Source organism: Saccharothrix sp. DSM 118769 (assembly GCF_052936295.1).
Map to the genome: position 1 here is coordinate 4,161,413 of NZ_CP193627.1, position 115,343 is coordinate 4,276,755.

91 protein-coding genes, 7 pseudogenes and 1 CRISPR repeat array (2 of these 99 running past the window's edge) are annotated in these 115,343 nt (G+C 71.9%); of the genes and pseudogenes, 50 read left to right on the forward strand and 48 right to left on the reverse strand.

Annotated features, from left to right (window positions below; translation table 11 throughout):
• From ACRAKJ_RS18165 to ACRAKJ_RS18180, 4 genes are all read left to right on the forward strand, one after another.
• Positions 1–51 carry the 3' end of a hypothetical protein gene (locus tag ACRAKJ_RS18165; protein ID WP_438926719.1) on the forward strand. The gene continues 378 nt to the left of window position 1, outside the view, so 51 of the gene's 429 nt are visible here — the last part of the coding sequence; its start codon lies off the left edge, out of view; it ends in the stop codon at positions 49–51.
• 44 nt (positions 52–95) lie between these two features.
• Positions 96–824, forward strand: a complete 729-nt coding sequence (locus tag ACRAKJ_RS18170) for an FCD domain-containing protein (RefSeq protein ID WP_438926720.1) — start codon at positions 96–98, stop codon at positions 822–824.
• Positions 825–897: 73 nt separating this feature from the next.
• Positions 898–2,382, forward strand: a complete 1,485-nt coding sequence (locus ACRAKJ_RS18175; RefSeq protein WP_438926721.1) for an NCS1 family nucleobase:cation symporter-1 — start codon at positions 898–900, stop codon at positions 2,380–2,382.
• Entirely contained in the window at positions 2,379–3,098 is a 720-nt protein-coding gene (locus tag ACRAKJ_RS18180; RefSeq protein ID WP_438926722.1) for an aspartate/glutamate racemase family protein, read from the forward strand. Before ACRAKJ_RS18175 ends, ACRAKJ_RS18180 begins: the two co-directional genes overlap by 4 nt.
• Here ACRAKJ_RS18180 and ACRAKJ_RS18185 read toward each other — a convergent pair.
• Entirely contained in the window at positions 3,067–4,611 is a 1,545-nt protein-coding gene (locus ACRAKJ_RS18185) for a bifunctional 3-(3-hydroxy-phenyl)propionate/3-hydroxycinnamic acid hydroxylase (protein ID WP_438926723.1), read from the reverse strand. The two genes, ACRAKJ_RS18180 and ACRAKJ_RS18185, sit on opposite strands and share 32 nt — an antisense overlap.
• A gap of 189 nt (positions 4,612–4,800) precedes the next feature.
• On the opposite strand from ACRAKJ_RS18185, the gene ACRAKJ_RS18190 reads away from it, so the two are divergent.
• A complete protein-coding gene (locus ACRAKJ_RS18190) occupies positions 4,801–5,829 on the forward strand; it encodes an IS630 family transposase (RefSeq protein ID WP_438927072.1) in 1,029 nt (342 codons plus the stop codon).
• An 8-nt stretch (positions 5,830–5,837) separates the two neighbouring features.
• On the opposite strand, the gene ACRAKJ_RS18195 is transcribed toward ACRAKJ_RS18190, so the two are convergent.
• From ACRAKJ_RS18195 to ACRAKJ_RS18220, 6 genes are all read right to left on the reverse strand, one after another.
• A complete protein-coding gene (locus ACRAKJ_RS18195) occupies positions 5,838–8,873 on the reverse strand; it encodes a BTAD domain-containing putative transcriptional regulator (RefSeq protein ID WP_447009048.1) in 3,036 nt (1,011 codons plus the stop codon).
• A gap of 66 nt (positions 8,874–8,939) precedes the next feature.
• Complete coding sequence (locus ACRAKJ_RS18200) at positions 8,940–10,169, reverse strand: DUF6596 domain-containing protein (protein WP_438920132.1); 1,230 nt, start codon at positions 10,167–10,169, stop codon at positions 8,940–8,942.
• The gene (locus ACRAKJ_RS18205; RefSeq protein WP_438920131.1) at positions 10,166–10,519 is read right to left on the reverse strand and encodes a YciI family protein; all 354 of its coding nucleotides are present in this window, start codon (positions 10,517–10,519) and stop codon (positions 10,166–10,168) included. Before ACRAKJ_RS18205 ends, ACRAKJ_RS18200 begins: the two co-directional genes overlap by 4 nt.
• 254 nt (positions 10,520–10,773) lie before the next feature.
• Positions 10,774–11,496, reverse strand: coding sequence for an SDR family oxidoreductase (locus tag ACRAKJ_RS18210; RefSeq protein ID WP_438920130.1), 723 nt, complete (start codon positions 11,494–11,496; stop codon positions 10,774–10,776).
• 90 nt (positions 11,497–11,586) lie between these two features.
• Positions 11,587–12,348: a DeoR family transcriptional regulator gene (locus tag ACRAKJ_RS18215; RefSeq protein WP_438920129.1), complete on the reverse strand. Its 762-nt coding sequence runs from the start codon at positions 12,346–12,348 to the stop codon at positions 11,587–11,589.
• 112 nt (positions 12,349–12,460) lie between these two features.
• Entirely contained in the window at positions 12,461–13,075 is a 615-nt protein-coding gene (locus ACRAKJ_RS18220; protein ID WP_438920128.1) for a DUF742 domain-containing protein, read from the reverse strand.
• 329 nt (positions 13,076–13,404) lie between these two features.
• Between ACRAKJ_RS18220 and ACRAKJ_RS18225 the strand changes: the two genes are divergently transcribed.
• From ACRAKJ_RS18225 to ACRAKJ_RS18260, 8 genes are all read left to right on the forward strand, one after another.
• Positions 13,405–14,133, forward strand: a complete 729-nt coding sequence (locus tag ACRAKJ_RS18225; protein WP_438920127.1) for a PAS domain-containing protein — start codon at positions 13,405–13,407, stop codon at positions 14,131–14,133.
• Positions 14,134–14,305: 172 nt separating this feature from the next.
• Positions 14,306–15,241 carry a 1-phosphofructokinase gene (gene pfkB / locus ACRAKJ_RS18230; protein WP_438920126.1) on the forward strand — a complete coding sequence of 312 codons (936 nt, stop codon included), beginning with the start codon at positions 14,306–14,308 and terminating at the stop codon, positions 15,239–15,241.
• A gap of 123 nt (positions 15,242–15,364) precedes the next feature.
• Positions 15,365–16,477 (forward strand): mannitol-specific PTS transporter subunit IIC, encoded by a 1,113-nt coding sequence (mtlA, locus tag ACRAKJ_RS18235; RefSeq protein ID WP_438920125.1) that lies wholly within the window; start codon positions 15,365–15,367, stop codon positions 16,475–16,477.
• Between the two features lie 40 nt (positions 16,478–16,517).
• Positions 16,518–16,820: a PTS lactose transporter subunit IIB gene (locus ACRAKJ_RS18240; RefSeq protein ID WP_438920124.1), complete on the forward strand. Its 303-nt coding sequence runs from the start codon at positions 16,518–16,520 to the stop codon at positions 16,818–16,820.
• On the forward strand, positions 16,813–17,271 hold the full coding sequence (locus ACRAKJ_RS18245; protein ID WP_438920123.1) for a PTS sugar transporter subunit IIA: 459 nt from the start codon (positions 16,813–16,815) through the stop codon (positions 17,269–17,271). Before ACRAKJ_RS18240 ends, ACRAKJ_RS18245 begins: the two co-directional genes overlap by 8 nt.
• Positions 17,268–18,317 (forward strand): zinc-dependent dehydrogenase, encoded by a 1,050-nt coding sequence (locus tag ACRAKJ_RS18250; RefSeq protein WP_438920122.1) that lies wholly within the window; start codon positions 17,268–17,270, stop codon positions 18,315–18,317. Before ACRAKJ_RS18245 ends, ACRAKJ_RS18250 begins: the two co-directional genes overlap by 4 nt.
• A gap of 68 nt (positions 18,318–18,385) precedes the next feature.
• Positions 18,386–20,119, forward strand: coding sequence for a phosphoenolpyruvate--protein phosphotransferase (gene ptsP / locus ACRAKJ_RS18255; RefSeq protein WP_438920137.1), 1,734 nt, complete (start codon positions 18,386–18,388; stop codon positions 20,117–20,119).
• A gap of 45 nt (positions 20,120–20,164) precedes the next feature.
• Complete coding sequence (locus tag ACRAKJ_RS18260; RefSeq protein WP_438920121.1) at positions 20,165–20,440, forward strand: HPr family phosphocarrier protein; 276 nt, start codon at positions 20,165–20,167, stop codon at positions 20,438–20,440.
• Between the two features lie 10 nt (positions 20,441–20,450).
• On the opposite strand, the gene ACRAKJ_RS18265 is transcribed toward ACRAKJ_RS18260, so the two are convergent.
• Positions 20,451–21,419 (reverse strand): CorA family divalent cation transporter, encoded by a 969-nt coding sequence (locus tag ACRAKJ_RS18265; protein WP_438920120.1) that lies wholly within the window; start codon positions 21,417–21,419, stop codon positions 20,451–20,453.
• 154 nt (positions 21,420–21,573) lie between these two features.
• Here ACRAKJ_RS18265 and ACRAKJ_RS18270 point away from each other — a divergent pair, with 154 nt between their 5' ends.
• Genes ACRAKJ_RS18270 through ACRAKJ_RS18280 form a run of 3 tightly spaced genes read left to right on the forward strand, consistent with a single transcriptional unit; the run spans position 21,574 to position 24,976 of the window.
• A complete protein-coding gene (locus tag ACRAKJ_RS18270) occupies positions 21,574–21,795 on the forward strand; it encodes a hypothetical protein (protein ID WP_438920119.1) in 222 nt (73 codons plus the stop codon).
• Positions 21,796–21,839: 44 nt separating this feature from the next.
• Complete coding sequence (locus tag ACRAKJ_RS18275; protein WP_438920118.1) at positions 21,840–23,519, forward strand: FAD-dependent oxidoreductase; 1,680 nt, start codon at positions 21,840–21,842, stop codon at positions 23,517–23,519.
• Positions 23,519–24,976: an ATP-binding protein gene (locus ACRAKJ_RS18280; RefSeq protein WP_438920117.1), complete on the forward strand. Its 1,458-nt coding sequence runs from the start codon at positions 23,519–23,521 to the stop codon at positions 24,974–24,976. Before ACRAKJ_RS18275 ends, ACRAKJ_RS18280 begins: the two co-directional genes overlap by 1 nt.
• On the opposite strand, the gene ACRAKJ_RS18285 is transcribed toward ACRAKJ_RS18280, so the two are convergent.
• Together ACRAKJ_RS18285 and ACRAKJ_RS18290 are read right to left on the reverse strand one after the other, a co-directional pair.
• A complete protein-coding gene (locus ACRAKJ_RS18285; RefSeq protein WP_438920116.1) occupies positions 24,964–25,194 on the reverse strand; it encodes a hypothetical protein in 231 nt (76 codons plus the stop codon). The genes ACRAKJ_RS18280 and ACRAKJ_RS18285 overlap by 13 nt on opposite strands.
• Before the next feature lie 9 nt (positions 25,195–25,203).
• Positions 25,204–25,395, reverse strand: a pseudogene (locus tag ACRAKJ_RS18290) (putative glycoside hydrolase); the annotation flags it as partial.
• 784 nt (positions 25,396–26,179) lie between these two features.
• Between ACRAKJ_RS18290 and ACRAKJ_RS18295 the strand changes: the two are divergent.
• Together ACRAKJ_RS18295 and ACRAKJ_RS18300 are read left to right on the forward strand one after the other, a co-directional pair.
• Positions 26,180–26,509 (forward strand): hypothetical protein, encoded by a 330-nt coding sequence (locus ACRAKJ_RS18295; protein ID WP_438920115.1) that lies wholly within the window; start codon positions 26,180–26,182, stop codon positions 26,507–26,509.
• Positions 26,510–26,827: 318 nt separating this feature from the next.
• Positions 26,828–27,925, forward strand: coding sequence for a ThiF family adenylyltransferase (locus ACRAKJ_RS18300; protein WP_438920114.1), 1,098 nt, complete (start codon positions 26,828–26,830; stop codon positions 27,923–27,925).
• A gap of 27 nt (positions 27,926–27,952) precedes the next feature.
• Here the strand turns inward: ACRAKJ_RS18300 and ACRAKJ_RS18305 are convergent, their stop codons facing one another.
• The 7 genes from ACRAKJ_RS18305 to ACRAKJ_RS18335 form a co-directional block, all read right to left on the reverse strand.
• Positions 27,953–30,082 (reverse strand): tetratricopeptide repeat protein, encoded by a 2,130-nt coding sequence (locus tag ACRAKJ_RS18305; protein WP_438920113.1) that lies wholly within the window; start codon positions 30,080–30,082, stop codon positions 27,953–27,955.
• A gap of 308 nt (positions 30,083–30,390) precedes the next feature.
• Complete coding sequence (locus ACRAKJ_RS18310) at positions 30,391–31,881, reverse strand: TRAFAC clade GTPase domain-containing protein (RefSeq protein ID WP_438920112.1); 1,491 nt, start codon at positions 31,879–31,881, stop codon at positions 30,391–30,393.
• The gene (locus tag ACRAKJ_RS18315; RefSeq protein WP_438920111.1) at positions 31,878–32,888 is read right to left on the reverse strand and encodes a hypothetical protein; all 1,011 of its coding nucleotides are present in this window, start codon (positions 32,886–32,888) and stop codon (positions 31,878–31,880) included. The genes ACRAKJ_RS18310 and ACRAKJ_RS18315 overlap by 4 nt, the downstream gene beginning before the upstream one ends.
• Before the next feature lie 17 nt (positions 32,889–32,905).
• Positions 32,906–35,455: a hypothetical protein gene (locus tag ACRAKJ_RS18320; RefSeq protein WP_438920110.1), complete on the reverse strand. Its 2,550-nt coding sequence runs from the start codon at positions 35,453–35,455 to the stop codon at positions 32,906–32,908.
• A gap of 1 nt (position 35,456) precedes the next feature.
• A complete protein-coding gene (locus ACRAKJ_RS18325) occupies positions 35,457–36,986 on the reverse strand; it encodes an Hsp70 family protein (RefSeq protein WP_438920109.1) in 1,530 nt (509 codons plus the stop codon).
• Positions 36,970–38,787, reverse strand: coding sequence for an SPFH domain-containing protein (locus tag ACRAKJ_RS18330; RefSeq protein WP_438920108.1), 1,818 nt, complete (start codon positions 38,785–38,787; stop codon positions 36,970–36,972). The genes ACRAKJ_RS18325 and ACRAKJ_RS18330 overlap by 17 nt, the downstream gene beginning before the upstream one ends.
• Positions 38,780–40,414 (reverse strand): protein kinase domain-containing protein, encoded by a 1,635-nt coding sequence (locus ACRAKJ_RS18335; protein ID WP_438920107.1) that lies wholly within the window; start codon positions 40,412–40,414, stop codon positions 38,780–38,782. The genes ACRAKJ_RS18330 and ACRAKJ_RS18335 overlap by 8 nt, the downstream gene beginning before the upstream one ends.
• 197 nt (positions 40,415–40,611) lie before the next feature.
• Here ACRAKJ_RS18335 and ACRAKJ_RS18340 point away from each other — a divergent pair, with 197 nt between their 5' ends.
• Positions 40,612–41,022, forward strand: coding sequence for a transposase (locus ACRAKJ_RS18340; protein ID WP_447009049.1), 411 nt, complete (start codon positions 40,612–40,614; stop codon positions 41,020–41,022).
• Positions 41,023–41,505: 483 nt separating this feature from the next.
• On the opposite strand, the gene ACRAKJ_RS18345 is transcribed toward ACRAKJ_RS18340, so the two are convergent.
• A complete protein-coding gene (locus ACRAKJ_RS18345) occupies positions 41,506–45,186 on the reverse strand; it encodes a BTAD domain-containing putative transcriptional regulator (RefSeq protein WP_438920105.1) in 3,681 nt (1,226 codons plus the stop codon).
• Positions 45,187–45,395: 209 nt separating this feature from the next.
• Here ACRAKJ_RS18345 and ACRAKJ_RS18350 point away from each other — a divergent pair, with 209 nt between their 5' ends.
• On the forward strand, positions 45,396–45,842 hold the full coding sequence (locus tag ACRAKJ_RS18350) for a transposase family protein (protein ID WP_438920136.1): 447 nt from the start codon (positions 45,396–45,398) through the stop codon (positions 45,840–45,842).
• Between the two features lie 33 nt (positions 45,843–45,875).
• Positions 45,876–46,682: pseudogene (locus ACRAKJ_RS18355) on the forward strand (ISAs1 family transposase); the annotation flags it as partial.
• A gap of 108 nt (positions 46,683–46,790) precedes the next feature.
• A CRISPR array of direct repeats spans positions 46,791–47,856; the repeat unit is 28 nt; unit sequence GGACCACCCCCGCTCGCGCGGGGAAGAC.
• Between the two features lie 324 nt (positions 47,857–48,180).
• On the opposite strand, the gene ACRAKJ_RS18360 reads toward ACRAKJ_RS18355, so the two are convergent.
• Positions 48,181–48,807 (reverse strand): GDSL-type esterase/lipase family protein, encoded by a 627-nt coding sequence (locus ACRAKJ_RS18360; protein WP_438920104.1) that lies wholly within the window; start codon positions 48,805–48,807, stop codon positions 48,181–48,183.
• A gap of 734 nt (positions 48,808–49,541) precedes the next feature.
• On the opposite strand from ACRAKJ_RS18360, the pseudogene ACRAKJ_RS18365 reads away from it, so the two are divergent.
• Positions 49,542–49,790: pseudogene (locus ACRAKJ_RS18365) on the forward strand (ATP-binding protein); the annotation flags it as partial.
• On the opposite strand, the gene ACRAKJ_RS18370 reads toward ACRAKJ_RS18365, so the two are convergent.
• Positions 49,740–50,939: a putative glycoside hydrolase gene (locus tag ACRAKJ_RS18370; RefSeq protein ID WP_438920103.1), complete on the reverse strand. Its 1,200-nt coding sequence runs from the start codon at positions 50,937–50,939 to the stop codon at positions 49,740–49,742. The pseudogene ACRAKJ_RS18365 and the gene ACRAKJ_RS18370 sit on opposite strands and share 51 nt — an antisense overlap.
• 222 nt (positions 50,940–51,161) lie before the next feature.
• Positions 51,162–51,308, reverse strand: coding sequence for a hypothetical protein (locus tag ACRAKJ_RS18375; RefSeq protein ID WP_438920102.1), 147 nt, complete (start codon positions 51,306–51,308; stop codon positions 51,162–51,164).
• 218 nt (positions 51,309–51,526) lie between these two features.
• Between ACRAKJ_RS18375 and ACRAKJ_RS18380 the strand changes: the two genes are divergently transcribed.
• Genes ACRAKJ_RS18380 through ACRAKJ_RS18400 form a run of 5 tightly spaced genes read left to right on the forward strand, consistent with a single transcriptional unit; the run spans position 51,527 to position 63,710 of the window.
• Complete coding sequence (locus ACRAKJ_RS18380; RefSeq protein WP_438920101.1) at positions 51,527–52,381, forward strand: DUF4132 domain-containing protein; 855 nt, start codon at positions 51,527–51,529, stop codon at positions 52,379–52,381.
• Positions 52,378–57,177: a hypothetical protein gene (locus ACRAKJ_RS18385; RefSeq protein WP_438920100.1), complete on the forward strand. Its 4,800-nt coding sequence runs from the start codon at positions 52,378–52,380 to the stop codon at positions 57,175–57,177. Before ACRAKJ_RS18380 ends, ACRAKJ_RS18385 begins: the two co-directional genes overlap by 4 nt.
• Positions 57,174–58,343, forward strand: coding sequence for an AAA family ATPase (locus tag ACRAKJ_RS18390; RefSeq protein ID WP_438920099.1), 1,170 nt, complete (start codon positions 57,174–57,176; stop codon positions 58,341–58,343). The genes ACRAKJ_RS18385 and ACRAKJ_RS18390 overlap by 4 nt, the downstream gene beginning before the upstream one ends.
• On the forward strand, positions 58,327–61,782 hold the full coding sequence (locus ACRAKJ_RS18395) for a DUF5682 family protein (protein WP_438920098.1): 3,456 nt from the start codon (positions 58,327–58,329) through the stop codon (positions 61,780–61,782). Before ACRAKJ_RS18390 ends, ACRAKJ_RS18395 begins: the two co-directional genes overlap by 17 nt.
• Positions 61,779–63,710 (forward strand): hypothetical protein, encoded by a 1,932-nt coding sequence (locus ACRAKJ_RS18400; RefSeq protein ID WP_438920097.1) that lies wholly within the window; start codon positions 61,779–61,781, stop codon positions 63,708–63,710. Before ACRAKJ_RS18395 ends, ACRAKJ_RS18400 begins: the two co-directional genes overlap by 4 nt.
• A 3-nt stretch (positions 63,711–63,713) precedes the next feature.
• Here the strand turns inward: ACRAKJ_RS18400 and ACRAKJ_RS18405 are convergent, their stop codons facing one another.
• The 5 genes from ACRAKJ_RS18405 to ACRAKJ_RS18425 all read right to left on the reverse strand — a co-directional run bounded on the left by ACRAKJ_RS18405 (position 63,714) and on the right by ACRAKJ_RS18425 (position 67,896).
• Positions 63,714–64,544, reverse strand: a complete 831-nt coding sequence (locus ACRAKJ_RS18405) for a type II toxin-antitoxin system PemK/MazF family toxin (RefSeq protein WP_438920096.1) — start codon at positions 64,542–64,544, stop codon at positions 63,714–63,716.
• 73 nt (positions 64,545–64,617) lie between these two features.
• Complete coding sequence (locus tag ACRAKJ_RS18410) at positions 64,618–65,439, reverse strand: UTRA domain-containing protein (protein WP_438920095.1); 822 nt, start codon at positions 65,437–65,439, stop codon at positions 64,618–64,620.
• Between the two features lie 16 nt (positions 65,440–65,455).
• Positions 65,456–66,271: a tryptophan synthase subunit alpha gene (gene trpA, locus ACRAKJ_RS18415; protein ID WP_438920094.1), complete on the reverse strand. Its 816-nt coding sequence runs from the start codon at positions 66,269–66,271 to the stop codon at positions 65,456–65,458.
• Complete coding sequence (trpB, locus tag ACRAKJ_RS18420; RefSeq protein ID WP_438920135.1) at positions 66,268–67,434, reverse strand: tryptophan synthase subunit beta; 1,167 nt, start codon at positions 67,432–67,434, stop codon at positions 66,268–66,270. Before trpB ends, trpA begins: the two co-directional genes overlap by 4 nt.
• Before the next feature lie 69 nt (positions 67,435–67,503).
• Positions 67,504–67,896 carry an MmcQ/YjbR family DNA-binding protein gene (locus ACRAKJ_RS18425; protein ID WP_438920093.1) on the reverse strand — a complete coding sequence of 131 codons (393 nt, stop codon included), beginning with the start codon at positions 67,894–67,896 and terminating at the stop codon, positions 67,504–67,506.
• Between the two features lie 119 nt (positions 67,897–68,015).
• On the opposite strand from ACRAKJ_RS18425, the gene ACRAKJ_RS18430 reads away from it, so the two are divergent.
• The 3 genes from ACRAKJ_RS18430 (at position 68,016) to ACRAKJ_RS18440 (ending at position 72,264) form a co-directional block, all read left to right on the forward strand.
• A complete protein-coding gene (locus ACRAKJ_RS18430) occupies positions 68,016–68,945 on the forward strand; it encodes a hypothetical protein (protein ID WP_438920092.1) in 930 nt (309 codons plus the stop codon).
• 223 nt (positions 68,946–69,168) lie between these two features.
• On the forward strand, positions 69,169–70,611 hold the full coding sequence (locus ACRAKJ_RS18435; protein ID WP_438920091.1) for an FAD-dependent oxidoreductase: 1,443 nt from the start codon (positions 69,169–69,171) through the stop codon (positions 70,609–70,611).
• A gap of 225 nt (positions 70,612–70,836) precedes the next feature.
• Positions 70,837–72,264: a TIR domain-containing protein gene (locus tag ACRAKJ_RS18440; protein ID WP_438920090.1), complete on the forward strand. Its 1,428-nt coding sequence runs from the start codon at positions 70,837–70,839 to the stop codon at positions 72,262–72,264.
• Here ACRAKJ_RS18440 and ACRAKJ_RS18445 read toward each other — a convergent pair.
• The 7 genes from ACRAKJ_RS18445 to ACRAKJ_RS18475 form a co-directional block, all read right to left on the reverse strand.
• Positions 72,261–73,622, reverse strand: a complete 1,362-nt coding sequence (locus tag ACRAKJ_RS18445) for a hypothetical protein (RefSeq protein WP_438920089.1) — start codon at positions 73,620–73,622, stop codon at positions 72,261–72,263. The genes ACRAKJ_RS18440 and ACRAKJ_RS18445 overlap by 4 nt on opposite strands.
• Positions 73,619–74,401 carry a hypothetical protein gene (locus tag ACRAKJ_RS18450; RefSeq protein WP_438920088.1) on the reverse strand — a complete coding sequence of 261 codons (783 nt, stop codon included), beginning with the start codon at positions 74,399–74,401 and terminating at the stop codon, positions 73,619–73,621. The genes ACRAKJ_RS18445 and ACRAKJ_RS18450 overlap by 4 nt, the downstream gene beginning before the upstream one ends.
• Before the next feature lie 2 nt (positions 74,402–74,403).
• Complete coding sequence (locus tag ACRAKJ_RS18455; RefSeq protein ID WP_438920087.1) at positions 74,404–75,243, reverse strand: hypothetical protein; 840 nt, start codon at positions 75,241–75,243, stop codon at positions 74,404–74,406.
• Between the two features lie 52 nt (positions 75,244–75,295).
• The gene (locus ACRAKJ_RS18460) at positions 75,296–75,937 is read right to left on the reverse strand and encodes a hypothetical protein (protein ID WP_438920086.1); all 642 of its coding nucleotides are present in this window, start codon (positions 75,935–75,937) and stop codon (positions 75,296–75,298) included.
• Positions 75,938–75,939: 2 nt separating this feature from the next.
• Positions 75,940–76,410 carry a hypothetical protein gene (locus ACRAKJ_RS18465; RefSeq protein WP_438920085.1) on the reverse strand — a complete coding sequence of 157 codons (471 nt, stop codon included), beginning with the start codon at positions 76,408–76,410 and terminating at the stop codon, positions 75,940–75,942.
• A gap of 97 nt (positions 76,411–76,507) precedes the next feature.
• Entirely contained in the window at positions 76,508–77,215 is a 708-nt protein-coding gene (locus tag ACRAKJ_RS18470; protein WP_438920084.1) for a CPBP family glutamic-type intramembrane protease, read from the reverse strand.
• Positions 77,216–77,284: 69 nt separating this feature from the next.
• On the reverse strand, positions 77,285–78,451 hold the full coding sequence (locus ACRAKJ_RS18475) for an MFS transporter (protein ID WP_438920083.1): 1,167 nt from the start codon (positions 78,449–78,451) through the stop codon (positions 77,285–77,287).
• A 109-nt stretch (positions 78,452–78,560) separates the two neighbouring features.
• Here ACRAKJ_RS18475 and ACRAKJ_RS18480 point away from each other — a divergent pair.
• A pseudogene (locus tag ACRAKJ_RS18480) lies at positions 78,561–78,659 on the forward strand (helix-turn-helix domain-containing protein); the annotation flags it as partial.
• 481 nt (positions 78,660–79,140) lie between these two features.
• Here the strand turns inward: ACRAKJ_RS18480 and ACRAKJ_RS18485 are convergent.
• Positions 79,141–80,406, reverse strand: a complete 1,266-nt coding sequence (locus tag ACRAKJ_RS18485; RefSeq protein ID WP_438920082.1) for an amino acid kinase family protein — start codon at positions 80,404–80,406, stop codon at positions 79,141–79,143.
• Positions 80,394–80,852: an Asd/ArgC dimerization domain-containing protein gene (locus ACRAKJ_RS18490; RefSeq protein WP_447009100.1), complete on the reverse strand. Its 459-nt coding sequence runs from the start codon at positions 80,850–80,852 to the stop codon at positions 80,394–80,396. The genes ACRAKJ_RS18485 and ACRAKJ_RS18490 overlap by 13 nt, the downstream gene beginning before the upstream one ends.
• Here ACRAKJ_RS18490 and ACRAKJ_RS18495 point away from each other — a divergent pair.
• From ACRAKJ_RS18495 to ACRAKJ_RS18505, 3 genes and pseudogenes are all read left to right on the forward strand, one after another.
• On the forward strand, positions 80,836–80,958 hold the full coding sequence (locus ACRAKJ_RS18495; RefSeq protein ID WP_438920081.1) for a hypothetical protein: 123 nt from the start codon (positions 80,836–80,838) through the stop codon (positions 80,956–80,958). The genes ACRAKJ_RS18490 and ACRAKJ_RS18495 overlap by 17 nt on opposite strands.
• 210 nt (positions 80,959–81,168) lie before the next feature.
• The gene (locus ACRAKJ_RS18500) at positions 81,169–82,113 is read left to right on the forward strand and encodes a serine hydrolase (protein ID WP_438920080.1); all 945 of its coding nucleotides are present in this window, start codon (positions 81,169–81,171) and stop codon (positions 82,111–82,113) included.
• A gap of 33 nt (positions 82,114–82,146) precedes the next feature.
• Positions 82,147–83,087: pseudogene (locus ACRAKJ_RS18505) on the forward strand (amidase family protein); the annotation flags it as partial.
• 5 nt (positions 83,088–83,092) lie between these two features.
• On the opposite strand, the gene ACRAKJ_RS18510 reads toward ACRAKJ_RS18505, so the two are convergent.
• Positions 83,093–84,037: a helix-turn-helix domain-containing protein gene (locus ACRAKJ_RS18510; protein WP_438920079.1), complete on the reverse strand. Its 945-nt coding sequence runs from the start codon at positions 84,035–84,037 to the stop codon at positions 83,093–83,095.
• Between the two features lie 71 nt (positions 84,038–84,108).
• Between ACRAKJ_RS18510 and ACRAKJ_RS18515 the strand changes: the two genes are divergently transcribed.
• Positions 84,109–85,155, forward strand: coding sequence for a saccharopine dehydrogenase NADP-binding domain-containing protein (locus tag ACRAKJ_RS18515; RefSeq protein ID WP_438920078.1), 1,047 nt, complete (start codon positions 84,109–84,111; stop codon positions 85,153–85,155).
• A gap of 68 nt (positions 85,156–85,223) precedes the next feature.
• Here the strand turns inward: ACRAKJ_RS18515 and ACRAKJ_RS18520 are convergent, their stop codons facing one another.
• On the reverse strand, positions 85,224–85,703 hold the full coding sequence (locus tag ACRAKJ_RS18520) for a DinB family protein (RefSeq protein ID WP_447009050.1): 480 nt from the start codon (positions 85,701–85,703) through the stop codon (positions 85,224–85,226).
• Positions 85,704–86,147: 444 nt separating this feature from the next.
• Here ACRAKJ_RS18520 and ACRAKJ_RS18525 point away from each other — a divergent pair, with 444 nt between their 5' ends.
• Together ACRAKJ_RS18525 and ACRAKJ_RS18530 are read left to right on the forward strand one after the other, a co-directional pair.
• Positions 86,148–86,909, forward strand: coding sequence for a transposase (locus ACRAKJ_RS18525; protein ID WP_447009051.1), 762 nt, complete (start codon positions 86,148–86,150; stop codon positions 86,907–86,909).
• Positions 86,857–87,822, forward strand: a complete 966-nt coding sequence (locus tag ACRAKJ_RS18530; RefSeq protein WP_438920075.1) for a transposase — start codon at positions 86,857–86,859, stop codon at positions 87,820–87,822. The genes ACRAKJ_RS18525 and ACRAKJ_RS18530 overlap by 53 nt, the downstream gene beginning before the upstream one ends.
• 84 nt (positions 87,823–87,906) lie before the next feature.
• Here ACRAKJ_RS18530 and ACRAKJ_RS18535 read toward each other — a convergent pair whose 3' ends face one another.
• Positions 87,907–92,487, reverse strand: coding sequence for a pentapeptide repeat-containing protein (locus tag ACRAKJ_RS18535; protein WP_447009052.1), 4,581 nt, complete (start codon positions 92,485–92,487; stop codon positions 87,907–87,909).
• Positions 92,484–92,975 carry a TIR domain-containing protein gene (locus tag ACRAKJ_RS18540; RefSeq protein ID WP_438920073.1) on the reverse strand — a complete coding sequence of 164 codons (492 nt, stop codon included), beginning with the start codon at positions 92,973–92,975 and terminating at the stop codon, positions 92,484–92,486. The genes ACRAKJ_RS18535 and ACRAKJ_RS18540 overlap by 4 nt, the downstream gene beginning before the upstream one ends.
• 576 nt (positions 92,976–93,551) lie before the next feature.
• Here ACRAKJ_RS18540 and ACRAKJ_RS18545 point away from each other — a divergent pair.
• From ACRAKJ_RS18545 to ACRAKJ_RS18555, 3 genes and pseudogenes are all read left to right on the forward strand, one after another.
• A complete protein-coding gene (locus ACRAKJ_RS18545) occupies positions 93,552–93,674 on the forward strand; it encodes a hypothetical protein (protein WP_438920072.1) in 123 nt (40 codons plus the stop codon).
• A 192-nt stretch (positions 93,675–93,866) separates the two neighbouring features.
• Positions 93,867–94,178 (forward strand): annotated as a pseudogene (locus ACRAKJ_RS18550) (transposase); the annotation flags it as partial.
• Positions 94,099–95,022, forward strand: coding sequence for an ISAs1 family transposase (locus tag ACRAKJ_RS18555; protein WP_438920071.1), 924 nt, complete (start codon positions 94,099–94,101; stop codon positions 95,020–95,022). The pseudogene ACRAKJ_RS18550 and the gene ACRAKJ_RS18555, both read left to right, overlap by 80 nt.
• Here the strand turns inward: ACRAKJ_RS18555 and ACRAKJ_RS18560 are convergent.
• Together ACRAKJ_RS18560 and ACRAKJ_RS18565 are read right to left on the reverse strand one after the other, a co-directional pair.
• Positions 94,988–95,134, reverse strand: coding sequence for a hypothetical protein (locus ACRAKJ_RS18560; RefSeq protein WP_438920070.1), 147 nt, complete (start codon positions 95,132–95,134; stop codon positions 94,988–94,990). The two genes, ACRAKJ_RS18555 and ACRAKJ_RS18560, sit on opposite strands and share 35 nt — an antisense overlap.
• Positions 95,135–95,311: 177 nt before the next feature.
• Positions 95,312–96,502 (reverse strand): helix-turn-helix domain-containing protein, encoded by a 1,191-nt coding sequence (locus ACRAKJ_RS18565; protein WP_438920069.1) that lies wholly within the window; start codon positions 96,500–96,502, stop codon positions 95,312–95,314.
• A gap of 310 nt (positions 96,503–96,812) precedes the next feature.
• Between ACRAKJ_RS18565 and ACRAKJ_RS18570 the strand changes: the two genes are divergently transcribed.
• The 3 genes from ACRAKJ_RS18570 (at position 96,813) to ACRAKJ_RS18580 (ending at position 101,668) form a co-directional block, all read left to right on the forward strand.
• The gene (locus ACRAKJ_RS18570; protein ID WP_438920068.1) at positions 96,813–97,676 is read left to right on the forward strand and encodes a helix-turn-helix domain-containing protein; all 864 of its coding nucleotides are present in this window, start codon (positions 96,813–96,815) and stop codon (positions 97,674–97,676) included.
• A gap of 148 nt (positions 97,677–97,824) precedes the next feature.
• Entirely contained in the window at positions 97,825–98,292 is a 468-nt protein-coding gene (locus ACRAKJ_RS18575) for a helix-turn-helix domain-containing protein (RefSeq protein ID WP_438920067.1), read from the forward strand.
• Positions 98,293–99,223: 931 nt separating this feature from the next.
• A complete protein-coding gene (locus tag ACRAKJ_RS18580) occupies positions 99,224–101,668 on the forward strand; it encodes an ATP-binding protein (RefSeq protein WP_447009053.1) in 2,445 nt (814 codons plus the stop codon).
• A 48-nt stretch (positions 101,669–101,716) separates the two neighbouring features.
• Here ACRAKJ_RS18580 and ACRAKJ_RS18585 read toward each other — a convergent pair whose 3' ends face one another.
• The gene (locus ACRAKJ_RS18585; RefSeq protein ID WP_447009054.1) at positions 101,717–102,928 is read right to left on the reverse strand and encodes a cytochrome P450 family protein; all 1,212 of its coding nucleotides are present in this window, start codon (positions 102,926–102,928) and stop codon (positions 101,717–101,719) included.
• Between the two features lie 956 nt (positions 102,929–103,884).
• Here ACRAKJ_RS18585 and ACRAKJ_RS18590 point away from each other — a divergent pair.
• Complete coding sequence (locus tag ACRAKJ_RS18590; protein WP_438925493.1) at positions 103,885–104,253, forward strand: helix-turn-helix domain-containing protein; 369 nt, start codon at positions 103,885–103,887, stop codon at positions 104,251–104,253.
• 794 nt (positions 104,254–105,047) lie between these two features.
• On the opposite strand, the gene ACRAKJ_RS18595 is transcribed toward ACRAKJ_RS18590, so the two are convergent.
• Positions 105,048–105,692, reverse strand: coding sequence for a hypothetical protein (locus ACRAKJ_RS18595; protein ID WP_438925492.1), 645 nt, complete (start codon positions 105,690–105,692; stop codon positions 105,048–105,050).
• Positions 105,693–105,996: 304 nt separating this feature from the next.
• On the opposite strand from ACRAKJ_RS18595, the gene ACRAKJ_RS18600 reads away from it, so the two are divergent.
• Positions 105,997–106,407 (forward strand): NUDIX domain-containing protein, encoded by a 411-nt coding sequence (locus ACRAKJ_RS18600; RefSeq protein WP_438925491.1) that lies wholly within the window; start codon positions 105,997–105,999, stop codon positions 106,405–106,407.
• Positions 106,408–106,423: 16 nt separating this feature from the next.
• Positions 106,424–106,795 (forward strand): annotated as a pseudogene (locus tag ACRAKJ_RS18605) (coproporphyrinogen-III oxidase family protein); the annotation flags it as partial.
• A 256-nt stretch (positions 106,796–107,051) separates the two neighbouring features.
• Here the strand turns inward: ACRAKJ_RS18605 and ACRAKJ_RS18610 are convergent.
• The 5 genes from ACRAKJ_RS18610 to ACRAKJ_RS18630 all read right to left on the reverse strand — a co-directional run bounded on the left by ACRAKJ_RS18610 (position 107,052) and on the right by ACRAKJ_RS18630 (position 111,138).
• Positions 107,052–107,180 (reverse strand): hypothetical protein, encoded by a 129-nt coding sequence (locus ACRAKJ_RS18610; RefSeq protein ID WP_438925495.1) that lies wholly within the window; start codon positions 107,178–107,180, stop codon positions 107,052–107,054.
• Positions 107,171–107,536, reverse strand: coding sequence for a hypothetical protein (locus tag ACRAKJ_RS18615; RefSeq protein WP_438925490.1), 366 nt, complete (start codon positions 107,534–107,536; stop codon positions 107,171–107,173). Before ACRAKJ_RS18615 ends, ACRAKJ_RS18610 begins: the two co-directional genes overlap by 10 nt.
• A gap of 228 nt (positions 107,537–107,764) precedes the next feature.
• Positions 107,765–108,289 (reverse strand): hypothetical protein, encoded by a 525-nt coding sequence (locus ACRAKJ_RS18620; RefSeq protein WP_438925489.1) that lies wholly within the window; start codon positions 108,287–108,289, stop codon positions 107,765–107,767.
• Between the two features lie 218 nt (positions 108,290–108,507).
• Positions 108,508–108,654 carry a hypothetical protein gene (locus tag ACRAKJ_RS18625; RefSeq protein ID WP_438925488.1) on the reverse strand — a complete coding sequence of 49 codons (147 nt, stop codon included), beginning with the start codon at positions 108,652–108,654 and terminating at the stop codon, positions 108,508–108,510.
• 213 nt (positions 108,655–108,867) lie between these two features.
• Positions 108,868–111,138 carry a rhamnogalacturonan lyase family protein gene (locus ACRAKJ_RS18630; protein WP_438925487.1) on the reverse strand — a complete coding sequence of 757 codons (2,271 nt, stop codon included), beginning with the start codon at positions 111,136–111,138 and terminating at the stop codon, positions 108,868–108,870.
• Between the two features lie 454 nt (positions 111,139–111,592).
• Between ACRAKJ_RS18630 and ACRAKJ_RS18635 the strand changes: the two genes are divergently transcribed.
• The 4 genes in view from ACRAKJ_RS18635 to ACRAKJ_RS18650 are tightly spaced (at most 6 nt apart) and all read left to right on the forward strand, a layout consistent with a single transcriptional unit that may run on beyond the window.
• Positions 111,593–112,819 (forward strand): amino acid ABC transporter substrate-binding protein, encoded by a 1,227-nt coding sequence (locus ACRAKJ_RS18635; protein WP_438925486.1) that lies wholly within the window; start codon positions 111,593–111,595, stop codon positions 112,817–112,819.
• A gap of 6 nt (positions 112,820–112,825) precedes the next feature.
• Complete coding sequence (locus tag ACRAKJ_RS18640) at positions 112,826–113,704, forward strand: ABC transporter permease subunit (protein ID WP_438925485.1); 879 nt, start codon at positions 112,826–112,828, stop codon at positions 113,702–113,704.
• The gene (locus ACRAKJ_RS18645; protein ID WP_438925484.1) at positions 113,688–114,710 is read left to right on the forward strand and encodes an ABC transporter permease subunit; all 1,023 of its coding nucleotides are present in this window, start codon (positions 113,688–113,690) and stop codon (positions 114,708–114,710) included. Before ACRAKJ_RS18640 ends, ACRAKJ_RS18645 begins: the two co-directional genes overlap by 17 nt.
• Positions 114,707–115,343, forward strand: the 5' portion of a protein-coding gene (locus ACRAKJ_RS18650) for an ATP-binding cassette domain-containing protein (protein ID WP_438925483.1). 104 nt of this gene lie beyond the right edge of the window; 637 of the gene's 741 nt are visible here — the first part of the coding sequence; the start codon lies at positions 114,707–114,709; its stop codon lies off the right edge, out of view. The genes ACRAKJ_RS18645 and ACRAKJ_RS18650 overlap by 4 nt, the downstream gene beginning before the upstream one ends.

The following is a 115,343-nucleotide window of genomic DNA, read 5'->3' on the forward strand; positions in this document are numbered from 1 at the left end:
GTGGACGACCTCGCCGACGCCGACGACGTCGGCGACCCCGAGGACGGGTGACGGCGACGCGCCCGCGCGGTCCCCGGGGGCCGTAGCCTCTGGGCATGCCGGGACCGAGGAGCCGATCCGCGCTGATCGCGCGTCTGGTCAGCGAGCACCCCGGCAGCTCGCAGGGCGCGATCCTGGCCGAGCTGCGGCGCTGCCTGCTGGACGGCGTCGTGCCGCCGGGGACGGCGATCCCGCCCGCCGAGGTCGCCGCCGCGTTCGGGGTGAGCGCCATCCCGGTGCGCGAGGCGCTCAAGACGCTCATCGGCGAAGGGCTGGTCGAACACCGCCCCCACGCCGGGTACCGGGTCGCGATGCTCACCGCGCGCGAGCTGCACGAGGTCTACCTGGTGCGCGGCGTGCTGGAGACGGCGGCGCTGACCGCGGCGGTCGGGGAGGCCACCGAGGCCGACGACGAGGACGCGCGGACCGCCCACCGCGCGCTGGAGGACGCCGTGGCCTCCGGCGACGCCCGCGGGTACCACCGGGAGAGCAGGCGGTTCCACCTGGCGCTGGTGCGGCCGTGCGGGATGCGCCGGCTGCTCGGCATGTTCGAGTCGGCGTGGAACACGACCGAACCGCTGCAACCCATGGCGCACGTGCCCGCCGCCGACCGGGCCCGACTGCACCTCGACCACGGGGCGATGCTCACCGCGTTCCTCGCCCGCGACGCCGAGGCGCTCGTCGCCGCCGCGCGGGGCCACCACGAGCTGCTCCAGTCCTCGCTGGAGGCGCTGCCGCTGGACACCGGGCTGTTCGCGACCGGCGGCCGGGCCGGAAATATATGATTCGCGTGATGGCCGCGTAACAGCCCGCTCCTACTTTTGCCTCACCCCTCCCACGGTCCGAGGCAGGAGCGCCATGACGGAAGTGCTGCCCGTCGCGACGACGACGAAACCCGACTACGACCCGCGCCTCACCAACGACGACCTGGCCCCGCTCACCGAGCAGAAGTGGGGCACCTACAACATCTTCGCGTTCTGGATGTCCGATGTGCACAGCGTCGGCGGGTACGTGACGGCGGGCAGCCTGTTCCTGCTGGGCCTGAGCAGCTGGCAGGTGCTGGTGGCGCTGCTGGTGGGCATCGGGATCGTGCAGCTGTTCTGCAACCTGGTCGCCAAGCCCAGCCAGCAGACCGGCGTGCCGTACCCGGTGATCTGCCGCAGCGTGTTCGGCGTGAAGGGCGCGAACGTCCCGGCGATCATCCGCGGCCTGATCGCCGTCGCCTGGTACGGCATCCAGACCTACCTGGCGTCGGCGGCGCTGAACGTGGTGCTGCTCAAGCTGTTCCCCGGCCTCGTCCCGTACGCGGAGGTCGGTCAGCACGGGTTCCTCGGCCTGTCGGCGCTGGGCTGGTTCTCGTTCGCGGTGCTGTGGGTGGTGCAGGCGGCGGTGTTCTGGACCGGCATGGAGACCATCCGCCGGTTCATCGACTTCTGCGGACCGGCCGTGTACGTGGTGATGTTCGTGCTGGCCGGGTACCTGATCACCGAGGCGGGCTGGGGCGCGGTCGACCTGTCGCTCGGCGACGTGCGCCACTCCGGCCTCGACTCCGTGCCGGTGATGCTCGGCGCGGTCGCCCTGGTCGTGTCGTACTTCTCCGGGCCGATGCTGAACTTCGGCGACTTCTCCCGCTACGGCAGGTCGTTCGCGGCGGTCAAGCGCGGCAACCTGCTCGGCCTGCCGGTCAACTTCCTGGTGTTCTCGCTGCTGGTGGTGGTGACCGCGTCGTTGACCGTGCCGGTGTACGGCGAGCTGATCACCGACCCGGTGGCCACGGTCGCGCGGGTGGGCACGACGTTCGCGATCGTGCTGGGCGCGCTGACCTTCACCGTCGCCACCATCGGCATCAACATCGTCGCGAACTTCATCTCGCCCGCGTTCGACTTCTCCAACGTCAGCCCGCAGCGCGTCAGCTGGCGGGCGGGCGGCATGATCGCCGCCGTCGGCTCGGTGCTCATCACGCCGTGGAACCTCTACAACAACCCCGAGGTCATCCACTACACGCTGGAGGTGCTGGGCGCGTTCATCGGGCCGCTGTTCGGCGTGCTCATCGCGGGCCACTACCTCGTCTCCAAGCAGCGGGTGGACGTGGACGACCTGTTCACCATGTCCCCCACCGGCCGCTACTGGTTCCGCGGCGGCTACAACCCGTCCGCGATCACCGCCACCGCCGCCGGCGCGGTCGTCGCCGTGGTCCCCGTGCTGTGGACCGACGGGCCCGGGATGAGGACCACCGCCCAGTACAGCTGGTTCATCGGCATGGCGGTCGGGTTCGCGGTGCACGCGCTGCTGACCCGCCGGGCGCTCGCCGCGTCCGCCCGGAAGACGACGCGCGTGCCGTGAGGATCACGGTCGTCAACCCCAACACCAGCGCGGCGATGACCGAGGAGGTCGGGCGGGCGGCCCGCGCGGTCGCCGCGCCCACCACCACCGTGCGGGCCGTGTCGCCCGCGATGGGGCCCGCGTCGGTGGAGAGCCACTACGACGAGGCGCTCAGCGTGCCCGGCCTGCTCGCCGAGATCGCCTCGGCGGAGCGGGACGGGTGCGACGGGTACGTCATCGCGTGCTTCGGCGACCCCGGCCTGGACGCCGCCCGCGAGGTCGCCCGCGGCCCGGTGGTCGGCATCGCCGAGGCCGCGCTGCGCACCGCCACGCACCTCGGCCGGGGGTTCGCCGTCGTCACCACGCTCGCCCGGACCCGCGGGCGGGCGTGGGACCTCGTCGAGCGCTACGGCGTGACCCGGTTCTGCCGGGCCGTGCACGCCTGCGACGTGCCCGTCCTCGACCTGCACGCCGCGGCCGGGGTGGTGCTGGACGCGTGCCGGGCGGCGGTCGCCGACGACGGGGTGGACGCCGTCGTGCTCGGGTGCGCCGGGATGACGTCGCTGTGCGCGTCGATCTCGGCCGACATCGGGGTGCCCGTGGTGGACGGGGTGCAGGCGGCGACGCTGCTCGTGCAGTCCCTGGTGACCATGGGCCTGCGCACGGGCGACCGGTCCGAGTTCGCGCCGCCCGTGCCCAAGCCGTTCAGCGGCGTGCTGCGGCCGTTCGGGACGTGACGGTCGTGCCGGTCGTGCCGGTCGCGGTGGCCGTACCGGACGCGGTGGTCGCGTGCACGAACCGGTCCGGGCGCAGCACCACGACGTCCGTGCCGTGCTCGGCGAACCACGCGGCGAGCACGCCGTCCACGTCCTCCACGGTCGTGATGTCCCCGCCGTCGGGCGCGCCGGGCGGCACCACGCGCACGAACCGCGCCGCCGGGCCGCGCCAGCCGACCGCGGTGGCCACGTCCACCCCCGGCCCGACCACCGCGAACTCCGCGCCCAGCACGTCGTCCAGGGGCACGCGCGTGCCGCCGACCGCCACGTCGGGCTGCGGGAACATCGTGCCGACGGGGGCCCGGTGGCCGGGCAGCACGGGCCGCGGCTTGAACTCGAAGTGGCGGACCGCCCGCCGCACCCGGGGCACCACCTGGACCGCGAGCAGCACCGCGTCCCGGACCGCGGCGGCGAACCGGCTGCGCACCAGGAACACCCGACCCAGCCGCACGCTGGTGCGCGCCATCGCCTCGGTGTGCGGGCGGCGTTCGGCCTCGTAGCCGTCCAGCAGCGCGTCGTCGGCCTCGCCGCGCAGCACCTGCGCGACCCGCCAGGTCAGGTTCGCCGCGTCCCGCAGCCCGCTGCACAGGCCCTGCCCCAGGAACGGCGGCATCTGGTGCGCGGCGTCGCCCAGCAGGAACACCCGGCCGTCCCGCCAGCGCTCCGCCACCAGGTCGTGGAACGCGTAGACGACGGCACGGGTCACCGCGAACCGGTCCGGGTCCACGTACGGGGCGACCAGTTCCCGGATCGTCGCCGGGTCGGTCATCGCCCCCAGGTCCTCGCCGTCGCGGAGCATGAACTCCAACCGGTACGTGCCGCCCGCGCCCGGCGACACGAACGCGGGACGCCGCCAGTCGCACGCGAACCGGGTCGTGCCCACCCTGGTCGCGCCCGGCTCGACGTCGCCCGACACCGCCAGCCACGGTTCGGCGGACGACGAGCCGGTGAGCGCGATGCCCGCCGCCGCGCGGGTCGTGCTGCGGGCGCCGTCCGCGCCCAGCACGTACCGCGCCTCCACCTCGGAGTCCCGGCCGTCGTGGCGCAGGGTGAGGGTGACGCGGTCCTCGTGCTGCCGCAGGGCCACCAGCTCGGTGCCGGTGCGCAGCGCGACGTGCGGGAACCGGTCCAGGCCGCGCCTGAGCACCGCTTCGAGCGTCGGCTGGTCGAAGAAGTGCAGCGGTGCGGCGCCCAGGCCGAAGTCGACCTCGTCCAGCGCGATCTCGGCGAACGCGCGGCCCCGGGCGTTGACGTACTCGGCCCGGCGCGGCCGGTGCATGTGCTCCGCGACCTCGTCGCGCAGCCCCGCCTGCTGGTAGACGCGCAACGCCTCGTCGTCGCAGGAGAACGCGCGCGGTTGGCCGTGCGGCTCGGTGCCGCGCTCCACGACCAGTGTGCGCACGCCCCGCGCGCCCAGCAGGTTGGCGGTGAGCGCGCCGACCGGTCCGCAACCGACAACGACGACGTCGTACATGGTTTTCCCTCCGTGGGTGACTGCCTGCGGTCCATCGCAGCGGAGGGCTGTGGAGGTCGTGTGGAGGTGCTAAGCAGGTCGACGGAGGTTGTGTCTGTAACCCGTGCAGATCCCCTGCGAACGTAGGAAACCTCGTCGGGTTGGATCCGGTTACCACACCTGGAACAACCCGACGAGGCCACGACAAGTATGCGCCCGGCGCACATCTACGCCACCCTGACCCCCGCACAGCACCGCGACCTGGTCACAGCCCTGCACGGATCCCGGCGCGTCGCCGCCCGCATCGTCATGGTCCTGCTGTCCGCGTCCGGAATGACCGCGTCCGAGATCGCCCGGCTGCTGCACTACGACCCGGCCACGGTGCGCCGGTGGATCGCCCGCCACGCCCGCCACGGCCTGGCCGGACTGCCCGACCGGCCCCGCAGCGGACGCCCCCGCCTGGGCAGCCCCCGCCTCGGACAACGCATCCGCACCCTGCTGACCACCCCGAAGGCCTGGACCACCGCCCGCCTCTGGCGAGCCGCCGGACGACCCGCGATGAGCCTGGCCACCTTCCGCCGCCGCATCCGGGAACAGGCCCGCTGGTGCCGTCCCCGCCTGATCGCCAAAGGCGACCCCGACCACGACCCGATCTGCGCCGACATCCGCGACCGCATCACCGCACTCCCGCCCGGGTCGGTGGTCCTGGCCGAGGACGAGACCCACATCGACCTGCTGCCCAGGGTCCGCGCCACCTGGATGCCCACCGGCCTGCGACACCGCATCCCCACCCCCGGCACCAACCGCCGTCGCACCGTGCACGGCGCGATCGACCTCGCCACCGGCGCCTTCCACCACCACGTCTCGGTCAAGAACGTCTCCGTGGTGTTCTGCTACTTCCTCGACCTGCTGCTCACCGCCCACCCCGACGCCCCGGTCGTGGCCGTCGTCTGCGACAACGGCTCCACCCACCACAGCGGCATCACCCGACGATGGCTCGCGGAACACCCCCGACTGATGTTGATCGAGGGCGCGAAGTACAGCCCGCAGGACAACCCCGTCGAACGCGTGTGGGCCGGCCTCAAACACCGGATCGCCAACACCGCACCCGCCACCATGGCCGACCGCGTCCGACAAACCCACGCCTACTTCCGCAACCGCACCGACGACCAGACGCTCGCCACCGCTGCACCCTGGACCTCACCCTGGCTACCCGAGGGTTACGGACAACACTTCTGATCAGGTGCTTAGTGGAAGCGGGCCAGCAGCAGGGCCGCCCCCTGGCGCTCGGCGATCCGGCGGCCCTCGTCGAGGTCGTGGCGGTCGCCGCGGGCCAGGCCGCGCACGCGGTGCAGCTCGGCGGTCAGCACCTGCTCGCCGAACGCGCGTGCGGCGGCCAGGCCCTCGTCGGCGAGTTCGGCGGCCTCGCGCGGGCGACCGGCGCGCAGGTGGGCGTCGGCCAGGGCGGCGGTGGTGATCGTGCGGGTCGAGCGCAGGCCCAGCCGGTAGATCCCGTCGGCGGCGGTGCGCGCGGCCACCAGCCGCGACGCGTCCCCGGCGCGCACGGCGGCCCACTCGGCGTAGAAGTCGCCGACCGCGGTGAAGTGCGCCATGTGCCCCTCGGCCCCGGTGCGGCGGCACGCGCGGCCCGCCCGCCCGGCCGCGGCGGCGTCGTGCTCCTGGAGGGCCGTCCACCCGGTGAACAGGTCGGCGTTGGCCAGGCCGTACGGGTCGTCGGTGCGCTCGGCCAACGCGCGTGCGGCGACGAGGTCGGGCCGGGGGTCACCGCCGCGCAGCGACCGGACCAGCGCGCGGAACTCGTGGACGGACAGCGTCGGCGTGCGGCCCGTCCGGCCGTGCAGGTGGCGCTCGTCGAGGTGGTCGAGGGCGGCGGTGAGGTGGTCGTCGGCCTCGACCAGGCGGCCGGTGAAGTAGGCGACGACGCCGAGGAGGTAGTGCGCGGCGGTGGTGGTGAGGTCCCCGCCCCGGGTGGCGAGCAGGCGGGTGGCGAGGTCGGTGGCGAGCGGGAAGTCGGCGCGGTTGCAGGCGAGTTCGCCGAGCGTCCACAGGGCGGTGGCCAGGTCGGCGTCGCGCCGGTCGCCGGGCGCGTCGAGGCCGGGGAGCAGCCGGTGGGCGCGGACGGCGGCGGCGGCCACCGCGTCGCTGCCCACGCCGACGGTGATCTGGAGCAGCGACGCGCGGCGCAGGTGCACGGCCAGCGCGGCCGGCTCGTCGGCCGGACCGGTGAGCAGGCCCGCCGCCCGGTCCAGGTGGCCCAGGGCGTCCTCGAAGGCGAGGCGGCGGGTGGCGTCCTCGGCGGCCTCCAGCGTCCAGTGCAGGTGGTCGGCCCGGCGGTCCTTCGCGCGGCCGTAGTGGTGGGCCAGCTCGGCGGGCGCGAGCAGGTCGCGGGCCGCGTCGGCGAGGTGCTCGTGCAGGGCGGCGCGGCGGGTCGGGGAGAGGTCGGCGTAGACCGCCTCGGCGAACAGCGGGTGCCGGAAGCCGACGACACCGGGCGCGGTCTCGACGACCAGGTGGTCGGCGGCGGGGGAGGGGGTGCCGACGACCGAGACGTCCAGGTCCCGGCCCGCGACGCCGAGCAGGTCGAGGCACGCGCGGGTGTCGGCGTCCAGGGTGTGCAGGCGGCGGCGCAGGGTGTCGCGGACGCCCGCCGGCGGGTCGTCCGGCGAGGTGAGCAGCTCGGTGAGGAAGAACGGGTTGCCGCCCGTGCGGGTGACGAGCCGCCGCACGTCGTCGGCGGTCGGGGTCACGCCGGTGTGCTCGCGCACCAGGTCGGTCACCGCGTCCGCGTCCAGCCCGGCGGGGCTCACCCGGCGGTGACCGGGGGAGCGGGCCACGTCGGCGAGCGCGGCCACCAGGTCCGGGTCGTGCTCGTAGGGCCGCAGCGTGATCACCACCAGCGCCCGCGAGGTGTGCAGGGTGGGCGCGAGGTAGCGCAGGAGCAGCAGCGAGTCGGGGTCCGCGGCGTGCAGGTCGTCGAGGACCAGCACGAGCCCGGCGCGTTCGGCGGCGGTGTGGACGAGCGCGGCGACGGCGTCGTAGGCGCGGAAGCGGGCGACCGGGTCGACGCGGTCCACGAGCGGCCCGGTGAACCCGGCCAGCGCGGGCTCCACCGCGCCGGGCGACAGCGCGCGGACCACCTGCGTCCACAGCCAGAACGGCGGCGCCTGCCCGACGTCGGGGCACCGGCCCCACACGACGGGGGTCCCGGCCGCCGACGCCCGTGCCGCGACGACCCGGGCCAGGCTCGTCTTCCCGATGCCGGCCTCGCCGACCACGACGGCGAACCGGCCGCCCGAGTGCCGTGCCGCGACCAGCGCCCCGTCGAGCAGCGCGATCTCCCGTTCCCGCCCGACGACCCGCACACCGCCGCCGACCGGGCCGGCGGGCACCGAACCGACGGGTAACGGGCCCGCGGTCACCGGGCCGGCCGTCACCGGGCCAGCGGTTGTCGGGCTGAGGGTCATCGGGCCGACGGTCACCGGGCCGGCGGTGGACGTTCCGTCGCGGTCCAGGGTGCGGTCCTGCGCCAGGACGCGCCGGTGCAGGTCGCGCAGCCGCTCGGTGGGCTGGACGCCGTGCTCCTCGGCGAGCACCCGCCTGCCCTCGTCGTAGACGCCCAGCGCCTCGGCCTGCCGCCCCGCCCGGTAGAGGGCGAGCATGAGCTGGGCCCTGGCGCGCTCGCGCTCCGGGTGCTCGGTGACGAAGCGCCGCAGGTCGGGGATCACCTCGTCGTGCCTGCCGACCGCCACGGACGCGGTGAAGAGGCCCTCCGCGGCATCCAGGCGCGCGGCGAGCAGGCGGGTCACGTCGGGGCGCACGGCGGCGAGGTCCGCGACGGCCACGTCACCCCGCCAGAGGTCCAGCGCCTCGCGGTAGCGGTGCTCGGCCAGCGCGCCGTCACCCGCGGCCAGGGCCGAGGCGGCGTCGTCCACCAGGGCGGTGAAGCGCACCGCGTCCACCGAGGCCGGCGGCACGGTCAGCTCGTAGCCGCCGCCGTGCCCGCGCAGCAGCTCGGCGGGCGCGCGGTGACCCCGACCGGGCTCCAGGGCCCGCCGCAACCCGGCGACGTGGCTCCGCAGCGTCACGGCGGCGCTCGCGGGCGGGCGTCCGTCCCACAGGGCGTCGGCCAACCAGTCGACGGTGAGGAAACTGTTGGGGCGCAGGAGGAACAGCGCCAGCAGGTCGCGCTGCCGCCGGCCGCCGACCGGCACCGGCGAGCCGTCGCGCTCGACGCGCAACGGCCCCAGAATCGCGAACCGCACGACGTGACCCCCTGCCAGCACCGCGCGGGAGCCTACCGGGCAACCGGATCACCGGGCCGCGGGCGGTCACCCCCTCGCGTCGAGGCGCTGGGCGCGGGTCGTCAGGTGGCGGCGCTCGGGCAGGCTCGGGGCGCGGCGGGCGGCTTCGCGGTAGGCGTCGCGGGCTGGTCCGGGGTGGCCGGCCAGTTCCAGCAGGTGCGCCTTCACGGCGTGCAGGCGGTGGCCCCGGGCGAGGTGCTTGTCCCCGGACAGGCCGGCGACCAGGGCCAGGCCCGCCTCCGGGCCGTGCACCATGCCGACCGCCACGGCGCGGTTCAGCGCGGTCACCGGGCTCGGGTCCACGTGCTCCAGCAGGTCGTACAGCGCCAGCACCTGCGGCCAGTCCGTCGCCTCGGCGGTGGGCGCCTCGGTGTGCACGGCGGCGATGGCGGCCTGGAGCTGGTAAGGGCCCACCGGGCCGCGGGGCAGCGTGCGGGTGATCAGCTCGGTGCCCTCCTCGACGCGGGCGCGGTCCCAGCGGGTGCGGTCCTGCTCGGGCAGCGGGACCGGCGTGCCGTCCGGGGCGGTGCGGGCCGGGCGGTGGGCGTCGGCGAGGAGCATGAGGGCGAGCAGGCCCGCCACCTCGCCGTCGTCGGGCAGCAGCGCGACCAGCGCGCGGGTCAGGCGGATGGCCTCGTCGGACAGGTCCGGCGCGGTCAGGTCGTCGCGGTCGGTCGTGGTGTGGCCCTCGGTGAACACCAGGTAGAGCACGTGCAGGACGGCGTGCAGCCGCCGGGCGTGGTCCTCGCCCCGCAGGGTGCCGAACCCGGCGTCCCGCACGGTCTGCTTGGCGCGGCTGATGCGCTGCGCCATCGTCGCCTCCGGCACCAGGAACGCGGCGGCGACCTGCGCCGTGGTCAGGCCGCCCACCGCGCGCAGCGTCAACGCGATCCGGCTCGGCTCGGACAGCGCCGGGTGGCAGCACAGGAACAGCAGCTCCAGCGAGTCGTCCCAGTCGGGCTCGGCGTCGGCGGGCGCGGCCAGCACCTCGGCCTGCGGCGTGGCGACCAGCTCGCGGCGGCGGCGCGCGCTGTCGGCGCGCACGTGGTCCACCAGGCGGCGCGAGGCCACGGTGAGCAGCCAGCCGCGCGGGTTGTCGGGCAGGCCGTCCGCCGCCCACCGCACCGCCGCGTCGAGCAGCGCCTCCTGCACGGCGTCCTCGCACGCGTCGAACTGGCCGTGCCGGCGCACCAGCACGCCGAGGACCTGCGGCGCCAGTTCGCGCAGCAGGTCCTCGACACGTCGGTCCGAGGTCACTTCGCCTCGTGCGGGACCGGCCACACCTCGACCGGCTCCCGGTCGGCCCACGGCATGTCGGCCGCGATCTCGTGCGCCCGCTCCTCGCTCTCCACGTCGAGCAGGTAGAAGCTGGCGATGTACTCCTTGGTCTCCAGGTACGGCCCGTCGGTGACGGCGGGCGCGCCGTCGACCCGCTTGACGAGCCGCGCCAGCACCGCGTCCGCGAGGCCGTAGGCGCCGATCAGCTCGCCGGTCGCCTTGTAGCGCTCGTTGAACGCGTCCTGCTCGGCGACCACGTCGGGCCACTGGTCCGCCGGGATGGAGTCCCACTTCTCCTGGTTGCCGTAGACCAGCATCAAGTACTTCACGTCGGGTGCCCCGTCCGTCGGTCCGCGTGCCCGGGTGGCTCGCGGTCACCCCCTGGTCGGAGCGGCCACGCCGTCCTCGACACCGGAGTCGGGAAAATCTTCCCCGATTCGCCGGAGCGCCCCGAACGCGGAACCCAGGGGGTCCCGAGCGCAGGACCCAGGGGGTCCCGAATGTGGAACTCAGGGGTCCTGGGCGTTGGACTCTCGGGTCTTGAGCGTTGGACTCTCGGGGCCTGGGCGTTGGACTCTCGGGGTCAGCGGCCCAGGTTGGAGCCGCCGTTCACGCCGATCACCTGACCCGTGACGTGGCCCGCGCCGGGGGAGGCGAGGAACGCGACGGTCGCGGCCACGTCGTCGGGCTTGCCGGCGCGGCCGTTGGCCGGGTTGCCGACGAGCTTCGCCCGCCGCTCCCCGGTGAGCGGCGCCCCGCCGAAGAAGTCGGTGTCCTCGACCACGCCGGGCGCGACGACGTTGACCGTGATGCCGCGCTTGCCGAGGCGGAAGGCCAGGTCGGCGGTCCACGCCTCGACCGCCGCCTTCGCCGCGCCGTAGCTGCCGGACCCGCGCCGCGCCGCGATGGAGCCGATGGTGATCACCCGGCCGTCGTCGGTCAACCTCGGCTCCAGGGCGGTCGTCACCAGCACGGCGGTGAGCACGTTCGACGCGTAGTTGGCCGTCCACAGGTCCCGGACCTGCGCCAGGTCCTCCGGTTCGGGCCGGCGGCGCGTCTCGTTGCCGCCCGCGTTGTTCACCAGGACGTCGACGCGCTCCGGGAGCCGGGCCAGCGCGGCCTCGACCTGCGCGGGGTCGGCGGCGTCGAACGCCACGGCCCGCGCGCCGACCTCCCGCGCGGTCTCGGCTAGCAGTTCGGCCCGCCGTCCGGTGACCACCACCTCGAACCCCTGCTTCACCAGGGCCTCGGCGATCGCCCTGCCGATGCCCGTGCCGCCACCGGTCACCACTGCCGTCCTCGTCATGGCGACGTTGTACCAGCGGGCCGGGTCCGGGGTCGAGATCCGTTCACATGTGTGGTCAGACCTCAGGCCGCGAGCCCCGCGCGGCGGGCCTCAGACGACGACCACGCGCGGCCCGGCGGCCTCCAGCTCCTCGGCGACCGCGGAGTCGATGCCCGAGTCGGTGATGAGCGTCTCGATGTCGCCCAGGTCGGCGAACCGGGCGAAGTGGTCGTTGCCGATCTTCGTGTGGTCGGCCAGCAGCACGCACCGCCGCGCCGCCGCGATCGCGGCGCGCTTGACCATCGCCTCGGCGTGGTCCGGTGTGGTCAGGCCGCGCTCGGACGACACGCCGTTGGTGGCGATGAACGCGACCTCCACGAAGCTGTCCTTCAACGCCTGCAACGCCCACGCGTCCACCGACGCCAGGGTGCGGCTGCGCAGCCGCCCGCCGACCAGCATCACGGTCAGGTTGGGGCGCGCGGCCAGCAGCAGCGCGATGTTCACCGAGTGCGTGACCACGGTCAGCTCGCGGTCCAGGGGCAGCAGGTCGGCCAGCTTCGCCGTGGTGGTGCCCGCGTCGAGCAGGATCGTGCCCTCCTCGGGCAGCAGCGCCAGCGCGGCCTTGGCGATCCGCTCCTTCTCGGCCGTCATCACGCCTTCGCGCGCGGCCACCGCGGGCTCGAACCCCAGCCGCTCCACCGGGATCGCGCCGCCGTGCACCCGGCGCAGCACGCCGTGCCGCTCCAGGGCGGTCAGGTCGCGGCGGATCGTCTCGGTGGTGACGGCGAACTCCTCGGCCAACGCGGCGACGTCGACCCGGCCCTTCGCGCGGGCCCGGTCGAGGATGACCTGTTGACGCTCCTCCGCGTACATGCCCTACCCCACCTCGCAACGCGCGGACCCCCGCACGAGTCTAGTTGCGGTTCTCCGGCGGTCGCAACGCGGTCGTCACCCGGCCGACACCCGTCCGGGCCGGGGACCGGCCTCACTGCAGCCGCAGCAGTCCCGCGTGGACACGGTTGAGCAGCTCCAGCGACGGGCCGCCGGCCGCGGGGGTGCGGTCCTCGTGCGCGACGACGAGGCCGTCGGTGATGGCGTCGCTGATCAACACCCGGGCGACGCCGAGCGGGACGCCGAGGTGCACGGCGACCTCGGCGACCGACAGCGGCGCGCGGCACATCCGGTGCAGGCGGTGGGCGGTCGCGTCGGCGGGCGGGGGAGTGCCGGGCAGGGCCGACACGATCGTCTCCAGGCGCAGGTCGTGCGCCGCGCGCGTGCGGCCCCTGGTCCGCACGTACGGGCGCGCCGCGGGCGCCCGGACCTCGGCGGGCTCCCCGGGGGCGAGGTGCCCGGGGGCGAGGTACTCGGTCGGCCCCTCGACGACCGCGGGCAGCGACGGGACCGTCACGACGGCCGGCGGGGGAGCGGGCGGTTCACGGACCTCGGAGACCGGGGCGGGGGGTTCCTCGACCACCGGCGGCCGGTCCGCGGGCTTCGGGCGGAAGTCGTTGGCGGCCCACGTCTCGTAGTCCTGCCAGCCGCCGAAGGCGAGCGGGTGGAACGACGCCGCGGCCGGTCTGCTCTTGTGGCGCTTGTTCATGGCACTCGATCTGTCGGCGGCCGGTCGATGGTGCCACACCGCGACTCGGGGTTCTCCCGGTCCCGGTATGCGGTACGCAGCATCGCACCACGGCACTCCGCAGGGAAAAGAAGAGCAACGAACCCAAAACCAACCCAAGACCTTGGTGTAACCACATCTGCCGGCTATGCTGCGAGGTGTGGCGGCGGTCACCCCCTGATCGAAGGCGAACTCCCCGGTCCGTCCCGCCGACCGCGACCGCAAGTGCGCACCGCTGCGCTCGGCGCCGCCCGGCGCCGTCGGCGTCCGCCGCCGATCCTCGTCTCGACGCGTGGGAGGACTGTTCTCCGATGAGCACGGATGCGGCCGACGTGGCGGTCCACGGCGGGTGCGAGACCCTCCCGACATGGCCCTCGGGGGGCGGTCGTGACGCCTACCGCTCGTTCTTCGAGAGGTCCGGCATGTGCGTGGCCCGCCTGGACCGTTCGCTGCGCATCCTCGACACCTCCCCCGACTTCCACCGCAGACTCGGGCGCGGGCCGTCCGAGCTGTCCGGGCGGGAGTTCTGCGACCTGCTCGAACCGGACGTCCGCGACCGGTTGACGAGGCAGTTGACCAGGCTCGCGGACGGGCGGCACCCGTGCTTCGTGGACGGCGGCGTGGCCCTGCGCTCCGGCGCGGGCGCCCTGTCCGGCGAGGTGACCGGGTTCGTCGTGCACGACGGCGTCGGCCGGGTGGACGGCGTGGTGGTGCTCGTGCGACCGGAGGACGCCGGTGGGGCCGCCGGGAAACCGGGTGCCGAGGACGGGTCGGGCGCCGGTCGCCCGGCGCCGAGGCGGGGCGTGCAGCTGACCGAGATGGACGCCCGCATCCTGGAGGGCGTCGCGGCGGGCACCTCGACCGTGCAGCTCGCGGCGGCCCTCTACCTCAGCCGGGGCGGGGTCGAGTACCACGTGTCGGCGCTGCTGCGGAAGCTCAAGGCCAAGAACCGCCCCGCCCTCGTGTCCAAGGCGTACTCCATGGGCATCCTCGACGTCGCGTCGTGGCCGCCGCGGGTGTTCCCCGAGTACGTGAAGTGAGCGACCAACGCCCGGCCGTGTTGGTTCGTGTGGGTTCCACCTGGGGTGACCAAGAAGTTACCTGGGTTTCCGGCGAGTGACCCTTGTGTAAGCAACACAAACGGATCTAATGTCACTCAAATCAAACCGCCGGACCGGTGGCGGTGCCGGAGAGGCTTCGAGGTGGTGTGAAGTGTTCTTGACCGTGACGGCCAACCCGAGCGTGGACCGCACAGTCGAGGTCGACCGGCTGACCAGGGGCGAGCTGCACCGGGCCTCGGCGGTGCACGTGCAGCCCGGCGGCAAGGGGATCAACGTCGCCCGCGCGCTGGTGCGCAACGGCTGCAAGGCCCGCGCCGTCGTGCCGGCCGGCGGCGCGGAGGGCGACCAGCTCATCCGCCTGCTCACCGAGTACAGCATCGAGGTCGTGCGGGTCGGCGCGCTCGGCCCGGTGCGCAGCAACATCACCGTCGTCGAACCGGACGCCACGGTGACCAAGTTGAACGAGGCCGGCGCCCGCCTGAGCGGACCCGAGCTGGAGGCGTTCAGCGACGCGGTGCTCAACCACATGTCCGGGGTGGACTGGGTGGTCGCCGCCGGGAGCCTCCCGCCGGGCGTGCCGGCCGAGTTCTACGCGGACCTGATCAACCGCCTCGCCCCCACGGGGGCGAAGGTGGCCGTAGACACCAGCGGCTCCGCGCTGCTGGCCGCGGTGGACGCGGGACCCGCCCTGGTCAAGCCCAACCTGGAGGAGCTGGCCGAGGCGGTGGACCGTCCACTGCGGACGTTGCGGGAGGTCGTCGACGCGGCCGGGGAACTGCGTTCCCGGGGCGCGCGGGCGGTGCTGGCCAGTCTCGGCGGGCAGGGCGCCGTGCTGGTCGACGGCGAGGCGTGCTGGCACGCCGAGGCGCGGGCCGAACCCCGCAGCTCGGTCGGTGCCGGGGACGCGCTGCTCGCCGGGTTCCTCTCCGCAGGGGGACATGGCCCCTCCGCACTGGCCACGGGCGTCGCTTGGGGAGCGGCGGCCGTTTCGCTGCCCGGCAGCACCATGCCGGGCCCCGAAGACGTGCGCGCACACCGGGTGGTGGTGCACCCGGACATCGAGTGGGAACGCCGGATCGACGTCTGAGACGTCCGCTCCGGCGGCACCCGCCGGTCGTCGACACCGGGCACTGCCGCCCGGTCCCGCCGCAGCACCAGCGACGGCGCCTACCCAGTCAGAGTCCCTAATCGCGTAGTGGAAGTGTCAACGATGACGAGCAACGACACCCAGGCCCCTGACACGCAATCCCGCGGCCAGCGCGCGCGGGTCGGCATCCAGCGATTCGGCGGGCACCTCGCCGCCATGGTCATGCCCAACATCGGCGCGTTCATCGCGTGGGGCCTGATCACCGCGATGTTCATCCCCAGCGGGTGGGTGCCCAACGCGACGATCGGCGAACTCGTCGATCCGATGATCAAGTTCCTGCTGCCGACCCTCATCGGCTACACCGGCGGCCGGCTGGTCCACGGCCAGCGCGGCGCGGTGGTCGGCGCGATCGCCACGTTCGGCGTGATCATCGGCGCGGAGATCCCGATGTTCCTCGGCGCCATGATCGTGGGCCCGCTCGGCGGCCTCCTGATCAAGCTGTGGGACGAGAAGGTCGGCGTGAAGGTCGCGCCCGGCTTCAAGATGCTCGTCGACAACTTCAGCGCCGGCATCATCGGCGGCGCCCTCGCCGTGGGCAGCCTGTTCTCCATCGGCCCGGTCGTCGAGGGCATCACCAAGGCGCTCGGCAACGGCGTGCAGTGGCTGCTCGACGTCGGCGTGCTGCCCCTCGTGTCGGTCATCGTCGAACCCGCCAAGATCCTGTTCCTCAACAACGCCATCAACCACGGCGTGCTGAGCCCCCTGGGCGTGGCCGAGGCGCTGGAGAACGGCAAGGCGATCCACTTCCTCATCGAGTCCAACCCCGGCCCCGGCCTGGGCGTGCTCGCCGCGCTGAGCGTCTTCGGCCCCCGCGCGGCCCGCGCCACCGCCCCCGGCGCCATCGTCATCCAGTTCCTCGGCGGCATCCACGAGATCTACTTCCCGTACATCCTCGCGACCCCGAAGCTGCTCCTCTCGGTGATCGCGGGCGGCGCGGCCGGCGTGCTCACGTTCAGCGTCTTCGACGCGGGCCTGGTCGCGACGCCGTCGCCGGGCAGCATCATCGCCCTGATGGCCGTCACGCCCAAGGGCGGGCACTTCGGCGTCATCGCCGGCGTGCTGGCCGCCGCGGTGGTGGCGTTCGTGGTCGCCGCGGCCCTGCTGAAGTTCGGTCGGGACGCCCGCCGCGAGGAGCGCGAGCAGCAGGTCACCAGCGGTGGCGCGGTCTCGGCCTGACCTGCACCATCCCGGGGACACCGCACGAGAGGAGATCGACATGAGCATCCAGGGCAAGGACATCACCAAGGTGGTCATCGCCTGCGACGCGGGCATGGGCAGCAGCGTGATGGTGGCGTCGCAGCTCGCCAAGCGCCTCAAGCCGTACAAGGTGACCGTGCAGCACAGCCCGGTCAACGAGATCCCGGCCGACGCGCAGGTCGTGCTGTGCCAGCAGGGCCTGCTGGCCCGGGCGCAGAAGAACACGTCGGGCGCGGTCGTCATCGGGTTCCAGAACTTCCTGGGCGACCCGGCGTTCGACCGCGTGGAAGCCGCCATCCGGGACGGTGGGGAGCTTGGCTGAGCTGCTGACCGCCGAGGCGGTCCGGCTGGGCCGGTCCGCCGCGGACCGGGACTCGGCCATCGACCAGGTCGGCGCCGCGCTGCTGGAGATCGGCGCGGTCGACCCGGAGTACCTGACCGCGATGCACGAGCGCGAAGCCTCCGTGTCGACCTACATCGGCGAGGGCGTGGCCATCCCGCACGGCACGGACGCGTCGCGGGCCCACGTCCGCCGCTCCTCGCTGGTGGTGCTCCAGTTCCCCGACGGGGTCGACTGGGGCGGCGAGGACGTGCGCATGTGCGTCGGCATCGCCGCCAAGGGCACCGAGCAGGTCGGCATCCTGTCCGCCCTGGCCCACGTGCTGATGGACCCGGAGCGCGCGGCCGAGCTGCGCGGGGCACCGGACGCCGACACCGTCCTGCGCATCCTGCGGACGGTGGACATCGAGAACGACGAGGAGAACACGCAGTGAAGGTGGCCCGGTTCTACGCGCCCGGCGACATCCGCATCGAGGACATGCCCGAGCCCACCGCGGGCCCGGGTGAGCTGAAGCTGCGGGTGCGCAACACCTCGACGTGCGGGACGGACCTGAAGATCTTCCGGCACGGCCACCACCACATCGACCCGCCGCGGGTGATCGGTCACGAGATCGCCGGCGAGGTCGTGGAGGTGGGCTCGGAGGTGTCCGGCTGGGCCGCGGGGGACCGGGTCCAGGTCATCGCCGCCATCCCCTGCGGCGAGTGCCCCGACTGCCTGCGCGGGTGGATGACCATCTGCCCCAACCAGCTGTCGATGGGCTACCACTTCGAGGGTGGCTTCGCCGAGTACATGATCGTGCCGGCGAACGTGCTCAAGGTGGACGGCGTCAACCGCATCCCGGACGGCGTGAGCTTCGCCGAGGCGTCGGTGGCCGAGCCGCTGGCGTGCGTGCTCAACGGCCAGGAACTGGCCCGCATCGGTGACGGCGACACGGTCGTGGTCGTCGGCGCCGGCCCGATCGGCTGCCTGCACGTGCGGCTCGCCCGCGCCCGCGGCGCGGAGAACGTGTACCTGGTGGAGCTCAACCGCGGCCGGCTCGACATGGCCGCCGAGCTGGTCAAGCCGGACGCGGCGATCTGCGCGGCCGAGGTCGACCCGATCCAGGCGGTGCTGGACCTGACCGGCGGGCGCGGCGCGGACGTGGTGATCACCGCGTCGGCGGCGGGCAAGACGCAGGAGGACGCCCTCAAGATGGTCGCCCGCCGCGGCCGGATCAGCTTCTTCGGCGGCCTGCCGAAGGACAACCCGATCATCGCGTGCGACTCGAACCTCGTGCACTACCGCGAGCTGACGATCGTCGGCGCGAACGGGTCGAGCCCCGACCACAACAAGAAGGCGCTGGAGCTGATCGCGACGGGCGCCGTGCCGGTGGCCGACCTGATCACCCACCACCTGCCGCTGGAGAAGGTGCTGGAGGCCATCGACGTCGTGGCGAGCGGCACCGCCATCAAGGTGACGATCGAGCCCGCAGCGGACTGATCGGGCACCGCCCCGCACGAACGGTCGACGAGGACGAGGGAGGCGCGGAGTTGTCGCAGGTGGCTGAGGTGCAGGCGGCCGGGGACCAGGCCGCCGGGAAGCCGGTGGAGCCGGTCGCGTCGCGGGAGCTGGTCGGCAACCCGGCGAGCCCCGGGCAGGCGGTGGGCGTGGTGGCCAGGCCCGCCGCCGCACCGCGACTGCCCGCCGAGGTGCCCGCGCCGGGCCCGGCGCGGGACGAGGTCGACGCGGCCGTGGCCGCGCTCGGCGCGGTGGTCGCGGACCTGGGCGAACGGGCCGCCGGCCTGACCGGCGAGGCCCGCGACATCCTCGACACCCAGATCGCCATGGCGGACGACCCCGCCCTCGTCGACGGCATCCGCGCCGCCGTCGAGCAGGGGCGTCCGGCGGCCTGGGCCGTGCACGACGCGTTCGGCGTCCACCTGGACGCGCTGGCCGCGCTCGGCGGGTACCTCGCCGAGCGCACCGGCGACCTCGCCGACCTGCGCGACCGGGCCATCGCCGTGCTGCTGGGCGTGCCGACACCCGGCATCCCGGTGCGCGACGAGCCGTTCGTGCTGGTCGGCGTGGACCTCGCGCCCGCCGACACGGTCACCCTCGACCCGACCAAGGTGCTGGCGATCGTCACCTCCAAGGGCGGGCCGACCAGCCACACCGCCATCCTCGCCCGCGCCCTGGGCATCCCCGCCGTGGTGGGCTGCGCGGACGCCGACTCGCTCGTCGACGGCGACCGCGTGGTCGTGGACGGCACCCGCGGCGTCGTCGTCACGTCCCCCGACGACGACGCCGCGGCCCGGGTGGCACAGGACGCCGCCGAGCGGCAGGCCGCGCTGGCCCGGTACCGCGGCCCCGGCGCCACGGCCGACGGCCACCCGGTGAAGCTGCTGCTCAACGTCGGCGGCGCGACCGACGGCGACGCGGACGCCGAGGGCGTCGGCCTGTTCCGCACCGAGTTCCTCTTCCTCGACCGCGCCGACGCGCCGTCCCGCGAGGAGCAGCGCCGCGCCTACGGCGAGGTGTTCAAGACCTTCGGCACGCGGCCGGTGGTCGTGCGCACGCTCGACGCGGGCGCCGACAAGCCGCTGCCGTTCGCCAACGCCGAGGACGAGCCCAACCCGGCCCTGGGCGTGCGCGGCTACCGCGTGTCGTGGCGCAAGCCCGAGCTGCTGGCCGACCAGCTCGGCGCCATCGCCGACGCCGCCGCCGACCACGGGACCGACGTCCGCGTGATGGCGCCCATGATCGCGACCGCCGCCGAGGCCCGCGCGTTCGCGGAACTCGCCCGCGCGGCCGGGCTGCCGAACGTCGGCGTGATGATCGAGATCCCGGCCGCCGCGCTGCGCGCCGCCGACGTCCTCGCCGAGGTGGACTTCGTCAGCCTCGGCACCAACGACCTGTCCCAGTACGCGTTCGGCGCGGACCGGGTGCTCGGCGAGCTGGGCGCCCTGCTCGACCCGTGGCAGCCCGCCCTGCTCGACCTGGTGGCGCTCGTCGCCGACGCCGGGCGCGCGGCGGGCAAACCGGTGGGCGTGTGCGGCGAGGCGGCGGGCGACCCCGGCCTCGCGCCGGTCCTGGTCGGCCTCGGCGTGACCAGCCTGTCCATGTCCGCGCCCGCCGTGCCCGCCGTCCGGGCGGCGCTGCGCGAACGCACCCTCGCCGAGTGCGCCGACCTGGCCGACCGCGTCCGCCGCGCGCCCGACCCGACCACCGCGCGCGCCCTCGCCCTCGACCCGGGCGGGGCGACCGCCGTGACCCGCCCCGAGAACCCGACGCCCCTCGGCTGAGGGCGTCGAGGACCCCCGGCCCACCACCGCGACCAGGAGGCAGAGTTGCCCAGCACGCGAGTCACCATCGGTTCCCCCGTCGGCCTGCACGCCCGCCCCGCGAAGCTCCTCGTCGAGGCGGCGCGCAAGCAGGGCGCCAAGGTCCGCATCGGGCGCAGCGAGGACGCCCTGGTCGACGCGGCCAGCATCCTCGCCGTCATGTCGCTGGGCGTGAAGGGCGGCGAGGAGGTCGTGCTGACCGCCGAGGGCGACGGCGCGGACGCCGCGCTGGCCGAGGTCGCCGACCTGCTGGCGACCGACCTCGACGCCGCCGGCGTCTGACGGCCGGGGTTCAGAGCCAGTCGCGGCGCTTGAACGAGACGTAGAGGCCGACCGACAGCACGACCACCACCGCCGTGGACACCCAGAAGCCCCACGGCTGGTCGTAGCCCGGGTACGGGACGTTCTGGCCGTAGAAGCCGGTGACGGCGGTGGGGACGGCGAGGATCGCCGCCCACCCCGTCACCTTCTTCATGACCAGGTTCAGCCGGTTGCCCTGGATGTTGAGCTGGGTGTCGCGGATCGTCGCCACCAGGTCGCGCAGCGACTCGGTCCACTCCGAGGCGCGCAGCACGTGGTCGTACACGTCCTGGAAGTACGGGGCCATGGTGGCGTCCACGACGTCCTGGTCGCGCCGCACGAGGGTGTTGACCACCTCGCGCATGGGCAGCACGACGCGGCGCAGCGTCACCAGGGAGCGGCGCATCGCCAACGACCGCTTCTGCACGTCGTGGTTGCTCGGCCGCTCGGAGAACACCAGGTCCTCCAGGTGCTCGATGTGGTCGTCCAGCGCCTGCACGGCGTCGAAGTGGCCGTCCACGACGACGTCCAGCAGGCCGTGCACGAGGAACCCGACGCCACTGGTCGCCAGGTGCGCCGAACCGTCCCAGCGGTCGGTGACGGCGGCGATGTCGAACCGGTCGTCGGCGCGGACGGTGACCAGCGCCTTGGCCGTGACGAACGCGTCGACCTCGGAGGTCGCGAGGCGGCCGGTGGCGCGGTCCAGCCGCACCGCGTAAGCGGTGAGGAAGGCGTGCGTGTCGTAGATGTGGCACTTGGGCCGCTCGTGCTCCTGAAGGGCGTCCTCGACGGCCAGCTCGTGCAGCCCCAGGGCGCGGGCCAGGCCCGCCAGCTCCGCGCGCGACGGGCCGCACAGGTCCACCCACACCACCACGTCGTCGGCGAGGCAGTCGGGCACCTCCTCGACGGGGAACCCCTCGGCCTCCAGGACACCGTTGCGGTACAGGCGGGTGTTCGGCACGCCCCCGAGCCTAGGCGGCACCCGCCCGGTCAGCCGATCAGGCCGGCGCGGGCGGGGGCCGCCACCCGGTCCGCTGTTGTCCGCGCGCCCCGGGATGTGCTGGAATCAGGCCACCGCCGCGTGGAAAGCGTTTTCCGACCGAGGGAGCCGAATCGTGCGAGCACTCGTCCTCGCGGCCGTCGCCGCTGTCGCCGCGCTGGTGCCGGCCGGTCCGGCGCGGGCCGCGGACATGGACTACTGGCAGTACGTCACCACCTTCACCACGGAGGAGGCGTGCCACGACTACGTCGAGGAGAACCGCCCCTGGGACGTGGACGAGTACGCGTGCGACCCGAAGAACTCCCGGTGGGACCTCTACTGGATCTTCCCGACCTGACCCCCGGTCCGGCCCCGCCGCGTGTGGGAGCATTCACCGTGGACATGACGACACCTCAGGTCTCGAAGCCCTCGATCCTGACCGTGGACGACGACCCCGGCGTGTCCCGGTCGGTCGCACGTGACCTGCGCCGCAAGTACGGGGAGCACTACCGGGTCGTGCGGGCGGAGTCCGGGGCGCGGGCGCTGGAGGCGCTGGCCGAGATCAAGCTGCGCGGCGAGGAGGTCGCCGTCCTGCTCGCCGACTACCGGATGCCCGGCATGAGCGGCCTGGAGTTCCTGGAGGAGGCGATGGACCTCTTCCCCGCCGCGCGGCGGGTGCTGCTCACCGCCTACGCCGACACCGACGCGGCGATCCGCGCCATCAACGTCGTGGACCTCGACCACTACCTGCTCAAGCCGTGGAACCCGCCGGAGGAGAAGCTGTACCCGGTGCTGGACGAGCTGCTGTCGGCCTGGGGGGCCACCGACCGGCGCCCGGCGCGGCAGGTGCGGGTGCTGGGGCACCGCTGGTCCGCCCGCTCCTACGAGGTGCGCGACTTCCTGGCCCGCAACTCGGTGCCGTTCCGCTGGCACGCCGTGGACGACGCCGACCCGGAGTCGGGCAGGCTGCTCGCCGCGGCCGGGCAGGACGGCTCCCGGCTGCCCGTGGTCATCACACCCGCGGGTGAACCGATGGTGGAGCCGTCGGACGCCGAGCTGGCCGACCGCGTCGGCCTCACCACCCGGCCGTCCACCGACTTCTACGACCTGATCGTGGTCGGCGGCGGCCCGGCCGGCCTCGGCGCGGCGGTGTACGGCGGGTCCGAGGGCCTGCGCACGGTCCTCGTCGAGCGCCGCGCGACCGGCGGCCAGGCGGGCACCAGCAGCCGCATCGAGAACTACCTGGGCTTCCCCGACGGCGTGTCCGGCGAGCAGCTCACCGAACGCGCGCGGCGGCAGGCGCTGAAGTTCGAGGTGGAGGTGCTGACCGCGTGCGACGTGGTCGCGCTCGACCGGCGCGGCTCGGCCCGCGTGGTGCGGCTGGGCGACGGCACCGAGCTGGCCGCGCACACCGTCGTGCTCGCCACCGGCGTGTCCTACCGGGTGCTCGACGCGCCGGGCCTGGGCCCGCTGACCGGTCGCGGCGTGTTCTACGGCGCGGCCACCACGGAGGGCCCGTCGTGCGCGGGGCAGGACGTGTACCTCGTCGGCGGCGCGAACTCGGCGGGCCAGGCGGCGCTGTACTTCGCCCGGCACGCGCGCCGCGTCGTGCTGCTGGTGCGCGGCGACTCGCTCGCCCGGTCCATGTCGCACTACCTGGTCGAGCAGCTGGCCCGGGTGGACAACATCGAGGTGCGCACCTGCACCGAGGTCGTCGGCGGCACGGGGGAGCGGCACCTGGAGAGCATCACGCTGCTGCACAACAAGACCGGCGAGACGACGACCGTGCCCGCGTCGTGGTTGTTCGCGTTCATCGGTGCCGCGCCGCACACCGACTGGCTCGCCGGCACGCTGGAGCGCGACGAGCGCGGGTTCGTGCTCGCCGGGCCCGACCTGGTGGCGGACGGCCGGCCGCCTGCGGGCTGGGAGCTCGACCGGCCGCCGTACCACCTGGAGACCAGCCTGCCGGGCGTGTTCGTGGCGGGCGACGTGCGCGCGGACTCGGTCAAGCGGGTCGCGTCCGCCGTGGGCGACGGGGCGATGGCCGTGTCGCTGGTCCACCGCTACCTGGAGAGGTCCTGATGGAGAACCTGGCGGTCGGGGACCTGCGCGGGCTGTTCCTGTTCGAGCACCTGTCGGAGGGGCAGCTGGCCTGGCTGGTGGCCCACGGGCAGGTCGAGACGCACGCGGCCGGTGAGCGGGTGATCCGCGAGGGCGAGCCCGCGACGTGCTTCTTCGTGCTGCTGGACGGCACGGTCGCGCTCAGCCGGGTGATCGGCGGGCAGCGCGTGGAGACCAACCGCACCGACCACCGCGGGTCGTACTTCGGCGCGACCCAGGCGTACGTGGGCGCGGAGGCGCCGCTGCCCGGGACCTACCAGATGACCGCGGACGCGATCACCGACGTGCGGGTGTACCAGCTGCCCGCCGACGAGTTCGGCGCGATCTTCCGCGAGTGGTTCCCGATGGCCGTGCACCTGCTGGAGGGCCTGTTCTTCGGCATCCAGAACACCCAGCGCATCGTGAGCCAACGCGAACGGCTGCTCGCGCTGGGCGCGCTGTCGGCGGGCCTGACGCACGAGCTGAACAACCCGGCGGCGGCGGCCGTGCGGGCCACGTCGGCGCTGCGCGGGCGGGTCGCCGGAATGCGGCACAAGCTGGCGCTGCTGTCGGCGGGCAAGCTCGACCCGCAGGCGCTGCCGGTGCTGGTCAAGCTCCAGGAGAGCGCCGTGGAGCGGGTGGCGAAGGCGGTCGAGCTGGGGCCGATGGAGGCCGCCGACCTGGAGGACGAGGTCGCCGACTGGCTCGCCGACCGCGGCATCGCCGGCGGCTGGGACCTGGCGCCCGTGCTCGTCGCGGGCGGCCTGGACGTCGAGTGGCTGGACCGGGCCGCCGCCGAGTGCCCGACCACGGCGACCGAGGCGGCCGTGCGGTGGCTCGCCTACACCGTCGAGACCGAGACCCTGATGAACGAGATCGAGGAGGCCACCACCAGGGTGTCCACCCTGGTCGGCGCGGCGCGCGACTACTCGCAGGTCGACCGGGCCCCGTTCCGGGTGGTCGACGTGCACGAGCTGCTCGACTCGACGCTCGTCATGCTCGGCGCGAAGCTGCGCGACGGCGTCGAGGTGGTGAAGGACTACGACCGGTCGCTGCCGCCGCTGACCGCCTACGCGGGCGAGCTGAACCAGGTGTGGACCAACCTGGTGGACAACGCGGTCGCCGCGATGGGCGGGCGGGGCACGCTCACCGTGCGCACCTACCGCGACGCCGACCACCTCGTGGTGGAGATCGGCGACACCGGCACCGGCATCGCGCCCGAGGTGGTGGGGCGCATCTTCGAGCCGTTCTTCACCACCAAGGAGGTCGGCGAGGGCACCGGGCTCGGCCTGGACATCTCGTGGCGCATCGTGGTGGACCACCACCGCGGCGACATCGACGTCCGGTCCGAGCCCGGTGACACCCGCTTCACCGTCCGGTTGCCGCTGTCAGCACGCCTTGCGCAGGACGCTGCCGGAGGTGCCGTTCAGCGCCACTGACGTGACGGCCGTGCCGCCCTGGGTCCGGTAGATGCCCGGTACGCGCCGGTGGGCGCGCCCAAGTCCCAGTCGTACTCGGCGTGCCACGGCAAGGCGTCGCCGTAGCCGCCGGTCGGGTACTCCGCCGGGCACCGGCCCTCGTGGTAGGCGTCGCAGGGGAACAGCGCGTTGTCCATGAAGACGCCGTCGAACCCGGCCGCCCTGCTCGCCGCGTCCACGGCGTCGGCTCACGCGCGCTGGTTCCGGGGGTCGCCCACATCCATCTGCCAGTGGCCCGGGTACCCGCTGTACTCGAACCACTTCCCGGAGGCGTCGGTGAGAAACCACCCGGGGTGGTTCCGGTTCGCGTCGTAATATCCCACGCCGGCCGGAAATTGCCGGTCGTCGATACCGTCGCGGCACGCGTAGGAACAGGTCGAGGAAAGGTCTTTCTACACGAAGGTGGAAATCGCCGGGTTCACCGCCTTGAACTTCGCGTCGAGATCCCCCTCCCGCGCGTTGAACACCACGTAGCTGCGCCGCTTCGCCTCCTTGACCAGCACGTCATCGCTTATGGGAGTGACGTTCACGCCCTGCCGAGCGTCCAGACGTGGGACCCGTCCCACCCTTCGCGGCGAAGGTAGAGGATTACGACGGCAATTGAGCGGCGACGACGCCGGCCTGACCAAAAGGGCACATCCCCGTAGCGCGTCTCCCAAGGGCGTTCCGCGTACATCCTGACCGGACAAGGGAGCGAATTCCGGCATCCGCTCCGAGGGGCACGAATGAACTGCCGAGGGCCGGACTTGGTAGCGGCTTACCTGTGGCCATGGGTACTCGACCGAGGCGCGCGCCGGACCATCCCCGCTCGCGCGGGGAAGACTTGCTGTGGACGTCCGCCGACTGGGGCGGCACCGGACCACCCCCGCTTGCGCGGGGAAGACATTTTGTGACCAGTGAGTTTATAGGAAGTGGTATGCGTTTTTATTCGATTCGTTCGGGTCTCGTATGTGGCCGCATGCGGCCCGAAGGGGAGTCCTGTGCAAATCCGTATCGCTGCTGCGGGCAGGTGGCTATCGGCGCCGATGGCCACCTGGTGACCGCCATCGGCGAGCCGCAACCGAGCAGCCGCAACTACCGCACGGTCTACCGCGACTCGGCATCGCCGACGTGCTCTAGGAGCGACCCGTCACGGCCGACGGCGACTACCAGGGCACCCCAGAGGTGATCACGCCCTACTGCAAATCCCACGACAACAGTGAACTCGTCGACTGGCAGGAAGACCTCAAGACCGTCCACCGCAGCGCCCGCGCCGAACATGCCCTGACCCGCATGAAAAACTGGACCATCCTGCGTGGCTGCCGCCGCGCCGCCCACACCCTGCGCGACACCGCCCCCGGATCGCACGACTCCACAACCTCACTGCCTGACCGGCGACATCTCGAACCACTCACTGCAAAGGTCGGTTACGTGACGCCCGTCTTGGCCGGGAAGGAACCGGTGTTGCCGGACAGGTCCACGGCACGGCGGATACAAGACCACCCGTTCGGGTGAGTCGTTGTCCCGGTCTTGTCCCCCTGGCTGTCTCCGGTTCTGTCCCGGGGTGCGCCGCATCCTCTTCTCGGCCGACGATCCGCCGGCCGCTACAGGAGAGGAGGACCAGGGTGAACCCGCTCCGGTTCCACATCCCGCCGCCGGACGAGGCGCAGCCGCCGCGTCCGTGTCTGCCCCTTCCCGCCCTGTTCCGCCTCGATCGGCAGGGACGGAGGTGAGGGCATGATCATCATTTTGATTCCGGTGACGCGGGAGTTCGGCGGCACCGATCCCGACAGCAACATCAACGGCTGACACGTGTGGAGAGGATGAGGTGCGATGTCGCGTCCGCGTATCAAGTACGAGCACCGGCCGGTCCGTCTCGATGAGGGTCTGGTGCGGATCGGTGGTCCTCTGCCGGGGGTCGCCGCGACGATCCCGGACCCGGACGGCACGGTGTGGGCGCTCCTCACCCTCCTCGACGGGTCCCGCACGGTGGACCAGGCGGTCGCCGACCTGGTCCACCACCACCCCCACGAGCCGTCCGACACGGTCCGCGCGGCCATCGACACGCTGGTCGCCGCCGGCTACCTGGAGGACGCCGACGAGCCGGCCCCCGAGGGCCTGACCGACGCCGATCTCGAACGGTACGGTCGGGGCCGGGCATTATGGCGGTCGATGGACACGACCCCCCGTGCCACGAGCTGGCACGCACAGCTGGCGCTGCGGCAGGCGCGGGTCACGATCGTCGGTGTCGGAGGGGTCGGCAGCACCGCTGCCCTCGCCTTAACCCAGTCCGGAATCGGCGCGCTGCACCTGGTCGAACCGGACGTGGTGGAGCTGTCCAACCTCAACCGGCAGGTCCTCTACACCGAACACGACCTGGGCCGCCCCAAGATCGACGCCGCCATCGAGGCGTTGCGGCGGCACAACGGTGAAGTCGAAGTCACCGGTGAACGGACCACCATGGGTGGTGTCGAGGTGCTGCGGCAGTTGGCGACCGGGTGCGACGTGCTGCTGATGGGCGCCGATACCCCGCGCACGATCCGGTCGTGGACCAACCGGGCGTGCCTGGACACCGGCACCGCCTGGGTCGACGGCGGCTACCGCGGAGCCCGTGTGAGCGTCGGCGTGTTCGTGCCCGGCCAGGGCCGGTGCCGGGAGTGCGGGCGCTCCGCTGCGCGGGCGCGTACTACCGCTCCGGTCGCGTTCCGGACCGGTGACACCCGGGAGGACGAGGTGCACGCGGTGAACGCGGTGTCGGCCGGGATCGCCGGGCTGTTGTCCGCGCACGCCGTGATGAGCCTGATCACCGGCGTCCCCCGGCTGCGGGCCGGCCGGTGGCTCACCTACAACCTGGTCACCCTGCGGCACGCCGAGGACGACCACGAGGACCCGGACCCGGATTGCCCCGCCTGCGGCTCCACCACGGCGTGAACCACCGCTCCACCCGGCCCCGGTGGGTCAGCGGGAGAGGTCGTCGGCCCGGTGCAGGAGATGACCGGCGCGCGGGTCGCCGAGATCCGACAGGATCCCGGCGGCCCGCCGCAACCGGTCCGCGGCGACGACCGGCCGGCCGGTGGCGGCCAGCGACCCGGCCATCGCCTCCAGCACCGCGGCCAGCTGCGGTTTCCTGTCCTCGTGCGTGGCGTAGACGTCCACGACCTGCTCCCACAGCCCGATCGCCATGTCGTGCCCGCCCAGTCCCTGCCACGCCGTCGCCGACTGGTGCCGGCCGTAGGCGATCGTCAACACGTCGCCGTTGCGGCTGCGCCATTCCCAGGCCCGCTGCGCGTAGTCCAATGCCTCGTCGAACCTGCCGCGCGCCGCGGCGACCCCGGACAGGTTGCCCAGCACCATCGCCTCGGCCACCTCGTCGCCCACCCGCACGGCGATCTCCCACGAGGCCCGGTAGAACCCGTCGGCCTCCTCTAGGCGCCCCTGCGTCCGCCGCAGGCTTGCGAGCCCGGACAACGCCCACTGATGCCAGTCGGGGTTCCCCGTGCGCTCCGCGACTCCCTGCACGGTCCGGTACTCCGCCTCGGCCGCCTCGAACTCCCCCGTACCCCGGTGGCTGTGCCCCTTCAGATCCCGCAACAGCACCTCGGCCGGGACGTTCCCCGACGCCATCGCGGCGTCCACGCCCCGCGACACCGCCTCCGCACCCTCGGACCACCACGCCTGCGGGCCCGACCACAGATGACGCGACGCCACACCCAACGCCACCACCACCGGATGCAGGTTCCGCTCCACGGCCATCCGCTGCACCGCCGACAACACCGTCCGTTCCCGACGCAACCACCCCACCGCCTGCTCCCGATCCGCCACGAGGGCCGAGACGTCCCGCGCCTCCACCGGCATCGGCACCGATGTCGCCCGCGGGAACAGCCACCGGTCCGCCGCCACCGCGACACCGGCGTACCAACCCGCCAGGCGCGTCACCGCCTCCTCCCGCCCCGCCGGGACCTCGTCCAGCTCGGCGCGCAGCGCGGCGTAGTCGTGCAACAGGTCGTGCATCCGATACCGCCGGCGGTCCACCGGCTCGATCAGGTGCTGCTCCGCCAACTCCTCCAGCGCACGCATCGCGGAACGGAGGTCCAGCGCGGCCAGGGCGGCGACGGCGTGCGCCCCGAACTCCGGCACCGGGTGCAACCCCACCAATCTGAACACCCGCGTGTGCACCGGGTCGAGCCGGGCGTAGGACCAGTCGAACACCGATCGCACCCCACCCGACCCCCGCCACGACCCGTCCAGCCCGATGATGCCCCGCTGCTCCTCCCGGATCTCCTCCACCACGTCGGCCACCGACAGGAACGGACGCGACGCCACCCGCGTCGCCGCCACCCGCACCGCCAACGGCAACCGCGCGCACACCCCCACCAGTTCCGCGACCGCGTCGGGTTCCGCGCCGGTCCGGGCCGCACCCACGACCCCCTCCACCAAGCGCACGGCGTCCACGGCGTCCAACACGTCCACCGCGATCCGCCGGACCGCCTCCAGCACCACCAACTCCGACAGCGCGCCGCGACTGGTCACCAACGCCAGCGACCCCGCCGCGCCGGGCAACAACGGACGTACCTGTTCGGCGGATCCGGCGTTGTCCAACACGACCAATACCCGCCGGGCCGCCGCCAACGACCGGAACAACGCGCCCTGCGCCTCCACGCCCTCGGGAATCCGCCGCTCCGCGACACCGAGCGCGGTCAGGAAGTCCGTCAGTACCACGTGCGGGGACAGCGGTGCGCTCGGGCCGTAGCCGCGCAGGTTCACGAACAACGTGCCACCGGGGAAACGGTCCTGGACGCGGTGCGCCCACCACACCGCCAACGTCGACTTCCCCACCCCGGCCGAACCGTCCAACGCCACGACCACCGCCCCGCCGCCGGCATTCGGCTCCGATCCCGCGAGCAGGGCGTCGAGAGCGGCGACCTGGGCGTCACGTCCGCAGAAATCGGGAACCGCGGCCGGCAGTTGTTGCGGCGCCACCACGGCTTCCGTAGAGGGCGGCAGCACCACCTGATCGATCCGGCCCGCCTGCACCGACACCCCGTGGATCGTGCCGCCCATGTCGTTGCTGACACCACCATCGACCATGAGTTCCAAGTCTGGCCGCAACACCGCCAGGAAAGTGCCCTCTGACCGATACATCACTCCGTCGGCTGAGTCACGCCCCAGCGGGGGCGGGCTTGTCGACGAGTGGCTCTGTCGCTGATTGTGCGAAGAGCACAGCAGGGTGATCTCAGGCGACACCCGGCGTCGAGGCCTCTAGGCGTACCCACGCCCGGGCGGTGTTCGTCGTCAGAAGAAGGCCGTGCAGACGAGGGTCAGCAAGCCGATCGAAGCGAGGGCGGACAAGAGCAGGAGGACGCGGGCCACGGCGCGGCCGCGGTCGGTCGACGAGGTCATGGGGTGCTTCCCGTCAACAGCCAGTGGATGGGGGCGGCCGGGTCGTCGTGGGGATCGGTGGAGGTAATGAGGTAGGTGACCACGAAGTAGCGGACGTGGGGGAAGTGGTGTTCCGCGGAGTGGACGAGGTCGGCGTGGCCGTGGGCGATGAGCCACGCGCGGACTGCGGCGGGGCGGTCCGGTGGGCGAGTGGCGTAGGGATGGGTGGAGCAGGGGAGGGTGTCGCCCTTGGTGACGACGACTGCGATGCGGCGCGGTGTGGCGGTGTCGTACTCGGTGAGGGTTTCGGTGAGCAGGTCGAGGACGGTCTTGGGGTCGGTGCCGGACGTGCGGGAGGCGGCGAGGACATCGGGGTCGGCGCGGGCGCGAACGGCGGGAAGTGCGAGCGGGTCGACGACGAGGACCACGCCGTCGCTGAGGGCGAGGAAGGCGGAGTCGGCGATGCGGTCGGCGTCCTGCACGATCTCCCCTGCCGCGTCGTAGAGGTGCAGGAGCCGGTTGCGCACCCGCAGGGTGTGCGAGACAGGTTGGCTCACCGGCGTGCGCGGCGGGAAGAGCCCGTTGGCGAGGAGGGCGCCGGTTTCGGCCAGTCTGCTGTCGGTGAAGGGGTCCGCGGGGACGGCGTCGTGACCGGACCTCATGCAGGCGACCGCGCTGTGCAGGAACACCGACTTCCCGGCGCCGGTACCGCCGACCACCGGGACGTGACGCGTGGGCATCGTCTGGGTCGGGGAGGGAAGGGAGGCGCCGCAGCCGCCACACCGCGGGGAGAGACCGCGTTTGCCGGTGAGCAGCAGTGTGGGCAGGTCCTGGCCGCACCGGCAGGTGCGGAGGAACACGCCCTGCGCGCCCGGGACGAGCGCGTGGTGCTCGCGACCGCAGGGGCAGACGAACATCGGGCGGGCGAGTCGGGTGTGGCAGCGGGGGCACTCCGTCGTGATTCCCCTCAGCACCAGGGAAACCGCCTCGAACAGCCACAACGTGCCGGCGAGGAGGCGGAAACCCGTTACCGCGGCGGTGAGGAACACCAGCTGCACCAACCAGGTGGTGGCCAGCAGGACGAGCGCGATGGTGTAGCCGATGGCGATCCCGATGCGCCCTACGAACGCGAAGAACGGCACCATGGGCGAGCCTGTGGTGACCTGGGACTCCTGGACCGGGCGCACCCGCCGAAGCCCGTTGCCCGCGAAGCCCTCGTCTAACTGGGCCAACACGCGCTGGTGCAGCGCTGCGAAGCAGGCGACGCCGAGGCGCCGGTGGTCGCGCAGAGCCGGGCCGGACAGGTACCGCCGGTCGGCTGGATCGGGCAGCGTGTCCAGCGCCAGGTGCTCGGTGTTCGCCCGGACGCCGAGGCAGTCGAGTGCTTCCCGGATGACGGCGACCAGCGCCAACGTGAGGCTGAACGCGACCGCGGCGGCGAGGACCGGCCCGGTGATCACGAGCATGAACACGGCCAGCAGCAGGTAGAGGAGGAGTCGGGCGATCACGAGGTCGTCCTCTCCTCACCCCGGAAGGTCGGTATCGCGCCGAACTCGGCGAGCAGCCACAGCAGCGGGTCCTCCACCCGGTAGGGCACCGGTTCCCGACTGCCGTCCGCTCGGTCGCCGAGCGCTGTCGCAGCGAAGTATCGGTGGCGGCGGAAGGCGGTGTGGGCACCTCGGATGAGGTCCGTCCTGTTCCAGCGGTAGAGCCAGGCAGTGGTTTCGTGGTGGACGTCCACCCCGTCGGACACCGCGTAGCCGCCTGTCCGGGGCACGGGTCGCAACAGCGGCGACCCGGGGTCGACCATGTCCCACACGGTGTCCAGTTTGGTCAGCACAACGGCCAGGGGCAGGCTGATCCGGGTGCGGGGGCGCAGGCCGCGCGCTGAGCGCATGGACTCGGCCAGCCCGGCGATCCCCGCGTCGCCGGGCACGGCCCCGGGCTCGACGGCCAGGACGAGGCCGTCGGCGTGCGCCAGGTTCCCCGCGGTCCCGTCGGCGCTGTCGTAGAACGCGATCACCACGGCCCGCCCCCGAGGTCGGACGCGCAGGCTGACCAGCAGCGGCTCGGGGCCGGTGGTGCGGTGCAGGACGGTTTCGGCGACCAGCACGCGATCTCGCTCGTGCCGCAGCCTGCTCTTCTCACCGAGCACGTCGAGGGACATCCCGGGGAAGCGGTCGTCCAGGTGCCCTTTCGCGACCCGCCGGATGACCGACGCCAACCAGGTGCTCTTACCGGCTCCCGTCGTCCCGAGCACGGCGACCACCTTCGGGCGGCCCTCGACGTACTCGCGCGGCACGGCCTGCCCACAGGCCGGGCACACCCGGCGGGCCTTCGGAGCACGTCCGTGCGGGCACTTGCCCTTGCGCGCGACGGACACCGGGAATTCGATCGCGGTCTCGCCGCAGCGCGAGGCGCACTGCCTCAGGTACGCCATCCCTGGCGTCCGGGTGTGGCAGTAGGGGCAGGCCGGGACGCGCCGGGCCGGGACGTTCCAGGTCGGAGCACGCACAGCGGTCTCCTCTCGGGTCAGGGCACGACCAGGAAGTGCGGGGCGGGGTGGGCGAGCTCGACCGTCTCGTCCAGGGAGAACGCGCGCAGGAACACCGGCCGCCGCAGGTGGCGCGGCACCCGGAACCGGACGGGCTCGGGCGGGCCGGGGGCAGGCAGCCGCAGGACCTCGACACCGTCCTCGGGTGCCAGCGGACGCGACCCGGACTTGGCGACGACCGCGATGTCGGGGGTGAATCCCGGATCGTGCACGGTGACCAGCAGTTCGCCCCGTCGCCACCAGGCCGCGCGCCGGACGCTGTAGTGCACCTCGCGCAGCCGCGTCGAGCACACCGTGACCATCGGCCCGAATCGGCCGGAGTCCACGACCGACACCCCGAACCAGTGCTCGCCGGGCAGGGTCGCGGTGATCCGCGCGCCGCGGCCCGCGTACGCGGACCTGCTGATCTCGACCGCGGTGGCCTGCGGGTCCAGCGGCCCGGTGGGCGGCCCGTCCACCCGCCAGACCACCCGCACATCGGTGGCCCACATCGGCCACTGCCACGTCAGCACCACCTGTGGGCCGAATCGCCTGGCGTGCAGGCCGGTGACCGGTTCCAGTGTCGCAGTCACCCGCGTCGCCGGGCCGATGGCGGCGAGCGGGCCGGACACCGTGACCGGCACGAGCACCCGCTGCCCTGCCAGGTCCGCCAGCGGGACCGACGCCCGGCCCGTGTCGCTGACCGCGACCACCCGGCCCGCGACCACCGCGTCGGCGGCGGCGAGGACCTGTGGCGCGGGCGCGACCCCGTCGTGCGGGACGCGGACCACCAGCGGAGTACCGCTGTGCCTGGTCCAGGTCAACTCCACAGTGTCGCCTGAAAGGCTGGCCTGCAGGTCGTCGACCTGGCGCGGGTTCCCCGGACACTCGCCGTGGACCGTCAAGCCCGCGCTGTCCTCGGGCTTGCCGGCCCGGCCGGGATAGCGGGCGCGCACGAGGTAGCGGTACTGCACACCGGGCACCACGGCGGTGTCGTCGAACCCGGTCCCGTCGCGCGTGGCGATCTCCGCGGTGTCGCCCGACGGCGCGATCCTGCTCACCGATGCCCCGACAGCTCCGGGAGGCAACCGCCAGCGGCCGTGCACCGACAGCATCGTCGACTCGACCGCCAGGTCCAGCACCTCCGGCGTCAGCACGACCTCCCTGCTGTGCGCCATCCCGCCAGGGACACCGTTCCTCAAAGTCTGCACCGTGTAGGACGTCCGCACCCCGAAGGGCGGCACGTCGGACAGCACCAAGGCGTCGGTGTCGTGGGCGATCACCGTCCCGCCCCGGCTGACCCGGTAGGTCAGCTGACCCGCAGTGGATGTCGACTTCCGCCACGTGATGACGACGGCGTCGTGATGTGCGCGCGCGGACACCTCGGCGGGTGCGGTGGCCGGACAGCGGCGCAGGCCCGACTTGATCGCGGGGTCGGTCAGCTCCCGACCAACTGCCAGGTAGCGGGCCGCCGCGTCCTCCGGCGCGGTGTCCTCCAGTTCACGGGCAGCCGCGAGATCGGCGGTCAACCGGTCCACGGTCGCGGCCAGCGCGTCTCGGACCCGCTCCCAGTCCCCGGTCAGCCGCCTGCTCGACAGCACCACGAGCGCGGCGTGCAGCCTGCCGTCGGCGACGGCTTGCCGGTAATCGGACTCCCAGTCGGATCGGTGCGTGCGTCGGCACCAGACGGCGTAGGCGAGCGTGTCGGGGTCGCGGGGGAGACCGCTCGCGACGCTCCGCTGCGGGTCGGCTGCGGCGAGGAAGCTGACCTCCTGATAGCCCAGCAGCACGGCCACCGACAGTTCGGTGAGGAACTCGTGGCGCAGCAGCGGGCTCAGCCCGTCGGGCTCGACCAGCGCTTGTTCGACGATCTTGAGCACGGTCAGCTCAGCCTCGACACCCGCTCCTCGTCGGGTCCGCAGATGTGCGCGTCTGCGCCGGAGTGCGTCGGCGTGGACGTCCGGGCCGCCGGACGACAGGTTCCTGGTCAGGTACTCCCACAGGTTGGGGGTCCCGAGGTCGTCCAGCGCGGCGGTGATCCGGCGCGACCGGGGCGTGTCCGGCGGGATGTCGAGGCTCGCGGGCTCGCGCTCGACCGCCCGGTGCTGTTCGAGCGCGGCCAGGACGTCCGGGCGGCTCCAACGGCCCGCGGACTGCCGGACGAGGGCCGCAACGGCGGCGCCGGGCATGCCCGGCGCGGACCGCAGGAACTGGTCGACCACCTTGGCGAGGGCGGAGCGCTCCGCCGCTACGGCGGTCCGGTGCACCGAACGCTCGCGCGGATCTCCCAACATCCGCGCGGCGATCGGATGCCCGCGCCGCAGCCGTTCCACGGCCCGGGTGCGCTCACGCAGTTCGGGCATGCCCCACAGCTCCGGAATGGAGGTCAGCGCCGAGTCGACCTCGTCGGCGGTGCAGTCGGCGGGCAGCCGGTACACCCGGAACAGGTTCCGGTGGGGCGACCACCCCGTCTCGACCGGCGTGATGACGTCGTCGAGGTAGGCGCGGACATCGGCCTCACGGAGTCCGGGAAGGTCCGTCTCTGCCATGTCACCGCCGCAGGCCGGGCAGTGGCGCGACGGTGTCGGTGTCGCGGCCGCGGACCTGGGTTTCGATCCTCAGCCGCGCGCCGTTGGCCGCGTGGGCGTCGATCCGCAGCACTCCGTCGACGCCCAGGGAGAAGTCGAGCTCGACCGGGTCACCACGTCTGCCGTCCCGCGGCAGCCCTTCCAGGGTGCGCTCGTCGAGCCGGAGGTGGTCGGCCTCCTCGTCGGACAGCACATCCGTCATGGACTCGTACACGGCGACCCGCATCGCGGTCTGCCCGTCGCGCACTGTGCACAAGGTGTGCCGTCCGCTGGTGGGCAGCGGGGTGTTCGGGACGATGATCCAGTGCATCGTGCTGCTGCTGAGCGAGGGGCGACCGGCATCGCGCATGATCAGCACGCCGTAGCCCTTGGACGTCACGTCCACGACCTTCCGGGACTCGCCTGCGGCGACCTGGGCGGCGCCCTTGGCGACCACCAGTTCCGCATCGGCCGCGAGCCGGGGCGTGGGCAGGTGCGGGAACGCTTCGTCGAGCCTCCTCGCCACGGCGGGCGTGCGTGACATCCCGCCGACCAGGAGGACGTCGTCGATCGTCGACACCCCGGCGGCGCGGGCCTGCTCGATGAGGTCGGCGGTGAAGTCGAGGGTCCGGTCGAGCAGGTCGGAGGTGGCCGTCTCGTAGTCGTTGCGGGAGATCACCATGCGGTGCACACGGCCCTGCGCGGTCCGCAGGGTCAGCAGCTGCTCGGTGGAGGTCGACAGCGCGACCTTCACCGCCTGCGCCCGTCCGAGCAGACCTGCCATCAGTCGCGGCGACGTCCGAGGATCCTCCTCGTCGGAGAGGTCGCCCAACTGGTCGAGGACGAGGTCGACGAGCACCCGGTCCCAGTCGGCGCCGCCGAGACGGGCGTCCCCGCCGGTCGCCACGACACGGACCTCGTCGGGGAACATGAGCACGACGGTGACGTCGAAGGTGCCGCCGCCGAGGTCGTAGACGAGGACCGCCCGCCCGGCCGGGGTACCGCGCAGGCCGCTGGCCAGCGCCGCCGCGGTCGGTTCGTTGACCAGGTCGAGCACGTCCAGCCCCGCGATGTGGCCTGCCTCACGGGTGCGCGTCCGCTCCGCCGTCCCGAAGTAGGCGGGGACCGTGACCACGGCACTGGCGAGCGGACCATCGGCGGGCACCGCGGTGCCGAGCGCCTCGAGCGCGTCCTCGACGGCCTGCCGCAGGATGAGGGCTGAGATCTGCTCGGGCCGCAGGTGCCCGCCGGGGACCGCGACGGTGTAGTCGCCGCCGATCTCGCGCTTGATCTCGGTGATCACCCGCCCCGGCTCGTGCGCGCGCTGGTCGAGCGCGAGGTCACCCACCACAGCGGTGCCGTCCGCATCGAGGTACACAGCCGACGGGGTGGTCGCGCCGCCCTCCCGGTTGCTCAGCACCCTGACCTTCCCGCTGCCGTCCACCACGCAGACGCACGTGGCGGTCGTGCCCAGGTCGATTCCCAGGCGAGGACGATCAGCGCCGGTCGTCATGCTCGTCCTCTTTCCGTTCGTAGGCCTCGGTGATCTGCGCCGGCCGCGGCTGCACGTCCGCGGTGTCCAGCACCCACACGGGAAGCTGTCCGTCGCGCTGCGAGACGCCACGGACCCGCCTGGGGAGGTCGAGGATTCCGGGGTCGTTCGACGCGACGAGGACCTGGGGGACCTGGCGGCTCGCATCGATCCTGGCCATCCGCTCCGCCGCGACCTGGTCACGACCCAGGATGCGGACGTCCTCCTCGAGCTCCGCCGACCGCTTCAGCTTCTCCTGCTTGATGCTCTCCCTCTTCAGGTCCGTCTCCACCGCCGCGTTGATCAGTTGCTGGCCGAGTTGCCTGCTCTGCTGCCGCAGCTTCGCGATGTGCCGGAACTCCTCGTTCATCTCGTCGGACCGGAACTTGATCGCCCCGATGGTCGTCAGCCTGGGGGAGACGTTCTGCTCCCGAAGCGCCTGTTCGACCAGGGTTTTCAGCTCGGCGCGGACCTGGTTCTGATCGCTGATGAACTCCTCGATGAGGTGGCTGTTGGACACCTCGTTGAAGTAGCCCTTGACCACCACACCGAGCAGGCGGGTGACCAGCCGCTGCACCGCGGCCGACTTGCGCACGCCTGCGGTGCCGTGCTCCTCGTCGTCCTCGCCGAACCGCTTGACCAGGTGCGGCGCGGTCTCCGGCGGGATGGCGAAGGTCTGGGTGAGTTCGACCGAGACGTGGAACCCGTCCAGGGTCACCTCGATCAGGTCCAGTTCGGAGTCGTAGCGGTCGGCGCTGACGTCCTTGCGCCCCCAGGAGAGGATCAGTTCCCGTGAGGGGATGCGCACCACGCGGGCGAAGAACGGGTTGATCGCGTAGGTGGAGCCGCCCGGGAGCACCTCCGACTGCGGACCGAACTGCCCGCCGTTGGCCAGGAAGATCCAGGGGAACTGGAAGCTCTCGTGGCCCTCGATCTTCGGCGCGGGTTCGGCGGCGTTGACCGGGTGCAGGCCTTCGGTGACGATGACGACACCGGTCTCCTCGCTCTCCACCGACACCAGTCGCAGGTCCTCCGGCTCCAGGTAGTGGTGCGACAGCGGGACCGTCTCGAGGTCCAGGTGGTTCTCGGTGAGGACGTTGAACATGTCGGTGTTGATGGCGTAGTTGCCGCCACCGGGGAGCAGCGCCTGCTGCGGTCCCTGCTGCCCACCGTCGTCGAGGAACTTCACCCCCTCCTGGAAGTAGTTGCACTCGACGTGCCGGGCGAGGGTGTGGCCGTACGGCATGATCTCGCCCACCTTGGCCACCACGACGCCGATGGTCCTCAGCGGGACGTAGGTGCGTTTGACGATCTTCACGTCGAAGACGGTCGGGTGGATGGCGTACTGGCCGCCGCTGTTCAGGATCTCGATCTGCGGTCCTTGCTGCCCGCCTCCGTCGAGGAACGTCTCGAAGTCCTGGAAGTGGTCGCACGGGACGTGCCGGGCGATGGGTTGCCCGTGCTCCAGCGAGCCGCCCATCTTGGCGTGCACGATCCCGATCGAGTCCATCGGAATGCTGATCATGTCCTGGAAGTGCACCAGGTAGAGCCGACGTGGACGGAAGTAGATGCGACCGCCGATCAGCAGCCTGCTCTGCCGGTTCACCGCCTTGGCGAGCGAACCGGCGCGCCGGAACGAGCTGTACTTGCGGGTCACGACGACGAACTGGCCCAGCGGAACGTCCAGGATCGACCGCTTGACCTGCTGCACGACCAGCACGAGGAAGCCCAGCCCGGCCAGGATGGCGAGCCCCGGCACCACGAACCCGATGACGTCACCCACTGCGCCGCTCCTCACTGATCCGGTCGTGCACCGCGGTGACCGTCATGCTCCAGTTGTCGTACCAGCCGTAGGAGCGCTTGGGTGGGCGCAGTGTCGGGAAGAACCCGGGGACGTCCGCACGGTCGGCGACCCACGTCTCGTAGTCGTCGGAGACGATGCCCTCACGGCTCCACCCGAAGGCGCGGGCCAGGGTGAACATCCTGTTCCGCGAGTTCTCCGGCAGCAGCGCCCGCTGGGCGCGGAAACCGTGCCTGCCGCCGGTCTCCTCCTGCCACACCTCGGCGAACTCGCGCAGGAACGCGGTACCGAGGTGACTGACGTGGGACCGGGTCATCCAGCCCTCGTCCGTCCGCCCGGCTGCCGCGAGCAGCATGTCGGTGGTCAGCCTGTCGGCCGTGACGAGATCACCCGCTCGCAGCGCGGTGCGCACCGCCGCGATGAGCGCCGCCGTGCGGTCCACCGGGCTGGTGGCGTCGTGCGTTCGCGGCTCTGTGCGCACCAGGGCACGCAGCTGCGTGAGATGAGCTGGACCGGGCAGTGCGCTGGCACGCGCGTCGAGGAAAGCGTCCGGCTGCCGCGGACCGGCCAGGACGATCCGCCGGACGGGAATGTTGAGCCGTTCCGCGGCGAGTCGCATGTCGACGGTTTCCGGGGTGGGTCGGTCGGTGTCCAGGACCAGCAGCACGCCGGCACCGTTGAGGGTGTCCGGAATGGTGGAGGTCCGTACGGTGAAACCGTTCTCCGCCAGGAGTTTCCGCAGCCGGATCGCGTATCCATCCTGGGGTGGACTGCAGACCACCACGGACGCGGCCACCGATTCCAGTTCGGCGGCCACCTCGTCGGCGTCCGGCCGGTCCCGTTCCCGTTTCGACAGTGCCAGGCCCACCATCTCGCGCACCTCGCCCGGCACCGCGCGCAGGTCCGGGTCCGCGCCGAGGATGGCCGGGATGACCTCGCCCGCCGCGCCGTCGCCGAACGGCCCTCGCCCGGTCGCGGCGTAGAAGACTACGCACCCCCACGCGAAGACGTCGGACTTCACCGACGCGGTGCCGCCTCCTTTGACCAGTTCCGGGGCTTGGTAAGGCAGGGTTCCCATCACCTTCCCGGTGCTCGTCAGGCGACCGATGTCGGCGACGGTGGTCGCGATGCCGAAATCGATCAGCACGGCGCGCACCGCGCCGACCATCACGTTGGAGGGCTTGAGATCGCGGTGGATCAGCCCTTCCCGGTGGATGTCGCGCAGCGCCCGTGCGGTGTCGCGGGCGAGCGAGACGACGCGTTCGGCGGGGAGACCCCTTCCGGGTACCGCCAACCGGTCGAGCGCCTGTCCCCGGACCACCTCCGTGGCCACGTAGAGCGGGTCGCCCACCACTTGCGAGTCGACCACCGTGGCGGTGTACTCCGAGCGCACCGCCCGTGCTGCCTCGATCTCCTGGGTGAACCGCTTGCGGTACACGGGATCGGCCGCGTGCGACGAGTGGATGACCTTCACGGCCACCTTTTCTCCGGACGACTCCGCCAGGTACACCGTCCCCATCCCGCCTGATCCCAGTCTGCCCCGAACCCAGTAGGGTCCCAGGCGTCGCGGATCGCCTGGCCTCAGCCCCTCGAACTCCCCAATGACCATTCGTCACCTTTCCGGCACACGAACGTCCCCCGACGCCTGCCACGCGCGAGCCCCACTTGCCCGCCGTGCGTCGCAAATACGATGCTAGCCCGGTTCGCGACAAAACTGTCTGGTTATCACGCTTTTGTCCTACGGGAGTCGGCTCTGCGTGTTCTCCTGGTGGTGAAATCTCAAGATCGATTGTTCTGTATTGGTCCGTGACCTGGAATGAGTCGTCTTGCCGTAAATCTGCGGATTTAAGGCCATGTCAAAATGATCTTGGAATACGGTCGATCGCCCGGGTTCGACCGTTGTGTGAGGAAAGGTCGACTTCCCCGGATCGTCGCCGACGAGTCGTAGCGAGAATCGAACCGCTGCTCCCGGTGATACAACGCCGCAGCGACCACCCCAGTCGCAGGCGGCTGGATGACCGCGAGGTGCTCTCGGTCGTCCTGTTCGTGCTTTACGCCGACATCCCGTGGGAGTCCTTGCCGTCAGAATGGGTTCCGCTCAGGCATGAGCGCATGGCGGCTACAGGGCCGGCACCAGTCGGAGGTGGCGACGGCTGCACGAGGACCTGCTCGCTGAACCGAACGCCGCGGGCGCATCGGACTGGCCGCGCGCGGTGATCGACGAGTCGACCGTGCCGGATCGGGCTCGAAGCACCACCCGATCACCGAAACGCGTGGCATCCCGCTCGCTGTATCCCCCACCGGCAGGCAACCGCAATGACGTCACCCAACTGATGCCGCTGATCGGCAACCTTCCCCCGCGAGGGGCGACACGGGCCGCTCGCGCCGACGCCCCGACATGCTCTACGCCGATCAAGACCACGACAGGTGCCGCAGGCTGGTGTGTGACAAAGGCACCAGACCCATGATCGCCGTCGTGGGTCGACCACGGCTCCTGACTGGGCGTGCACCGGTGGTGGTCGGGCAGTTCTCCGCTCCTGTGCACCGGTTCCGCCGCCTACGGGTCCGAGGGAAGATCCGCGATGACATCCACGATGCATTCCCGAACCTGGTCTGCGGCGTCATCTGCCGGCACCGCCTGCGCAACCTCTTGTTGAGTCAGAGGCGTCTGGCCCGCTCCTACCCTCAAGCGGACGTCTCTCACGGCCACCAGCGCCGCGCATCGTCGATCGCCGTAGCAAGGCTGTCGGGAAACCCGGGACCGGTGAGTTCGGCGAGCCTGGGGGCCGCCCCGTTCAAGAGCGCGAGACAAGTCGTCCGACTGACTGACCGCATCGTGCGGCGAAGCAGGGCGACCAGGTCTGGGCCCTGCAGAATCGTCGCAGCACGGGTCACCGCCGCGACCAGCAGCCCACGATCCCGGCTCGGTGCCGCCGCCACTGCCCGTGCGAGGTGAGCGGCGGAGCCGAGGACGGGCACCAGGCCGGTGAGCGCCCGCGTCCGAGCCTCCTCCGGGAGGAGTTCAGCGGCGGAAAGCGCGACATCCACCTCGGCGACGGCCAAACCGGGCGCAGCCGAGGCCAGCGCGCGAGCTCTGCGGAACGGGTCCTCCATCGCCAAGATCTCGGAGAGCCTGCGGGCAGGGGGCGGGGGAGGGCTGTGCCCCACGGCGGTAGTGCGCTCGTCGGGCAACGCGTATCCGGCCAGCACCCCGGCGCGGGTCCGGAGGTTGGCCGCTGCAAGGGCGTCGTCGGGATGGATGTCGGGGGCAGCGGTGATGGTGCGGGCCGCAGTCAGTGCGGCGGTAAGCACCGGTGGCCGCTCGCCGACGGGCAGCCGAGCTGCGACCGCCGTCAGCAGGACGGCCCGGGCGTCGAGGTCGGAGATCTCAGCCGCGGCGGCGAGCACCTCGGCAAGGTCATCGTCGGAACTGGTCGGGATCAGGGCGACGAGCTCGTCGACCCGTGCGGGTTCGCTGCCGTCCGTTGTGGCATTCTTCAGCAGCGCGCCGATTCGCGGCCGGGGCTTCTCGCGCGGCGTGGCGGTACCGGCTACAGCGGACACCGCGTCATCGACGAGGTGATCGGGCAGTTCCGGCAGAATTCGCCGGACGGTCTCCGCACGATCGTGCTCACCGGCGACGGACATCGCCGAATCCAGGGCATCCCGAAGCAGGTTCAGCCGGGGCTGCCCGTCCAGGCGTCGCGCGATGGCTGCCTGCGCGACGGCACGCCACCCGCCGTGCCGCACCCGGGACGCGATCGACACCGCGTCGGCCACGTCCGTCAGGTGCGGCGCTATCCGGGTCAGCACGTCGCCGGTGATGTGGGTGACGGGATCACGGGCAGCGGCCAGCGCCCACGCCACCGCCGGAGGACGAAGGTGATCCGGCAGGAGCGGGACCAGCGCGGCGAGCAACAGCGCCCTGGCAGGCGGGGCGTGCAGCCGACGGGCGTGCGCGACCGCCCGAGCCGGCGTCCACATCCCGGCCTTCACCAGGGCGACCACGAGGTCGGCCGGGATGTTCGCGGTGAGGCTGTTGATCGAGGAGGTCGCGAGCGCGCACCGCGCCTCGTCCACCAGCGTCGACGCGGGTCTGCCCGCGGCCAGCGCCTCGTCGGTTCGGTGTGCGAGGTGCACCCACAGGGCCGTGACGTCGGCGAGATAGTCGTCGACGGCGTCGGCGTGCTCGTGGACGGCGAACCACAGGTTGCCCGTCCTGTCCCCGACGGAGAGAAGCCGGCAGAGATCCTCGATCCGTCCGGCGTCGAGCAGGTGCCCCGCCAGGTGTCTCACCGCGTATCCCGATCCCGCTGTCAGCAGGTCGTGGTCGGCGGACAGTCGCGGCAACCCGGCGTCGAGCCCGCCGAACCTGCCGAGGTGGTGATCGATGATCCGGTGACGTGCGGTCGTCGCCGCGGCACCCAGGGTCTCGCTCCAATGCCAGTCCTCCTCGGCTCCGAGGTCGTCCAGAGGGCGGCCGTTCAGAAATTCCCGCAGGCTGGTGTGGTAGACGGCAAAGCTGCGGGCCGTCGGCCCCGCGCGCTCCACGGCGAGGAACGGCCGAAGGGTGCTGTGGCACCAGCGCCGGACCGCGGTCTCGTCGGCGTCGGCCGCCAGCGCGAGGTCGGCGGCGTTGAGCGGCTCCCCGATGACGGCGACCACGCCCAAAAGCCGCAACAGCCCGGCGTCCCAGTCCGGGCTCCTGCTCCAGCGATCCACGGTATCGGTGTAGTAGTGGGACAGACCCGATGGCAGAGTGGCGAGGTCCCGTACGTCACGAACCCCGTTGCGCAGTTCCTCGACGGCATAGCGCAGGTACACCCAGACGCCCCGGCACCGGTCCAACAGCGCGGCGATGACGTCCTCGCCGGCAAGCTCCGGCGGCAGCACCGCACGCAGGTGTGCCGCGACGTCGAGGCTGTTACGCGGATCGTCGGCCGCCAGCCGCACCACAGCCTGGTTGCCGCCGGCGCGCGCCGGCGGGTGGCCGGTCCGATAGGTGCCCACCACGAACACCCCGTCCGGCAGCACGAACGGCAGTCCCCACGGCTGCCCGTCGACCTCTGCCTCGTCCGCCCCGTCGACGACCAGGACCAGTCGGCTCCCCGCGGCCCGCGCCCGCTGGGCCGCCGCGCGGAGCACCACGTCGAACCCCTCCGGGGTGAACGCCCACTCCGGCACCATCGCGCCCGGCGCGATGTCCGCCAGTGTCCACCGTCGCACCAACTGGCCGACCAGGTTCTGCAACCCGACCCGCACCGTCGCGCCTCTGCTCACCCCGGCGAAGTGCCCCACCCACCCCCGCTCCCGCACCAGGAACGCCGCCAACGCCGTCTTCCCCACCCCGGCGTCCCCCTCGACCCAGACGTAGCCGCCGGACATCTCGGCCAGACGTTCGTCGATCTCCGCGAGCACCCACCCCCGCCCGGTGAACCCCTCGCTCAACACTCGCCCCGTCACTTGCCGGTGATCCCGGACGGCGTTCTCCACCGACACCGCGGCGGGGCCCGCCGGTACGGGGGTGATGGTGTGCCCCTGGCCCGCGACTACGGGACTGCCATGGACGACGTTGTCCACAGCTTGGCGGCCGGGGAACTCGGGCAGACCGGACGACAGGGTGCTGGCCACCCGTGGCACGGTGGCCACGGCTGAGGAGAGTCGGCGAGCATGAGCCAGTGTGCCCGCAGAGGGTTCGGCGCCGTAGGTCTGGCGCATCAGGGTAGTAAGGCGATCGATCCAGACGGGGACGGCGATGTGCTCTCCGAGCGCGCACAGGGCGCGGACGCCGAGAAGCAAGAACTCGTCCGTCGGGTGGTGCTCGACGAGGACGTGCAATTCCTGCAGCACCCGGTCGGCGTGGCCACTGCCCAGCAGGGCTTGCAAGTGGTGTGCTTTAAGCGTTCGATGCCAGGTGGCCATCTCCCCGCGGCGGCGGTCGGCCCAGTCGCCGGCGAGTCCGGCCAGCGGGGCACCCCGCCACAGGGCGAACGCCTCCTCGAACCGGTCCGGGTCACGGGTCTGTTGGGCGGTGCCGGCCAAGGTCCGGAACCGGTGGTAGTCCACCAACATCCGGTCGATGGCGAGCACGTAGAACCCGGGACGTGATCTGCTGTCCAGCCAGGCGCCATTACCACCCGCGCTGGTAAGAGCGCCGCGTATGTGCTTGGCGTAGGTCTGAATGGTGGACGCAGGTTTCCTGGCCTGTTTACCTTCCGGGTTGTCGGGCGACCACAGGCAGTCGATCAGCTTCCCGACGCTGACCGGCTCGTTCGGGGACAAGGCCAACACGGCCAACATGCACTTCTGCGTTCTTGTTTTCAGCTTGTGTTCGCCCTGGTCACTGTGAATCCCGACACCGTCCAACAGTCGGATCTCCACCCGCGCCCTCCCGGAAGGCTCGACCTGCCCGGAGTGTGACAGGCGATCTGCCGGGGGGATCCGCAACGGTGCGGGCTTCACCCGTTCGGACATGGTTTGCCCGGTGGTTGTCCACGGTTCTGTCCGGGAAGCCATGCAGGGCGATTGCATAGTCAGACAGCAAGACGCTGAGCTGGGAGTTTGGGGTGTGAAGGGCCTTCGTGGAGGCGATGGCGGCGGGTGAGACCGCATCGGTGATCATGGAGTTGCGACGCTTCACGACTCCGAGGAAGACCCACCCGCCGATGGCATCATCTCTCATCACCGCGCTGACCGTCACGCCGGGCCGCGTCGGCAGCCCGCCGCCGCCTGTCACCGACGGTGAGCACGGCGGTCTGCTGGGCGCCTTGGCGAAGGTGCCGGACCCGCGTGACCCGCGCGGGATCCGTTACCCACTGTCGGCGCTGCTCGCGGTCGCGGTCTGCGCGGTTCTGGCCGGGGCGTCGTCTTTCGCGGCGATCAGCGACTGGCTGCGGGATCTCGACGGACATGCCCGTGAGCGGCTCGGGTTCGACCGCATCCCTTCCGCCACAACGATGTGGCGGGTGTTGACCCGGCTCGACGCCGATCTGTTGGCCACCGTCCTCGGCGGCTGGCTCACCGCCCGCGCCCGGTGATCGTCACCGGTCCGACCAGATCGATACCGTCATGTCATCGCCGTGGACGGCAAAACCCTGCGCGGCGCCCGCCTGGACGATGGGCGCCAGGTCCATCTGCTCTCCGCGCTGGACACCGGCACCGGCATCATGCTGGCCCAGGTCACCGTGGACGCGAAGTCGAACGAGATTCCCGCGTTCACCCCGCTTCTCGACGCCGTCCACACGGTCGTGGGCACTCTGGAGGGCGTGGTGTTCGTCGCCGACGCACTGCACACCCAAACCGACCACGCCCACCAGGTCGCCGCCCGCGGCGCCCACCTGATGACCGCGGTGAAGGGCAATCAGCCGACGCTGCTCGCCCAACTCAAATCCCTGCCCTGGCCCGAAATCCCGGTCGGTGACCGCACCCGCGACCGCGGTCACGGACGCCGCGAGACCCGCACCGTCAAAGCCGTCACACCGCGCACCCCCGGCGGCATCGCGTTCCCGCACGCCCAGCAGGCCATCCGGATCACCCGCAGCCGCACCACCCACACGAAGACCACTCGTGAAACCGCCTACTTCACCGTGTCCCTTCCCACCGGCGACGCCCTGCCGAGCGACCTGCAGGACTGGATCCGCCGCGAATGGCTCATCGAGAACCAGATCCACCACGTCCGCGACGTGACGTTCCGTGAAGACTCACACCAAGCCCGCACCGGCACCGGCCCCGCCGTCATCGCCACCCTGCGCAACACCGCGATCGGATGGCACCGCACCAACGGCGACACCAACATCGCCCGCGCCCTCCGACGCGCCAACCGCCGATCACACGACCTCATCACCGCCGTGACCAGCAGCTACCCCACAACGCAATGACCCTGGGAAGCCATGTCCAATCATGGTCGACGGTCCGCGCCTGGTCTCGTAGACGACGGAGAAGCCGATAGCAGCACGCACGGCCGAGTACGGGTAGTGGATCACAAAGGACCACCCCCGCTCGCGCGGGGAAGACCCGCTGTCGGTGGTCGCGATGCCGTGGGAGGCGGGACCACCCCCGCTCGCGCGGGGAAGACGGCGCCCTCCAGGTACACGCGGGCGATGTCGGGGGACCACCCCCGCTCGCGCGGGGAAGACTTGTCGCAGACGACCTTGACTGCTTCGGCGTGGGGACCACCCTCGCTCGCGCGGGGAAGACGCTCGCCACGTCACGGTGACCTCACCCGAGGCAGGACCACCCCCGCTCGCGCGGGGAAGACGTACCGGACCCCACCATCACCCGCTGCCGCGGCGGACCACCCCCGCTCGCGCGGGGAAGACGTGTGCCTGGCCTCCCCGCCGGCCACGCGAACCGGACCACCCCCGCTCGCGCGGGGAAGACGGTCGTCGGCAGACCAACACCTACACGTACTCGGGACCACCCCCGCTCGCGCGGGGAAGACCTTGCGGTTGGCGACCAGCCTCCTGCGATCGAGGGACCACCCCCGCTCGCGCGGGGAAGACACCGACGGCTTCCGGGTTATGAGCCCGGCGCGCGGACCACCCCCGCTCGCGCGGGGAAGACGGTCCGGGGCGGTGACGATGCACCCCAGCGAGCGGACCACCCCCGCTCGCGCGGGGAAGACCCGCCGACGTCCGCCGCGCGCTGGAGCAGGTCCGGACCACCCCCGCTCGCGCGGGGAAAACGCCGTCTCCATCGTGCTCCCTCCGTCGCCGGGCCGGACCACCCCCGCTCGCGCGGGGAAGACTGGAAGGTCCTGGTCGAGGACGAGGACCCCGCGGGACCACCCCCGCTCGCGCGGGGAAGACCTGGGCCTGAGCATCGACACCAGCTGGCGGTTCGGACCACCCCCGCTCGCGCGGGGAAGACCACCACGTAGTTGTCAGCGGCGGACCCCAACTGGGACCACCCCCGCTCGCGCGGGGAAGACATGGCGGACTACGCCGCAGCCAAGTACACCCCGGGACCACCCCCGCTCGCGCGGGGAAGACGTCTTCGCCGTCAGCGGCCGGAGCCCCAGACGCGGACCACCCCCGCTCGCGCGGGGAAGACACTTCTTGAGCTGCGACGTTACAGGTCGCTGCCCGCGTTTTCATTCGGTTCATCGCGGTCTCGAATATCGACACACGCCCGGGACTGACAGAGCTGAACGGCGCGGTTGGAAACTTTGCTTCGCGTCGTCTGGCCTGACACGATCACCATCGGAACCGGTCGTGGACGGCTTGTTCCTTGACCAGTGCGGCGTAGGAGGCTTGGCCTCGGCGCTGGGGTGGTAGTTGGTGGCGGAAGGGCCGTAGGAGTAGGGCCGCAGGCGGGTGGAGCACAGTTCGTGCCCGGCGAACAGTCGTGCCGGGTCCCGTGACCGGAAGTCCGTGCTCATGGTGGTGGCGCGGTCGCGGATGACGTCGTTGAGCGCGCCCACCAGGGCGCGGGGGCCGTCGTAGTCGCCGGCGTCGTGGTCGAGGAGGTCGCCGAGGTGTCGGCACGGGATGAAGTCCTCATTGTCGATGACGAGTTGCGGGTAGCCCGGCACCCAGACCCGGGCACCGGGGCGCGAGTGGTGATGTCGCGGTAGAACTCGTCGAGGCGTCCCGGAAGTGCGTTCCGCACCGGTTCCGGCAAGCGCCGGTACTGCTCGGTGGAGGTATCGCACGAGTCGAAGACGCAGGCGCGGGCGAAGTCGGCGAACTCCACGTCATTGCCGCCGATGGTGATGATGACCAGATCGGTGTCGGTGTCCGGGAAGTCCAGCTGCGACCGCTCGCCGTTGGAGCCGTGCCGCACGTCGCCGGTTGTGTCTCCCGGGCAGGCGCGGAAGACCGTGATGAAGTCCAGGTTGTGATCCGGGTCGAGCAGCTCCGGGTGGACCTGGCCGCTGTGGTGGCAGCCGTTGGTGTCGGAGGGGCGGTGCAGGGCTTGGCGGCCTCGCCGGAAGGGAGGAGTCGAGCGCGACGTGCGGCAACGGTTGGTGCCCCGGGGTGGACAGGCCCGGCACCACGCCACGCGGGTAGTTCAGGCTTGCACCCTTGAACGGCAGCCGGTGAAGGGTCGGCGGTGGCAGCGGCCCGTTGTTTATCCCGCCGAGGTTGCGGTGGCCCGGCTGCGCGCACGTGGTCAGCGGTACCGCGTCGGAGGGTGGGGCCGGCCCCACCGGTGTCGTCGTAGGGGGGACCGCGCGAGGTGGGTGTTGCCGCCCAGGTCGGCCTGCGGCGCGGTGACGTGCCGGACGGCCGCACCCGTCGTGGGCGGGGGGGTGAGGCCGATGGTCCCGACCGGGGGCGGCAGGCACACCGAGCAGGTCGCTGCCGCAGCCGTACGCGGTCATCGCCGCACGACCCCGCGGCGAGGCGAGCAGGCCGCGCGTCGCCGCGCACCGGCCTGGCGCGTCGCAGACCGGGTGGGGCCAGCTGTCGCCGTCAAGAACGGTGATGTCGTGTGCGTGCGGCATCATCAACGGGAAGAAGCCGAAGTGGCCGTACTGCGACACGGCGGCGTTGGCCGACAGCGGCCGGTCGAAGCGCACCGGTGTTCATTGCGGTGTGGGTGGACATCCGCTGTCGGTGCGGCCTGGGGGCTGCCCGCGGGAGCGGTTGGGTCCTGCGGGCGGTCACCCGGGCTGGCACCGTGCGACGAGAGTGCGGGGGAGTGGGTGACGAAGGCGGTCGAGCCGGGGCCGATGGAGGCCGCCGACCTGGAGGACGAGGTCGACGACTGGCTCGCCGACCGCGGCATCGCCGGTCGGCGACACCGGTACCGGCATCGCGCCCGAGGTGGTGGGGCGCATCTTCGAGCCGTTCTTCACCACCAAGGAGGTCGGCGAGGGCACCGGGCTCGGCCTGGACATCTCGTGGCGCATCGTGGTGGACCACCACCGCGGCGACATCGACGTCCGGTCCGAGCCCGGTGACACCCGCTTCACCGTCCGGTTGCCGCTGTCAGCACGCCTTGCGCAGGACGCTGCCGGAGGTGCCGTTCAGCGCCACTGACGTGACGGCCGTGCCGCCCTGGTTCCGGTAGGTACCGCCGAGCTTCACGGTGACCGCCGCGGTATCGCGCTGGTTCGCGTTGACCAGGACCGTGCCGCAGGCGAAGTCGCGGCGGAACACGTTCGTGGCCACCTTGCGGTACGCGCCGGTGGGCGCGCCCAGGTCCCAGTCGTACTCGGCGTGCCACGGCGAGGCGTCGCCGTAGCCGTCGGTCTGGTCGACCTCGGCGATGGCCGCGCGCCCGCCCGCCGCCATCAGGTAGCTGGCCAGCGCGTACCGGTAGGGCCGGTCGGCGCCGGGGGAGAAGTGCGGCTGCACCCAGGTGATCTTGCCGCGCGCCTCGTTCGAGGCGATCTGGGCGACCTGCCTGCTCCAGCCCTGGTCGTACTCGGGCAGCAGGTTGGTGTCGTCGAACGCCAGCCACCACTCGTCGAAGCCGCCGTCGAGGTGCTCGGTGTAGCGGTCCCAGGCGCCCGCGTGCAGCCGGGCGTTGGACAGGTTCGCGACCGTCTTCAGCCCGGCGGCGGTGAACGCCCCGCGGGTGGCGGACAACATCGACACGTAGGCGTCCTGCATCGCGGCGTCGGTCGGGTACTCCGCCGGGCACCGGCCCTCGTGGTAGGCGTCGCACGGGAACAGCGCGTTGTCCATGAAGACGCCGTCGAAACCGGCCGCCCGGGTCGTCCGGACGACGTTGTCGGCCCACGCGCGCTGGTACCCGGGGTCGCCCACGTCCATCTGCCAGTGGCCCGAATACCCGCTGTACTCGAACCGCTTCCCGGAAGCGTCGGTGAGGAACCACTCGGGGTGGTTCTTGTTCGCGTCGCAATAGCCGACGCCGGCCGGCAGTTGTTGATCGTCGACACCGTTGCGGCACGCGTAGGAACGGGTCGAGGAAAGGTCTTTGTACACGAACGTGGAGATCGCCGGGTTCGCCGCCTTGAACTTGGCGGCGAGGTCGCCCTCCCAGGCGTTGAGCACCACGTAGCTGCGCCGCTTCGCCTCCTTGACCAGCACGTCGTCGCTGATGGGAGTGCTGTTCATGTGCAGCCAGAACGACTGCGGGCGGCCGGGCGCGGCCGTGGTGGAGGGTGCGGCGGCGCCGGCCGTCGGGGTGGTCAGCGCCGCCGCGATCACGGCTCCGGTCAATGCCGTGACGATTGTGCGGGTCCTGTTTTCGCGCAGGGGCATACCGAACTCCAAACGGCGGGAGCAGAGCCGCCAGGTGATTTGGCAGCAATAAAACCGCCGAACGGCGCAGAGGTCAAGTAACGCGTGTCACACCACGCGTACCGGATCGTCCTGCCACGCCTGATATCCGTGTGCCGGATGTTCGGTATTCGTCTGGCTTTTCACGTCAACTGGTAAATGTCACGGGCGTGCGAGGCGCGCCCCCCGGTGGCGGGTCGGCCTCTCGGCGGCGCAGCCGATGATCGCCAGTCCGGCCAGCAGCGGCAGGAACGTGGCCCCCTCGACCGCCAGTGCGCACGTGAGTGCGGTCCACAGCAGCAGTCTCATACCGAAAGGTTAGAGAGACGCGCGTCACAACAGTAGGGAATTTGGGGAAGTCTTAGGGTAATGGGCCATCGGTCGCAGAACTGCGGTCGGCACGGTCCGTGGTCGCGGCACGACCCGCCGTCACGGCGCGATCGCGAACCGGTCGCGGTGATCTTCTTGTCGGACCCCGTCGCTAGCCTCCCGCCATCACCGTCGCAGATCGATTCGCAGGAGGAACCGTGGGCTGGCTCGACGCCGCGTCCGGGTACCAGGTGCGGCTCGGGGAGAACGGGCGCGTCCAGTGCCGCAACGGCAAGGGCAAGCTGCTCTCCTCGGTACCCGCTTCGCTCAAGGACGACCCGAAGGTCGTGCAGCTGCGCCAGCTCGCCGAGTGGCTCTCGCGCCACGAGGCCGAGTGCGCGTCCACGGTGGACGGTTGGATGACGCGCTCGCTGCCCGTGCCCGCCGCGCTCGTCGCCGAGGCGTGGGCGGACGAGGCGTGGGCCGCGGCGCTGCGCGACCTCGTGGTCACCGCGGGCGACGAGACCGGCTTCCTGCGCGACGCCGACCCCGAGCGGGGGCTCGGCGTGGTCACCCTCGACGGCGAGACGGTGCGCGTCACCGCCGACGTGGTGCGCGTGCCGCACCCCGTGCTGCTGGACGACCTGGAGGAGCTGCGCGAGTTCGGCGCGGAACTGGGCGTGCAGCAGAGGGTGCAGCAGCTGTTCCGGCAGACCTTCACCCGGCCCGCGCCCGCCGACGTGGCCGGCAAGTCGTCCGTGGCCGACTACGCGAACGGCAGGTTCGAGCAGCTCAACCACGCGCTGGGCCGGTGCCGCACGCTCGGCTACCCGGTGCGCGGCGGTGACGCGGTGTACTCCGCGTTCGAGGGCGGCCGGGTCGTGGAGGCCCGCTTCTGGCTCGGCTCGGACTACCCCGAGGGCGAGACGTGGACCGGCGAGCTGCGCTGGTCGCTGGAGGACGGAACCGGACTGGCGCTCACCGACGTCGGACCCGTCGCGTGGTCCGAGGGGATGCGCATGGCCTCGGCGATCCACGCCGGGCGCGTCGTCGAGGAAGCGGTGCTCGCGTGAACGACAAGCAGCTCATCGCCGCCGGTGCCGTACTGCCCGGCACCGTCGCCGCCGGCGAGGACCGCGACACGGTCACCGCCCGCCACTACACCCACCCCGCCCTGGGCGACCGGGTCGTGGTGCGGCTCGTGCCCGCCGTGCTCGGCGCGGCCGAGGACCTCACCTGCGAGTACCTCGGATTCGGCGCGCCCGTGCGCACCGCCGACGTCGGCACCGGCCGGCGCAGCGCGCTGGGCTTCCCGGCGTGGGCCCTGGTCAACGACCCGGCCAACGCCCACCACGCGCTCAACCTGGTCAAGGACGTCGAGCGCCTGGCGCGCACCGCGAAGTCCCGCGCCGGGGCCGCGAAGGACGGCTTCACCGCGCTGGGCGAGATGCTCGGCCGGTCCGCGCCGCACTTCCTGCCCACGTTCTACGAGCAGGCCGGGCGGATCTTCCTCCAGCACGGCAACACCACCTACGCGGCGAGCATGTTCGGCAAGGCCCGCGAGGCGGAGGAGGTGCACGACCTCGTCGTGGACGCCGAGCGCACGCGCGAGGTGTTCCTGGAGTTCGCCTTCGCCGGCGCGCTGACCGCCAAGGCGCTGTCCGCGCACGCGAAGGGCCTGGCCCGCAAGGACGACGTGGACGCGGCCCACGAGCTGTTCTTCACGCTGTGCGTGGAGCGCACCCGCGGCGGCCTGCCCCCGTACACCGGGATGCCCGAGGACCTCCGCCGGCTGGCCAAGGCCGCCGGGCGCCCGCGCCGGGAGGAGGACGAGCGCCTGCTGCGCGCCGTCCTGGACTGCTCCTCGATCAGCCGCGCCGGCGCGCCGTTCTGGAAGTCCTACCAGGGCGAGCTGGTGGCGCTGGCGTCCGCCGACGAGGCCGTGCGCGCGCGGCTGCTGGAGTTCGTGCCCGACTCGGTGGCCGCGCTGGACACCTGGTTCGACGTCCTGGAGCGCTGCGGCGCGACCCGCGACCTTGTCGAGCCCGGCGGCGCCGCGCGGCCCGCCGACTGGCTGTCGTCCGTGGTGTCCGTGCGCTCCTCGGGCTGGCGCGGCGTGAACCGCTCGGAGAAGCTGCTCGACCTCGTCGCGCGGATGGCGGACCGGCTGGTCGCCGACGACGTGCCGGTGCGCGTGCTGCACAACTGGCGCCAGGGCGAGCTGGACCTGCTCGACCTGCTGGTGGAGCGCGGCGTCCCGATCGCCGAGCACGACCGCGCCGCACCGCACCTGAACGTCGCGGAGTGGTCCGGCGACGCCGCGCCCGGTCGCCGCGACCTGGCCGCGCTCGCCGCCTCCGAGCGCTTCGGCCGGTCGCTGGGCGAGGGCCTCGTCGTCCACCTCCGCGCGCACACCCGACCCACGACCGTCAGCCGCGACGTGCTGCTCAACGCCTTCTCCGTGCCGGGCCTGCGCACCGCCCTGCGGGACTGGCTCACCCGGCACGCCGCCGGCATCACCGCGGGCGGCCTGCCCGACCTGTTCCGGCACCTGGACGCGCTGGGCCCGCTGCGGCTGCCCGAGGCGTACGTCGACGTGCCGGAGGCGGCCGAGGCCGTCGCGGGCACCGACGTGGCCGACGCGCTGCACCGCACGCTGCGCGCGGGCCTGTTCGACGAACTGGGCTGGCCCGCCCTGGAGGAGGCGGCGGCCCGCCTGCTCGACGGCGGGAAGCAGGACGAGGCGATCAGCATCGCCGGCGAGGGCTGGCCCGCGCTCGTGCTCGGCCGCGGCGACCGCTTCGTCGTCGTCGGCCCGGACGGCGTCCTGGCCGAGCACGTCTCGCGCGTCCCCGTCGACCAGCGGTCCCACTGGCGCCGGGTGCACGCGTCCTGGTTCGACGGCGTCCTCCTGGTCACCTGGTACACCGCCGAGGGCGAGCGGGGCTACTGGAGCGACGCGCCCGAGCGGGTCTTCGCGGTGGACGGCAAGGACCGCCACGGCTGGCGGCCCGACGTCCCGCACCCGTCGATCGCGCTGCCCGGCGGCGGCCGGTTCACCGGCTCCCGGGCCGTGCACCCCGGCGACACCACGATCCCGCAGCCCCGCGACACCCACGGCGACGGCACGACCACGTGGACCACCGACTACGACAGCGGCGAGCTGCGCTGGCGCGAGGTGGACCCGGCGACCGGCGCGGTGGGCCGCGCGAGCAAGCCCCGCTTCCTGGAGGACTTCGCCGCGGACGGCGCGCGGCTCGAAGCGGTCCACTGCGACCTGCGGCCCGCCGCGCCCGGCACCGGGGACAGCCCGCTGGGCGTCGCCGACGGCCTGCACGGCTGGCGCGTGCGCCGCGAGGCGGACCGCTCGTGGACCGGCGAGGGCGTCGACGGCCGCCGGGTGCGGCTGACGACCCGCGAACCGGTGGGCCTGCTGCGGTTCCCCGGCTCCGAGGTCGCGCTGACCGGCCGCGGCGACGTGGTGTCGTTCGAGGACCCGGACGGGACCTCGTGGGGCTCGGTGTCCGCGCTCGCCCAGCACCCGCCGTACGCGATGGGCACCCCGGTCGTACCGCCGAGGGACTGGTGGCACGCCCTGCGGGTGCGCGACCGGGCCGGGTCGGCCGCGCTGCGCGCCGTCACCCGCGAGGCCGTGGAACGGCTGCTCGACGTGGCCGACGCGACCGAGCGGATGCCGGTGCGCGACAAGCTCGCGGCCGTGCGGCGCGGCGAGCACGACCCGCTGTCGCGCGCCATCACCGAGCAGCTGCCCGGCCTGACCGACGCGAACCTCATCGCGGGCGTGTCCGACGTCGTGCGGCGCGCCGCCGACGCCCGGCGCGCCTTCCGCGGCTACGCCGAGGTCGCCGAGGCCGCCCGCACCGCGGAACCGGCCCACGACACCACCGCCACCGCGGTCACCGAGCGGGAACTCGTCGACGCCCTGTCCTGGTTCGGCGGCTGGTACAACAACGGCCACGACGGCCGGACCGCGCTGCCCGAGCTGCTGGAGGCGCTGTCCGGCGCGGTCGAGCGCGCCGAGGGGCGCGAGCTGCCCGCCGTGCACCCCGGGTGGCACCGCGTGCTCCCGCACCTCGCCGCCGTCGCGCACCGCGCCGCGTCGCCGCTCACGCCGGACGCGCACCGCCCGGCGCTGGAACTGCTGCTGCGCGCCGTCGCCGACGCCGGGCTGGCCGACGCGGACGGGCGCTGGCGCCTCGTGCACGTCAAGGTGCCGTCCGCGGAGGTCTCGCGCGGCAAGGTCCCGCCCAAGGACCGGGTCGTCCCGGTCGGCGACGGCTTCACCACCCTGCTCGACGACCGGTGGTCCTCCGACTCCTACCAGAGCTACGAGGGCCTCCAGCACAGCCGCTCCGGGACGTTCGAGCTGCCCGGCACGTGGCGGCTGGCGGCGCACGAGGTCGTCGGGCACGCGTTCGGCGCCCGGCAGGTCGCCCGGTTCCTGGAGCTGCTGGCCGAACGCGGCCCCGCGCCGTGGTTCCCCGAGGCGGTGCCCGCCCTCGTCGAGCGCACCGGCCTGGGATCGGCCGAGGCGAAGGTGCTGCTGGCGGGCATGGCCGGCGTCGACAACCACAACGCCCACTACCTGAGCACCGAGCAGCGGCACCTGCTCGGCCTGTCCCAGGCGGAGGCGTCCGCGGCCAAGGAGCGGCTGCGCAGGCTGGACGTCGGCGAACGGTACCGGCTGCTGGCCGCCGCCGTGCCCGCCGACCCGGCCGACCTGTGGGAGCGCGGCCCCGACGTGGACGCGGTCGCCGAGGTGTGGGTCGCGCAGCACGGCCGCCGCACGCCCGTCCCCGACGACGTCCTGGTCGACGCGACGAAGCTGCCGAACCTCCGCAACACCGCCGAGTTCGTCAGCGGCGTGGCCGATCCCGAGAGCACGTCGTGGCTCACCACCGACGCCGACCACCGCTGGGAGGACGGCAACCTCGTGGCCCGCCACCGGGACGCCTTCAGCGCGACCACCCTCGGCGCGCTGCCGCACGTGCTGCTGTGGCTCGCGCACCGCCTGCCGGTCGGCTCGCCGCTGCGCGCGCGGCTGCCCCGGGCGCTGGAACTGGCCCGGGAACGGGTCGCGCACCCCGGCTTCGCCTTCGTCGCCGCGTACTACAACTCCCGCGACACGCTCAAGCAGCTGCTCGACCTCGACCCGCCCGGGGCCGGGCAGGTGCACCGGCACCGGCCGTGGCTGGAGGTGTGCGGCGTCAACGACCACTACTCCCGACTGGTCGTCCGCCCCGCCCTGGTCGGCCCGGGCGACCGGGACCTGCTGGCGGCGGTGGTGGAGGTCGGGAACGAGCAGGGCGTGCTCGCGGACCTGGACCTGCTGGCCGCGCCCGGCACGGCCGCCGCGTGCGCCGTGACCGCCCCCGACGGGGTGGACCCGGCGGCGTACGCGCAGGACCCGCTGGTGTCCGTGCCGCACCTGGTGGCCGAGGTCGCCGAGCGGTGCTCCCTCGGGGAGGACGCGGCCGTGCTGTACCTCCAGCTGCTGGCCCTGCCCGACCCGACCGACGCCAACGTGGCCCGGTGGACCGGCTGGAAGCCCGCCCGCCTGAAGAAGGCGCGCGCCGAGCTGGCCGCGACGGACCTGGTGCTCACCGCGAAGCGGGCCCGCGCCGGGCGGTCGCTGTTCCTGCCCGGCGGCTGGCTGGCGCTCGGCGCGCCGCACCTGCCCGTCGAGTCGTGGAAGGCGCCCCTGTTCGGCTTCCGGCCGGCAGACCGGCCGCGCGACGCGATCGTGCCCCGCGAACCCGTCGCCGACCTGTTCGCCCGGGCCTGGCGGCGCGTGCTCGACGGCGACGCGCCCGCCTACGAGGAACTGAAGACCGGAGGACGCAGGTGACCGCCACGACCGCCACCGCCACGACCGCCGCACCGAGGCAGGTCGAGCCAGCCGAGGACGCCCACGCCGGCGAGCTGGCGTTCCTCGCCGCCCACGACGACGGCCCCAGGCCACCCGGCTGGCGGCTCACCCCGCGCGCCGTCGTCACGTTCGTCATGGGCAGCGGCGGCGACGCGCTGGCGCTGCCGAAGAAGGTCGCCGGCCTGCCGCAGCGGCTGGTGATCAGCGCGAAGTTCGTCGGGGAGCGGGCGCTGGTCGAACGCGCCGTCGTCACCCTCGCCGGCGAGCGCGGCCTGCTGCTCGTCGGCGAGCCCGGCACGGCCAAGTCGATGCTGTCCGAGCTGCTGGCCGCGGCCGTGTGCGGCAGCAGCCAGCTCGTCGTGCAGGGCACCGCCGGCACCACCGAGGACCAGCTGCGCTACGGCTGGAACTACGCGCTGCTGCTGGCCGAGGGGCCGTCGCCGCGCGCCCTGGTGCCGTCGCCGGTGCTCACCGCCATGCGCGGCGGCGGCGTGGTGCGCGTCGAGGAGGTCACCCGCTGCCTGCCCGAGGTGCAGGACGCACTGGTGTCGATCCTGTCCGACCGGCGCATCGCCGTGCCCGAGCTGTCCGGCACGGACGGCGCGACCGTGCACGCCGCGCCCGGCTTCACCGTGATCGCCACCGCGAACCTGCGCGACCGGGGCGTGTCGGAGATGTCGGCGGCGCTCAAGCGCCGGTTCAACTTCGAGGCCGTGGGGCCGATCGGCGACCTGGCCGCGGAGACGGAGCTGGTGCGGCGGCAGGCCCGCACGGCGCTGGAACGCGTCGGCGCGCCGTTCAAGGTGGACGACGTGGTGCTGGAGGTGCTGGTCACCGCGTTCCGCGACCTGCGCAACGGGGTGTCCCAGGAGGGCTGGGCGGTCGAGCGGCCGTCCACCGTGATGAGCACGGCCGAGGCGGTGTCCGTCGCGACCTCGCTCGGCCTGGCCGACGCCTACTTCCCCGGCGACCGCGACCCGCTGTCCCTGCTGCCCGGCCACCTGCTGGGCGTGGTCCGCAAGGACGACCCCGGTGACGCGGCCCGGCTGCTCGGCTACTGGGACGGCGCGGTGCGGCGGCGCGCGGAGAGCGGCGCGCGCACGTGGCGGCGGCTGTGGGAACTGCGCGATGTCCTCGACGCCTGACGGGACCGCGGTGGCCGACCGGCTCGTCGGCCACCGCGCGCCCCACCTGATCGGGGTGCGGCACCACTCGCCGGCGCTGGCCGCCGCGGTGCCCGCCCTGCTGGAGGCGTTCGCGCCCGAGGTGCTGCTGGTCGAGCTGCCCGCGGAGCTGGCGGAGTGGCTGCCGCACCTGGCCGCGCCCGACCTCGTCGCGCCGGTCGCGCTGTCCGGGGCCGGCAGGGACGGCGGGGGGCTCGCGTTCTACCCGTTCGCCGACTTCTCGCCCGAGCTGGCCGCGATCCGGTGGGCGCACAGGCACGGCGTCGAGGTGCGCGCGTGCGACCTGCCGCTGGCGCTGCGCGGGTCCGGGCACTCGCCCGGCGCGCGGGACGCGGCCCCGTTGACCGACGCGCTGCGCCGCGCGGTGACCGGCCGGGACGGCGACGACCTGTGGGACCGGCTGGTCGAGGTGGCCGCGCCGGGGCAGGACCCGGAGGCCGTGCGGCGGGCCGCGCTGTACGTCGGCTGGGCGATGCGGTCGGACGCGGGCGAGGTGGACCCGTTCGACCTGCGCCGGGAGGCGTGGATGCGGCGCGCGGTGGCCGAGGTGGGCGACCGGCGGTGCGCGGCGGTGATCGGGTCGTTCCACGCGGCGGCGCTGCTGTCCGGGCCTCCCGCGGAGGAGGACGCGCCGTCGTCGTCCGACGTGGTCACCTCGCTCGTGCCCTACGGGTTCGCGCTGCTGGACGAGCGGTCCGGCTACCCGGCGGGCATCCGCGACCCCGAGTGGCAGCAGGCCGTGCTGGAGGCAGCGGGCGACCCGGCGGCGATCGAGGCCGCCGCCGCGTCGGTCATCGTGCGGATCTGCGCGCGCGTCCGGGAGCTGGGCCACCCGGCCGGCCCCGGCGAGGCGCGGGAGGCGCTGCGGCTGGCCGTCGACCTGGCCCGCCTGCGCGGCCTGCCCGCGCCCGGCCGCGGCGAGGTCGTGGAGGCGGTGCAGACCGTGCTGACGCACGCCGAACCGCTGGGGCGCGGTCGCGTGGTGGCCCGCGCCGCGGGGGACGTGCTGGTCGGGCACCGCACCGGCGTGCTCGCGCCGGGCACGCCGAGGTCGGGCCTGGCCCCGGCGGTGGAGGACCTGGTGGCCGACCTGCGGCTGCCCGGCCCGGGCTCCCGCGAACCGGTCGCGCTGCGCCTGGACCCGCTGCGGTCGGCGCTGGACGCCCGGCGCGAGGTGGCGCTGCGGCGACTGGCCGTGCTGGGCGTCACCTACGGCGAGGAGACGGGGACCTCGGGCGTCGGCGGCGGTGACGCCCTGAGCACCCGCTGGACCGTCGCGTGGACGCCCGCCACCGCGGCGATGCTGCCGGTGGCCGGGCTGTGGGGGGCCACGCTGCCGCTGGCCGCGCGCGGACGGCTGCGGGCGCGCCGGGCGCAACGCGAGGAACGCGGCGGGCACACGCCGGCCGACGTGCTGGCCGACCTGGCCGACGCGGCCCGGTGCGGCCTGCCGGAGGTCGTGGACGAGCTGCTGGGCGACGCGGCGACCGTGCTGCCGGCCTCGGGGACGCTGCCCGAGCTGCTCGCCGGGCTCGACCTGGTGGACCGGCTGCGCGCCGGGCACCTGCCCGGGACACCGGGGACGGTGCTCGACGGGCACCCGCTGCTCGCCGCCGAACTGGAGACGGCGGCGGTCGCGCAGCTCGACGGGCTGGCCGGGTCGGAGGACGTGGCGGACGCGCGGGCACTGGTCGAACTGGGGCAGCGGCACGACGCGCACGGCACCGGGGTGCGGCTGGCGGCGTGCCTGCGCCGGTTGGCCGACGAGGGCGCGCCGCTCATCGCGGGCGCGGCCGGCGCGGTGCGGGTGCTGCTGGGCCTGGTGCCGCCGGACGTGCTGGGCGAGCGGGTGGCGTCCTGGGTGGACGGCGCGAGCACGCCCGAGCGGCGGGGGGTGCTGAAGCGGTCGTTGACCGGTGTGCTGGCGGCGGCCGGTCCGCTGCTGGAGGCGCCGGAGGCGCTCGACCCGCTGTTGGCCCGGGTGGAGTCGTTGGCGGACCGCGACTTCCTGGACCGCCTGCCCGCGCTGCGCGGCGCGTTCACCTCGATCGGCCCGGCCGCCCGCGCCCGCGTGCTCGCGGTGGTCGAGGCCCGGACCGGCGACCGGGTGGACGCGGTCGGCGCACCCGACCCCGAACTGCTGGCCGTGTGGCTGGAAGCCGAGCGCGCCGCCGCCGACGTGCTGGAGTCCCACCACCTGCGGGCCCCGCTCGCCGACGGCGCCCGGACTCCACCACCCGTCGTGGACGATCCGGTTCCCGTGCCGCCGGCCGCCGCCGACGCACCCGTAGCCGGTGGTCGACGGGAGCTGGGCGCGGGCGTGCGGTGGCGGCTGGTGCTCGGCGCGCGGGGTGACCGGCCGGCAGGTGCGGCGCGCTACGCGGCGGCGCTGGACGAGCTGTACGGGCTGGAGCGCGGCGAGGGCGCGGCGGCCGGCGGGCTCGGCGCGGACCGGTCGTCGCCGTTCCCCGACGTGCGCGAGTGGTCCGAGGAGCTGGCCGAGCTGTTCGGCGACGGCGTCCGCGAGGAGGTGCTGGCGACCGCCGCCGAGGGCGGCCGGCTGGAGGCGGCGCTGGAGATCGACCCCGGGTCGGTGCGGCCCTCGGTCGAGCTGCTGCGCAGCGTGCTGTCGCTGGCCGGCGGGCTGTCCGAGCAGTCGCTCGCCAGGCTCCGACCGCTGGTGGCGCGGCTCGTGCGCGAGCTGACCGCGCAACTGGCGAACCGCGTGCGGCCCGCGCTGACCGGCGTGCAGCTGCCGGTGCCGACCCGGCGGCCGGGCGGCAAGCTCGACCTGCCGCGCACGCTGCGCGCGAACCTGGCCACCGCCAGGCGTGACGCGACCGGCCGGGTGCTGGTGGTGCCGGAGCGGCCGGTGTTCCGCACGCGCGGTCGCCGGTCCAGCGACTGGCGGCTGGTGCTGGTCGTCGACGTGTCGGGCTCGATGGAGGCGTCCACGGTGTGGTCGGCGCTGACCGCGTCGGTGTTCGCCGGGGTGCCCGCCCTGACCACGCACTTCCTGGCGTTCTCGACCGAGGTGGTCGACCTGACCGAGCGGGTGGCCGACCCGTTGTCGTTGCTGCTGGAGGTGCGGGTCGGCGGCGGCACGCACATCGCGGGCGCGCTGCGGCACGCCCGGACCCTGGTGACCGTGCCGGAGAGGACGATGGTGGTGCTGGTCAGCGACTTCGAGGAGGGCGGCCCGGTGGGCGCGCTCGTCGCGCAGGTGCGGGAGCTGGTGACGTCGGGCGTGACCGTGCTGGGCTGCGCGAGCCTGGACGACGCCGGCAAGGCGCGCTACTCGACGTCCGTGGCGGGCGCGCTGGTCGCGGCCGGGATGCCGGTGGCCGCCCTGAGCCCCCGGGAACTGGCCCGCTGGGTGGGGGAGAAGGTGCGCTCGTGACCCTGCCCCCGGTGGCGCCCGCGGTGGTGGCCGACGTGCTCGACACCCTCCCGCCGCGCCTGCGCAAGCGGATCGACGCCTCGCTGGACAAGGCGACCGGCTGGACGGTCACCACCACCCCCACGACCGCCCGCGCGGAACTCGACCCGGAGACCGTCCTCACCTGGACCCTGCGCGCGGGGGTGCTGGCCGAGGCGGAAAACCTGTCCTGCACCTGCCTGCTCGCGCCGAAGTGCCTGCACCGGGGCATCGCGGTGGCGGCGGCGGACATCGCCGACGAGGTCGACGCCCCCGACCCCGAAGCCGGCCACAACCCCGAAGCCGACCCCGACCCCGACCAAGACCAAGACCAAGAGCAAGACCGCGACCCCGCCTCCGACCCCGCCTCCGCCTCCGGCCCCGGCTCCGGCGCCGGTCACGACACAGCCGCTCCGCCCGCCGCCGAATCCTCGCCAAGTGCCGGACCCCCGCCGAGCACCAGGTCCCCGGCAGCTACCAGGTCCCCGGCAGCTACCGGGAACCACCTCCCGGCGGCGGCCCCCGCCACTCCCGAGCAGCGGTCGGCGGCCGAGGCGGTGTGGGAGGGTTGTTCAACAATCCTTCGTTCCGGCGCTGCGGGCAGCGGGGCGGTGGTGCGGGCCGAACTGCTGCGCGCCGTGCACACCGCCCGGGTCGCCGGGCTGCACCGCGCCGCCGCTGCGGGGCTGCGCGTCGCCAACGCCCTCACCGCCGCCCGCACCGGCGACCCGTCGTTCGACCGCGAACAGCTCACCGCCGAACTCGTCGACCTGATGCTCCTCTGCCACGACCTCCGCACCGGCACCGGCGACCCGGACGACCTGCGCGGCACCGCCCGGCGCGAGTACCACCCGATCGGCGCGCTCCGCCTGCACGGCCTGTGCACCGAACCGGTGATCAGCACCTCCGGCTACGCCGGCGTCGTCACGCACCTCGTCGACGACTCGGGCCGGCTGTGGACCGTCCCCGCCGTCACCCCCGGCGGCCCCGAACGGGTGGCCGCCGCCGCGAGCGGACCGGTGGCGGTCGGCGAGTCCGGCCTGACCCACCGCGCCCTGGGCCGCGCGGGCCTCCTCCTGTCCGGCGGCACCGCCTCGCCCGACCACCGGCTCGGCGCGGGCAAGGCCGTGCGCGCCGTGTCCGCGAAACCCACCCCGTGGACCGCCGACCCGCTCGCCCGCCTCTGGGCCGAACCGCTGCCCGACCAGGTGCTCCGCGCCTTCCACGCGCACACCGCACCGGACGCCCGCCGCCCCGCCGGCGCCGACCTGCTCTTCCTGGAAGGCACGGTCCTGGGCTCGGCCGGCCCCGCCCTGCGCCTCGACACCGCGCACGGAATCCTCGACCTCGTCGGCCACACGAACCAGACCCGCGACAACCTCACCGTCCTCGCCGGCGCGCCCGGCCTGGCCCTCCGGGTCGTGGCACGTCTCCTCCCGGACCGGCCGGGCACGGTCACCGCGCTCGCCGCCTCGGGAGACCTGGCCCTGCCCGACGACCTGGCCCACCACGTGGACCTGGGCCTGGACCGCGTCCAGCGCTCCCACGTCGCCGGCGGCGCGGGCCAGGTCCTGCCGCCGCGCCCGGAACCGGCCGACCGCGTGCCCGCACCGCTGCGACCGCTGGAGAACGTCCTGCACCGCATCACCCTCGGCGGCCGGGCCGTCGCCGCCGTCGCCTCCGCCCACCGCGAGGTCACGGCCCTGCGCGCCACGGGCCTGACCACGACCGCCGACCTGCTCGCCGACCTCGCCGCCACCTCCCGCGACCGCGAGCGCGACGCGTTCGGCCGGGTGGTGCGCGACGCGGGCGAGCAGTTCCCGGTCGCCTGGCTGCGGGCGGGCCTGCACGTGCGGGAGTTCACCCGCGCCTCGGCGCGGCGGGCGTGGCTGGCCGCGGTCGGGGGGTAGGGGTCAGGTCCGGGCGTCCCGGCGGGAACGGGGGCCCCGCCGGGGCGTCCGCGGCTTCGCGCTCGGCGTGTGCCGCTGCGGCGTGGCGTCCGGCGGGTACCGCTCCTCGATCGCGGCCCACGCCCGCTCGGGCGCGTCGCGGACGTGCTGCCGGAAGTCCAGGTAGGACACCTTGATCAGCGGTTCGAGCTTGACCCAGCTCGCCTTCTCCGACCACGGGTGCCAGCCGGCGGGCAGCGCCAGGTAGCCGGGCCGGTCGCCCTGGTCCACGCTGGTGATCTTGAGGACGTACGCGTGCCGGGCGAACGTGCTGACCACCACGCACGGCCGGTCCTTGGCCCGCTGCCCGTCCCCGTCGTGGGACCCCTCCTCGAACGGCACCAGCGCGGACCAGACCTCGCCGCGCCCCGGCCGGACGTCGTCGCCCCGCCAGACCACCCCGCCGCCGCGCCGCGCCGGCGCGCCCAGGGCCCGGTCCAGCAGCCGCGACCCGGCGATCCACGCCCACAGGAACACCAGCAGCACGGCGATCCGCGTCGGGTCCAGCTCCCGGACGCCCACCCGCACGGGGTCCATCGCGTACCACGTCACCACGCCCGACAGCGCCAGCAGCACCACCACCCGCGCGGCGGCCCACCAGAACCCCAGCCGGACCCGCCGGTGCCGCAGCACGACCCACACCGCCGCCACCGGTGCGACGCACGCGTTGACCAGCAGGAAGTCGTTGCCCACCAACCGCCCGGGGTCGTTCTGCGACACCCACAGGTACACCGCGGGGAACGTCAGGTACCCGGCGGCGAGCCACTGGGCGATGAACTTCCCGATCAACCGCACGCGTGCTCCTCCCGTGCCCGCCGCCCTCGCGGCGGGCCGTACGCCGTCGTGTCGCCCCAGCCGGGGAACCGCGTTACCGCCCAGCGCCGCTACCGCCGCGCACCGCCGCACCCCGCACCGCCGCGCCGTGCGCCGCGTGCCCGTAGGAGAGGTTCGTCCCCGTCACGGCCCGCTCCGCGGTGATCACCGTGTCGTCGCCGACCAGCAGCGCCCGGTCGTCGACCAGCGGCGCGCCGTCCTCACCGCGGCTGAGCCGGCAGCTCAGCAGGGCGGGTGAGCCGGGGGCGCGGTCCAGCAGCGCGGCCTCGGCGTCGGTCAGCGCCACCGCCCGGATGGTCTCGCCGGCCTGCCGCACGGGCGTGCCCAGCTCGTCCAGCAGCCGGTACAGCGACTGGCGGCGCAGCGCGTCCACGTCCACCCGCGCGCCGAGCGCCTCCGGCAGGTACGAGGTCTGGAGCACCAGCGGGCCGGCGGACGTGCTGCGCAGCCGTTCCACGGCCAGCACGGGCGCGTCCGCGGGCAGGCCCAGCCGGCCGGCCACGTCGGCGGGCGCGGCGGCGACCGACGCGCCCAGCACCTCGGTGGACAGCTCGATGCCCTGCTCCACCAGCTCCTGGGACAGGCTGCGCAGACCGGTGAGCCCGTAGGAGAACGCCGGCCGCCGCACGAACGTGCCCACGCCGTGCCGGGTCTCCAGCAGGCCGTCGGCCTCCAGCGCCTGGACCGCCTGCCGGACCGTCATGAGCGAGACGTCGAACTCCTCGACCAGCTCGCGCTGCGCGGGCAGCGGCGCGTCCGGCTCGTAGTGCCCGGCCTCGATCCGCTCGGCCAGCACCCGGTAGATCGCGAGGTACTTGGGCACGCGGCCACCGAACCCGCGGTCGTTGCGCTCCACGCCACCCCCGACTCCGTCACGCCACCGGACTCGCCCCCGACCGCGCCGAGGATAGCGCCCGGCGGAACGCCGCCACCGCGTCGACCACGTCCGCGATCGGCGCGCCGTCCACCAGCGGTCGCAGCAGCGCCGACCCGACGACCACCCCGTCCGCGTCGCGGCAGGCGTCCACCGCCTGCTCCACCGAGGAAATGCCGAACCCGGTCACCACCGGCAGGTCCGTCATCGCCCTCAACCGCCGGGAGTGGGCGCGCGCCGTGCCGGACAGGTCGTGGCGCTCGCCGGTGGTCTGCATCGAGCTCATGCTGTAGACGAACCCGGCGGACGCCGACGCGATCTCGCGGCACCGGTCGTCGTCGCACGACGGCGCGGCCAGCAGCACGGCCGCCACGCCCGCGTCGGCGGCCCGCGCCCGGTACTCGGCGGACTCCTCCAGCGGCAGGTCCGGCACGATCGCGCCGCGCACGCCGACCGCCGCCAGGTGGTCGACGAACCCGGCGACCCCGCGCGACGGCACCAGCGTCTCGGCCACGTTCGCGTAGGTCATCACGACCAGCGGCACGTCGAGGTCGAGCCCGGCCAGCTCGTCGAGCAGCGGCCTCGGCCGGGCGCCCCGGTCGAGCGCCGCCGCCGCCGCGCGCTGCACGGTGGGGCCGTCGAGCATCGGGTCGGAGAACGGCAGGCCGATCTCGATCGCGTCCGCCCCGGCCTCGGCGACCCCGCGCACCAGGTCGAGCCAGTCGGGCACGACCCCGGCCATGAGGTAGGGCACGAGCAGCGGTCGTCCCGCCGCCTTCAGGTGCTGCTCCAAGCCGGCTGCGGCAACGCTCATCGGAGGTACTCCCTGATCTGCTGGACGTCCTTGTCGCCGCGCCCGGACAGCGTGATCAGCACCGTGGACCCGGGGGCCAGCTCGCCGGTCGCGGCGGCGTCGACCACCCACGCCACGGCGTGCGCCGACTCCAGGGCGGGCAGGATGCCCTCGGTCTTCGTCAGCAGCTCCAGCGCCCGCATCGCCTGGTGGTCGGTGACGCCGGTGTACCGGACGCGGCCGGTCTCGGCGAGGTGCACGTGCTCCGGCCCCACGCCGGGGTAGTCGAGGCCGGCGGAGATCGACTCCGCCTCCAGGACCTGGCTGTCCCCGTCCTGGAGGAAGTGCGACCGGAAGCCGTGCAGCACGCCGGGGACGCCCTTGTCGACGGCGCTGCCGCCGGCCGCCTCGACGCCGACCAGCGCGGCCGGGGTGTCGACGAACCCGGCGAACGTGCCCGCCGCGTTCGACCCGCCGCCGACGCACGCGACGACCACGTCCGGCACGGCGGCCGGCAGGCGTTCCGCGCACTGGGCGCGCGCCTCGTCGCCGATGACGCGCTGGAACTCGCGCACCATCCACGGGTAGGGGTGCGGGCCGAGGGCGGAGCCCAGGCAGTAGTGGGCGTCGTCGGTCTCGGCGACCCACGCGCGCAGCGCGGCGTTCGTGGCCTCCTTGAGCGTGCCGGTGCCCGCCGCCGAGGCCACTGTGACGACCTCCGCGCCCAGCAGCTCCATGCGGAAGACGTTCAGCTCCTGGCGACGGGCGTCGGTGCGTCCCATGTAGACGGTGCAGGACAGGCCGAGGAGGGCGGCGGCGGTCGCGGAGGCCACGCCGTGCTGGCCGGCCCCGGTCTCGGCGATGAGCTTGCGCTTGCCCATCCGCTTGGCCAGCAGGGCTTGGCCGAGCACGTTGTTGATCTTGTGCGACCCGGTGTGCGCGAGGTCCTCCCGCTTGAGCAGGACGCGCACGCCCAGCACCTCGGACAGCCGCGCGCACTCGGTGACCGGCGTCGGCCGGCCCACGTAGGTCGCGAGCAGCCGCCGGTACTCGGTCGTGAAGGCGGCGTCGGCCCACGCCTCGCGGAACGCCGCCTCCACCGCCCGCGCGGCGGGCACCAGGGCCTCCGGCAGGTAGCGCCCGCCGAACCGGCCGAAGCGGCCGGTGGCGTCGGGTGCCCGCATCAAGGCGGGCTCGTTGTCGACTGACACATCTAGAACTCTAGATGTGTCAGGGGTGCCGCGCAAGCGCGATCACGGCCGCTCGACCAGGCCGACCAGCTTCCTCGGGGCCGACGCGCAGTAGCTCTCGGTCAACAGCTCCGCCACCTCCTCCCAGTCCACCCCGTCGCCCAGCACGACGCCCACCGTGGTCGCCGACCACTCCGGCTTGAAGAACGGCGGCCCCGCGTGGCTCAACGCGTCCAGCTCCGCGCCCTCCGCCCGGAACGTCAGCACGCTCACCGGCCCGTCCGTGCCCGCCGCCCGCGCGTACGAGGGCGGGTCGCCGTCCTCCACCTCCAGCACGTGCGCGAACGTCCGCCCCCGCACGCGCCACCGCGTGCCGCGCCAGGCGCGTTCCTCCACCACCTCCGGCAGCGCCAGGCACACCGCCCGCACCCGGTCCAGCACCTCGTCCTCGTCCACGGTCGTCCCCCTTGATCGTCCTGTCGGCAGGCTAGCGACGGGGACCGACAATCCCGTCGGCCGCGACGCGTACGAGGTCCGGAACCCCGGTGTCGCCGTGGCCGGATACCTTGTGCCGCATGACGGTGCCCCGCGTCGTGACGCGCCACGTGGACGGTTCGGTCCACGCCCTCACCCTCCCCGACGGCCCGGTGGCCGTCTTCCCGCTGCCCGGGGGCGTCGAGCCCGCCGGCCACTCCGCCGCACCCGACCTCGGCCGCCTCGCGTACACCGTGGACGACGCGCTGGTGTGCCTGGACGCCGACGGCCGGGAGCTGTGGCGGGTCGACTTCGGCCCCGCCGGGACGAAGCGGTTCGCCGCCCGCCCGGACTGCGCCTTCTCCCTCGACGGCGGCGTGGTGTGGCTCTACCGGCCGGACGCCATGTCGAAGCGCGGCGACACGGACCGGTGGGTCGTCGTGGACGCGGCGACCGGTGCGGTCCTCGCCGAGGCCGACCTGGGCAGCGAGGGGCACGGCGGGAGCCACTTCCCGCACCCGGACGGCGTGCACGTGCTGCTCGACGTCGGCGAGGGCCAGGACGGCGCGCGGGTGTACCGGGGCCGCTTCGAGGGCGGCGCGGTCGAGCTGGACCCGTACCCGTGGGCCGATCGCTGCCTGGTGGACCTGGCGCCGGGCGGCGACGGGTTCATGACGGTCGACCACGAGCAGGGCGACGTCGCCTTCCACGCCTACCCCGGCGGCGAGGTGCTGGCCCGGACCACCGCCGAGCCGTTCCGCACCGGCCCGGGGCACGTCTGCTTCGAGTACGCCGGCGGCTACCTCGACGACGGCACCGCCCTCGTCGCCGTCATCGTCTACGACGAGGACACCGACGACGAGGAGTTCGCGCACCACCTCGTGGACGTGCGCACCGGCGAGGCGCGGGGCCGGCTGGAGACCGGTGCCCGGGACGCCGGCGACGTCCGGCCGGTGGGTGGCGGTTCCTGGCTCACCACCGACGACGACGGCCGGTTCACCCGCCGTTCGCGGATCACCGCGACACCCTGACCGGCTCCCACCGCCCGGTGGGGTGACGGGGCTCCGCCACCTGACCGGGGGACGTGACGACCCGTTCGGCCCAGGGGGTGTACCCGTCGACCGCGGCGGCGCCGCCGGGAACCACTCCATCAGGGCGTTGGCCGGTGGTCGCGACCAGGGCTACGGTCGTTACGGGATGGCCACCCCTTCTGTCTCCAATGGACGGTCGGACCAACGGGTGTGAGGTGTGGTCATGGTGTTGGACGTGCTCGACCTGCTCAAGGACGGGTTGCCGGAGAGCTCGGCGCCGCGGCGGCGGGTGGTCGTGGTCGGGGCGGGGATGGCCGGGTTGACGGCCGCGCTGCTGCTCAAGGAAGCCGGCCACCAGGTGACGATCCTGGAGGGGCAGAACCGGTTGGGCGGGCGCATCCTGACCCACCGGGACTTCGCGGGTGACATGTACGGCGAGTTCGGCGCCATGCGCTTCCCCGAGCAGCACCCCCTGGTGCAGTGGCTCATCCGGGACAAGTTCCGGTTGGCCACGAAGCCCTTCCCCATGTACGACGAGGACACGTTCGTGTACCTCCAGGGCAAGGGCGTGCGCCGCCGGGACTTCGACGCCTCCGCGTTCCGCTTCGACCTCACCGCGAACGAGGCCGCCCGGACGCCGCACGACCTGCTGCGGCACACCGTGCAACCGCTCGTCGACGTCATGGAGAACGAGGACCCGGACAAGGCGTGGCACAAGATCCTGCTCGACTACGACAAGTACACGCTGCTGGGCTACCTGAAGGAGCGCGGCCTCGGCGACGGCGCGCTGTCCATGCTCGGACCGCTGTTCAACCTGGAGGGCCGCTACCACTTCTCCCTCGTCGAGTGGTTCTCCCACTACTACGAGGACGTCTTCGGCGACCTGTCGTACATCGTGGACGGAGCCGACTCGCTGCCGCGCGCCTTCGAGCCGCACCTGATGGACGACATCCGGTTCGGCGCGCAGGTGCACGCGATCGACCAGGGCGAGGACGGCGCGCGCGTGCACTACCGCTCGGGCCGCCGCACGCACACCGTCGCGGCCGACGAGGTGGTCGTCACCGTGCCGTTCGCGACCCTGCGGCACATGGAGATCCAGGGCCTCGACCCGGACAAGTGGTACGCCATCCGCAACACCTACTACGGCCGCGCGCACAAGCTGTTCATGCAGTTCAGCGAACGGTGGTGGGAGACGAAGTACGGCATCACGCACGGGTTGACGGTGACCGACCTGGCGATCCGCAACATCGTCTACCCGCCGGCCGGGCAGGACACCCGGTACGGGAAGGGGGTGATGATCGCGTCCTACTGCTGGGAGCAGGACAGCATGCCCTACACCCCGCTGGCGGGGGAGGAGAGCGTGCAGCAGGCGCTGGAGGACCTGGTCAAGATCCACCCGGAGGCGCGGGACACGTTCGAGTTCGGCGTCTACAAGGACTGGGCGCTGGACTGGTTCGCCTGCGGTATCGGCCCCCTGTTCCGCGCGTTCGAGATGAGCGAGGGCTTCTACGAGGACGTGATCCGACCGGTGGGCCGGGTGTGGTTCGCCAACGACGCGTGCGACCGTCGCCACCGCCGGTGGGTGGAGGGCGCGCTGAAGGCAGCGGTGAAGAACGCCCACGCCATCAACGAGGGCCTGCGCGACGAGCTGCCCTGGAAGGACTAGGCACGAGGTCGGTCGAGCCGCGCGGGGTCGGCGGGCTCGGCAGGTGGGCCGTGCTGGGCCTCCTGCCGGGCCCGGTGGTGCTGCGCCGCGTCGGGTGATCGGGTCACCGGACCGATTGCCGGACCGGGTCGCCGGGTTGGGCGGCCGGGCGCAACGAAACGCCGGTCCGGGACGACCAATGGGGTGAGTGCTCACGCCTGGCGCCCAGACCGGAGGGCATGACCCATGACCATCTTCGTCAGCTACACCAGGGCGGACGAGGCGCTGGTGCGCGCCCTGCGCGACGACCTCGGCCGGATGGGGCGCGAGGTGTGGATGGACCACGAGATCCACGGCGGCGAGCTGTGGTGGCGGGAGATCATCCGGACCATCCGGTCGGCCAAGGTGTTCGTGTTCGCGCTGTCGCAGGCGTCCTGGAAGTCGCTGCCGTGCCGGCAGGAGTTCGAGTACGCCCGCGCGCTCGGCCTGCCCGTGCTGCCGGTGCAGGTCGGGCCGCTGGCGAACCTGCGCATCCCGATCATGGAACGGCAGCTCGTCGACTACCGCGAGCGCGACGCCAACGCGATCGTCAACCTCGTCGCGGCGCTGACCGAGCTGACCTCGCGGCCCCTCGTGCTGCCGGACCCGCTGCCCGAGCCGCCCCGGGTGCCGTTCGAGTACCTGTACCGGATCGCCGAGCTACTCGGGCCGGCGCAGATCACGCCCGAGCGGCAGGAGGACATCGTCGGGCAGTTGCGGCGGCACCTGAAGACCGAGGAGGACGCGGTCGCGCGGGCCGACATCGTCAAGCTGCTGCGCGAGTTCCGCGAGCGGGGGGAGATCACCCGCAACAACTCGCGGGAGATCGACGAGATCCTCGCCGGGCTGGAGCCGGAGGAGGGCGTCGAGCCGCCGGGAGGGGAGACCCGCCTGCCCGCCGCCGACCACTGGCGGCGGACCGCCGGGGAACGGCCCGGGGCGGAGGAGGCCGCTGAAGCGGGGGAGGCCGTTCGCGAGGAGGCCGCCCGGGAAGTGGCGGCCCGGGAAGAGCCCGTTCGGGAAGAGGAGCGGGAGGAGACCGGTGCTGCGGGGGCGGCGGCGGAGGAGCGGCAGGTCGAGACGCCGCCCTTCGGGATGAGGCCCGTCGTGACGTCGAACCCGGAGACCCCGACCGCGCACACCTCAACTGCGGAAACCCCGGCCCGCGGTACCGCGCCCGAGTGGTTGCGCGGGATGGTCGTCCGCGGTGACGAGCGGCGCGGGACGGCACCGCGACCGCCCGCCGAGCAGTGGTGGGACGGGGAACAGGCCCAGGCCGCCACCGTGCCCGCCGGGCAGGCGGCGACTGGGCAGGCACCGGCCGCACAGGTGCCCGCCGGACAGGCACCGGCCGGTCAGGTCGCGGAGGGAGCGCGGTCGCCCGGCGGCACGGTGACGTTCGTCGGCACGCTGCTGGGCGCGCTCGGCCTCCCCCTGCTCCTCATCGCGCTGACCGGGGGCGAGGGCTCGCCCGTCGCCGTCACCGTCCTGCTCATCCTCGCGGTCCTCGGGCTGTCGTTGACCGTGGTGGGCGCGACGCGCGGTGAGGCGCGGGCCAGGACGGGGATCGTCATCGCGGTGTTCGGCATCCTCGGGGCGGTCGCCTTCGCCGCCTCCACCGGGTTCTTCAGTTAGCGGGACCGCCGCCTGCGGCGGACCAGGCCCACCACGAGCGTGATCAGGCCGACCATTGCGCCGGTGCCCACCGCCGCCTCCGGTTCCCGGGGGTCCGCCAGCAGCAGCACGACGAGCACGAGCACGGTGACCAGTGCGGCCACTAGCACCGGGCGGCGAAGCCCGGCCTTGGCGGGAGCCGGTCGAGGAGCCGGTCGGGGAGTCGGTCGCGCAGCGGGCTCGACCCACCACTGGCCGCCGGGCGGGCGCGGGCGGGGCGGCGTGGGGCGTGCCGGACGCGGGGGAACGGCGACGGGGGTGGGGGTGGTCGGCGGCTGGGCCGCGGGTGGCCGGGTGTCGGGGGACTGGGCGGCTGGGGACTGGGCGGCTGGGGACTGGGCCGCGGGTGGCTGAGCCGCAGGTGGCTGGGTGGTGGGGGACTGGGCGGCGGGCTGGGGCGTGCGTTCCCACCACGGCACGGCCCGCGGCGCCAGCAGGTCGTCCAGGCTCGTCCCGGCCGCCCAACCGGGGGCGCAGCACTCCTGGAGCCGGCGGGTCAACTCGTCCACCCGCCGGTCGCCGACGCCCGCCAGGTGCCGCCACGCCGGGGTCTGGAACGGCTGCCGGAAGTCCTCGTCGCGGAACAACAGGTTCTCGCCCGTGTAGAGGGTCCGCCAGCCGGCCGGGTCGCGCGCCAGGCCCAGCAGCGACAGGTAGATGACCAGCGCGGAGAACGTGTCCATCCACCGGCCCCACGGCCGGGCCGCCGGTTGGTAGTTGCGGTGCCCGGTCTCGCCGGGCGCGGCGGCGCCGGTGAACCGGGCGATCCACGAGCAGTCGAAGTCGACGAGCCGCAGGTCGCCGCCCCCGTCGACCAGGACGTTGCCGTGCTGGAGGTCGCCGTGCGCGAACCCGGCGCGCTGGATGCGCCCGACCAGCTCCCGCCACGACCCGGCCAGCGCCTCCAGCGACGCGGTGTCCCGGCGTCCCACCAGCTCGTCCACGTGCCGGTTCAGCGTGTGCCCCTCCACCCACTGCATCCGCACCACCGGCCACGTCCGGCCGTTGACGCGCACGCCGTCGTCGACCCACCGGGGCAGGGCCACCGCGCCCGCCAGGCCGTTCGCGGTGAAGTGGTCGCGCAGCGCGCCGTACCGCTCGCCGCTCCACTCGCCGTCGCGGGTGAAGAAGCGCAGCGCGTGCTCCTCGCCGCCGCCGCCGACCGCCTTGAACACGACGGCGCTGGTCCCCGCCGCGGGCATCGGGATGCCGTACAGCGGGTGCGTCACCAGCTCCAGCCCGCGCAGCTCGGCGCTGGTGAACGACTCGGGCCGCTGCACCGCCTTCACGTACTCGTCCGGCGTCGGGTAGCGCGTCAAAGGCACACCACCAGGTGCTCGGGCGGCGCGGCGTCGACCAGCACCCGCAGGAGGGTGACGTCGTCGTTGACCATCTCGCGGGCCGCGCGCCGGTCGGCGACGAGCGAGCGGAACGCGTCCGGGTGCTCCAGGGACGCCAGGTCGGACCACAGCGCGGGACCGCCGGTCGCCACGACCCACTGCGCGAACGCGTCGGTCGCCAGGTACAGGACGTCGCCGTCGGCCAGGTCCCCCTCGGCGAACAGCACGCGCCCCACCACGTCGGCGAGCCCGTCCGGCGTGGTGGGCACGCCGTCCGGGTTGGACCCGAAGTCCTCGGCGGCCATCGCCGGGAACTGGCCGACGAGCCGCTGCCCCCGCACGTGGAACAGCACCGCGTCGCCCAGCGCCACCGCCGTCCAGCGCGGCCGGGGACCGCCCAGGTCGCGCAGCTCGCAGCCGACGAACGTGGCGAACGACCCGACCACCTCCATCTTGTGCCGCTGCAACGGCGTCGCGCCCGCCACGCGCGGGTCGGCGCGCCAGTCGTCCTGCGCGTGCCGCGCCCACCGGTGCAGCGACGCGCGGTCCAGGGCGGGCGCCGGGCTGCCCGCGCCGACGAAGCCCGCGACGAGCCGCTGCGCCCAGCGCGCCGAGCCGAAGCCCTGCGTCGCGCCGTCCGCGACGGCGAACCGGGGCCCGCGGCCGTTGTCCGCCGGGGCCGCCGCCGCGCCGTCCTCCCACTCGGCCTCGGCGTTGCCGTGCTTCGGCGCGTAGAACACGACCTGCCGCGCGTGCACGGCTACCTCGCCCGACCCGGCACCCTCGTGCCGATCTGGAGCACCCGCAGCAGCGTCGAGCGGCCCACGTTGAACGCCAGCCCGCGCGCCCCCGGCCGCACGTCGTAGCCGTCCACGCGGGCGTTGTCGATCATGGGCTGCGGCAGCGGGCTGCTCAGCGCGAACAGGTCCGGCCCCGGCACGGGCAGGCCGCCGGGGTCGGCCGGGAACACGACCTCGTCCACCTCGAACGGCGAGAGGAAGACGTTGAAGAACAGCGCCGCGCCGTCGTTCGTCGCGATCGACGTCAACCGCTTCACCCAGTCCGCCAGCGAGGTGCCCTCGTACGGGCTGTCGGTGACCATGCCGTCGGTGATGTTGACGACGATGGGCGGGAACGAGTCCGGGTGCGCGGCGGCCCAGTCGAACAGGTGCCCGCCGGCCACCGCGATCGCCTGGCACATCGGCGTGCGGTAGCCGTGCACGGGATCGACCCACACGGGCATCCTCGCGCTCACCGGCATCACGTCGATCGACGGTTCCTCGCGCACCGCCACCGGGTGCTCGGCCAGTTCGGGCAGCGGCACGAGGCCGCGCCCGGCGAGCGCGCCGCCGAACGCCGACTCGACGCCCTCGCCCTGCCCGCCGGCGCGCGCGCCGTAGCTGAAGATCCCGACGTCGAAGTAGTGCCGCACCGGCGCGTTGACCTCGCTGGTGGCCTTGATGCACATGTCGAGCAGGATGTTGTTGACCGCGAGCGCGGCCCCGACCGCGAGCGACGCCCCGGTCCGGCCCCAGGTCAGCTTCATCGAGTCCGACCGGTCCAGCAGGATCACCACGCACCCCGGGTCGGATCGCGACACGGACTGCCGGTAGGAGTTCACCGTCCTCCGCCTCCTCGTGGTCGGTCGAGCGTCATCCGTTCAGGTTGCGCCGCACCACGGTGGTGGGCCACGCGTCACCCGCGCGCCACGACCACCGGTACCGGCAGCGCGGGTCGCGGCAGTCGAACTCGTAGGTGTCGCCGTCCTGGCGCACGTCGAGCTGGAAGCCGCCGCAGTGCGGGCACTGCGCCACCACGGCCCGGGTCACCTCGTGGCGGGGCGGCGGCGCGGCGGCGGGTTCGCCGCCTCCCGGGTCGGCGGGGGGCGACTCGGTCCACCACTCCCGCCCGCCCCGGGCCGACCCCTGCCGCGCCGACTCCTGCCGCGGGGCCGGGACCGACGCGTTCCGCGGCGGCCCGGCAGGGGGCGGTGCGACACCAGGTCCGGCACCCGATGGACCGCTGCCCGGTCGTTCGCTGCCCGGTCGTTCGCCGCCCGGTCGTTCGGCACCCGGCGGACCGCTGCCCGGCGGCACGGCCGGTCGCGGCGGGACGGGCACCTGCCGCACCGGGTCGGTGGTCAGCAGTCCTATCGCGACGGCCACCCCGAGGGCCGAGCCGACCACCAGCACCGCCGTCAGCCGCCAGAAGCCCAGCTGCCACTGGTGGCTGCCGAGCAGGCCACCGGCGACCGCGCACGCGGCCGTCAGCAGCAGCACCGTCGTCCTGCGCACGCTCACCTCCCCGGTCCGGTGACGACGAGGTTCACCGGGGTGCCGTCGGCGCGGGGCGTCACGTCCCAGCAGTGGACGCGCCCGTCCAACCGGTGTGCGGGCGGCGGCGCGGTCCACCCCTCGGGCAGCAGGACGCACACCCGCCGCGACCCGGCGCCCACCGACAGCTCCGCACCCTCACCGACCACGACCGGCCCGCCGCCGGTCAGCACCTCCACCCGCTTCCCGGCCAGGCCGGAGGCCGGTTCCCGCCGCACGACGAGGCCGTCGCGCTCCTCGGTGATCAGGCGGAACACCGGCGCGGCGGGTTCGGGCGCGGACGTCGCGGGGGGCGCCGTCGCGGGCGGCGGAGTCGTGGACGTCGTCGTCGTGCCCTCCCGGTCCGCCGCGGCCCCGAGGACCAGGACGGCGCAGAACGACACGATCAACGCGTAGACGGGTGCCATCACACGGCTGCGCAGCGCGTCGGGCACCGTGGACCTCCCAGGCCGAAGTGGCTGGCTCGTCACCCGGTGAATCGCCCCCGGTGCGCCGGGTGTGTCACGACGTCCCCCGAACGGCCCAACGCCGCTAGCCGGGACCGGCGGCGGGCAGGACGCCGGTGGTCGTCAGCAGCAGCGCCACGGCGGGCAGGAAGTTGTTGACCTGGTGGGCGACGACGCCCGCGAGCAGGTTCCCGGTCAGCAGCCGGGCCAGGCCGATCGGGATGGACAGCACCACCAGCAACGGGGTGCGCAGCAGTTCCAGGTGCACCGCGGAGAACACCAGCGAGGTCACCGCGAACACCACCCAGCGGTTCCAGCCCCAGTGCTCCAGGGCCCGCCACAGCACACCCCGGAACAGCACCTCCTCGCCCAGCGGCGCGATCAGCCACACGGCGAGGAACGCCACGACGGCCGCCGTCGGCTGCAGCGCCAGCCCGCTGAACGCGTCCCCGACCGCCGACCCGGCCCGGTCGTCACCCACCCACCGGGACCACAGCGCCACCGCGGGCAGGGTCAGCACCAGGCCGCCCGCGCCCAGCGCCGCGCCCACCCCCAGGTCCCGCCAGTCCCACCGCACGGCCAACTCGCGCACCGCCCGACCGCGGGCCGGCCCCGGCCCCAGCCACCGCGTGCCCGCCACCGCCACCACCACGGCCAGCGAGATCGGCACGACCAGCAGCGCCAGCAGGGTCCACGGCGGCAGCCGGTCCCCGTCCGCCGCCGTGAACGGCAGCAGCACCACCGCCGACGCGGCCACCATCGTCGCCTGCGCGGCGAGGTACACGCCCAGCATCCGCCACCCGAACCGCGGTTCGTTCCCACCAACGTCCACAACCGTGCATAGCCCGTGCCGCGGGCGAGGTCAACGGGAGGCCCCCGCCGTGACCAGCGCGACCACCCCGTAGGAGCAGGCCACGACGAGCGCCGCGGTCGAGGTGGGCGCGCCGGCCAGCAGCGCGCCACCCGCCGCGCCGCCCAGCGGGAACCCCAGCGAGCACAGCGCGGTCCGCGCCCCGGTCACCTGCCCGCGCACCGCGTCCGGCACGGCCCGCTGGAACGCCGACCGCTCGACCGCGTGGTACGGGCCCCACAGGAACGACGCGAGCGCCGCCACGCCGACCGCCACCGCGCCCGGCGGCGTGACCGCGAGCAGCGCGAACACCGGCGCGCCCGCCGCCACGACCGCCGCGACCCGCCATCGGGCCGGCAGCCGCCGGCAGAGCGGGACGCCGACCAGCACGCCGCACAGGCCGCCCACCCCCGTCGCGCCCAGCAGCACCCCGTACAGCACGGGACCGGCGCCCTGCGCGTGCACCGGGTAGAACACCTCCACCACGCCGCCGAGAAACAGGAACCCGGCGGTACCCGCGGTCAGCGCCAAGGCCACCGGGAACCGCCACAGCGCCGCCGACCCGCGCGCCGGGCGGTCCGCCCGGGTCGGCAGCGCGGGCAGGCCGAACCCGGCCGCGCTCATCACCGCGAAGCTCGCCGCGTCCACCACCAGCGCCGCCCCGGTGCCCGCCGCGCCCACCAGCAGCCCGGCCACCGGCGGTCCGACGACGTAGGCCAGCTCCCAGTTCACCGAGAGCAGCGAGTTGGCGTGCTCCAGGTCCTCGTCGGCCACCAGGTGCGGCACGAGCACGCCCTCCGCGACCTCGGTCAGCGAGGACGACGCGGCCGACACGACGGCGACCGCGTACACGTGGGTGAGCCCGATCCCGCCGACAACCTGCGCCACCGGCAGCGACGCGACCAGCGCGCACCGCAGCGCGTTGTCCCAGCCCAGCAGCAGGCGCGCCGGGAACCGGTCGAGCGCCCGTCCCGCCACGGGGCCGGTCACCAGCAGCGGAATACCGGACAGCAGGAGCAGGAAACCGAGTTCGGCGGGCCCGGCCAGGTCCAGGACCAGCCACGACAGGGCGACGGTGGTGAACGCGCCACCGCAGCGGGACGCCGCCGTGCCGACCCAGAAGCGACGGAACGCGGGAATGCGCAGGACGTGCCGGTAACCGGCGAAGGCGGAACGCATCCCCTGACGCTAGGGGAATGATTAATGGAAAGTTATATCGAATTCCCGGGCGCTTTTAATTATAGAGGTTGAATTCGTATTGGCGGTGGAACTGGCCCCGTGATGGCTCTTGATCGTCGCGGAGCTGCGGGTGGGTGTGCGTCAGGTGGAGAAGTGGCGTCGGGCCTGGCGCGAAGGCGGTCTGGAGGCGTTGCGGTCGGTGGGGCCGTCAGGACCGTGATCGGGCGGTCGGTGTGTGGCACGAGGAGGTGTGGCCCCGGGTACGAGGCTCGCGGCGGACCTGGGCGCCGCGCGGACAGACTCCGGTGTTCCGCCCAGTACCGGCCCGACGTGCTCGACGGCTGCCTCGCCCAGACCGGGCCGGCCCTCACGGTGGCACCACGACCACGCCAACCGCCGTCCTGCGGTGCGTCATGACCGGCGTCGTGAACCCGGTACCAGAGGGTGACGGCGTCCGAGCGGTGAACAACTCCGTCACCGGGGGCGTTCGGCCACATCGTTCAAGCCCGCGACATCCGCGGAGGTGTCGCGTTCCACCGGCACGTGCACGAGCAGCGGCCCGCGTGGTGGGCCGTCACGCGTTCGGTGGTGAAAGGTGCGTTCACGTACCCGTTCGTGGACGGGCGGGTCGAACCGGCCACGACCGGAGTTGCGCCGGGCGGAGTTCGAGCACGGCGCATCCCGACGTCTCAGGCGGCACGCTTGGAACGGATCGACGGGGTGCGAGGTCGTCCACCGCCGTTCCGCCCGGCTCGGACGGGATGGGGTCGGTGTGGGGTCGGGAGCCCGTTCGACGGCTCCGCCCGGTCACGGGACGGGAGGGCGGTCCGCACCGAGGAGCAGTCCGCTGTGGTGGGAGCGGAGCTTCGGCTCGGGGGGCCCGGTGCCCGTGGTGCGGACTGCGGGTACAACCGGTCGTGGGCGCGGCGCAGGGCGTCGACCGCTTCGTCCTGCGGTACGACGATCCGTTCCACCGCGCCGTCGGACCGCAGGACGGTGAGGAGGCGCGAGTCCGGGTGTGCGGTACCGGCCGCGCAGTGGCGCGCGGTGGCGCGGTCGCGGCCGTCGGGGGAGACCACCAGCAGCGACGTGCCCACCGTGAGCGTTTCCACGCCCTCTTCGTGGAGCGCGGTGCGGGCGTCGTCGCGGTCCGCCGTCGTCCCGAACGACCAGATCCGGCCTCGTTGGTGCACGACGCAGGCCGCGGAGGGCGGTGCCTCGGCGATCACCGTCCCGCACACCGCGGCCGGTGGCATCGTGCTGCACCGCACCTCGATCCCGTGACGCCGTGCCCAGCGGAGCGCCTGCCCCTGGACCACCTTGGCCCCGGCCTCGGCGAGCAGGCGCATCGTGTCGTGGCCGACCACGGGCAGCGTCCGCGCCGCGGGCACCAGGTGCGGGTCGGCGGTGCAGACACCGGGAACGTCGGAGAAGATCTCGCACGACGGTGCGCCGACGGCTGTCGCCGCCGCCACCGCGGACAGGTCGGAGCTGTTGCGGCCCAGCATCACCAGGGTGCCTGCCGCGTCGACGGCCTGGCCGCCGGGGACGACCACCACCGGGCACCGCCGCAGCGCGTCGCGCAACCCGGCCGGATCGACCGAGATCAGCTGGGCCCGGTCGGCCGGTCCGGTGGCGAGGAACCCGAGGCGGTGTCCCGATAGGTCCGTCGCGGTGACGCCGCGCGTGGCCAGGGCCGCGACCAGCAGCCCGGTGCTGACCAGCTCGCCGGTCGTGAGCACCATCGCCGAAGCACCGGCGGGCGGGTCGGGGTTGAGGCGGCGCAACGCCTCCTGGAGGAGTCCGGTGGTGCCGGACATGGCGCTGACCACGACGACCACGCGACCGCACCGCGCGGCTCGGTGCGCGACGTGCTCGGCGACCCGGTCGAAGCCCGCGCTGTCGACGAAGGCGGAGCCTCCGAACTTGAGGACCTCGGGGATCAGCGGAGCCATCCCCGGTTCACCGCCAGCGCGACGATGTCGACCGCGTTCGCCGCGGCGCCCACGCGCAGGTTGTCGGCGACCACCCACAGCCAGAGGGCGCGGTCGTCGTCGGGATCGGTCCTGATCCGGCCGACGTGCACCAGCGCGCGGTCGTCGTCCGAGGTCGCCACCACGCGGGGCATGGGGTAGGCGGTTGTCGCCCCGCGCCGGTACACGCGCACCCCCGGGGCAGCCGCGAGGGCGTCCTCCACCGCCTCGGCGGTCACGGCGGTGGTGGTGCGCACGTGGACGGCCTCGGAGTGGCAGTCGAAGACCGGCACCCGCACCGCGGTCGCCGTGATCCGCAGTTCCGGCAGCCCGAGGATGCGCCGGGGCTCCGCGGCCAGCTTGCGCTCCTCGTGGGAGTAGCCGGTGTCGTCGGCGAGGCCGATCTCGGGGATGAGGTTGAACGCCAGCGGCTGCCCGAACCTGCCGGAGGGCTCGGGGGCCGTCGACCGGTCGGCCAGGCGCTCGGCGGAGGCGATGGCCTGTGAGGTGCCAAAAGCCGGCTACACGGCCTGACCTGCGGTTAGGCAGCTGCGGGTTCGTACTTTTTGATCAAGTCGCCGAGGGGCGGTCGACGGCGTGCCGACGTCACTTCATACCAAAGTCGCATCACCGGTAGTCGAAGGAAGCGTGTTGTCCAGGGGCACGCCGGCTACCGTTTGCCCGTCGTCGCGTGAGGGTTCCAAGGGGTGGGTCTTGTCGGGTGCAACGCTTGCGGAGAAGTTGGTGGCGCGCCTGGGGTCTCGGCACCGAGTGGCCGCCGTGGCCACGGTTTCGCCTGCCGGGACCTCGGTGGCGAGCGCGGGCGCGCCTGCCGACGCGGACTTCGAGATCGGCTCGATCTCCAAGGGGATTACGGGGCTGCTCTACGCCGACGCGAGGGAACGGGGCGAGGTCGGGCCGTCCACCACGCTGGGCGACCTGCTGCCGCTGGACGACACCGCGGTGGCCGGGGTGACGCTGTCCTCCGTCACCACCCACCGCTCGGGCCTGCCGAGCCTGCCCGCCGCGGCCTCCCCGCTGCGCAGGTCGCTGGCGCTGTGGCTGCACGGCGCGAACCCGTACGGCGACACGCTCGACCAGTTGCTCACCCAGGCACGTGGCGTGCGCCCCGGCCCGCCCCGCCCCCGCTACTCCAACCTGGGCTTCCAACTCCTGGGGCACGCCCTGGCGAGCGCCGCCGGCACGACGTTCCAGGGCCTGCTCCGGGACCGGGTCGCCGCCCCTCTCGGCCTGGACGTGTTCTACGCGCCCGCCACCCCGGCCGACCTGCGACCGGCCGCACTCACCGGCACCACCAGGTGGGGCCGCGAGCGTCGGCCGTGGACGGGCGAAGCGCTGGGACCGGCCGGGGGCATCCGCGCGCGCATCGGCGACATGGCCCGCCTCGCCGCCGCGCTGCTCGACGGCTCCGCACCCGGCACCACCGCCCTGGAACCCGTCGAGGACTTCACCGGCCGGGTGGTGCGCATCGGCGCGGCGTGGATCACGATCGAGCGCAACGGCCGTGCCATCACCTGGCACAACGGCGGCACCGGCGGCTTCCGCACCTGGCTGGGCCTGGACCGCGCGGCCGGCACCGCGGCGGTCGTCCTCTCCGCGACCGCGATCCCGGTGGACCGGCACGGTTTCACCCTGCTCGAACAGCTGACCGGGGAAGAAGGCCGCTGACCGGGCACCGTCGACCGTGGAGTCCGGGTCGTCATCGCAATCCCGGGCGCCGGAGCGGTGACGTCGGTGGAGCCGACCGACGAGGCGATCGTCCGTACCGAGCGCGACGACGAGGTGGTCAACGCGATCTGCGTGCCGGACTTCGACCGTGCGCGGGCCGCCGCACGCCGTGCCGACCAGGCACGTGCGCGTGGTGAGAACCGGCCGCTGCTCGGCAAGACCAATGTGCCGTTGGGACCGCAAGACATCCGGAGCTTCAACGACATCTACGGCACCACCACCAACCCGCGGGAGCACCGTCGTACGCCGGGTGGCTCCTCCGGTGGGTCGGCGGCGGCCTTGGCGGCCGGGTTCGGCGCGTTGTCCACCGGTTCCGACCTAGCCGGTTCGCTGCGCACGCCCGCACCGCCGCCCGCACGCCACGAACGGCTCCGCGATTTCCGGGTCCTGGTGCTCGACGAGCACCCGTTCACCCCGACCGGGTCCGCCGTGCGGGCGGACGTGAACCGGGTGGCCGCCGCGCTCGTCGACGGTGCTGCCCGCGTCGAACGACGCAGTCCGCTGCTGCCCGACCTGGCCGAAGCCGCGACGCTTTACACGCAGTTGCAGTTCTCGGGCCCAGTCGCGCGTTTCCCGTCGAGGCGGACGAGCAGCTGCGGACGCGCGCCGCCGGACCGAGCGCAGGCGACCGGAGTCTCGACGCGGCGCGGCTGCGCGGCATGCTGTTCAGCCGCCGCGACCGGATCGAGGCGAACAACCGCCGCGAACTCCACCGCGACGGCCGGCGGCAGCTGTTCGCCGAGTTCGACGCCGTGGTGTGCCCGATCATGCCGACTCCCGCGTTCCCGCACGACCACAACCCCGATCCGCTGCAACGGCGCATCGACATCGACGGCGTCGAGCGCCCCTACTTCGACCAGCTCGTCCGGGCCGGACCGGCCACCTGGCCGCCCTGGGGCGCGGTCGTCGTTCCGCGGTGTCATTCCAGGCGGAACGTCGCCCGGTACGCGGTGGGGGTGACGCCGAGGACGCGGTGGAAGTGCCGGCGCAGGGTGGTGGCGGTTCCCATGCCGCAGCTGGTCGCGATCCGGTCGATCGAGGCGTCGGTGCGTTCGAGGAGTTCCTGGGCGCGGGTGATCCGCTGGTGGTGGAGCCAGTCGAGCGGCCCGACCTGGAGTTCCGCCCGCATGCGGCGGGCGAGTTGGCGGGTGCTGAGGTTGGCGTGCCCGGCGAGGTCGCGCACGGTCAGGGGCTGGTCGAGACGGGCACGTGCCCATTCGAGGGTGGGTGTGAGGCCGTTCGGGTTACGTGGCTCGGCGGGCGGGGTGATGAACTGCGCCTGACCGCCGCTCCGGTGGGCGGGCACGACGAGTCGCCTGGCGATCCCGTTGGCGGCGGCGGCGCCGAGGTCGCGACGCACCAGGTGCAGGCAGAGGTCGAGCGCCGCGGTCTTGCCGGCCGAGGTGAGCACGTCCCCCTCGTCGACGTAGAGCACGTCGGGCCGGACGTCGACCCGCGGGTAGCGGCGGGCGAGGTCCTCGGCGTGCATCCAGTGCGTCGTGGCGACCTGGCCGTCGAGCACCCCGGCCGCGGCCAGGACGAACGCGCCGGTGCACAGGGAGGCGATGCGGGCGCCGCGGTCGCGCGCCGTGCGCAACGCGTCGAGGAGTTCCGGGTCGGGGTTGTCGTCGAGGTCGTCGGACGAGGGCACGATGACGGTGTCGACCTGCGCGATCCCGGCGTACGACGTGGTCGGCAGGTGCGCCAGCCAGGGGTGTGGAGCACCGTCGGCGGTGCAGACCACGAGGTCGTACCACGTGCCGGTCGGGGACAGCTCCGAACGGTCGACGCCGAAGATCTCGGAAGCGATCGCGATCTCGTAGAGCATCGCGGAGCCGTGCATGACGAGCGCGATCCTGGGCATGTCCCATAATGTACGGCCCACGTCGTTTCAGACACTCGTCCACGACCTGCCTCGCGCCCGACGATGGTCCCGTGAACGCAACCGATCGAGTCCTCGTCTACGGCGCCACCGGTCACACGGGGCGCTTCGTCGTCGACGAGCTGCTGCGGCGCGGGCTCGTCCCCGTGCTGGCGGGTCGCAGCGCCGAGCGCCTGGCCGCCGTCCCACCCCGACACGCGGCGCTGGACCGCCGGGTGGTCGGCATCGACGACCCCGACCTGCTCCGACGGGCGGTGGCCGGCACCGGCGCGGTCGTCAACTGCGCCGGGCCGTTCCTCGACACCGCGCTGCCCCTTGCCCGCGCCGCGGTCGAGGCCGGCGCCCACTACCTCGACGTCACCGCCGAGCAGCCGGTCGTGCAGGCGCTCTACCGCGACCTCGACGCCCCCGCCCGAGCCGCGGGCGTCGCGGTCGTCCCCGCCATGGCCTTCTACGGCGGCCTCGCGGACCTGTTGGTCACGGCCGCGCTCGACGGTGGCTCGCGAGCCGACGAGGTCGAGGTCGCGATCGGCCTGGACCGCTGGTGGCCGACCGCCGGCACCAGGATCACCGGCACGCGCAACACCGCGACCCGCCTGGTGATCCGCGGCGGCGCACTGACCGCGCTGGAAAGCCCGGCACCGTCCGGCACCTGGTCCTACCCGTCGCCGCTGGGCGACCAGTCGGTCGTGCAGCTGCCGTTCTCCGAGGTGATCACGATCGATCACCACCTCGACGTGGGCGAGCTGCGTTCACACCTCAACACCGCTCCGCTCGAGGATCTCCGTGACGCCGCCACGCCGGCTCCGGCCTCGACCGACGAGCAGGGGCGATCGGCGCAGCAGTTCGTCGTGGACGTCCTCGTGCGTCAGGGCGCGGACACCCGGCGGATCAGCGCGACCGGGCGCGACATCTACGCCGTCACCGTGCCGATCGTCGTCGAAGGCGCCGCCCGACTCCTCGACGGACGCCACCGGGGTCCGGGCGCCGCAGCGCCCGGCGAAGCGTTCGACGCCGCCGACGTCCTCGCCGCGCTGGAGCGGAACGCCCACGCCATCACGGTCCGGTCCGACCGGCAACCATTCGCGACAACGCGATAGTCGACCCGCGGGTGCCGCGCCCGCACCTCGGCAGTCACCCGTCCAGTGGCACGGGCGGACACGACGCGCTACTCGGCGAGGAGTTGCTCGCGGAGGATGTCCGCGTGTCCGCAGTGCTGAGCGAGTTCGCGCAGGACGTGGAGGTACACCCAGCGCAGCGGGAGCGGGCCGCGCCGGTTGCCGTGGACCGTGTCGTCGAGTCCCAAGGACGAGATCGCGCGGCGGGATGCCCCGCACGCGGCTCGGTGTGCTTGCCGGACGGTCGCGATGGTGTCCTCGTCATCGATGACGAACGACTCGTCCGGTGTCGCGGGGATGCCGATCTCGGCACGCGAGCGGCAGGTGACCGCTTCGTCGAACCAGACCTTCTCGACGAAGGTCGCATGCTTGACCAGGCCCAGGAGCGTGGTCCGGGAGGACACCAGCGATCGACGCACCTGTTCCTCGGTGAGGCCGTCCAGGCAGCGGTTGAGCGCGCCGCGGTGCTCGTCGAGGAACGCCTCGAGCTGAGCGCGAACCGGTTGATCGACAACGTCCTCGGCGGACACGGCTGGGAAGGTGGACATGTGCGCAGCATCCCAGACGGCCGTCCAGGAACAACTACGCGCTCATCGGCATGTGTGGATGGGCGCACGGTCTGGTTCCGCCCTCCGGACAGGAGTTCGTGTGCCGCCGGTCGGTGGCCGGCGCACAGCTACCGCAGGTCGACCTCGACGTCGTACTCGGCGAGCACGTCCCGGAGGTACCGCATGGTGGGTGACCGCCGGACGCGGTCGACGCCGGTCGTAGCCGCCGGCGAGGTGCTCGTGGGCGACGGCGGAGTCGTGCCACACGAGTCGGAACGGTGTCTGAGCTGGACCCTGTCGGTGATCTTGGAATGGCTGGCGTGTCGTGGAGGGTGACTGATCGGTAACAGGGAGGCTTCCGGGGGTCGGTGAAGTCGCGATGCTCCCTGAGGTGGTCGGATGTCGTTACCGGTCGGTCCCCGGTCCGTGGTGGAGGTCCCGGAGCTCACCGCGCGGATGGCGCGAGCCGGTAATCCCGTTGGTACGACGGCGATGTGGGTGCGTGACCGCCTCGACGGCCTGTGGAGGGACGAGGACTTCGCCGACTGCTACTCGCGTAACGGACGCCCTGGGCTCTCGCCCGCCCAGTTGGCCACGGTGAGCGTGCTGCAGTTCCTGCTGGGCCTGTCCGACCGCGGTGCCGCCGAGGCCGTGCGCTGCCGCATCGACTTCAAGTACGCGCTCGGCCTCGAACTCGACGACCCCGGCTTCCACCACAGCGTGCTCGGCGACTTCCGCGACCGCCTCCTGCGGGCCGGCCGGACAGACCACCTCCTCGATACCGCCCTGGCCCGTCTGAAAGACGCCGGACTGGTCCGCGAACGCACCACCCAGCGCACCGACTCCACCCACGTCCTGGCCGCGGTGCGCGACCTGACCCGCCTCGAATTGATGACGGAGGCGGTGCGTGCGGCCCTGGAGGAACTCGCCCGCGTCGCCGATCGTGCGCTGCACGGGCTGGTCGGCGGGCACTGGGGCCGCCGCTACGGCCGCCCCGTACGTTTGGGCAAGAACCCGGACCCGGTCCAAGAGCAGGATCGACGCCACCGGGGCGGACGCCCGCCACCTGCTAGAACACCTCGGCCACAACCATCCCGGCCTGCCGGACGTCTTCCAGGTCCAGGCTCTGCGGCAGGTGCTGGTCCAGAACTACCACCGGGATGCCACGGGCCGCCTGCGGTGGCGTGAGGACGAGCAGGGCAGCGGTCTGCCGCCGTCTGCGCATCGGATCGTCTCGCCTTACGACCCGACGGTGCGCTACGCGTGTCGTGGGCAGGTCACTCGCCTGCAGGGGTTCCTCGCGCACGTGACCGAGACCTGCTTCGGCGACAGCCCGAACGTGATCACCGATGTGGCCACCATGCCCGCCACCAGCTCCGACGCCTCGGTCCTGCCCGGAATCCACACCAGACTGCAACACCGCGGCCTGCGGCCCGACCGGCACCTGGTCGACGGCGGCTACACCTCCCTGGTCCACCTGGAGCGAGCCGAACGCGAACACCGGATCACCGTCATCGGACCACTCCCGGGAAACCCCACCCACCAGCACCGGAAGGGCGAAGGCTTCGCCCGCGACGACTTCAGCATCGACTTCGACCGCCGCCAGGTCACCTGCCCACAAGGCCAGATCAGCAGAGGCTGGCACGGCCCCTACCCGACATCCTCACCGACCGCGGCCCCGCTGATCGTGGCCCGCTTCACCAAGGGCCAGTGCCAACCCTGCCCGGTCCGAGCCCAGTGCACCACCTCCCATGCTTCCTCGCGCAGCGTGGGCTTCCCTCCGAAGAAGTTGCTGGAACTGCAGCTGCGCAACCGCGCCGAACGACAGGAACCGGCCTGGCACAAGCGCTACACGGTGCGTTCCGGCATCGAGGGGACCATTTTCGAGTTCACCCACGGTCATGGCATGCGCCGCTGCCGCTACCGAGGACAGAGCAAAACCCACCTACAGCACGTGCTCACCGCCATCGCGGTCAACATCGAACGCCTCAGCCGGCAACCTCCCGGAACAAGCGCGCCCCCACGACCACCGACAGCTTTCCAGGACTACCTCGATGAGCAGGACATCCCGCGCCTGCGTTCCTGGCGAGCCGCCAGCTGACACAGCAGCGACCAAGATCACCGACAGAGTCAAGCTCAGATCCAGCACGAGGTAATAATTTAGTGGAGTCCAAGTTGGAGCAGTTCACGATGACGGCAAAGGCGGCAGTTCGCCGAAGGTCTCGGCGGGAAGGCGTTCTATGTATCCATCTTGGAGCGCGCTCCACCCTAGCCATCGCCAACCCTGCTCCGTCACCCCCACGACCATGTTGGCGGAGCTGTCGTAGACGACCACCTCACCGCCAGGACATAGGACGATGGTTACGCCGGACACCGACCCCGTTATGACATCACGGACCTGGACACAACCGTTGCTGCTGCCGGTGAGGTAGCGGGTGCCGTCCGGTGACCATGCCATCGACCACACGGTGTCGGTGGTGGTGTGGTGGAGGAGTTCGCCGGTGGCGGCGTCCCATTGACGGGCGCCGTCGTCGCCGCCGGTGAGGTAGCGGGTGCCGTCCGGTGACCATGCCACCGCCTGCACGGTGTCGGTGGTGGTGTGGTGGAGGAGTTCGCCGGTGGCGGCGTCCCATTGACGGGCGCCGCCGCCGCCGGTGAGGTAGCGGGTGCCGTCCGGTGACCATGCCACCGACCGCACGAACGTGGTGGTGGTGTGGTGGAGGAGTTCGCCGGTGGCGGCGTCCCATTGACGGGCGCCGTCGTCGCCGCCGGTGAGGTAGCGGGTGCCGTCCGGTGACCATGCCACCGCCTGCACGGTGTCGGTGGTGGTGTGGTGGAGGAGTTCGCCGGTGGCGGCGTCCCATTGACGGGCGCCGTCGTCGCCGCCGGTGAGGTAGCGGGTGCCGTCCGGTGACCATGCCACCGTCTGCACGAACGTGGTGGTGGTGTGGTGGAGGAGTTCGCCGGTGGCGGCGTCCCATTGACGGGCGCCGTCGTCGCCGCCGGTGAGGTAGCGGGTGCCGTCCGGTGACCATGCCACCGACCACACGGTGTCGGTGGTGGTGTGGTGGAGGAGTTCGCCGGTGGCGGCGTCCCATTGACGGGCGCCGCCGCCGCCGGTGAGGTAGCGGGTGCCGTCCGGTGACCATGCCACCGACCGCACGAACGTGGTGGTGGTGTGGTGGAGGAGTTCGCCGGTGGCGGCGTCCCATTGACGGGCGCCGCCGCCGCCGCCGGTGAGGTAGCGGGTGCCGTCCGGTGACCATGCCACCGTCTGCACGAACGTGGTGGTGGTGTGGTGGAGGAGTTCGCCGGTGGCGGCGTCCCATTGACGGGCGCCGCCGCCGCCGCCGGTGAGGTAGCGGGTGCCGTCCGGTGACCATGCCACCGACCACACGGTGTCGGTGGTGGTGTGGTGGAGGAGTTCGCCGGTGGCGGCGTCCCATTGACGGGCGCCGCCGCCGCCGCCGGTGAGGTAGCGGGTGCCGTCCGGTGACCATGCCACCGTCTGCACGAACGTGGTGGTGGTGTGGTGGAGGAGTTCGCCGGTGGCGGCGTCCCATTGACGGGCGCCGCCGCCGCCGCCGGTGAGGTAGCGGGTGCCGTCCGGTGACCATGCCACCGACCACACGGTGTCGGTGGTGGTGTGGTGGAGGAGTTCGCCGGTGGCGGCGTCCCATTGACGGGCGCCGCCGCCGCCGCCGCCGGTGAGGTAGCGGGTGCCGTCCGGTGACCATGCCACCGACCGCACGAACGTGGTGGTGGTGTGGTGGAGGAGTTCGCCGGTGGCGGCGTCCCATTGACGGGCGCCGTCGTCGCCGCCGGTGAGGTAGCGGGTGCCGTCCGGTGACCATGCCACCGACCACACGGTGTCGGTGGTGGTGTGGTGGAGGAGTTCGCCGGTGGCGGCGTCCCATTGACGGGCGCCGCCGCCGCCGCCGGTGAGGTAGCGGGTGCCGTCCGGTGACCACGCTATGCACCGGGCGAATTGGCCGGAAACCGTGAAATGCCGCAGCGTGTACTCACGCGATGGAGCCGAATTCGCGGGGGCGGTGAGGAGTTCCGGTCCCGGTTGGGGTGTCGGTGTGCACAGGAGCAGTTGGGTGCGGTGGGTGTGGGCGAGGGTGAGGTCGAGGTCGTCGATGCGGCAGTGCCGCAGGATCGTGCCTGCGGCGTTGGTCGCCGTCCAGGTGGTCCTGGTGAGGTCACAGTGGTGGAATTCGGCGGTGGTGGCCTCGGCGTCGGACAGGTCGGCGTCGGTGAGGTCCGCATTGTGGAAGGTGGCGTTGCGGAGGTTGGCGCCGCGCAGTCGCGCGCCGGTCAGGCGCAGCCTGGTGTGGTCGTTGGAGCCGAAGCGCCAGCCTGGCATGGTGGCACCGGAGAGGTCGATACCGGTCAGGTCCTGCCGCGGGTAGTCGCGCTGGTGGGCGTGCAGGGCGTAGGCGAGGGCCAGTTCGGAGGCTTGCGGGTGGTGGTGGCGGCCGATGCGGTGCAGAGCGTCCAGTGCGGCCTTGCGCGCCGGGGCGGAAGCGCCGGCGAGCGACTGTCCCAGAAAGTCCAGTGTCTCGGTGCTAGGGATCTGCATGCTCAGGGCTTCGGCGAGGTGCTCGGTCCGGTCGTGTGCGGAGGTGTCGGTGAGGATGCGGTGGAGGTGGCGGGCGAGGAAGTACTCGAATAGGGAGCGGTGGGCGAAGCGGTAGGTGTCGCCGTCGCGGCTGAGGAACGTGGCGGTGCGGAAGTCGGCGGTCCACAGGTCGGGCAGGCGTTCGCGGTAGTGCCGGGTAAGGTCGGGACGCCGATCGAGCAGGTCCAGCAGCCAGTCGTCGACCTGCTGCGGGGTCCAGGAGTTCTGACGGGATCGCCACAGCCCGGCGGCGATCTCCTCCATGAGCAGTCGTTTATGGTCGGGGGTGAGAGTGTGTTTCCCCTCGTCGCGGGTGATCCAGCGGTCGACAACCTCGGCGTAGATGTCGACCGAGCGCAGGGCGCGGCCTTCGAGCTTGGCGGTCTCGATGAACTCGACCATGTCGGCGATCATGCGCAGGGTGACCGGGCGGCGGGCCAGGTCGGTCAAGTCGTGGACGGCGGCGATGGTGTCCAGGAACCTGTCGACGGCGTCGGGGTCGCGGTCGAGGTTGCCCAGCAGGTAGTCGCGGATCTGCTCGTGGCCGAAGGGAAGCATGAGCAACGCCAGGTAGTCACTGCCGCGCAGGCCCTCGCGGTCCAGTCCGGTGAAGTAGGCGGCTTCGTCACGGATGTCGCGGAAGTACTGGGTGCGACAGGTCAGCAGCATCCGCGTGGAGGTGGGACCGGTCAGGGCGCGCCAGAGTTGGCGGGTGAACAGGCTGCGGTCGCGGGGATCGAGGTTGACCAGGACTTCGTCCAGGCCGTCGAAGACGATCACGGTGTCGCCGTGATCAAGGCGAGCACGGACGGTGGCGGCGTGCAGGCGGTCGCGGGGCACGTCGGACGGGCGACGGGCGTCGAGCATGCCGTCGAGGATGTGATCCAGCGTCATCGCGCCAGCGGGCAGTGTGGACAGCCGCAGGTCGCGCAGGTCGAACAGGATCGGCACCGGCCGGGTGGGATCCTGGTTGTGCAACTGCATCAGGCGTTGGGCGAACAGTTTGGCGGTGGTCGTCTTGCCCATGCCGACATCGCCGAGCAACGCGCACAACCGCGCCGCACCGGGGGCGGTGTCGGTGGCCCATTCCACCAGTCGTTCCACGGCCTGCAGCGGCGGCCCGGCGGAGACATCGCCGTGCCACAGCCGGGATTCCGTCAAGGCCGTCTCCGCCAGCCTGGAGGGCACGAGATGGTCGATGTCGAAGCGCAGTTGGCTCTCGGCCCAGGCGAGGAACGGAGCCTTGTCCTCCGGAGCGGGGGTAGTGGCGAGGGCAAGGCGCGGTGTGGGGAGCAGGGCGGTGCGGATGGCCGCGATCACCTCGTTGACGTACTCGGCTCGCCGCGCGGTGCTGGTCAACTCGACCCAAGGACTGCTACGGCGCACGATCTGATGGCTGTGCAGCGGGGCGAGGTTGACCGGGCCGTCGGGAAGCCGGCTGAACGCGACCGGCACAACCGGGCAGGACCCCGGGCCGGTCACCCGCTGCCGCTCGCGGCCGGAGCTGAGTAAAGCCGGGCTGATCAGAGCGACCCGCACGTCGGCCTGCTCGCACAGTCGGTCACGTGCCTGCTCGGTGTCCTCGCCGATGCCGACCGTCCGGGAGTCCTCGACCTCCCACACCTGCCCCGCCAGGGTGGCCAGCGACTCCTGCAACTGCTGGATCAGCGCCGATGCCCGGCGTGCGGTATTGCCGCTGGTGGGGTGGAACCCGACGTAGACACGCAGGCGGCGGGAGTCGCCGATCTCGGCGACTTCGGGTAGGACCGGGCGGGTGATGCCGGTGCGGCCGGAGGTCTCGTTCGTGTAGGACGCCAGGACGCGGCCGACCGGGTCCCCGGTGAACCAGCCGTGACGCCGGTCGGGTTTGACTTTGCGCTTGTCCAGTTCCAGGACCAGGTCCACGCCGGCATCGCGGGCGCGGGCGTTGACCTTGTCCCGGAAGTCCTGGAACGCGTCCTGCGCGCGGGTGTCGTCCCCGGTGAACTCGGCCGCCTCCAGCGCCGCGCGCAACACGAACCGGCCCTGCCCGTCGACCAGGTCGCCGATTGCTGCGACGCGGGCGTGCTGCATGGAGGTCAGGACCCCGGTCAGGGCACGGAGGCGGTCGGCGATCTGCTCGCGGTCAAGCCTGCTGCTCACAGCGTCCGGTATCCGTTCAGGTTCAGCGCACGCCGGCGGATGGAGGCGGCAAGGTCGATACCGAAGCGCTTGCGCCGGGGACCTGTGGTCTCGGTGAAGGCTCGCCCCTCCAGTGAGAACATCTGCAGCTCCGCCAGACCGCCGAAGTCGACCTCCGAGCCGAACGGCGGCAACGGGGTGAGTCGAACCGGCAACGCGCCCCGGTCCGCGTCCGGCCCGGCGAACCGCGGCAGCTCGTGCTTACGGATGAACGAGCTGACCAGATAGTCGGTGGAGACCAGCAGTAGCCCGAAGTCGGCCTCGTCCATGCGGTCGAAGATCGCCGGAGCGAACTGCTCACCACAGGTCAAATGGCTGTCCTCCCACCATTGCACCCGCAGGTCCGTGAACAGCTCCAACGCGGGCAGCAACTCAGCCAGCAGCGCCGCTTTGGCCTTGGCGTCGCGGTGACACCAGCTCAGAAAGACCCGGACCGTGGTGACCGCCATCCCGCCCCCTGGAGTTCCCGGATGCGCTCCGGATCGGCAGACCCTAGCAGGGGTGGTACTCCAGCAGCATCGGTGACATCCGCGTGCCGCGTTTACCGGTAGTTACAAGTTGTCTGTTGACAGGGTGGTGTAAGTGTGATAACCCGGTGAAGGTGGGGATTCGCTCCTGTACGAGGTGCATGACGCCGCACGTCGTCCGTGTCCGCGGCTCCGGGGCCAGTGAAGGGTTACGCGGCCCGTTTCGACGATCTGTTTGGCACGCTGGCCCAGCGCGATGGCTTTCGGAACACCTGGTAGGGGCAGCGCCTGTTGGCTCCGCAGGATCGGGGTAAGTGCCCGCTTCCGAGCTTGAGCGAATGAGGCCCTTGGTGCGCAGACGAGGGAACTCCTGTAGATCGGACGTTGTCGAAGCGCCGCTCTGCCGGGAGTTCCGTTGTCATCCGGTGGGGCCACCGCAGGTGCCCCGTGCTGCCGCTTGGCCGCCTCCCACCGGCCCACCGCACGCACGGCCCGGTATCCGACCGATGTCACCGATGCCCAGTGAGCCGAGCTGGACCCGCTGCGGCCCGATCCGGCGTGCCTGGCGGTCGGGGCGCGCGGTGGGAGAAGTACTGCCACTGCCTGATCGCGGACGCGATCGGCTACATGGTCGACAACGGCATCAAGTGGCGGGCGCTGCCGGCGGACTTCCCACCGTGACCAACGGTCTATAAGCGTTTCGCCGCATGGGAGAAGGTGGGTGCGTCGCAGCGGCTGCTCGACGCGTTGCGCGACCGTGTCCGCCTGGCGGAGGGCCGGGTGGCGGCTCCGTCGGCGGCAGTCATGGACTCGCAGTCGGTGCGCGCGGCCGAGACCGTCAATCGGGCCACGCGTGGCTGAGACGGCGGGAAGAAGGTCCAGGGCCGCAAGCGGCACATCGTCGTGGACACCCTGGGTTTGCCGGTGGCCGTGTTGGTCACGCCCGCCTCGACGCAGGACCGGGGCGCCGCCCGCAGCCCGCTGCGCCGAACGCGCGACACCGCCGGGAAACATGCCTTCGCGGAGGCGATGGCGGCGGGTGAGATCGCGTCGGTGATCATGGAGTTGCGACGCTTCACGACTCCGAGGAAGACCCCACCCGCCGATGGCATCATCTCTCATCACCGCACTGACCCTCACGACACCCTCCCCCGACGGCTCACCGGCGCCTGTCACCGATGGTGAGCACGGTGATCTGCGGGACGCCCTGGCGAAGATCTCGGACCCGCGTGACCCACGCGGGATCCGTTACCCGTTGTCGGCACTGCTCACGATCGCGGTCTGCGCGGTCCTGGCCGGGGCGTCGTCATTCGCGGCCATCACCGACTGGCTGCAGGATCTCGACCATCACGCCCGCGACCGGCTCGGTTTCGATCGCATCCCCTGCGCCACAACGATGTGGAGGTTGCTAACCCGCCTCGACGCCGATCTGTTGGCCACCGTCCTCGCCGGTTGGCTCACCACCCGCGCCCGGCGATCACCACCGGTCCGACAACGCCCATACCGCCACGTCATCGCCGTGGACGGCAAGACCCTGCGCGGCGCCCGCCTCGACGACGGCCGACAGGTCCACCTGCTCTCCGCGCTGGACACCGACATCGGCATCGTCCTGGCCCAGGTCACCGTGGACGCGAAAACGAACGAGATCCCCGCGTTCACACCGCTTCTCGACGCCGTCCACAAGGTCGTGGGCTCCCTGAAGGGCATGGTGTTCGTCGCCGACGCCCTGCACACCCAAGTCGACCATGTCCGGCAGGTCGCCGCCCGCGGAGCCCACCTGATGACCGCGGTCAAAGGCAACCAACCGACGCTGCTCACCCAACTCAAATCCCTGCCTTGGCCCAAAATCCCCGTCGGGGGCCGCACTCGCGACCGTGGTCACGGACGCCGCGAGACCCGCACCGTCAAAGCCGTCACCCCGCACGCCGAGCAGGCCGTCCGAATCACCCGCAGCCGCACCACCAGCGCAAAGACCCGCCACGAAACGGTCTACTTCACCGTGTCCCTACCACGTACACGTCCACGATGATCCGGCCTTCCCGCCCGGCTACGACGTCCAACATGGCGTCCAGCTCGGCCGGGGTGCGCACGACCGTGGGGTCGTCGTGGTCCACGTCGTACCAGGCTTCTAGCTCCACCACGGCTGTGCTCTTCCTGTGTAGCGAATGCGGGTACGCGCCCTATTGGTGTTGATCCCGTGCACGGTCAGTGTGGACACAGCGTGACAAACTTGGCCACTTGCCCAGGTGTAGGGAACGTGGACAATTGGAGAGACGACTTGCACCCATGCCTAGGGCGGTCAAGTGACAACTAGCTGGCTATTTCAATCCCGCCCATGCGCCCAGTCGTGCTACCGGATCACTGCGACGTCGGGTGCGAGCCAATGCGCGAATCAGTTCGTGCACTTGAGGATGATAGCGTGCCTGTTGAGGTGAAATCTGCCGAGCCAATTGAAGCTCTCGGATTACGTTTTCATGGTCACCTTGCATGAAGTATGCACGAGCAAGGTCAATATGATAGTGGCCGATCCTGGAGGGGTACAGCTTGCCTGTCAAGTTGAGGCCAGCGCCACGCTTTAGAGCCACTGAGGGTTCTGATGATTCCACCGCTGCCGCAACAGCGTGAATTTCGACATTGGCCGCAGAAAATGCAGTGTCAAACTGATCACCAGTAGTGTCGACGTGTCGAGCCAAGTCTCGCGCTTCCTGCAAGTGTGCATCTGACAGAGTCGATTTATCAAGGCGAGCAGCGATGATCGAGCCAGCGAGGTGTGCGGCACCTAGAACTTCGATTTTGCGCGCGTCTTTTTCATCTGCTAGGTCGGCTTCGACCCTGTCAAGCATCAGTTGGCTTGCGCGGTAGCTTCCGCTGAACATTAGAGCTTGGGATCGACTGTAGTGACCCATTGCTGCCCACAGTGGATCACCACTCTTATTTGCCGTCATAGACATTCGCTCGGCCGCCCAAGCGCTCAGTGAGAGATGGCCGAACTTGTATGAGGCAAACATTGCCGAGTAGTACGCTTGAGCAAGAAGACGGTTAGCCAATTCAAGCTGATCGGATGCTGCGGTGATAGAGTGAACGCTAAGGTGGCGAATCAGGTCAGGCAAGACTTCAAGAATATCTGAGTAACGACTGACTCGCCCTCCGGTGATGACTCGCTTTAACGTAAGGGAGAGGCTGGGTAGCGAATGCAGTGGTCCGTCAAGGAGGGTGTTATTGCCTTCGATGATTGCGCGTTCCAAGTCTGGAACGAACCTTCTCTCCAGCCCGTAACTGCCCTGGAGTGAGTCAAAGTTACGAGAATCGGTGAGGTCGGTAACAAGAAGGCCGAGGGCGCGTGCAACGGATGCGATAAACATTGGAGAGGCTGGCATTGCGCCTCTTTCGACCTTCTTGATTAGCGATAGCGACACATTCGCTCGTGTGGCCAGTTGAACTTGAGTCAGGCCCGCAATTTTCCGCGCTTCAATAACCCGTGCAGCTACGCCATTATCCTCGAAATTCATGTGTCGCCACCTCCCTGTGTAGCCACAACCATACCCCTGCATGTGTCCCTCTCATGTCCCTTTGATGTCCCTTGGGGCCCTCGATCGCTCCTAAAGTGCTGGTCACGTACTGCAATCCTGCGGCTACGGACCGGGCCACAACGGTCGTCAAACCTGACGCGGCCAGCGGGACCCGGTGTCGGTAGCCAGCTCGGGTGGTCCCACGCCGCGCGCTGTCTCGTGTGGGCCTCGCTTCCTCCCCACAGGGCTGAGCTGGCTACCGGCGTCCACGGACCACAGCACCGCCTATGCGACGAGAGGGTCAGTCACGGTGACGATCACGTTCCCGAAATCCCGCGCGAATGCATTCACGGGTGGACCGGGTCTTCTGCGACACTGCCCCTGCGGAACCCGGCTGGCAAGGGACAACCGAAGCGAGCAATGTTCCGCTTGCGCGAAGAAGGACCGTTTTTCCCGACCAGTGCCGCCTGTGCCTCCGGAATTCTGGGACGACGAACATATCGGACCGGCTCTTGAATCCCGTCAGATGGGCGCGGTGATTCGCGCGTTCCGGACCCATCCGTTCCATCGTCGCGACATTATTCAGGAACAGATGGCGAGGTGGCTGAACATATCGCCGTCACGACTGAGTCGTATCGAGAACGGTGAGAGTGTTTTCGATCTCGGAAAACTCGCCAGATGGTCCAGGATGCTCGGAATCCCTCAGGGGCATCTCTGGTTCCACGTTAACGACGAGTCCCGCGAGAGTGCAGGTCGCGCCCAGGCGGAAAGTCGAGCAGTTGAGTGTAAGGGTGCCGAAAAGTCGCAGCTTGCCGTGGCTCGCAAGATTGCTGGACATACCCAGGAAACGTTGGCGGAGGCTGTAGGGGTGTCTCCGCGTACTGTGAGGTCCTGGGAATCGGGGGAGAACCGGCCGATATTTTGTGGTACGCATGTGAGGTTGGTCGAAGCATTGGGGATCACCGTCACCCAACTGTCGGTGCTGCTGGGTGAGTTCCAACAGAACCTGTGGAGCGAACACGGTGGCTCAACGGCGGGGTCGGTTTCCGGGGTAGACTTCATTACGGCCTTGACCGCCATCTTCGAGCAGTCTGGCGCATTCCCCGTCATCAATATCCACGTGACAGTGACAGTGGAAGTCGAGTCCGGGATGTCGCCGAAAGTGAACAGGTAATGTACCCATGGCGAACGTAGAAGTCCGGTCAAACCGGGCGTCACGGACTTGCCGGGGTGGATGCGGCACCAACCTGAGTCGCTACAACCAGCAGGACATATGTGCCTCGTGCGCCCGATCGTCCGGTAACCACGCATCGCACGGCGAAATGGGAGTCGATCTCCTGTCCATCGGGGAGAACATCGTCCGCTTCCGCCGGAAAGCGGGAATGACCCAACAACAACTTTCCGACCGTTCGGGAATCAGTCTGAACCTGGTCCGCAGCCTCGAACAGAACTCCCGAACATCGGCACGCGTATCCTCGCTGTTCGCCCTGGCGACGGCACTGCACGTGCCTCTGGCGGCGCTGCTCGACCCGGCCCATACACCTGGGGTTCTTCTCCGAAGGGCACGGATGCGGCGTGGCATGTCGCAGGAGATGCTGGCGGCACGGGCCGGATTCAACGTGGCCTACATCTCCAGGATCGAAACGGGTCAACGTTCCCTCGACCGCCTACCGACCTTGATGGCGCTCGCCACCGCGTTGAACGTGCCCCCGATCGAGTTGGTACCATGGTTGGCCGAAAGCGTCCCCGCCCAGACCTGCCGATGCCGCCCGGACCCGCCCACGGATTAGACCGCCCGCCGCCACCGACTGCCCCCGGCCTGGTTCGCCGCAGTAGGGCCGGAGGGCGGCGGGTACGTCACCCGGTCCACGTGCCGCACATGATCGCAGACCTACCCGCCGGGCCCGCGTTCCCCGGTGCTGGTGATCCCACGACCTACGGGAACGATCACCCGAATGGTCTGCGGAGCAGGCAGCGGGGGCGTTGCCAACTTGACGTCCGGAACCACCCGGCCCCAAGCGGCCAGGTGGGACAGGCAACGACCACCGCGTGATCCCACGCGGAGCACCAACCGGCCGTTACCCGCCACACCAGGCCACACCTGGCCGCTACAGACCACGCTGACCAGCGTTTTCGCTGGTGGGACCACCAGGGGCCCATAGGTTGGACTTCGTGTTCATGCAAAGCGTGGGGCAGGTGCGGTCGGTTCCAGACGAGGGTGCGGTCGAACAGGTCGCGTCGGCAGGTGTCGATCCGACGTTCCCTGTAGGCCATCGGAGCCTGTCGGGTGGCTGCTGGCTCGGAGAGACTGCGTCGGCGGTCGCCGGCTCCTCACAGGGGACGCGTGGCCTTGGAGTTGCACGGCGGAGATCTGCCGGAGGATGCACGACGCGCCTTGACCACGACCCGGATGGGGCAGGCCGGTGCAATGCCACCTGTCACCGTGGCGGATGTGGAGTCGGGGCGATTCGAGGTCGAGCCCGGGTGAGGAGTCGGCCATGGGCACATGTGGCGACCGTCACTGACCAGAGGTTCGCTCGTATTCCGTGCGGGACCGCAGATTTGCGGTGTACGGTCACGTGGGCACGGTGAGTGATCATATCTTGTCTGTATGGAGTTCTGCCTGGTAGAGGCTGTACAGCAGGTGGTTCGACGCCGGGCCTATGGAACCTGGTCGGCGCTGTCGGGGCGCCGACTGCACAACTGTCGGGGGCAACGAACGTGGTGACAGGCGCCGGTGGGATCGAGGCGACAGGGGCGGAATCGGATCAGGAGCAGGTGCTTTCCGAACTTGCGATCGGTGCCGCATTGGCGGACATGACCACCTTCATCGGGCGTGGCGCTCTGCTCGGGGCGACGACCGAGTTGCTCCGCACGATGCGCCTGGTGACGCTGACCGGTGCGGGCGGTGTGGGCAAGACGCGGCTGCTGGAACGCCTCGCCGCTGATCTGGCCGAGGATTTCGACGAGGTGGTGCTTGTTCGGCTGGCGGGGTTGAAGGCCACGGAGGATCGGCTGGCGTCGACGATCGCCGAGGCGCTGGGCCTGCCGAACAACTCTCCCGCCCCGGCGGCGGCGAGGCTGATCGAGGCCCTGTCGACGAAGGGGAGGGTGGTGCTCGCGCTCGACAACTGCGAGCACCTGGTGGGCACCGACCCGGGATCGGGGCAGGTGCCGCGACTGCTGCGTCAACTGCTGGCGGCCTTGCCGCGGCTCCAGGTGGTGGCCACGAGCAGGGAGAACCTCGGTGTCCAGGGCGAGTACATCGTGGCCGTGCCGCCGCTGTCGGTGGCGAGCAACGACTCGGCCTGCGTCGGGGAATGTTCCTGCTGCGTGCCCGAGGCAGTCCAGCTGCTGATCGATCGTGCCCAGGCGGTCGGGGTGGAGATTCCGGCCTCGGACTACTGCGTGGCGATCGAGTTGTGCGAGGCGCTCGACGGTATCCCGCTGAACATCGAGCTGGCTGCGGTCAACCTGGAGACGATGACGCTGCACGAGATGCTGGCGCAGCGTCGGGCACTGCTGGACACGCTGGTCGGCGGGGACGCACGGCAGGAGCAGCACCGGTCCGTGCGCGCCACGCTGGACTGGTCCTACGGCTTGCTGGACGAGCCGCTGCGGCGGATGTGGGCGCTGTTGTCGGTGTTCGCCGGCGGGTTCAACCTGGACGCGGTAGCGGCGGTGTCGGAGAGCCGCGGGATCGACCGGGCCGAGGTCCGGTCGCTGCTGACCCGCCTCAAGCGCAAGTCGTTGCTGGTCGTCGACAGGAGCGGGCCGAGTACGCGGTTCCGGCTGTTGGAGACCATCCGTCTCTACGGCGAGGAGCTGGTCGAGGCGTCGGGGGAATCGATCACGCTGCGCCGTGCCCACGCGAACTACTACCTCTCCTTCGCCGAGCAGGCGGCGCAGCACTGGTTGGGGCCCGATGAGGTCGCGTGGATGCAGTGCGTCCACGCGGAGTTGCCGAACATCCTCGCGGCGCAGGAGTTCTTCCTCGCGACGGGGCACTCCACGTCGGCGCTGCGGTTGACGGTCGCCACCGGGCGCAGCAGGGCTTTGGTGTTCGCGGGCCGGATCAACGACAGCCGCGACATGATGGCCTCGGCCCTGGACGAGTCGCCCGAGACACCGACCGTGGACCGGATCAGTGGTCTGTCGTTGTCGACGTGGCTGGCGTTGATCCAGGGCAATCAGGTCGACGGGCTGACGCTGTTGGAGCAGGCCGAGGACGGTGCCCGGGCGTTGGGGTGTCAGGAGACGTTTCCTCCGGTGCTGTACGCGCGGGCGACCCGGCTGTGGCTGGTCGAGCAGGACCCGGTCCTCGCACTGGGAGCGGTGGAGGGCTACGGGAAGGCCGAGGCGGCGTTCCTGGCCGCGGGGCACGACGGCGATGCGTTCATGGCGCTCATGTTCGGCGCGATGAGTGCGGTGTTCTTCGCGGACCGCGACACGGCGTTCACGTGGTGCCGACGCCTGCTGGCCTCCGCGGAGAAGGCCGGAGCCGAGTGGTCGATCTCCTGGGCACTGTGGACCCTGTCGCTGGCCGAACTGCTGCACGGCGATCCCGGTAAGGCCTTGACGCTGGCGCAGCGCACACTGCGCATCCAGCACGCGATCAAGGACACGTGGGGGCCGGCGTGGACGAAGTGGCTGCTGTTCCTGATCGCGGTCGAACTCGGAGACCACGAGCGGGGCGCGCAGCTGATGGGTGCCGCGAACGCCGCCCGCAAGCTCACCAACGCGTCGGTCCTCGGGCTGCTGCCGTTTCTGCGGGTGCAGCAGAAAGCGGAAGGCAAGGCCCGCAGCGAGTTCGGTGACGAGGAGTTCGACATCAGCGTTGCGCTGGGGGAGCGCTTGGCCACCGACGGGGTGATGGCACTGGCGCTCGACCTGCGTGGGCGGCCGATCGTGAACGTCCGCCGCCCGGCGGAGTTGTCCAGGAGGGAATTCGTCGTCGCGTCGTTGGTGGCCCGGGACATGAGCAACCGGGAGATCGGCGAGGCCGAAGGGCTGTCCCACCGCACGGTGGAGGTCCACGTCTCGAACATCATCCGCAAGCTCGTCGCCGAGTACCCCGACCGCGAGGTCAGGCGCCGCCAGCATGTCCGGGACTGGTTTTTGAGCCTGTCGCCGGACGACGTCGCCGCCGGCCTGGCCGACGCGTAAGCGCGTGGGGCGACGCGATGCCGATCGCGTCGCCCCACGTCGGGGTGTCTACCGGCCGCCGAGCACGGGTAGTTCCTCGATACCGGCCATGATGGCGCTGCGCTGCGCCCGCAGCCGCTGCGGTTCGACGGCGAGCCGGGCGCGGGGGAACCGGGCGATGAGTTGCCGCAGTGCGATCTCGGCTTCCATGCGCCCCAGGGGTGCTCCCAGGCAGTGGTGCATGCCGTAGCCGAAAGACAGGTGCCTGCGCGCGTCGGCACGGCCGATGTCGAGCGAGGCCGGGTCGCCGAACATCTCCGGGTCGCGGTTGGCGCTTGTCAGCGACACCAGGACGATCTCCCCGGCCGGGATTTCGACCCCGCCGTAGACGACCGGGGCCGCGGTGACCCGGTGGGTGGCCATGCGCACCGGTGAGTCGAACCGCCACACCTCCTCGATCGCCTGGGGGATCCTGTGCGGGGTGTCGGCGAGGTGCCTCCACAGCCGGGGATCGGCCATCAACCACCGCGCGGCCTTGGTGATGGCGTTGGTCGAGGTCTCGTGCCCGGCGACGAGGATCAGGAAGACCGTCCCGATCAATTCCTCGTCGTCGAGGCGGTCGGTGTCGGAACCTCGGACCAGGGCCGAGAGGAGATCGTCACCGGGGTGCTTGCGCTTGGCGCTGATCAGTTCGGCGAAGTAGCCCTCCATCGCCCGTGATGCCGGGAGCAGGCGCGCGGGGGCGTCGTCCATCAGCGCCGCGGTCCAGTCCCGCAACGCTTCACGGTCTTGTGCCGGCACGCCCATCAGCTCGCAGATCACGGTGAGGGGGAGCGGGAACGCGAGCTTGTCGACCAGGTCGAACGGCTCGTCGACGGGGAGCGCGTCGACCAGCGTCCGGGTCAGGTCGAACACCCTGGAGCGCAACTGCTCGATCCGGGTGCGGGTGAACTTGTCCGCCAGCAGACGACGAAGGCGTCCATGGGCGGGCTGGTCCTGGAACAGCATGTGCGGCCGGAACATCCCGGACAGCTCGGTCGGCAGCCCGGCGGCACGCAGGTGCCGCTCCATGACCGGGCGGATGCGACCGGCGTCCTTGCTCAGACGAGAGTCGGTCAGGGCGCGGCGCGCATCGGCGTAGCGGCTGATCACCCAGACCGGCAGGTACCCGCCTACCTCGGCGCGATGCACGGGTTCGGCCGCCCTCACCCGGTCCCCGACATCGAGCGCATGCTGCCAGTAGTCCTCCTCGAAAAGGCGGACCTGTGTATCGGTCTGCATTGCCAATCCCCCGGTCGTGATGTTCCGCGCCCGCGTGCGGAGGGTCGGATCTAGTTATTTAGGGTAAGTATCGACCGGTTGGCATGGAAGCGCCATAAGGGCAGCCACGTAGTAGCCGATGTGAACACGTAGCAGGACCACTTAGTGTGTTGCCGGTGGCCACGTAGAGGGGGTGCGCATCGCCTGAGGGCATGTCGGGTACGCGTAAGTGACGAGCTTTTCCCGTTCGGCGGGACAATCGACACGCCGATATTCACATGTTAATTACGGAGTCTCGTGACGGCTTGGCTGATTTTGAAGGGTGTCCGCAGACCTTGTTGACACAGAGTGACAACAGTCTGCCTTTGAGTGACCGCGTGCGGCGTTCATGCATGTCGAGAGGCCTTTCATGCGCTGCTACGTGCCCGCTTCTGCGCGATCTAGGGGTTGGTTACGCGCGAAACTACGGGTCTACGTGATTACCGCTTCTTCTCGGTGGACGCCTCTGGGAGTTCCGTTCGCGTTGACATGGAATACCGATGGCATATGCTTTCATCGGTTGGCGGGCGGTAGCGGCCTCTCCGGGGCTTTGCTCCTGAGGCTGCGACGGTGGACGGATGCCGGTGGGGATTGTTATATGTGAAGGCATGCGCAGTGACGTAGACGACCTCCTGTAGTCGAGCGAGCATGTCGATCAACCGCTGGACAGGATGCGGCATGCCTGCGCGAGTGATACGACCGAACGGCTGCTCGCTGGCGCCTGCACCACTGAGTGGGTTCGGGATCGCGTCGACGAATTCGCTTGAGGCAAGGTGGGGACCGACACCGCTGCGCGCCGGGCATCCAACCGACAGGGACATCCAGGTGGCCCGAGATGGCACCTGGCGCGCCTACGACGGCGTGTCATGTCCGTGCAGTCGGTAGTAGGCGACGACCGCCGGAGGGTCGGTCGTCTGCGGAGACAAGGGAGGGATTACATGTCGTTCACCAGCGAGGACCGCGGCGGGAACTGGCGGTCCGACCGTGCGCAGGGGGAAGCGCAAGCACAGGAGGAAGTGCCGCAGAGCCCAAGTGACGCGGACGACGCGGCTGATGAGAGAGGCAAGGGGTCGATGTTGGAGCGGGCATTTCACGTGCTGGAACAGGTCGCCGGCGGTAAGAAGCCGTTGAACCTCACCGAGATGAGCCGCGCTGCTCGGTTGCCGTTGCCCACCACCTACCGCCTGGCGAAGACCCTGGTGAAGCTGGGTGCGTTGGAGAAGGACGCCGGCAGGTACACCCTCGGTCCGGTGTGGCTGGAGTGGTGCGAGACGGTCGGAAGCGAACACGCGTGCACCTCGAACTGACGGCTGTGGCCCGCGATCGGCCCTCGGGCACAGGTGTCACCTCGCGGTTGTGAGGTCCCTCGAGCATCCTTCCGACGTGGTCGTGGTGGGCTCCGGAGTCGGGCCGGCACGTCACGATGTGCATGCTGGCACAGGCATTCCTCGCGGTCACCCGTGCGAGCCAGGGAAAAGAAGTGCCGCTCCAGGAGAGCAAGGCGACCGGCTGAGGCCGGTACTGCTGCCCTTCTCGACCGCGGCGATCCGAGGGCTGCTGGCCGCGACCGTGCTGACCCGCGTCGTCGACACGGTCGCCGCGATCGCCGCGATCTCTGGCACCAGGTCCATCTCGGCAGGGCCCTGATCGGCCACTATCGCCGACGCGGCGACCCACTCCCTCGAGATCTCGGAATGTAGTACAGGGTGGCCTGGTCGGTGATGGTCACTCCAGTATCAGCAGGGTGCGCCGTCCTGGAGCTGTCCGTCCTGGTGGTCGAGCACGACGCGTACGACGCGGCGCAGTGTCTTCGGGGCGGGCCGGCCGACTGCCTCGTGGCATCACCGAACTCGATACCAAGGGGATGCCGTTTGAGCACGCGGAGGGCGTCGACCCCGTTCGGACGAGGTCGACTACCCCCTGGTGCTGCATAGACCCCAGCTGACGAGGGGAGACGCAGTAGAGCCAGGCCAGCGTCCTGAACCAGGGATCACTCTCCGTTCTGCGGAAGATCCGAACGTGTAGGTGGTGCCGATGGGCTCGACATCCGGTGCGGTTCAGGTGGACGCTGGCGGCCTCTCTCCGGCGGCGTGCCACGGATTCATCGCCTCCACTCGATCGCGGTGCCGCCGTGTGGATCGGCAGATGTCGACCAGGTGGGAGGGAACGTGGGGCGGTCGACCAGGTGTCGATCGGCGAGTGCTTCGACCACGGCCCGGTAGGTCGTTCGCGCGCCCGCCTCGGCCTCTTCTAGGGTCGCCACCGGGATCTGCGCGGAGCAGTCGGCGATCATGTCGAACGGTTCCCGGTCGGTGAGGATGTCGAATCCGTGGTTGGCCAGGAACACGGTGTGGCTCATCGCGTCCTTGGTGTCCATGATGGACGCGCACTCCTCGAACGTCTTCGGCGTTCCGCGCTGCAAGTACGACACGTAGCACTTCCGCAGTCGGCTCTCCCGGCTCGACTCCAGCCAGATCCGCGTCGCGGGCTCGTCGGAGTACCAGGGCAGGCCCCAGGAGTCGAAAACGCCTGCGTCGTGGTCACGCAGAGCGCTCGTCACGGCCGCGTCGACGGCGCGTTCCACCGACAGGTCCGTGCGCTGCCAGTCGAGGGCTGGTGACCATTCCCCGTTCGGGTCATGCAGGTTTTCCCACAGGATCCGGGAAGCGCTGACGTACGGCACGTCCAGGCCGGTCGCCAGGCTTCGGCAGAGTGTCGTCTTCCCGGTCGCGGTCAAACCGGACACGATTATCTTCATCGGCCCGAAACTCCTCCGTTCGCCGGTGGGTGGGCGATCCTGAACGTGCGCCGGGTGTACTCGACCCGAGACTCGACCGTACTCGAAGTGGTGTGCGACGCGGCAACGAATGGTGCGGTAATCCGCTTGTTGGACGAAGCTGCAGCAGTTCCGCAATATTGCGGTTAATTATTCCGTGCCTCGTGGGTCGTGCTGGGTTCACCCGAAGCAGTGGTTCACTGGCTTCTTCGATGTCGGCGATCGGCCACACCACTACCCTCTGCCGCCGAAGGGACGAACGGGAGGGTATTCGATGCAACAGGTAAAACTGGCCGGATGCGTGATCAGGGATGACCGCGGCCGTGTTCTGCTGCTCCACCGCAACACGCCTGAACTGCGACAATGGGAAATTCCCGGCGGCAAGCTCTATCCGGACGAAGACCCCGAAAGCGCGGCCCGTCGGGAGCTGAGGGAAGAGATGGGGGTAGAAGTCGCCGTCGGTCAGAATCTGGGGACGCGGTCATTCGTCGAGAACGGGCGCACGATGGTCTACACATGGTTCCTGGCGCGGATCACCGCGGGCGAACCGCAGGCGTTGGAGCAGCACATCCACGACCGTTGGGGCTACTACCACGTGACCGAGCTCGCCGCGATGGTCGAGGAGTTGTCGCCGAACGCGCGGAACTTCCTGCGCGAGGTCACCGAGGGCAACATCAGCATTTGAACCTTGCGAGGATCCCATGCAGATCGTCGTGGGCGAGCCCTCGGTCCGGACGCGGCTGACGGAGCTGATCGCCGCGAACACGCGGGCCGACTACGTCTACTCCTGTCCACCCAGACAGGTGTGCCGGGCGTTCGACGACAGGACGGCCGCTGCCGTCCCCGGCGCGATCGCCCGTTCGCTGCACAGGTTCGACGACCTGAACCTCTACGTCCATGTGCCGTTCTGCCGTCAGATCTGCCGATTCTGCGACCTCTACGCCGTCGCGGACGTGAACAAGGACCTGGCCGGGTACGTCGATACCGTGCTCGACGAAGCCGCGAGGCTCGCGGACCTGACCGAGCGCAAAACCGTGACGACCCTCTACGTCGGGGGCGGCACGCCGTCGATCCTGCCGCCCGTCCTGCTGGAACGGCTCATCCGGTCCGTGCGCGTTCGGCGAGTCCGACTCCGATGCCGCCGGCCGGGGTGTCGGTGTTGTCGCGGCGGCCGACGAACTGCCAGCGGCGATTGTGCTGTTGGCCGGTGTGGCGGTGCCGGGGATGGTGCTGGTGCAGGCGGTCAAGGTCATCGCCGCCGCGACGGCGGCGAGCATCGGCTTTGTGCGGGTCCCGGTGTACATCAAGGTTTTCCGTGTCTGCGGTTGGTCATCGCGGGTAGAGCGCGTCGAGCAGCGCGCCGGCGAGGTCGTCGCGGAAGGCGATGCGGCTGCGGTCGACCGGGGTGGAGGAGGGGCGGCCGCGCGGTGGGTGCAGCTCCAGGTGGATCAACAGCACGCCGGGCCGTTCGGCGTCGCCGTGCGGGGCGAGGGTGATCTGCTCGCCGTCGCGCCAATGCCGTCGGCGCCGCCGGCCAGGCCGGTGGTCATCGCCGCAACTCCGGCGATCTGCACCTGGCGGGTGAGGGCGGCGAGGTCCGGGTCGGCCTGGAACCGGGTCAGGTACTCGCCCAGCGGCGCGGCGCCGAACAGGTCGAGCTTGATCGCGACCTGGTTGTCGGCCGACCACAGCTCACACCAGGTGGAGTCGCTGCCGTAGCGGTAGAAGCCTGCTCCCAGCCGCCGCTGCCAGGTCTGGTCGGGTAGCGCGCTGCACAGCATCTGCGAACTCGTGGCCTCGTTCGCCGTCCACACTCGAACAACCGCTGGCCCGTGGCCAGCTCCGTGTGCCGGTACTCGCTACAGCTGTCCGGGTCGGGTGCGCGGTCGCACACCTCAGGTCGGGAGCCGTCGCCGGATGCCGACGCGGCACCGCTGATCTGAGGTCGGGCAGTGCCACTGACGAGGGTGCTACAGGTGGACAGCATCATGACGGCCGCCAGGAGCGCGGCGCCGAGAAGTCTCGGGTGGTTCACTGCGTGCCTACCGCGGACAGGATCTTCTCGACCAGCTTCTTCGACCGCTGTTCGCAGTCGGGGTGTCGATCCGGACGATCTGCACCGACGGGAGGGCGTCGTCGTCACGGTGGTCCTCGACGATCGTGGTATCCGGGTCCCAGCCCGCGACGGTGCGGCACTGCCCGGCGCGCATGCCCGTGACCGCCTTGTAGCCGGCGATGTCGGCGGCCTGGTACTCGTCGGGCGAGACGGTCAGGTCGCGTGCGGGGTCCTCGGCGACGCCGTAGACCACGGTGACCTCACCGCCCCCGGCCCCGGCCTTGCCCTGGGGGATGACGGTGCCGCCGGAGCCGGGGCCGATGCTGCACTCGTAGACTTCCTGGGGCTGGATCTCCGCGTCGGGTCCGAAGTCGTCGACCACGGCGGTGAGCGCCTGGCACGGGTCACGCAGCGCCAGCGGCACCGTGGGCTGCGTGCGGCCCGTGTCGTAGCGTGGCAGGTCGCGCCACCGGTCCATGATCTGTCCGACGTGGTCGCGGGCGAGTCGCACACCGGTCGCACGACGTTGTCGCGGTCGTCGGCGTGCACGTCGAGCACGACAGCGTAGGTGCCGTCCAGCGGCCGGCAGTTCGCAACCGAGCTGCGGTGCGCCTTCTCCTTGACGTAGAACTCGACGCCGCCGATCTGCTCGGGCGCCGCCTCGCGGCGCAGTGCGGCGTTGTACTCCTGCGCCACCCGCAGGTACATCGTCCAGGTGGAGTCGAACTCCTACTCGTGCAGCCGCAGGGTGCAGGTGTCGAAGCCGTCGTCGGAAGACATCAACTCGCCGCCGGTGCTGCCCTCGCCGGATACCTTCTCGGCCGCGACGGGATCGTGCAGGGCACGCGCGTCGATCTCCCGATAGCGGGCACCCACGGCGCATTTCGCTGAGAAACCTCCATGACGGGGCAACGGAGCTCCTTCGGAACAAGCTGTCCTGGTTGACCGCCTGCACCGACGAGATCCGTTGCCCTGCGTAGTGCCTCCTGCAACTGCATTGCGTGACCAGCGGAAACGCTGACTGCCCGCCCTTGGGGCAAGCCCCGTGGGCAGGCCGGCCCGGTTGACCGGCCCGCCCACGGATCGGGTTCAGCGGACGTGGATGTTCGGCTGGGGCGGGGTGCTCATGCCGCTGCCGAGGAAGAAACTCGGGTGTGGCGGCTGGTTGTAGGCGGTGTTCTGCCAGGCGATGGCCACGCGGTACTGGGTGTCGTGCATCAGGGTGTGGATCCGCCGGTCGGTCTGCGTCGTCGTGGCGTAGATGCGCAGCGCGGCGTTGTCGTCGCGCGGCAGGATGACCTCCTCGCGCCAGTCGCCGAACAGGTCACCGGAGAGCGAGGGGGTCGACTTGGTGCCGTTGACGGAGTGCGCCCCGGTGCCGGTGAGCAGGCGGGTGTCACCGCCGGTGCCGTACTTGTCGACGTGGTTGCCGTCCAGCAGTTCCCGCACCGGGTCGGCATCCCACCAGGCGAGGAAGTTGGCGCTGCCCGGCGTGCGCCCGATGTTGCCGCCGGAGCCGTTGAACAGGCTGGTCAATCCGGTGCCCCTGCCCCAGAACTCGGCGCCGGGGTTCCCGGCGTAGATGTCGCCGGCCGCGCCGCGGGCCGGGCCTTCGCAGCTGCAGGTGTTGTTCTTCTGCATGATGACCGCGCCGTTGTTGGCGTCGCGCAGGGTCGCGGCGGCGCCGGAGCTCTGCTCGTGGATCTGCCAGATCTCCTTGCCGGGGCGGTTGGGCAGGAAGTCCCCGACGTGCAGGGCGTCGCCGTGGGCGTAGAAGTTGGTGGTGTAGCGCCCGGTGCCGTTGGCGTTGATGGTCATGCCGCCGTAGATGATCTCGTCGGTGCCGTTGCTGTCGACGTCGGCGATGGACAGGGAGTGGGTGCCGCGGCCGCCCCACTGGCTGCCCGCGGAGCTGGAGTCGAACTTCCAGCGCCGGGTGAGCTGCCCGTCGCGGAAGTCCCACGCCGCGATGGCGCTCTTGGCGTAGTAGCCGCGGCCCATGATGATGCTGGGGCGCTGCCCGTCCAGGTAGGCGGTGCCGGCCAGGAACCGGTCGCCCCGGTTGCCGGTGCAGTCGCCCCAGTCGCAGATGTTGCCGCGGGCGGGGTCGAAGGGCACCGTGGACATGACGGCGCCGGTGAGGCCGTTGAAGACGGTCAGGTACTCGGGTCCGGTGATGATGTAGCCGGAGGAGTTGCGGTGGTCGGCGTCGGCGTTGCCGATCACCTGACCCGTGCCGGACACCGTGCCGTCGCCGGTCTTGACCGCCAGCTCGGCCCGGCCGTCGCCGTCGTAGTCGTAGACCTGGAACTGGGTGTAGTGCGCGCCGGCGCGGATGTTGCGGCCCAGGTTGACGCGCCACAGCCGCTGTCCGTTGAGCCTGTAGGCGTCGATGTAGACGTTGCTGGTGCGACCGGACTGGGAGTTGTCCTTCTGGTCGCTGGGGTCCCACTTGAGGAAGATCTCGTACTGGCCGTCGCCGTCCGCGTCGCCGACGCTCGCGTCACCGGCCGTGTAGGTGCTCCCCGGCCGGGAGATCGGCACGTCCAGGTGGTTGCCGCCGGTGAAGCGCACCGACGGCGCGGACGGCGCCTGCTCCACCCCGTCCACGATCGCGCGGACCGTGTACGACGCGTCCCCCGCCGCCCCGGGGTCGAGGAAGTTGGTCGAGTCGGTGATCGGCGAGCCGTTCACCTTCGTCGAGCCCCGGTAGACGTTGAACCCGGTCGAGGGCGACTCGGTCCCGAGCAGCCGCCACGAGACCAGGTTGCCGGACCCGGAGCGCACGCTGACCAGGCCCCGGTCGAGGTCCTCCACCTGCTTGCCCGAAGGCGGGTCGCCCGCGGCGTCGACCTCGAGGTAGTCGACGTTCGCCAAGCCCTCTGCGGTGGTCGGGCTCAACCGGATCGTGTTCGTGCCGGCGTTCACGGGGACGGTGAGCGTCTTCGAGGACCAAGTGGTCCAGGCACCGGTCGGGGCGAACGCGGTGCCCGGGTGGGCGACCGCGTCGTTGACCAGAACGTCCGCGGGGCGGTTGCCGGTCCCGCCATTGGCGTACCGGACGGCGATGGTCGTGGAACCCGCCGCGGGTGCCGTGACGGTGAACTGCGCGGCCGCCCCGACCGCGTTGTCCGCGTTGCAGAACCCGCTGCCGGAGTAACCGGCGTGATTGGACTCGAGGGCACCGGCGCAGGTGGCCGGTGTGCTTTCCGCCTCGTAGCGGGTCGGAGCCGCCGACGCCGGGGAGATGGCGACACCGCTCCCGACAGCGGTCAAGGCGACGCCGACGGCGAGCAGCGCGACGCGCCGCCCGGGCAAGAACGGGGGGACGGCCCGTCCCCGAACAAAGTTGATGAGCACTGTTGCTCCTTCGTCACAGCTTCTGGGAACGCTCCCAGTAGTGGCGAGGCGTCATCCCGCACCAGCAAAGCCGCAGGATGGTGCCACGTCGGACATGAAACGTTTCAATGAACGCGACGGCTACCGGAAAGCGCTATCCGGGTAAGAGGCACCTCAGTCGCGGGTCGCTCGGGCGGCCTTGGTGATCGTGTGGATCCGTTGGCGCCCATGACGTTCTGGCGCCAACGCTGCCGGGGTAGACCGTACGAACGTCGCCGTCCCGGTGTCAACAGCCTCGGCGCAAAGTCTCGGTCGGAACCGGACTGCGGGGCCCGCGTGGCAGTCGCTTCGGGAGGCCCGGATGCCGGGCGTGGTCCTGGTGGCGTCGGCACCACCTGATATGGCGCTTGTCACAGCTCTCGGCGATTCCTATGCTCGGAAAGCGCTTACCTCATCCCTCGACGACGGGTGGACGATGGATACGGCTCACGGGCTCCGCATCGGCGCCCTCGGCGCGACCGCGGCGCTGCTGGTCTCCGGCTGCCTCGGCGGCCGGCCGGCGGAAGGGGGAGCCGGCGGTGACGGGCCCATCCGCATCGGCGTCTCGTTGCCGCTGACCGGCGACTTCTCCGAACCGGGCAAGGGCGTGCAGCGCGGCTACGAGGCGTGGGCCGAGCACGTCAACGCCAACGGCGGGCTGCTGGGCCGCGAGGTCGAGCTGATCGTCCTGGACGACCAGTCCAGCGCCGACCGGGTCGCCGCCGACTACGAGAAGCTCATCAACTCCGACGGTGTCGACCTCGTCTTCGGGCCGTTCTCCACCCGCCTGGTCATCCCGGCCGCCCAGGTGGCGCGCGACTACGGCATGTTGTTCGTGGAACCGGCGGGCGCCGCGCGTGAGGTGTTCGAGCAGGGCTTCGACAACCTGTTCTACGCCGCGCCGGCCATCGCCCAGGACCACTACGACCACCTGGCCGAGGCGATCACCGCCATCCCCGAGGCCACCCGCCCGAAGACCGCCGCCTACGCGGTGATGGACGATCCGTTCGCCCAGGGCACCGCGAACGGCCTCAAGGAGGAGTTGGCCGCCGCCGGCATCCGGACCGTGGTCGACGAGGTGTACCCGCCCAACACCACCGACTTCGGCTCCATCGCCGCCAAGATCGCCGACTCCCGCGCGGACGTCGTGGTCGGCGGCACCCAGTACCAGGACGCGGTGAACCTCATCGTGGCCCTGCGCCAACTGGACTACCAGCCGAAGTTGGCCGCGTTCTCCACCGCGCCGACCAACCCCGAGTTCGCCAGGGCCATCGGTGCGCAGACCGAGGGCATCCTGTCCCCGACCGGCTACACGCCCGAAGCCGACTACCCGTCCAACCGGGAGTTCGTCGACTTCCACACCCGCGAGACCGGCTCCCCGCCCACCGAGGACGAGGCCAACGCCTGGACCACCGGCCAGGTCGTCGCCGCCGCCGTCACCGCGGCCGGCTGCGCCGACCCCTCGCCGGAGTGCCAGCGCGAGCTGATCGACTGGTTGCACGCCAACGAGGTGCAGACCGTCGTCGGCCCGCTGCGGTGGGACTCCGCGGGCCGACCGCAGGGCGCGCACCTGATCCAGCAGTACGTCGGCGGGAAGATCCGCATCGTGCTGCCCGCCGACGCGCGGGAAACCGAGCTGGTCTACCCCAAGCCCGCGTGGTGAGCCCGGGTGTCCCTCGTCTTCCAGAGCCTCGTCCTCGGCGTCCTGATGGGCGGCCTCTACGCCCTGTTGGCCGCCGGTCTCACCCTCTACTTCGGCGTGATGCGCGTGGTGATGATCGCGCACTCCGCGTTCCTGGTGCTGGCCGCGTACCTGGCCTGGGCGTTCACCGTCGGGACCGGACTGGACCCGATGCTGTCGCTGCCGGTGACGGTGCCGCTGTTCTTCGCCTTGGGCGTGGCCGTGCAGCGACTGCTGGTCGCCCGCCTGCGCACGGCCACGCTCACCATGATGTCGGTGCTGCTGACGTTCGCGGTGGCGCTGGTCGTCGAGGGCGTGCTGGGGTTCGTCTTCACCGGTACCCACCGCCGCGTGCCGCTGTCCTACTCGGGTGCGCGGCTGGAGCTGTTCGGCGCCAACGTCGCACTGGTCAAGCTGATCGCCTTCGGCCTGGCCGCGGTGACGCTGGCCGGGCTGCACGTGCTGCTCAAGGTGACCAGGTTCGGCCAGGCGCTGCGGGCCACCATGCAGCACCGCGAGGCGGCCCGGCTGCTCGGCGTGGACACCGACCGGGTCGCCGGGTACGGCTTCGGGCTCGGCCTGGCCACCGCCGCCGTCGGCGGCACCGCCCTGGCGCTGGACTCCACCATCTACCCGTCGCTGCACTGGCACTGGATCGGGCCGCTCATGGCGATCATCGTGGTCGGCGGCCTGGGCAGCGTCGCGGGCGCGGCCGTCGCGGCGCTGCTGCTGGGCATCGGGCAGAACCTCCTCCAGATCCCGCTCGGCACCACGTGGGCGCAGACGTTCTTCTACGCCGCCCTGTTCGTGACGCTGATCCTGCGCCCGCGGGGATTCTTCGGAGGCCGCCTTGCGCAGCGGTTCTGAGCAGGTGTTGAAAGCCGTCGGCCTGGTCGGCCTGGCCGCCTTCCTGGTGGCGTTCCCCCGCCTGGCCCCGGACCCGTTCGTGCTGTCGGTCGGCGTGGTGATCATCAGCTACGCGGTGCTGGCCACGGCGTGGAACTTCGTCGGCGGGTTCACCGGCTACATCTCGCTGGGCCACGCCGCCTACTCCGGCCTGGGCGGCTACGCCACCGGCCTGCTGGTCCTGCGGGCCGGCATCGACCCGTGGCCGGCGTTGCTGCTCGGCGGGGTGGTGGTCGCGGTGCTGGCGGTGCCCGTCGGCGTCGCCGCGCTGCGGGCGCGGGGCGCGTCGTTCGTCATCGTGTCGATCGCGGTGGTGCTGGTCCTGCTGCTGGTGTTCCAGAGCTGGGGATCGGTGACCGGTGGCTCCGACGGGCTGCGCGTGCCGCGCCCGTTCGGCCCGGACGTGCTGCGGCCCGAGCAGCACCAGCGGTTCTTCCACCTGCACGCCGTGCTGCTCGCGGTGGTGCTGCTGTGCTGGTGGCTGATCGACCGCTCGCGCTTCGGCATGGGGCTCAAGGCGATCCGCGAGGACGAGGACAAGGCGCGGTCGCTCGGCGTGCCGACGGTGCGCTACAAGCTGGCGGCGTTCGTGGTCTCCGCGTTCTTCACCGCGCTGGGCGGCGGCCTCTACGCCCTGTGGTTCGGCTTCCTCGACCCCGTCTTCCAGTTCTCCATCCTGGTCGGCGCCAACATGGTGCTGATGAGCCTGCTCGGCGGCGTGCGCAGCCTGTTCGGGCCGCTGGTCGGCGCGGTCGTCGTCGGCTACGCCACCGAGTTCTTCAAAGCCCGCTACGGCGACACGCAACTGCACCTGGTCGCCACGGGCGCGCTGCTCGCGGTGGTGGTGCTGTTCCTGCCCGACGGGATCATCCCCGCACTGCGCGGGCTGGTGGACCGGCTGCGGCCGGCGCGGGCGTCGATCCGCGAGATCACCCAGGAGGAACTGGCCGAGGAGGTGCGACGGTGACGGCGGAGCGGGGCCTGCGGGTCGAGGGCCTCACCAAGTCCTACGGGGGCGTGCGGGCGGTGGACGAGGCGTCCGTGACGTTCCGGCACGGCCGGATCAACGCCCTGATCGGCCCGAACGGATCGGGCAAGACGACGTTCTTCAACTGCGTCACCGGGATGGTCAAGCCGGACGCCGGCACGGTCACCTACCACGGCCGCGACCTGACCGGACGGCCCGCGCACCGGATCGCGCACGCGGGCATCGGCCGCAGCTTCCAGCTGTGCCGGGTGTTCCCGCGGCTGACCGCCGTGGAGAACCTGCTGGTGGCGGTCCGACCCGGCTCGGTGCTGCGCGCGTTGGCCCCGGCCCGCCGCCAGGCCGACGTGGACCGGGCGCTGGGGCTGCTGACCCGCGTCGGCATCGAGCACCTGGCCGACGTCGAGGCCCGGGACCTGTCCTACGGCCAGCAGAAGCTGCTGGAACTGGCGGGCGTGCTGATGGCCGAACCGGAGACGATCCTGCTCGACGAGCCCGCCGGTGGGGTCAACCCGGCGCTGGTCGACCGGATCGGTGCGCTGATGCGCGAACTCAACGCCGAGGGCCGGACCTTCCTGATCGTGGAGCACAACATGGACGTGGTGATGAGCCTGT

Excerpts from the sequence above, each read along its gene's own strand:
- ACRAKJ_RS18170 (WP_438926720.1), top strand. The coding sequence starts at position 96 with ATGCCGGGACCGAGGAGCCGATCCGCGCTGATCGCGCGTCTGGTCAGC.
- ACRAKJ_RS18175 (WP_438926721.1), top strand. The coding sequence starts at position 898 with ATGACGGAAGTGCTGCCCGTCGCGACGACGACGAAACCCGACTACGAC.
- ACRAKJ_RS18185 (WP_438926723.1), bottom strand. The coding sequence starts at position 4,611 with ATGTACGACGTCGTCGTTGTCGGTTGCGGACCGGTCGGCGCGCTCACC.
- ACRAKJ_RS18190 (WP_438927072.1), top strand. The coding sequence starts at position 4,801 with ATGCGCCCGGCGCACATCTACGCCACCCTGACCCCCGCACAGCACCGC.
- ACRAKJ_RS18210 (WP_438920130.1), bottom strand. The coding sequence starts at position 11,496 with ATGACGAGGACGGCAGTGGTGACCGGTGGCGGCACGGGCATCGGCAGG.
- ACRAKJ_RS18215 (WP_438920129.1), bottom strand. The coding sequence starts at position 12,348 with ATGTACGCGGAGGAGCGTCAACAGGTCATCCTCGACCGGGCCCGCGCG.
- ACRAKJ_RS18220 (WP_438920128.1), bottom strand. The coding sequence starts at position 13,075 with ATGAACAAGCGCCACAAGAGCAGACCGGCCGCGGCGTCGTTCCACCCG.
- ACRAKJ_RS18225 (WP_438920127.1), top strand. The coding sequence starts at position 13,405 with ATGAGCACGGATGCGGCCGACGTGGCGGTCCACGGCGGGTGCGAGACC.
- mtlA (WP_438920125.1), top strand. The coding sequence starts at position 15,365 with ATGACGAGCAACGACACCCAGGCCCCTGACACGCAATCCCGCGGCCAG.
- ACRAKJ_RS18240 (WP_438920124.1), top strand. The coding sequence starts at position 16,518 with ATGAGCATCCAGGGCAAGGACATCACCAAGGTGGTCATCGCCTGCGAC.
- ACRAKJ_RS18275 (WP_438920118.1), top strand. The coding sequence starts at position 21,840 with ATGACGACACCTCAGGTCTCGAAGCCCTCGATCCTGACCGTGGACGAC.
- ACRAKJ_RS18280 (WP_438920117.1), top strand. The coding sequence starts at position 23,519 with ATGGAGAACCTGGCGGTCGGGGACCTGCGCGGGCTGTTCCTGTTCGAG.
- ACRAKJ_RS18300 (WP_438920114.1), top strand. The coding sequence starts at position 26,828 with ATGTCGCGTCCGCGTATCAAGTACGAGCACCGGCCGGTCCGTCTCGAT.
- ACRAKJ_RS18305 (WP_438920113.1), bottom strand. The coding sequence starts at position 30,082 with ATGGTCGATGGTGGTGTCAGCAACGACATGGGCGGCACGATCCACGGG.
- ACRAKJ_RS18320 (WP_438920110.1), bottom strand. The coding sequence starts at position 35,455 with ATGGCAGAGACGGACCTTCCCGGACTCCGTGAGGCCGATGTCCGCGCC.
- ACRAKJ_RS18325 (WP_438920109.1), bottom strand. The coding sequence starts at position 36,986 with ATGACGACCGGCGCTGATCGTCCTCGCCTGGGAATCGACCTGGGCACG.
- ACRAKJ_RS18335 (WP_438920107.1), bottom strand. The coding sequence starts at position 40,414 with ATGGTCATTGGGGAGTTCGAGGGGCTGAGGCCAGGCGATCCGCGACGC.
- ACRAKJ_RS18350 (WP_438920136.1), top strand. The coding sequence starts at position 45,396 with ATGGCGGCGGGTGAGACCGCATCGGTGATCATGGAGTTGCGACGCTTC.
- ACRAKJ_RS18375 (WP_438920102.1), bottom strand. The coding sequence starts at position 51,308 with ATGAGACTGCTGCTGTGGACCGCACTCACGTGCGCACTGGCGGTCGAG.
- ACRAKJ_RS18395 (WP_438920098.1), top strand. The coding sequence starts at position 58,327 with ATGTCCTCGACGCCTGACGGGACCGCGGTGGCCGACCGGCTCGTCGGC.
- trpA (WP_438920094.1), bottom strand. The coding sequence starts at position 66,271 with ATGAGCGTTGCCGCAGCCGGCTTGGAGCAGCACCTGAAGGCGGCGGGA.
- trpB (WP_438920135.1), bottom strand. The coding sequence starts at position 67,434 with ATGCGGGCACCCGACGCCACCGGCCGCTTCGGCCGGTTCGGCGGGCGC.
- ACRAKJ_RS18430 (WP_438920092.1), top strand. The coding sequence starts at position 68,016 with ATGACGGTGCCCCGCGTCGTGACGCGCCACGTGGACGGTTCGGTCCAC.
- ACRAKJ_RS18435 (WP_438920091.1), top strand. The coding sequence starts at position 69,169 with ATGGTGTTGGACGTGCTCGACCTGCTCAAGGACGGGTTGCCGGAGAGC.
- ACRAKJ_RS18440 (WP_438920090.1), top strand. The coding sequence starts at position 70,837 with ATGACCATCTTCGTCAGCTACACCAGGGCGGACGAGGCGCTGGTGCGC.
- ACRAKJ_RS18470 (WP_438920084.1), bottom strand. The coding sequence starts at position 77,215 with ATGCTGGGCGTGTACCTCGCCGCGCAGGCGACGATGGTGGCCGCGTCG.
- ACRAKJ_RS18475 (WP_438920083.1), bottom strand. The coding sequence starts at position 78,451 with ATGCGTTCCGCCTTCGCCGGTTACCGGCACGTCCTGCGCATTCCCGCG.
- ACRAKJ_RS18485 (WP_438920082.1), bottom strand. The coding sequence starts at position 80,406 with ATGGCTCCGCTGATCCCCGAGGTCCTCAAGTTCGGAGGCTCCGCCTTC.
- ACRAKJ_RS18495 (WP_438920081.1), top strand. The coding sequence starts at position 80,836 with ATGAGGTTGAACGCCAGCGGCTGCCCGAACCTGCCGGAGGGCTCGGGG.
- ACRAKJ_RS18510 (WP_438920079.1), bottom strand. The coding sequence starts at position 84,037 with ATGCCCAGGATCGCGCTCGTCATGCACGGCTCCGCGATGCTCTACGAG.
- ACRAKJ_RS18540 (WP_438920073.1), bottom strand. The coding sequence starts at position 92,975 with ATGGCGGTCACCACGGTCCGGGTCTTTCTGAGCTGGTGTCACCGCGAC.
- ACRAKJ_RS18555 (WP_438920071.1), top strand. The coding sequence starts at position 94,099 with ATGGCATCATCTCTCATCACCGCACTGACCCTCACGACACCCTCCCCC.
- ACRAKJ_RS18565 (WP_438920069.1), bottom strand. The coding sequence starts at position 96,502 with ATGAATTTCGAGGATAATGGCGTAGCTGCACGGGTTATTGAAGCGCGG.
- ACRAKJ_RS18575 (WP_438920067.1), top strand. The coding sequence starts at position 97,825 with ATGGGAGTCGATCTCCTGTCCATCGGGGAGAACATCGTCCGCTTCCGC.
- ACRAKJ_RS18585 (WP_447009054.1), bottom strand. The coding sequence starts at position 102,928 with ATGCAGACCGATACACAGGTCCGCCTTTTCGAGGAGGACTACTGGCAG.
- ACRAKJ_RS18590 (WP_438925493.1), top strand. The coding sequence starts at position 103,885 with ATGTCGTTCACCAGCGAGGACCGCGGCGGGAACTGGCGGTCCGACCGT.
- ACRAKJ_RS18600 (WP_438925491.1), top strand. The coding sequence starts at position 105,997 with ATGCAACAGGTAAAACTGGCCGGATGCGTGATCAGGGATGACCGCGGC.
- ACRAKJ_RS18635 (WP_438925486.1), top strand. The coding sequence starts at position 111,593 with ATGGATACGGCTCACGGGCTCCGCATCGGCGCCCTCGGCGCGACCGCG.